General features: G+C 41.2%; 105 protein-coding genes and 4 tRNA genes (1 of these 109 running past the window's edge). 52 read left to right on the top strand and 57 right to left on the bottom strand.

Annotated features, from left to right (window positions below; translation table 11 throughout):
• On the bottom strand, positions 1–1716 hold the 5' portion of the coding sequence (locus G3567_RS05945) for an ABC transporter ATP-binding protein (protein WP_164004421.1). The gene continues 45 nt to the left of window position 1, outside the view; 1716 of the gene's 1761 nt are visible here — the first part of the coding sequence; it begins with the start codon at positions 1714–1716; its stop codon lies off the left edge, out of view.
• A 184-nt stretch (positions 1717–1900) separates the two neighbouring features.
• Here G3567_RS05945 and nusB point away from each other — a divergent pair, with 184 nt between their 5' ends.
• The 7 genes from nusB (at position 1901) to G3567_RS05910 (ending at position 5886) form a co-directional block, all read left to right on the top strand.
• Positions 1901–2842, top strand: a complete 942-nt coding sequence (gene nusB, locus G3567_RS05940) for a transcription antitermination factor NusB (protein ID WP_164004420.1) — start codon at positions 1901–1903, stop codon at positions 2840–2842.
• A 45-nt stretch (positions 2843–2887) separates the two neighbouring features.
• Complete coding sequence (locus G3567_RS05935) at positions 2888–3364, top strand: DUF1573 domain-containing protein (RefSeq protein WP_164004419.1); 477 nt, start codon at positions 2888–2890, stop codon at positions 3362–3364.
• A 3-nt stretch (positions 3365–3367) separates the two neighbouring features.
• Entirely contained in the window at positions 3368–3673 is a 306-nt protein-coding gene (yajC, locus tag G3567_RS05930; RefSeq protein ID WP_164004418.1) for a preprotein translocase subunit YajC, read from the top strand.
• Positions 3674–3759: 86 nt separating this feature from the next.
• Positions 3760–4320, top strand: a complete 561-nt coding sequence (locus tag G3567_RS05925) for a thioredoxin family protein (protein WP_164004417.1) — start codon at positions 3760–3762, stop codon at positions 4318–4320.
• A gap of 93 nt (positions 4321–4413) precedes the next feature.
• Positions 4414–4731, top strand: coding sequence for a thioredoxin (trxA, locus tag G3567_RS05920; RefSeq protein ID WP_164004416.1), 318 nt, complete (start codon positions 4414–4416; stop codon positions 4729–4731).
• Positions 4732–4798: 67 nt separating this feature from the next.
• Entirely contained in the window at positions 4799–5728 is a 930-nt protein-coding gene (locus G3567_RS05915) for a DUF58 domain-containing protein (protein WP_164004722.1), read from the top strand.
• 84 nt (positions 5729–5812) lie between these two features.
• Positions 5813–5886 (top strand) — tRNA-Asp (locus G3567_RS05910).
• 245 nt (positions 5887–6131) lie between these two features.
• On the opposite strand, the gene G3567_RS05905 is transcribed toward G3567_RS05910, so the two are convergent.
• On the bottom strand, positions 6132–6440 hold the full coding sequence (locus G3567_RS05905) for a hypothetical protein (RefSeq protein WP_164004415.1): 309 nt from the start codon (positions 6438–6440) through the stop codon (positions 6132–6134).
• Positions 6441–6637: 197 nt separating this feature from the next.
• On the opposite strand from G3567_RS05905, the gene G3567_RS05900 reads away from it, so the two are divergent.
• Positions 6638–7774, top strand: coding sequence for a serine hydrolase domain-containing protein (locus tag G3567_RS05900; protein WP_164004414.1), 1137 nt, complete (start codon positions 6638–6640; stop codon positions 7772–7774).
• Here the strand turns inward: G3567_RS05900 and G3567_RS05895 are convergent, their stop codons facing one another.
• Positions 7775–8050: a YciI-like protein gene (locus G3567_RS05895; protein WP_164004413.1), complete on the bottom strand. Its 276-nt coding sequence runs from the start codon at positions 8048–8050 to the stop codon at positions 7775–7777.
• Positions 8051–8250: 200 nt separating this feature from the next.
• Here G3567_RS05895 and G3567_RS05890 point away from each other — a divergent pair, with 200 nt between their 5' ends.
• Positions 8251–10221: a hypothetical protein gene (locus G3567_RS05890; protein WP_164004412.1), complete on the top strand. Its 1971-nt coding sequence runs from the start codon at positions 8251–8253 to the stop codon at positions 10219–10221.
• A gap of 221 nt (positions 10222–10442) precedes the next feature.
• On the opposite strand, the gene G3567_RS05885 is transcribed toward G3567_RS05890, so the two are convergent.
• Positions 10443–10527, bottom strand: a tRNA-Ser gene (locus G3567_RS05885).
• A gap of 340 nt (positions 10528–10867) precedes the next feature.
• On the opposite strand from G3567_RS05885, the gene G3567_RS05880 reads away from it, so the two are divergent.
• Positions 10868–11878 carry a M28 family metallopeptidase gene (locus tag G3567_RS05880; RefSeq protein WP_164004411.1) on the top strand — a complete coding sequence of 337 codons (1011 nt, stop codon included), beginning with the start codon at positions 10868–10870 and terminating at the stop codon, positions 11876–11878.
• 155 nt (positions 11879–12033) lie between these two features.
• On the opposite strand, the gene G3567_RS05875 is transcribed toward G3567_RS05880, so the two are convergent.
• Genes G3567_RS05875 through G3567_RS05865 form a run of 3 tightly spaced genes read right to left on the bottom strand, consistent with a single transcriptional unit; the run spans position 12034 to position 15639 of the window.
• Positions 12034–12651 (bottom strand): L-threonylcarbamoyladenylate synthase, encoded by a 618-nt coding sequence (locus tag G3567_RS05875; protein ID WP_164004410.1) that lies wholly within the window; start codon positions 12649–12651, stop codon positions 12034–12036.
• Positions 12652–12685: 34 nt separating this feature from the next.
• Positions 12686–13321 (bottom strand): potassium channel family protein, encoded by a 636-nt coding sequence (locus tag G3567_RS05870; protein WP_164004409.1) that lies wholly within the window; start codon positions 13319–13321, stop codon positions 12686–12688.
• A complete protein-coding gene (locus G3567_RS05865) occupies positions 13321–15639 on the bottom strand; it encodes an ATP-dependent helicase (protein WP_164004408.1) in 2319 nt (772 codons plus the stop codon). Before G3567_RS05865 ends, G3567_RS05870 begins: the two co-directional genes overlap by 1 nt.
• Positions 15640–15777: 138 nt before the next feature.
• On the opposite strand from G3567_RS05865, the gene G3567_RS05860 reads away from it, so the two are divergent.
• Complete coding sequence (locus G3567_RS05860) at positions 15778–16302, top strand: DUF7935 family protein (RefSeq protein WP_164004721.1); 525 nt, start codon at positions 15778–15780, stop codon at positions 16300–16302.
• Here the strand turns inward: G3567_RS05860 and G3567_RS05855 are convergent.
• Both G3567_RS05855 and G3567_RS05850 read right to left on the bottom strand, forming a co-directional pair.
• Entirely contained in the window at positions 16299–18377 is a 2079-nt protein-coding gene (locus G3567_RS05855; RefSeq protein WP_164004407.1) for a M1 family metallopeptidase, read from the bottom strand. The genes G3567_RS05860 and G3567_RS05855 overlap by 4 nt on opposite strands.
• A gap of 55 nt (positions 18378–18432) precedes the next feature.
• Entirely contained in the window at positions 18433–19500 is a 1068-nt protein-coding gene (locus G3567_RS05850) for a putative type IX sorting system protein PorV2 (RefSeq protein ID WP_205521199.1), read from the bottom strand.
• 87 nt (positions 19501–19587) lie between these two features.
• Here G3567_RS05850 and G3567_RS05845 point away from each other — a divergent pair, with 87 nt between their 5' ends.
• Positions 19588–20334 carry a CDP-alcohol phosphatidyltransferase family protein gene (locus tag G3567_RS05845; RefSeq protein WP_317164161.1) on the top strand — a complete coding sequence of 249 codons (747 nt, stop codon included), beginning with the start codon at positions 19588–19590 and terminating at the stop codon, positions 20332–20334.
• A gap of 33 nt (positions 20335–20367) precedes the next feature.
• On the opposite strand, the gene lnt is transcribed toward G3567_RS05845, so the two are convergent.
• Positions 20368–21945 (bottom strand): apolipoprotein N-acyltransferase, encoded by a 1578-nt coding sequence (lnt, locus tag G3567_RS05840; protein WP_164004405.1) that lies wholly within the window; start codon positions 21943–21945, stop codon positions 20368–20370.
• A gap of 119 nt (positions 21946–22064) precedes the next feature.
• Between lnt and G3567_RS05835 the strand changes: the two genes are divergently transcribed.
• Positions 22065–23441, top strand: a complete 1377-nt coding sequence (locus G3567_RS05835) for a sugar transferase (RefSeq protein WP_164004404.1) — start codon at positions 22065–22067, stop codon at positions 23439–23441.
• Here the strand turns inward: G3567_RS05835 and G3567_RS05830 are convergent, their stop codons facing one another.
• From G3567_RS05830 to proS, 7 genes are all read right to left on the bottom strand, one after another.
• Positions 23442–24437 carry an ABC transporter ATP-binding protein gene (locus G3567_RS05830; RefSeq protein ID WP_164004403.1) on the bottom strand — a complete coding sequence of 332 codons (996 nt, stop codon included), beginning with the start codon at positions 24435–24437 and terminating at the stop codon, positions 23442–23444. It abuts the gene before it with no gap.
• Entirely contained in the window at positions 24421–26058 is a 1638-nt protein-coding gene (locus tag G3567_RS05825) for an ABC transporter permease (RefSeq protein WP_164004402.1), read from the bottom strand. The genes G3567_RS05830 and G3567_RS05825 overlap by 17 nt, the downstream gene beginning before the upstream one ends.
• Positions 26059–26065: 7 nt before the next feature.
• Positions 26066–27094 carry a Fe(3+) ABC transporter substrate-binding protein gene (locus G3567_RS05820; RefSeq protein ID WP_164004401.1) on the bottom strand — a complete coding sequence of 343 codons (1029 nt, stop codon included), beginning with the start codon at positions 27092–27094 and terminating at the stop codon, positions 26066–26068.
• Between the two features lie 121 nt (positions 27095–27215).
• Entirely contained in the window at positions 27216–27467 is a 252-nt protein-coding gene (rpsT, locus tag G3567_RS05815) for a 30S ribosomal protein S20 (RefSeq protein WP_164004400.1), read from the bottom strand.
• 27 nt (positions 27468–27494) lie between these two features.
• Positions 27495–27566 (bottom strand) — tRNA-Glu (locus tag G3567_RS05810).
• A gap of 34 nt (positions 27567–27600) precedes the next feature.
• Positions 27601–27672, bottom strand: a tRNA-Glu gene (locus G3567_RS05805).
• A 63-nt stretch (positions 27673–27735) separates the two neighbouring features.
• Positions 27736–29214, bottom strand: coding sequence for a proline--tRNA ligase (gene proS, locus G3567_RS05800; RefSeq protein ID WP_164004399.1), 1479 nt, complete (start codon positions 29212–29214; stop codon positions 27736–27738).
• 102 nt (positions 29215–29316) lie between these two features.
• Between proS and G3567_RS05795 the strand changes: the two genes are divergently transcribed.
• The 8 genes from G3567_RS05795 to pyrF all read left to right on the top strand — a co-directional run bounded on the left by G3567_RS05795 (position 29317) and on the right by pyrF (position 39634).
• Positions 29317–30513, top strand: coding sequence for a hypothetical protein (locus tag G3567_RS05795; RefSeq protein ID WP_164004398.1), 1197 nt, complete (start codon positions 29317–29319; stop codon positions 30511–30513).
• A 22-nt stretch (positions 30514–30535) separates the two neighbouring features.
• Positions 30536–32026 carry an OmpP1/FadL family transporter gene (locus tag G3567_RS05790; RefSeq protein WP_164004397.1) on the top strand — a complete coding sequence of 497 codons (1491 nt, stop codon included), beginning with the start codon at positions 30536–30538 and terminating at the stop codon, positions 32024–32026.
• Between the two features lie 52 nt (positions 32027–32078).
• Positions 32079–33026: a calcium/sodium antiporter gene (locus tag G3567_RS05785; protein WP_164004396.1), complete on the top strand. Its 948-nt coding sequence runs from the start codon at positions 32079–32081 to the stop codon at positions 33024–33026.
• 109 nt (positions 33027–33135) lie between these two features.
• The gene (locus G3567_RS05780; RefSeq protein WP_164004395.1) at positions 33136–35322 is read left to right on the top strand and encodes a glutamine synthetase III family protein; all 2187 of its coding nucleotides are present in this window, start codon (positions 33136–33138) and stop codon (positions 35320–35322) included.
• An 87-nt stretch (positions 35323–35409) separates the two neighbouring features.
• Entirely contained in the window at positions 35410–36585 is a 1176-nt protein-coding gene (locus G3567_RS05775) for an AIR synthase related protein (RefSeq protein WP_164004394.1), read from the top strand.
• A gap of 6 nt (positions 36586–36591) precedes the next feature.
• Positions 36592–37650 carry a DUF3078 domain-containing protein gene (locus G3567_RS05770; protein WP_164004393.1) on the top strand — a complete coding sequence of 353 codons (1059 nt, stop codon included), beginning with the start codon at positions 36592–36594 and terminating at the stop codon, positions 37648–37650.
• Positions 37651–37738: 88 nt separating this feature from the next.
• Positions 37739–38815, top strand: a complete 1077-nt coding sequence (gene prfA / locus G3567_RS05765) for a peptide chain release factor 1 (RefSeq protein ID WP_164004392.1) — start codon at positions 37739–37741, stop codon at positions 38813–38815.
• A gap of 6 nt (positions 38816–38821) precedes the next feature.
• Positions 38822–39634, top strand: coding sequence for an orotidine-5'-phosphate decarboxylase (gene pyrF / locus G3567_RS05760; protein WP_164004391.1), 813 nt, complete (start codon positions 38822–38824; stop codon positions 39632–39634).
• A gap of 56 nt (positions 39635–39690) precedes the next feature.
• Here pyrF and G3567_RS05755 read toward each other — a convergent pair whose 3' ends face one another.
• The 6 genes from G3567_RS05755 to G3567_RS05730 all read right to left on the bottom strand — a co-directional run bounded on the left by G3567_RS05755 (position 39691) and on the right by G3567_RS05730 (position 44800).
• A complete protein-coding gene (locus tag G3567_RS05755; protein ID WP_394351400.1) occupies positions 39691–39945 on the bottom strand; it encodes a hypothetical protein in 255 nt (84 codons plus the stop codon).
• A gap of 24 nt (positions 39946–39969) precedes the next feature.
• Positions 39970–41508 (bottom strand): cryptochrome/photolyase family protein, encoded by a 1539-nt coding sequence (locus G3567_RS05750; protein WP_164004390.1) that lies wholly within the window; start codon positions 41506–41508, stop codon positions 39970–39972.
• 48 nt (positions 41509–41556) lie between these two features.
• Positions 41557–42867 carry a DASH family cryptochrome gene (locus G3567_RS05745; RefSeq protein WP_164004389.1) on the bottom strand — a complete coding sequence of 437 codons (1311 nt, stop codon included), beginning with the start codon at positions 42865–42867 and terminating at the stop codon, positions 41557–41559.
• The gene (locus G3567_RS05740) at positions 42846–42983 is read right to left on the bottom strand and encodes a DUF2256 domain-containing protein (protein ID WP_164004388.1); all 138 of its coding nucleotides are present in this window, start codon (positions 42981–42983) and stop codon (positions 42846–42848) included. Before G3567_RS05740 ends, G3567_RS05745 begins: the two co-directional genes overlap by 22 nt.
• Positions 42983–43621 (bottom strand): flavin reductase family protein, encoded by a 639-nt coding sequence (locus G3567_RS05735; protein ID WP_164004387.1) that lies wholly within the window; start codon positions 43619–43621, stop codon positions 42983–42985. Before G3567_RS05735 ends, G3567_RS05740 begins: the two co-directional genes overlap by 1 nt.
• Positions 43622–43699: 78 nt before the next feature.
• Positions 43700–44800 carry an alkene reductase gene (locus tag G3567_RS05730; protein WP_164004386.1) on the bottom strand — a complete coding sequence of 367 codons (1101 nt, stop codon included), beginning with the start codon at positions 44798–44800 and terminating at the stop codon, positions 43700–43702.
• Between the two features lie 122 nt (positions 44801–44922).
• On the opposite strand from G3567_RS05730, the gene G3567_RS05725 reads away from it, so the two are divergent.
• Positions 44923–45273 (top strand): tRNA-binding protein, encoded by a 351-nt coding sequence (locus tag G3567_RS05725; protein ID WP_164004385.1) that lies wholly within the window; start codon positions 44923–44925, stop codon positions 45271–45273.
• Here G3567_RS05725 and aat read toward each other — a convergent pair.
• From aat to G3567_RS05690, 7 genes are all read right to left on the bottom strand, one after another.
• The gene (gene aat, locus G3567_RS05720; RefSeq protein WP_164004384.1) at positions 45270–45917 is read right to left on the bottom strand and encodes a leucyl/phenylalanyl-tRNA--protein transferase; all 648 of its coding nucleotides are present in this window, start codon (positions 45915–45917) and stop codon (positions 45270–45272) included. The two genes, G3567_RS05725 and aat, sit on opposite strands and share 4 nt — an antisense overlap.
• Before the next feature lie 3 nt (positions 45918–45920).
• Positions 45921–47300, bottom strand: a complete 1380-nt coding sequence (locus G3567_RS05715; RefSeq protein ID WP_164004383.1) for a short-chain fatty acid transporter — start codon at positions 47298–47300, stop codon at positions 45921–45923.
• 87 nt (positions 47301–47387) lie between these two features.
• Complete coding sequence (locus G3567_RS05710; protein WP_164004382.1) at positions 47388–47762, bottom strand: DUF3127 domain-containing protein; 375 nt, start codon at positions 47760–47762, stop codon at positions 47388–47390.
• Between the two features lie 2 nt (positions 47763–47764).
• On the bottom strand, positions 47765–48637 hold the full coding sequence (locus G3567_RS05705) for a flavin reductase family protein (protein ID WP_164004381.1): 873 nt from the start codon (positions 48635–48637) through the stop codon (positions 47765–47767).
• Positions 48638–48716: 79 nt separating this feature from the next.
• Entirely contained in the window at positions 48717–49259 is a 543-nt protein-coding gene (locus G3567_RS05700) for an RsmD family RNA methyltransferase (protein WP_164004380.1), read from the bottom strand.
• Positions 49260–49262: 3 nt separating this feature from the next.
• Entirely contained in the window at positions 49263–50063 is an 801-nt protein-coding gene (locus G3567_RS05695; protein WP_235923495.1) for a DUF3822 family protein, read from the bottom strand.
• Complete coding sequence (locus G3567_RS05690; protein WP_164004379.1) at positions 50060–50707, bottom strand: hypothetical protein; 648 nt, start codon at positions 50705–50707, stop codon at positions 50060–50062. Before G3567_RS05690 ends, G3567_RS05695 begins: the two co-directional genes overlap by 4 nt.
• Positions 50708–50822: 115 nt before the next feature.
• On the opposite strand from G3567_RS05690, the gene G3567_RS05685 reads away from it, so the two are divergent.
• Together G3567_RS05685 and kdsB are read left to right on the top strand one after the other, a co-directional pair.
• Positions 50823–52256, top strand: a complete 1434-nt coding sequence (locus G3567_RS05685; protein WP_164004378.1) for an ATP-dependent DNA helicase — start codon at positions 50823–50825, stop codon at positions 52254–52256.
• Between the two features lie 23 nt (positions 52257–52279).
• Positions 52280–53020: a 3-deoxy-manno-octulosonate cytidylyltransferase gene (gene kdsB / locus G3567_RS05680; RefSeq protein WP_164004377.1), complete on the top strand. Its 741-nt coding sequence runs from the start codon at positions 52280–52282 to the stop codon at positions 53018–53020.
• Here kdsB and G3567_RS05675 read toward each other — a convergent pair.
• The 4 genes from G3567_RS05675 to G3567_RS05660 all read right to left on the bottom strand — a co-directional run bounded on the left by G3567_RS05675 (position 53017) and on the right by G3567_RS05660 (position 57067).
• Entirely contained in the window at positions 53017–54474 is a 1458-nt protein-coding gene (locus tag G3567_RS05675) for a cryptochrome/deoxyribodipyrimidine photo-lyase family protein (RefSeq protein ID WP_164004376.1), read from the bottom strand. The two genes, kdsB and G3567_RS05675, sit on opposite strands and share 4 nt — an antisense overlap.
• An 18-nt stretch (positions 54475–54492) precedes the next feature.
• Positions 54493–55800 (bottom strand): cryptochrome/photolyase family protein, encoded by a 1308-nt coding sequence (locus G3567_RS05670; protein WP_164004375.1) that lies wholly within the window; start codon positions 55798–55800, stop codon positions 54493–54495.
• Between the two features lie 88 nt (positions 55801–55888).
• Entirely contained in the window at positions 55889–56587 is a 699-nt protein-coding gene (locus tag G3567_RS05665; RefSeq protein WP_164004374.1) for an SDR family NAD(P)-dependent oxidoreductase, read from the bottom strand.
• A gap of 6 nt (positions 56588–56593) precedes the next feature.
• Positions 56594–57067 carry an SRPBCC family protein gene (locus G3567_RS05660; protein ID WP_164004373.1) on the bottom strand — a complete coding sequence of 158 codons (474 nt, stop codon included), beginning with the start codon at positions 57065–57067 and terminating at the stop codon, positions 56594–56596.
• Between the two features lie 154 nt (positions 57068–57221).
• On the opposite strand from G3567_RS05660, the gene G3567_RS05655 reads away from it, so the two are divergent.
• On the top strand, positions 57222–57698 hold the full coding sequence (locus tag G3567_RS05655) for a hypothetical protein (RefSeq protein WP_164004372.1): 477 nt from the start codon (positions 57222–57224) through the stop codon (positions 57696–57698).
• On the opposite strand, the gene G3567_RS05650 is transcribed toward G3567_RS05655, so the two are convergent.
• Positions 57695–58255 (bottom strand): hypothetical protein, encoded by a 561-nt coding sequence (locus tag G3567_RS05650; protein ID WP_164004371.1) that lies wholly within the window; start codon positions 58253–58255, stop codon positions 57695–57697. The two genes, G3567_RS05655 and G3567_RS05650, sit on opposite strands and share 4 nt — an antisense overlap.
• A gap of 119 nt (positions 58256–58374) precedes the next feature.
• On the opposite strand from G3567_RS05650, the gene G3567_RS05645 reads away from it, so the two are divergent.
• The 13 genes from G3567_RS05645 (at position 58375) to trxA (G3567_RS05585) (ending at position 75239) form a co-directional block, all read left to right on the top strand.
• Positions 58375–60756, top strand: a complete 2382-nt coding sequence (locus tag G3567_RS05645; protein ID WP_164004370.1) for a heavy metal translocating P-type ATPase — start codon at positions 58375–58377, stop codon at positions 60754–60756.
• A gap of 70 nt (positions 60757–60826) precedes the next feature.
• Positions 60827–61030, top strand: coding sequence for a cbb3-type cytochrome oxidase assembly protein CcoS (ccoS, locus tag G3567_RS05640; protein WP_164004369.1), 204 nt, complete (start codon positions 60827–60829; stop codon positions 61028–61030).
• Positions 61031–61032: 2 nt separating this feature from the next.
• On the top strand, positions 61033–63228 hold the full coding sequence (gene ccoN / locus G3567_RS05635; protein WP_164004368.1) for a cytochrome-c oxidase, cbb3-type subunit I: 2196 nt from the start codon (positions 61033–61035) through the stop codon (positions 63226–63228).
• Between the two features lie 11 nt (positions 63229–63239).
• Complete coding sequence (locus tag G3567_RS05630) at positions 63240–63425, top strand: CcoQ/FixQ family Cbb3-type cytochrome c oxidase assembly chaperone (protein WP_164004367.1); 186 nt, start codon at positions 63240–63242, stop codon at positions 63423–63425.
• Positions 63422–64312 (top strand): cbb3-type cytochrome c oxidase N-terminal domain-containing protein, encoded by an 891-nt coding sequence (locus G3567_RS05625; protein ID WP_164004366.1) that lies wholly within the window; start codon positions 63422–63424, stop codon positions 64310–64312. Before G3567_RS05630 ends, G3567_RS05625 begins: the two co-directional genes overlap by 4 nt.
• Before the next feature lie 19 nt (positions 64313–64331).
• A complete protein-coding gene (gene ccoG, locus G3567_RS05620; RefSeq protein WP_164004365.1) occupies positions 64332–65747 on the top strand; it encodes a cytochrome c oxidase accessory protein CcoG in 1416 nt (471 codons plus the stop codon).
• Between the two features lie 7 nt (positions 65748–65754).
• Positions 65755–66201: a FixH family protein gene (locus G3567_RS05615; RefSeq protein ID WP_164004364.1), complete on the top strand. Its 447-nt coding sequence runs from the start codon at positions 65755–65757 to the stop codon at positions 66199–66201.
• Positions 66202–66903 (top strand): sulfite exporter TauE/SafE family protein, encoded by a 702-nt coding sequence (locus G3567_RS05610; protein ID WP_164004363.1) that lies wholly within the window; start codon positions 66202–66204, stop codon positions 66901–66903.
• Between the two features lie 167 nt (positions 66904–67070).
• Positions 67071–71582 carry a glutamate synthase large subunit gene (gene gltB, locus G3567_RS05605; protein WP_164004362.1) on the top strand — a complete coding sequence of 1504 codons (4512 nt, stop codon included), beginning with the start codon at positions 67071–67073 and terminating at the stop codon, positions 71580–71582.
• Positions 71582–73039 carry a glutamate synthase subunit beta gene (locus G3567_RS05600; RefSeq protein WP_164004361.1) on the top strand — a complete coding sequence of 486 codons (1458 nt, stop codon included), beginning with the start codon at positions 71582–71584 and terminating at the stop codon, positions 73037–73039. The genes gltB and G3567_RS05600 overlap by 1 nt, the downstream gene beginning before the upstream one ends.
• A gap of 29 nt (positions 73040–73068) precedes the next feature.
• Complete coding sequence (locus tag G3567_RS05595) at positions 73069–73467, top strand: STAS/SEC14 domain-containing protein (RefSeq protein WP_164004360.1); 399 nt, start codon at positions 73069–73071, stop codon at positions 73465–73467.
• Between the two features lie 146 nt (positions 73468–73613).
• Positions 73614–74897: an acetyl-CoA hydrolase/transferase family protein gene (locus G3567_RS05590; protein ID WP_164004359.1), complete on the top strand. Its 1284-nt coding sequence runs from the start codon at positions 73614–73616 to the stop codon at positions 74895–74897.
• A gap of 42 nt (positions 74898–74939) precedes the next feature.
• Positions 74940–75239 (top strand): thioredoxin, encoded by a 300-nt coding sequence (gene trxA / locus G3567_RS05585; RefSeq protein WP_164004358.1) that lies wholly within the window; start codon positions 74940–74942, stop codon positions 75237–75239.
• Between the two features lie 74 nt (positions 75240–75313).
• Here the strand turns inward: trxA (G3567_RS05585) and G3567_RS05580 are convergent, their stop codons facing one another.
• Positions 75314–76147: a universal stress protein gene (locus G3567_RS05580; RefSeq protein WP_164004357.1), complete on the bottom strand. Its 834-nt coding sequence runs from the start codon at positions 76145–76147 to the stop codon at positions 75314–75316.
• A 10-nt stretch (positions 76148–76157) separates the two neighbouring features.
• Positions 76158–77501, bottom strand: coding sequence for an oxygen-independent coproporphyrinogen III oxidase (gene hemN, locus G3567_RS05575; protein WP_164004356.1), 1344 nt, complete (start codon positions 77499–77501; stop codon positions 76158–76160).
• A gap of 122 nt (positions 77502–77623) precedes the next feature.
• On the opposite strand from hemN, the gene G3567_RS05570 reads away from it, so the two are divergent.
• The gene (locus G3567_RS05570) at positions 77624–78067 is read left to right on the top strand and encodes a methyltransferase family protein (RefSeq protein ID WP_164004355.1); all 444 of its coding nucleotides are present in this window, start codon (positions 77624–77626) and stop codon (positions 78065–78067) included.
• 3 nt (positions 78068–78070) lie between these two features.
• Here G3567_RS05570 and G3567_RS05565 read toward each other — a convergent pair whose 3' ends face one another.
• Entirely contained in the window at positions 78071–78829 is a 759-nt protein-coding gene (locus G3567_RS05565) for an SDR family NAD(P)-dependent oxidoreductase (RefSeq protein ID WP_164004354.1), read from the bottom strand.
• A 175-nt stretch (positions 78830–79004) separates the two neighbouring features.
• Here G3567_RS05565 and G3567_RS05560 point away from each other — a divergent pair, with 175 nt between their 5' ends.
• Entirely contained in the window at positions 79005–79874 is an 870-nt protein-coding gene (locus tag G3567_RS05560) for a sterol desaturase family protein (RefSeq protein WP_164004353.1), read from the top strand.
• A 10-nt stretch (positions 79875–79884) separates the two neighbouring features.
• Here the strand turns inward: G3567_RS05560 and G3567_RS05555 are convergent, their stop codons facing one another.
• From G3567_RS05555 to G3567_RS05510, 10 genes are read right to left on the bottom strand one after another with little or no spacing between them, the layout of a single operon-like run.
• Complete coding sequence (locus G3567_RS05555; protein ID WP_164004352.1) at positions 79885–80109, bottom strand: DUF6095 family protein; 225 nt, start codon at positions 80107–80109, stop codon at positions 79885–79887.
• Positions 80093–80914, bottom strand: coding sequence for an N-acetylmuramic acid 6-phosphate etherase (gene murQ, locus G3567_RS05550; RefSeq protein ID WP_164004351.1), 822 nt, complete (start codon positions 80912–80914; stop codon positions 80093–80095). The genes G3567_RS05555 and murQ overlap by 17 nt, the downstream gene beginning before the upstream one ends.
• Entirely contained in the window at positions 80914–81723 is an 810-nt protein-coding gene (locus G3567_RS05545) for a DUF4249 domain-containing protein (protein ID WP_164004350.1), read from the bottom strand. Before G3567_RS05545 ends, murQ begins: the two co-directional genes overlap by 1 nt.
• Positions 81724–81726: 3 nt before the next feature.
• Positions 81727–84114 carry a TonB-dependent receptor gene (locus tag G3567_RS05540; protein WP_164004349.1) on the bottom strand — a complete coding sequence of 796 codons (2388 nt, stop codon included), beginning with the start codon at positions 84112–84114 and terminating at the stop codon, positions 81727–81729.
• 55 nt (positions 84115–84169) lie between these two features.
• On the bottom strand, positions 84170–84811 hold the full coding sequence (locus G3567_RS05535) for an O-methyltransferase (protein ID WP_164004348.1): 642 nt from the start codon (positions 84809–84811) through the stop codon (positions 84170–84172).
• Positions 84811–85896, bottom strand: a complete 1086-nt coding sequence (locus G3567_RS05530; protein ID WP_164004347.1) for an amidohydrolase family protein — start codon at positions 85894–85896, stop codon at positions 84811–84813. The genes G3567_RS05535 and G3567_RS05530 overlap by 1 nt, the downstream gene beginning before the upstream one ends.
• 54 nt (positions 85897–85950) lie before the next feature.
• On the bottom strand, positions 85951–86838 hold the full coding sequence (locus tag G3567_RS05525; RefSeq protein WP_164004346.1) for a bifunctional 5,10-methylenetetrahydrofolate dehydrogenase/5,10-methenyltetrahydrofolate cyclohydrolase: 888 nt from the start codon (positions 86836–86838) through the stop codon (positions 85951–85953).
• 3 nt (positions 86839–86841) lie between these two features.
• Positions 86842–88233, bottom strand: a complete 1392-nt coding sequence (locus G3567_RS05520) for an FAD-dependent oxidoreductase (RefSeq protein WP_164004345.1) — start codon at positions 88231–88233, stop codon at positions 86842–86844.
• Positions 88223–89494 carry a kynureninase gene (gene kynU, locus G3567_RS05515; RefSeq protein WP_164004344.1) on the bottom strand — a complete coding sequence of 424 codons (1272 nt, stop codon included), beginning with the start codon at positions 89492–89494 and terminating at the stop codon, positions 88223–88225. The genes G3567_RS05520 and kynU overlap by 11 nt, the downstream gene beginning before the upstream one ends.
• Before the next feature lie 3 nt (positions 89495–89497).
• Entirely contained in the window at positions 89498–90193 is a 696-nt protein-coding gene (locus tag G3567_RS05510) for a hypothetical protein (RefSeq protein WP_164004343.1), read from the bottom strand.
• A 199-nt stretch (positions 90194–90392) separates the two neighbouring features.
• On the opposite strand from G3567_RS05510, the gene G3567_RS05505 reads away from it, so the two are divergent.
• Positions 90393–91448: a glycosyltransferase family 9 protein gene (locus G3567_RS05505; RefSeq protein ID WP_164004342.1), complete on the top strand. Its 1056-nt coding sequence runs from the start codon at positions 90393–90395 to the stop codon at positions 91446–91448.
• Between the two features lie 289 nt (positions 91449–91737).
• On the opposite strand, the gene metK is transcribed toward G3567_RS05505, so the two are convergent.
• Positions 91738–92988, bottom strand: a complete 1251-nt coding sequence (gene metK, locus G3567_RS05500) for a methionine adenosyltransferase (RefSeq protein ID WP_164004341.1) — start codon at positions 92986–92988, stop codon at positions 91738–91740.
• A gap of 209 nt (positions 92989–93197) precedes the next feature.
• Between metK and G3567_RS05495 the strand changes: the two genes are divergently transcribed.
• Positions 93198–93620, top strand: a complete 423-nt coding sequence (locus G3567_RS05495) for an OsmC family protein (protein WP_164004340.1) — start codon at positions 93198–93200, stop codon at positions 93618–93620.
• Positions 93621–93749: 129 nt separating this feature from the next.
• Here G3567_RS05495 and G3567_RS05490 read toward each other — a convergent pair whose 3' ends face one another.
• Complete coding sequence (locus G3567_RS05490; protein ID WP_164004339.1) at positions 93750–94949, bottom strand: exo-beta-N-acetylmuramidase NamZ family protein; 1200 nt, start codon at positions 94947–94949, stop codon at positions 93750–93752.
• 8 nt (positions 94950–94957) lie between these two features.
• On the opposite strand from G3567_RS05490, the gene G3567_RS05485 reads away from it, so the two are divergent.
• Both G3567_RS05485 and G3567_RS05480 read left to right on the top strand, forming a co-directional pair.
• Positions 94958–96193, top strand: coding sequence for an ABC transporter permease (locus G3567_RS05485; protein ID WP_164004338.1), 1236 nt, complete (start codon positions 94958–94960; stop codon positions 96191–96193).
• An 81-nt stretch (positions 96194–96274) separates the two neighbouring features.
• Complete coding sequence (locus tag G3567_RS05480) at positions 96275–97255, top strand: PLP-dependent cysteine synthase family protein (protein WP_164004337.1); 981 nt, start codon at positions 96275–96277, stop codon at positions 97253–97255.
• On the opposite strand, the gene G3567_RS05475 is transcribed toward G3567_RS05480, so the two are convergent.
• Positions 97243–98247, bottom strand: coding sequence for a potassium channel family protein (locus tag G3567_RS05475; RefSeq protein ID WP_164004336.1), 1005 nt, complete (start codon positions 98245–98247; stop codon positions 97243–97245). The genes G3567_RS05480 and G3567_RS05475 overlap by 13 nt on opposite strands.
• 310 nt (positions 98248–98557) lie before the next feature.
• Positions 98558–100144: a peptide chain release factor 3 gene (locus tag G3567_RS05470; RefSeq protein ID WP_164004335.1), complete on the bottom strand. Its 1587-nt coding sequence runs from the start codon at positions 100142–100144 to the stop codon at positions 98558–98560.
• A 137-nt stretch (positions 100145–100281) separates the two neighbouring features.
• Here G3567_RS05470 and G3567_RS05465 point away from each other — a divergent pair, with 137 nt between their 5' ends.
• The 7 genes from G3567_RS05465 to G3567_RS05435 all read left to right on the top strand — a co-directional run bounded on the left by G3567_RS05465 (position 100282) and on the right by G3567_RS05435 (position 110658).
• Complete coding sequence (locus G3567_RS05465) at positions 100282–105585, top strand: T9SS type B sorting domain-containing protein (protein ID WP_164004334.1); 5304 nt, start codon at positions 100282–100284, stop codon at positions 105583–105585.
• A 50-nt stretch (positions 105586–105635) separates the two neighbouring features.
• On the top strand, positions 105636–106529 hold the full coding sequence (locus G3567_RS05460; RefSeq protein ID WP_235923493.1) for a PorP/SprF family type IX secretion system membrane protein: 894 nt from the start codon (positions 105636–105638) through the stop codon (positions 106527–106529).
• 2 nt (positions 106530–106531) lie between these two features.
• Positions 106532–108532: an OmpA family protein gene (locus G3567_RS05455; RefSeq protein ID WP_164004332.1), complete on the top strand. Its 2001-nt coding sequence runs from the start codon at positions 106532–106534 to the stop codon at positions 108530–108532.
• 205 nt (positions 108533–108737) lie between these two features.
• The gene (idi, locus tag G3567_RS05450) at positions 108738–109274 is read left to right on the top strand and encodes an isopentenyl-diphosphate Delta-isomerase (RefSeq protein ID WP_164004331.1); all 537 of its coding nucleotides are present in this window, start codon (positions 108738–108740) and stop codon (positions 109272–109274) included.
• Between the two features lie 4 nt (positions 109275–109278).
• A complete protein-coding gene (locus G3567_RS05445) occupies positions 109279–109689 on the top strand; it encodes a 6-pyruvoyl trahydropterin synthase family protein (RefSeq protein ID WP_164004330.1) in 411 nt (136 codons plus the stop codon).
• Position 109690: 1 nt separating this feature from the next.
• Positions 109691–110146 carry a peroxiredoxin gene (locus G3567_RS05440; protein WP_164004329.1) on the top strand — a complete coding sequence of 152 codons (456 nt, stop codon included), beginning with the start codon at positions 109691–109693 and terminating at the stop codon, positions 110144–110146.
• Between the two features lie 245 nt (positions 110147–110391).
• Complete coding sequence (locus G3567_RS05435; RefSeq protein WP_164004328.1) at positions 110392–110658, top strand: M13 family metallopeptidase; 267 nt, start codon at positions 110392–110394, stop codon at positions 110656–110658.
• 26 nt (positions 110659–110684) lie between these two features.
• Here the strand turns inward: G3567_RS05435 and G3567_RS05430 are convergent, their stop codons facing one another.
• Genes G3567_RS05430 through G3567_RS05420 form a run of 3 tightly spaced genes read right to left on the bottom strand, consistent with a single transcriptional unit; the run spans position 110685 to position 113569 of the window.
• On the bottom strand, positions 110685–111437 hold the full coding sequence (locus tag G3567_RS05430) for a DUF4369 domain-containing protein (RefSeq protein WP_164004327.1): 753 nt from the start codon (positions 111435–111437) through the stop codon (positions 110685–110687).
• A gap of 10 nt (positions 111438–111447) precedes the next feature.
• A complete protein-coding gene (locus tag G3567_RS05425; RefSeq protein WP_164004326.1) occupies positions 111448–112713 on the bottom strand; it encodes a DUF819 family protein in 1266 nt (421 codons plus the stop codon).
• 52 nt (positions 112714–112765) lie between these two features.
• Positions 112766–113569, bottom strand: coding sequence for a Cof-type HAD-IIB family hydrolase (locus G3567_RS05420; protein ID WP_164004325.1), 804 nt, complete (start codon positions 113567–113569; stop codon positions 112766–112768).
• Between the two features lie 253 nt (positions 113570–113822).
• Between G3567_RS05420 and G3567_RS05415 the strand changes: the two genes are divergently transcribed.
• Positions 113823–114590, top strand: coding sequence for a S1/P1 nuclease (locus G3567_RS05415; protein WP_164004324.1), 768 nt, complete (start codon positions 113823–113825; stop codon positions 114588–114590).
• On the opposite strand, the gene G3567_RS05410 is transcribed toward G3567_RS05415, so the two are convergent.
• Both G3567_RS05410 and G3567_RS05405 read right to left on the bottom strand, forming a co-directional pair.
• Positions 114587–114865, bottom strand: coding sequence for a TIGR03643 family protein (locus G3567_RS05410; RefSeq protein ID WP_164004323.1), 279 nt, complete (start codon positions 114863–114865; stop codon positions 114587–114589). The genes G3567_RS05415 and G3567_RS05410 overlap by 4 nt on opposite strands.
• Positions 114866–114868: 3 nt before the next feature.
• The gene (locus G3567_RS05405; RefSeq protein WP_164004322.1) at positions 114869–115216 is read right to left on the bottom strand and encodes a DoxX family protein; all 348 of its coding nucleotides are present in this window, start codon (positions 115214–115216) and stop codon (positions 114869–114871) included.
• Between the last annotated feature and the right edge of the window lie 127 nt (positions 115217–115343).

The raw sequence follows: 115343 nt of genomic DNA, 5'->3' as shown, positions 1-115343 counted from the left end.
GTAACCCTTTTGATCGATAAGTTCCGTGTGCGTGCCTTCTTCTTTAATTTTACCTTCATCCAGTATGATGATGTGGTCGGCATTTTTGGCTGAAGAGGCACGGTGACTGACAACGACTGAGGTTTTATTGTCGGAGATTTTGTTCAGTTTACTGAATATTTCTTCTTCTGTTTCTGTATCCACGGCAGACAGACAATCGTCGAACAAGACGATTTGCGGATCTTTAATGATGGCCCTGGCTATGGAAACCCGTTGTTTCTGACCTCCGGAAAGCGTGATCCCTCGCTCTCCCAGGACGGTATCATAGCCTTTGCTGAATTCAATGATGTTTTTATGAACAGCTGCGTTTTTGGCTGCATTGATGATGTCTTCTTCGGTAGCATCGGCCTTCCCGAACTTTATATTGTCTCGTATGGAGCTGCTGAACAGAAAAGCATCCTGAGGAACGTAGCCCAATTGCTGCCTCAATCCATTCAAATTATAGCTTTCAATAGGTTTGCCGTCGATTAAAATTTCACCTTCGTCCACATCGTATAGGCGCCCAATCAATTCCAGGATCGTAGATTTTCCGGATCCCGTTTTGCCCATGACGGCCAGGGTTTCCCCTTTGTTCACTTTAAAGGATATATTCTTTAAGGCTACAATATTGGTGTCTTCGTAAGTGAAACTCACATTTTTAAATTCGATTTCTCCTTTGATGTCTTCAGAAGAATTCGGCGAATGGTTTTTGACATTTGGCGTTTCACTCAAAAATTCATTGATGCGTTCCTGCGAGGCTTCAGCCTGTTGTACCATAGATGTAATCCAGCCTACAGAAGCTACCGGCCAGGTCAGCATGTTCACGTAAAGCAAGAATTCCACAATAACCCCTACGCTTTCTATTTTGCCATCGATGTACTGCATTCCGCCAAAGTAAATCACAAATAAGTTACTAAACCCAATCAATAAAATCATGAGCGGGAAGAAAAAGGCTTCCACTCTAACCAGGCTGATATTTTTCTCCTTGCTCTGATTGGACAATTCCACAAAATCAGAATTGAAACGGCCTAAGATTCCGTAGGATTTAATCACAGCAATTCCGCTAAAACTCTCCTGAGTATAAGTGTTAAGTCGGGAAAGGAACTGCTGTATTTCTGCACTTCTTTTGTTGATGGCGACGCTCAGTTTATAAATGGCAAACGAAAGTATAGGAAAGGGCACCAGGGTATATAGGGTAAGCATGGGAGCGGCTTCTATCATAAAATAAATCACGACCACAAAAAGCGTTAGCGTTTGTACACCATACATCAGGGCCGGGCCTAAATACATTCTTACTTTGGATACATCTTCAGAGATCCGGTTCATCAGATCACCGGTTCGGTTTCGTTTATAAAAATCCAGGGACAAATTCTGATACTGGGTATAAACCTCATTTTTTAAATCGTATTCAATAAATCTGGAAACGACAATAAAGGTTTGGCGCATCAGGAAGGTGAGGATGGCAGAAGCTAAAACAGCACCCATGATAAGGCCTATATTGATGAGTAATTCTTCTTTGACTTCTGCGACACTGGTGATTTCACCATTCACATATTGTTCTATAGCCGTGGTGGAGTCGCTGATAAGCTGGGGAGTGAAGACAGAAAACACCCGTGCGCCTATAGTGATGATAAAACCGAGAACCAATCTGCCTCGGTACTTGTATAAGTATTTATTTAGACTAAGAAGAGCCTTCATCCACGTTTCTTTTTGAAGTTGCAAATGTAATCAAAAGACTGGATAGCCCTTTGATATAACAAAAGTTTAAATATCTGAACCCTGAGGATGCGGGCTTATTTCATTTTGTTTTTAAAAAAACCAAAATAGGCTTCTAACTCTTCTTTTTAATATTATTTTTGCGCTAAATTTCTATAACCTACACATGCTAACAAGAAGACATATTCGTGCAAAAGTGATGCAATCTTTGTATGCTTTCCATCAGGGCAGTAAGGACTCCATGCAGGCTGAAGAGAAATTCCTGAAAAAGAGCACAGAAGATATGTACAATCTGTTTCTTCTCAATTTGGAGCTCTTGGTTAAGGTCAGAAGTCATGCCGAAGACTATTATAAGATTGTGAAGAAGAAATTTCTGGCGACAGAGGAAGAAAAAAACCCCAATAAGAAGTTTATCAATAATCAGCTGCTTCACAGAATTGCAGACTCCAATGCTTTAAGTGAGCTTATAGAAAGTAAAAAGCTGAACCACTGGTACAAGGATGATGAATACCCGATTTTAATTTGGAACAAAATCCTGGAATCCGATCTTTACGCGGATTATATCTTTACGGAAACCAGCAGTTTTAAGGAAGACAAGGAATTTGTCGTGGACATTTTCAAAAAAATCATTGCCCCGAATGATGATCTGTATGATTATTACGAAGATCACAATTTAACCTGGATAGATGATTTTCCCATTGTGAATACCACCTTGCTCAAGTTTCTTCAGAAGCAGAAAGAAAGCGACGAGGTGTTAAACATTCCGCGTCTTTACAAAAATGTGGAAGACGAAAATTTTGCCAGAGAGCTATTCACTAAAACGCTACTTGCGGATGAACAGTTTTCTGAAATCACAAAAAACAAAACCCCCAACTGGGATCAGGACCGGATTGCTGAAATTGACAGCATTCTTATAAAAATGGCTTTGTGTGAATTTATCAAATTCCCGTCTATTCCTGTAAGAGTAACCATCAATGAATATTTGGAGCTGGCCAAGGAATACAGCACCCCCAAAAGCAGTACATTTATAAATGGCGTTTTGGATACGGTGTCCAAAGAATACCAATCCAATGGAAAAATTAATAAAGTCGGCAGAGGCTTAATGTAATTCCCTAAATTGTCATATTTTTGAATTAAATTAAAATTGTTACACATGAAAAAGTTAATGTTAGCTTTAGTTGCCATAGCAACATTGTCGTTATCAGCTTGTAAAAATAAAGCTGCCGACAAAGTAGACGAATCCAAGAAAGAGATAGCAGAGCAGCGCGATGCCAAAGCAGAAGAATTTCCAGTGATGAAATTCGATGAAGAAATGCATGATTTTGGTACTGTGGAAGAAGGTGAAATCGTAGAACATACCTTCGTCTTTACCAATACAGGTAATGCTCCACTTATCGTTTCTGATGCTACTGCAAGTTGTGGCTGTACGGTACCAACCTGGACGGAGGGTGCTATCGCTCCTGGAGAAAAAGGAGAGATGCTGGTTAAATTTAACACCAGAGGCAAACCAAACCAGCAAATGAAAGCGGTTAGAATAGTTGCTAACACTGAGTCTGGAAGAGAAACGATCAGAATAAAGGCTTTCGTGAATCCTCAAAATAGTAACGCTGGATCCCCAGTAAGACAATAACACATGGATCAATTAGGAAGTTTATTACCGTTAGTTTTAATATTTGTTGTGCTTTATTTTTTTATGATAAGGCCTCAGATGAAAAAACAGAAAAAAGAAAAGAATTTTATTGAATCGATAAAACGTGGAGATAAAGTAGTTACCAAAAGTGGTTTGCATGGGAAAGTCGCAGACATGAGCGAAAAGCTTGATGCTGTGATCCTGGAGACGGGCGCTGGTAAAATGACCTTCGACAAGTCTTCTTTATCCTATGAGCTTACTGAAAAAGTAAACGCTCCGGCGAAAGATACCAAATCAGAAAAAAAATAGTTTTTTTTTGAAAATAACAGGATTTTAAAGCTATCGGTATTCGATAGCTTTTTTTATTTAAATTTGACTGACCTAATAACAACAACATGGCATTAACCTCATCCAGTATGCTGGATCTTGGAACCAAAGCTCCAAATTTTGAACTCCCGGATTCTATATCCAGAGCTGTGTATTCACTTGACCAGCTCAAAGGCGAGAAAGGAACTGTAATTATGTTTATTTCCAACCATTGTCCTTATGTAAAACATGTGAATGAAGAGATTGTGAGGCTGGCTAATGATTACAGAATACTTGGATTCGGCTTTGTAGCCATTTCAAGTAATGATGTAAAAGCCTATCCGCTGGATCATCCGGAGGAGATGTTTAAGGCGGCAAGACAGCTCAATTACCCCTTTCCTTACTTATACGATGAAACTCAGGACGTGGCAAGAGCTTATCAGGCGGCCTGTACGCCAGATTTCTTTGTATTTGATGAAGCTTTGCGGTTGGTGTACAGGGGACAGCTGGACGATTCAAGACCTAAAAACGGCATTCCAACTTCTGGTAGAAGTATAAGAGAAGCCCTGGATGCTTTATTGAACAACAGAGCAGTTTCTAAGCTTCAAAAACCGAGCATGGGGTGCAATATCAAGTGGCGGACTTATTAAATAAGCCTTATAGAGTCTTAAATAAGATTAATTAAGATATAATTAAGTTCAATATTCCAACACAAAAGCTAATTTTGTATAAAACATATAATTATGGCATTAGAAATAACAGATAAAGATTTTCAAGAAAAAGTTTTAGAAAGCGACAAACCCGTGCTGGTTGACTTCTGGGCAGCCTGGTGTGGACCCTGCAGAATGGTAGGCCCAATTATTGATGAATTGAGCACTGAATATGAAGGTAAAGCCGTTATTGCGAAAATGGATGTTGATCAAAACCAAGAATTTGCAGCTAAGTTTGGCGTCAGAAATATACCTACGGTTCTTTTATTTAAAAATGGAGAACTGGTGAATCGTCAGGTTGGTGTTGCTCAAAAAGAAACTTACAAGGAAGCTATTGATAGCGCCCTGTAATTAATAATAAAGAGAATTACATTTAAAGGCTTGGTTCACGACCAGGCCTTTTTTATGAGTACATATGATGGATATCCAGAGAGTTCTTCGCGAATCTAAACTGACCAATCTTCCTTTGCTGGCCTCACAGGTGGTCGAGGGCTTTATTTCGGGAATTCATAAAAGCCCCTTTCACGGGTATTCTTCTGAATTTGCAGAGCATAAACTCTACAATACAGGAGAAAGCACCAGGCATATAGACTGGAAGCTTTATGCCAAAACCGACAAGCTCTACACCAAAACCTATGAAGAGGAGACCAACCTGAGGTGTCATTTTATCCTGGACCAGTCGGCGTCCATGTATTATCCCGAAGTGGTTTCACCTTCCTTGACTCAGCTGGATAAGCTGAGCTTTTCTGCCCTCTCCATAGCGGCTATTATGCAACTGCTCAACAAACAGCGCGATGCTGTGGGATTGACTGTTTATGATGAGGGACTCAGGTTTCAGGCCACAGAAAAGGGGAGTGGTCTGCATTACAACAGGATTTACAATGCACTTGAAGAATGCATCAATACTCCTCAGCCAGGTTTAAAGACCAACACCTATCAATTCCTGCATGAAATCGCTGAAAAGCTAAAACGGCGTTCCCTGATTTTTCTTTTTACCGACCTGCTGCAGCCGGAATTGCCTCGTGCCGATCTGTTTGAAGCCTTGAGACATCTCAAATACAATAAGCATCAGGTGGTCCTGTTTCACACCCTGGATCATAAAACGGAAGTCAATTTTGAATTCGATGAAACACCCAAGCGATTTTTTGATATGGAGACCGGAGTCAAAATCGATTTACACACGCATCAGATTCAGAAAGCATACACTGAACAGATGACAGAATTCATCCGGGAAGTGAAGCTGATATGTGCCAAATACAGGATAAGATACGTAGAAGCAGACATCCGCGGAGATTTTGAAAAAATATTATCGGCTTACTTAGTTGAAAAACAGAAGCTAAAGTCTTAAAGGCTTTTTTTGTTGAATTATTTTCCTCAAACATGTTTGTGTAATTAAAAATTGGGTTTATATTTGCACTCGCAATTAAGCAACGGTCTGGTAGTTCAGTTGGTTAGAATACCTGCCTGTCACGCAGGGGGTCGCGAGTTCGAGTCTCGTCCAGACCGCTTTAATTTCCACGAAAGTGAAAATTCTTTAAGAAGTTGTGTTGTGAATGTGTCAAAGCATTCTTAGGTTTAGAATTATAAACCGCTAGAAGTCTTTCCCAACAGGAAGGGCTTTTTTATTTGCAATAGTTTTTGAATTTCTCTGTTTTCTTCCATTAGTCAAATTGTCAACTTTTTCTCTCCAAAAAGGTAGCTATACGGTACCTAAAAATAACTCTAGCACCCACTTTTTATAGTAACCATGTTCAAGTAATAAAATCGACCTGCTGCCCGCTTCTGAAAGGGACATTGCGCAGGGCATTAATCAAGCCGTAAGAGGCAGAGGGGATTAGCGCATTTTGGGAGGCAGGGCTGTTAATCAATTTTCCAAACAGTGACTTCATCTCTAGGGCCGGCTCAAAGAAATCGGATTCTTGGATAGAGGTAGGATCCGTTTTTCTTAAGAGGCCCACAATTCCGGCCCTTTCAACAGATTTCAGATTAGGAGACATATAGGCCCCGTTCAGATAATGTAAATTTTCAGGAAGGCTAAAAAGATGGCTTTGATTTTTCATCGATGCAGGTTTCAGGTCAAGGATTCTAATATATATTAAAAACTTCGTGGATTAGTTAAAACAAATAAAACCTATTTCAGCTTAGCCTGATTTTAATTTGCTTTACTATTTTAGCGAAATTTAAAATTTATTAAGCTTGCTCAACTCTAGTTCGGGTTTTATAAATAACTTGACTGGTTAATCCTAAACTATTCAACATGAAAATTGTATTCATATTCACCTGTGTTTTTCTGTTTTGTTCAAACATCGGGTTCGGACAGTACTACCCGGATCAGGACTGGGAGCGGAAATCTCCCCAGTCCTTACAGATCAATGAAGTGCTCCTGGATTCTGCGGTTAGCATCGCCTCGCAATACGAGAATGCCGTGGACAGGGATTTGAGAATCGCTATTTTAGAAGCTTTTTCCAGAGAACCTGACTTTGAAATTCTAGGGGAAACCAAGGAACGCAGCGGACCGGCCGGCCTGGTGATTAAAGATGGTTATATCGTGGCCGAATGGGGAGATATCGAAAGAGTAGATATGACCTTTAGTGTAGCTAAGAGTTACCTGTCTACCGTAGCTGGATTGGCCTTGGATCGCCAGCTGATTCACAGTTTGAATGATAAAGCACATGAATATGTCTGGGACGGGACTTTCGACGGCTTGCACAATCAAAAAATAACCTGGGAGCATTTACTCACCCAGTCTTCAGACTGGTCCGGACAGCAGTTCGGGCTTTTCGACTGGGCAGATCGACCTCCCGGAGAAGGCTCCATTGACGACTGGAGAGCAAGACCACTCTATGAACCAGGCACGCATTACAAATACAATGATGTAAGGGTTAATGTCCTGGCTTACGCCCTGCTTCAGGTTTGGAGAAAAACACTTCCGCAGGTCTTAAAAGAGGAAATCATGGATCCGATAGGCGCTTCTACCACCTGGAGATGGCTGGGATATCGCAACTCGTATGTGAATGTAGACGGTTTGCAAATGCAGTCTGTGAGCGGAGGAGGGCATTTCGGGGGAGGAATCTTTATCAATACCCTGGATCATGCCAGGTTTGGCTTATTGTTTCTCAGGCAGGGTAAGTGGGAGGATAAGCAGCTAATCTCAGAAAACTGGGTGGAAAGCATACAGAACTCTTCCCGGGCCAACCCGGACTATGGTTATTTATGGTGGAACAACAGTCAGGAAAGCTGGGAAGGCGTTTCCAAAACGGTGTATTATGCGGCCGGATTTGGAGGAAACTATATTATCGTAGACGAAGCCAATGACATGCTCGTGGTCACCCGCTGGATCGACAATTCAAAAATCGATGACGTGATGCGTTTATTGCAAAAAGCAGTCGAATAGTTAGCCGCCGGCAACGACGGTCCAGGGGCGAACACGCCATTCGACAATCAGTCCGTTTTGGACATAGGGGTCGTTTTTGGCGAAGTCTTCGGCAACCTTAGGATCATCGGCTTTAAAAATAAAAGCGCCGCCATCGGCGGGTTCAGCAAAGGCTCCTGCCATGAGTAAAGTTCCCTGTTCGTGTGCGGTTTTGATTAAGCTGAGATGCTCTTCCCGAAAAGGGGCTCTTTTCTCGATGTAGTCAGCTATGGCTTTGTAAAAAAGAATATAATGCATAGGAGTTGTTTTAGGCATGGAATACAAGTCGTATTGATGCGTCTAAAATACAATAAAAATGAATTGGGTTTATCCTGAATACGCCAAGACCTAAGTTTTAAAGTGTAAGGGTTAACTGAAAAAAACTAAAAACACTTGCTGAATTAAACACATGTGATTTTAAGGCTTATACAGCCTTGTTTAGAATTAAAATGAAGCTTATGAATACGATTAAAAGCAATTTTAGAACAAAAATCTTATCGCCTATGGCTATTCTCACTCTGGCCTGCATGTCCTTTTTGGGATGTGAGGATCTTGAACGTAAAACCTTTAAAGTTCAATTTGATAGTACTAAAAGGGTATCAGGTGAAAAATTTGCCCTTCGGGATATAAACCCTGATCTCGAGACCGACTGGAGTGACTATAATTTTGTGCTGCTTGAAATGAATATAAGTACGGCCCAGCGATTCCAGATTGGATTCACTACAAATTCCGGATATAATGAACTTCGGGTCATGAGCTATGCTCCCGGGGGCTGGATAAAACTGGCAATTCCCCTGAAGTTTTACAGGCAGCTCCCCGATGCGGCAAATGATATCGCAGCAACCATGAATCAGCCGCGATATACCGGCTGGTTTAATCTGGGAGGTGAGCGCGGCCCCCTCAAAGGCGTGGATTCTATCGGAATCCGGATGCATGCGCCCATTGGCAACCCTACTTTTGAATTGCGTGCTCTGAGTCTGCACCAAGAGGATCCCGGCGATGAGTATCTTGGCGAAACACCAATCGTCGATGAATTTGGTCAATCTAACCTCTTGGATTTTGAGAATAAAATCAAATCCCTTGACCAGTTAGAAAAAGACTGGAAAACCGAAGAAGCAAACTTAACAAAAGAAGAAGATTATAATTATTCAAAATATGGGGGATATCTGAATGCTAAAGTAGAAGGTACAGGATTTTTTAGAACTCAAAAGGTTAAGGATACCTGGTGGTTTGTGGATCCCGAAGGCCTTCGGTTTTTGTCTCTTGGGGTAGATTGTATTGCGCCGGGTAATGGCGGACAGGTGAACAGACTGGATAAGCGGGACCGGTCTTCTTTCCTAAAGACATTACCCCCAAAAGGTATAGGCTACGATCCGGATAAGCCTAATTCAGTGTCTTTTGGGACATGGAATTTACACCGGCGCTTTGGAGAGGATTTTCCTTCCAAATCCAGGGAAATGATTATAGAGCGAATGTCCAACTGGGGGATCAATACCATAGCCAACTGGAGCAGCAAGGAGGTGATAGACATGAATCAGAAACCATTTATGCTGCAACTTTCTGGGCTTGGGATTGAAGAGGGAGTGATGGGACTTGCCGATGTATACGCTTCAGATTTCCAAAGAAGAATAGAAGACGCTGTGAGGAAGACGGTTTCCCCTTACAGGGATAACAAATGGCTGATAGGCTATTTTACGGGTAACGAACCCTCCTGGCTGGGCCAGGAATCCAGGTTATGTGATTTGATTCTGGCTGAAGAGGATGAGAAACCAATCCGACAGGCTTTGGTGAATTATCTGGCAGAAGGCGATACGCCGGAAAGGCGTAAGGCGTTTATTTTTGATACGTTTAAAACATTTCTCCAGACTGTGGAAGCTTCCGTCAGGAAATATGACCCCAACCATCTTACCTTAGGAATACGTTTTGGAGAGGTTCCGGAGGACGAAATTTTAAAACTGTGTAAAGACGTTTTTGATGTATTTAGTTTCAATGCCTATGAAGTGGTTCCTCCAAAAGAAACGATGGACAGGATAAGTGAAGTGACAGATTTGCCCATGATTATTGGGGAATTTCACTCCGGAACGGTCAACAGGGGCATGGCTCAGGCCCTAGTTCAGGTGAAAAATCAGGAGGAGCGGGGTGTTGCTTTCAGGCATTATACCGAGCAGGCTTTTCATCACCCGGGCTTAATCGGGGTTGCTTATTTTCAATGGGCCGATCAGGATTTGACCGGAAGACGTTATGATGGCGAAAATTATAATTGCGGCATCGTGGATGTAACCGATCGGCCGTATCCGCATATGGTGGAGTCCATCAAAAAAACGGCAAAACGAGTGTATGAAGTACATGCCGGGAAATTACAGCCTTATGATCAGAAACCTTTAGGGGCTACCGGATATGAACTCATACCCGATCTGTGGAATGAATGACAAATGAATGAGGTGTGTTTTATAGATAGCTTTTTTCAGTTAACGCAATAAAAGGATTAGCAGCGTTGATCCCCCAATAGGTTATCCTGGTCAAGCATAGAAACCCCAATCAAGCTGGCGCTTGCTTTGCTTTTTTAATATCCTGCCTCTTACAAAAGCTCTGCTATTGACGCGACTGGATATTAAAAAACCCACAACTTTTGTTGCGGGTTTTCCTTTTGCGGAGAAAGAGGGATTCGAACCCCCGGAGGTGTGACCCTCAACAGTTTTCAAGACTGCCGCATTCGACCACTCTGCCATTTCTCCAGAAACCATTTGCATGGTTTTCTTTAGCGGTTGCAAATATACTAAGCTTTTTGGTTTCTCAAAAGTATTCGTCTTAGTTTTTGTAAAAATTATTCAGGGACTAAGGGTTTAGGTAAACTTCCTGACCAGATAAAGTTTTAGTTGAAATTGGCGGTTCAGGCTTTGCTGAAACTTTCAGTACATCCTGGCACAGGATTGGGTCTTTAAGTCACCAAAATGCCGGGAGAAATGTATCGCAGAGCTTAAAATATACCATGCACAAACACAAAAAAGATTTTTCCGGTGGTATTGTTTCCAAATCAGGGCTTTTCCTAGTATTTTAGCGTCAAACAAACAACACATGAAAAAAATAATACTACCTCTGGTTTTGGCTTTAAGCCTTGTAGCCTGCAAAACACAAAAGAAAGATGTCACTGAAGTCGATCCCATACGATTTTCAAAATCGATTACATCCTCAGAATTAAGCGATTACCTCTACACGTTTAGTTCAGATGAATTTGAAGGAAGAGAAACGGGTGAACCCGGACAGAAAAAAGCGGCACAGTATCTCAAGAATTACTACAGCAGCCTGAATATTCAAGGTGGCACTGAGGAAGCTGAGCCTTACTTTCAAATCATAGATTCTTCTTTTTTCAAGGGTAGATTTTCTTCCAGTGAAAACGTGATTGCTGTCATCGAAGGAAGCGAAATGCCGGAAGAATACCTGGTGATTACTTCGCATTATGACCATGAAGGCATTAAAAATGGTGATATATACAACGGAGCAGATGATGGCAGCTCCGGTTCTATGGCCATGATGGAAATCGCGGAAGCTTTTCAAAAGGCTGTAGAAGAAGGCTACAGACCTAAACGCTCGGTCGTGTTCTTACATTTAACCGGTGAAGAAAAAGGCCTTCTTGGTTCTAAATACTATACACAGTATCCTGTTTTTCCTTTGGAGAATACGGTAGCTAACCTTAATATGGACATGATAGGACGAGTGGATGAAGCTCATGAAAATAATCCCGATTATATTTATCTGATTGGCAGTGATAAGCTGAGTACAGAACTTCACGAGATTTCTGAAGAAGCCAATACCACCTATACCAATTTAAATCTTGATTATACCTACAACGACGAGAATGATCCCAACCGATTTTACTACAGAAGTGATCATTACAACTTTGCCAAATACGATATTCCAATCATTTTTTACTTTAACGGGGTACATGCAGATTACCACCAGCCTTCAGATACGGCAGAAAAAATAAATTACGAGGTGCTGGAAAAACGTGCTAAACTGGTATTCTTTACCGCCTGGGAAATTGCCAACCGCGAGGAAAGACCTTTTGTGGATAAGCCTACCTTATAAACAACTTTCAATTCAACATCTTAAAACGGCAACTCTATCGGGTTGCCGTTTTTGGTTATATGGAATCTTCAAGGCAGAAGAGCCTTCAAGAATTTATAAAATTTAAAGGATTAGCTTCTCCTGATCTGAATCGCGGGAAGTTATTCGTTTTTTGATTAAATCTCTGCGGAACCTTTTCCCTGTCGGATGAGTTCGGGTTCGGGCTGAGTCAAATCGATGACCGTAGACGGCGTATTATCCCCATAACCTGCATCTATAACAATATCCACAAGCTTATCCCATTTCTCTACAATGAGTTCGGGATCGGTGGTGTATTCCACCACATCGTCATCGTCTTTTATGGAAGTTGAAATAATCGGATTTCCCAGGTGATGGACGAGCATTTGGGCAATTTTATTGTTGGGAACCCGTATGCCAACTGTTTTTTTCTTTTTGAAAACCGAAGGTAAATTATTGTTTCCCGGAAGGATAAAGGTGTAAGGCCCGGGCAGGTTTCTCTTCAAAATTTTGAAGGTGGCGGAATCCAACTGAGCTACATATTCCGAGAGATTGCTTAAATTCTCACAGACAAAAGAGAAATTGGCTTTTTCCAGTTTCACACCCTTGAGGCGAGCTATTTTTTCTAAGGCTTTGGTGTTGTTGATATCACAGCCAAGTCCGTAAACGGTATCGGTAGGATAAATGATTAAGCCTCCGTCTTTTAAAACCTTAACGATGCGTTTTATTTCTTTTTCTGAAGGATTGTCTTCGTAAAGTCTAATAAGTTCTGCCATAAGTTTCAGTTTTAGTTAAGCCTAATTTACAAAATTATTCACCTAGTGATGACTTTTTTTTGACGGTATTTACTTTATCGGTGATGTAAGATACGATGGCACCAAAGATCGCAATCCCATTAAGAATCAAAATACTGGCTGCCAGTTTACCGGCATTGGTCACCGGATAATAATCGCCATAGCCTACGGTGGTAATGGTGATATAACTCCACCACAACGCATCTTCAGCGGTTTTGATATTGCCAGCCTCCTGTTCGAGGTATAACACCAGGGTAGAACTCAAAATCAAAATCATGGTCGACATAAAGACTATCAGGCCATACAGGCTGGCTTTTTTGTTTTTGATGATGAAGGTGTGAATCATTTTATAGGCTCTCAAAATTCTAATAATCCTGACCACCCGCAATATTCTAATGTAACTAAACTCTGACATCACCGGGATGGAAGACAGTAAATCCAGCCAGCCGTAGGTCAAAAAATACGTCCAGCGTTTTTTTCGTTTGATCAGTTGTGCAAAGAAATCATACAGAAATACGATGCACAATCCAAAATCGTAATAATGGATGAGTTGATATAATTCTGAATCTTTGTCGATAAAAAACGTAAGACTTAAAAGTAGGATACTTAAAATAGAAAGTAAAGCGACAATAAGTTTGGTGACTGAATTCATCAAGAAATGATTTTAAGCTTGGCGAACTTTAGGATAAGGTTCTTTACGCCACCATTTTCAAATTTTATAGAGGCTTTTTTATCCATGCCGGCGCCTTCCACATTCAAAACTTCACCTTGTCCAAACCGGCTGTGTTCTACGATCTGTCCGGCGTCGAGCTGAATGGGTTTAGCGCGTTGCAGATTCGAGTTTTCTCCTTCCGGTTTTAGTTTTCGAAGTCGCTTCAGCTGCTGTTCCGAAGGTTTATGACTTGGGGGCGGCGTGCCGTTGGAAGGCTTGGTCTGTCGTAATTTGCTTTTGTCCACCTCGTCAAAAATATCTTTATCGATCAGGGATTTATAGCGATAATCATCCTTAGGAATCATATAATCCAGGTACTGATCGTCTATTTCCTCAATAAACCGGCTGGGTTCAGCATCTATGAGTTTCCCCCAGCGGTAGCGGGAAAGCACATAGGTGAGGTAAGCTTCCTTTTCGGCACGGGTTAAAGCCACGTAGAACAAACGCCGTTCTTCTTCCAGTTCAGATCTTGTGTTCATGCTCATGGCAGAAGGGAAGAGGTCCTCTTCAAGCCCTACGATGTAGACGTAAGGAAATTCTAGCCCTTTGGCCAGATGAATGGTCATCAGTGCCACACGGTCTTCATCTGCGGTTTCCTTGTCCAGATCGGTGGCCAGGGCCACATCTTCCATGAATTCCGAAAGGGATCCTGTGGCATCCACCAGTTCTTTCTGACCTTCCACGAAATCGCTGATACCATTTAAGAGCTCTTCTATGTTTTCAATTCTGGCAATACCCTCGGGGGTGCCGTCTTTCTTGAATTCCTGGAGCAATCCAGTTTTTTTGGCTACGATTTCAGTAATCTCAAGCGCATTTAGCTTCTCATTTTGAATCTGAAAACTTTTGACCATGTTCACAAAATTGATCAGCTTGGTTTGTGTCCCCCTGTTGATCTTGAGATCCAGCTTGGCGATGTTTTCAATAATTTCAAAAATCGTTCGCTTGTAATGATTGGCTGCCAGCGTGAGTTTATCTATGGTGGTTTGTCCAATTCCCCGGGAAGGATAGTTGATGACCCGTTTCAAAGCCTCTTCATCTTTTGGATTGATGATCAGTCGCAAATAGGCCAGAACATCCTTGATTTCTTTACGCTGATAGAAAGACAGGCCCCCGTAAATTCGATAGGGAATGTCCTTACGGCGTAAGGCATCTTCAATGGCCCTACTTTGGGCGTTGGTTCTGTATAAAACGGCGAAATCCCCATTCTTGGCGCCTTCCTGCATGCGTTTTTCGGTTACCGAACTGGCTACAAACCGGCCTTCTTCAGCATCGTTGACAAGGCGGTTGACGTGAATTTTGGAGCCATCCAGGTTTTCAGTCCAGACGACCTTATCCAGTTTGGTTTTGTTTTTTTCGATGATGGAATTGGCCGCCTCAACAATGTTTTTGGTGGACCTGTAATTCTGTTCCAGTCTGTAGGATTTCACATCTTCGTAATCCTTCTGGAAATTTAAAATATTATTGATGTTCGCCCCACGGAAGGCATAAATACTCTGCGCATCATCGCCTACCACACAAATGTTCTGATAACGATCGCTCAGTGCTCTTACAATCAGGTATTGAGAATGGTTGGTATCCTGGTACTCATCTACCAGAATGTATTTGAATTTCTGCTGATATTTGGCCAGAACATCCGGAAAACGGGTTAACAATTCGTTGGTTCTTAACAGTAAATCGTCAAAATCCATGGCACCGGATTTGAAGCACCTGTCCACATATTCCTGGTAAATATCTCCCATACGCGGCCGTTTTGCCATCGCATCTGCTTCCTGCAGTTCCGGATTTTGATGGTAAGCTTTTACCGTGATTAAGCTGTTTTTGAACGAGGAAATCCGCGACTGAATCTGCTTGTACTTGTAAATGTCTTTGTCGAGATTCTTTTCCTTGATGATTGTCCTGATGAGCTGCTGGGAATCGTTGCTGTCGTAAATGGTGAAATTGGACGGGAAGCCCAATTTATCCCCTTCAAACCTCAGGATTTTAGCAAACACCGAGTGAAAAGTCCCCATCCACAAATTTTTAGCCTCAGGCCCAACGATTTGTGAAATCCTGTGTTTCATTTCCCTTGCAGCCTTGTTGGTAAAGGTAAGTGCCAGGATATTAAAAGCATCCACACCTTCGCTCATCAGGTAAGCAATTCTATAGGTCAGTACTCTCGTTTTTCCAGATCCGGCGCCAGCAATGACAATCATCGGACCGTCTTTTTGTAAGACAGCCTCACGTTGAGCTTCGTTCAATTGTTCAATATAATTCTGCAAGAAATGAGTTTTTTAAGATTATCACTTTTACTTCAAAATTAGTCAATTTGAAGGCATATTTTATTCGATCCGCAGTAAAATTAATTCAGAAAAACTTTTAGTTGTCTAATATAATTATATTTGAATCAAAACTTAGGAATGACCTCTATGACAGAATTTTTAAATTACCTAGCTTACTTACTGCCTGCAGTTATCGTTGGCGGTATAAGCTACTACTTTTTTAAAACTTTTGTAGACCATCAAAAAGAAATGCAGTACCTGGAATTAAGAAAGGAAAACAGGAGAGAGGTTTTACCCTTGAGGCTCCAGGCTTTTGAACGTTTAATTCTCCTGTTGGAACGCATAGCTCCGGGGCAGCTTCTCGCGCGGGTGAAACCTGTCGGGGAGGACAAATTTGACTATCAAAATCTGCTTATTGCCTCTATAGAGCAGGAGTTTGAGCATAACCTGGTACAGCAGGTTTATGTGAGCCAGAGGTGCTGGGATGCTGTCAAAGCGTCCAAAAACTCAACGATTTCCCTGATTCGTAAGGCCGCCGTGAGCGACACGATTACCGATGCTCAATTGCTAAGGGAAGTGATTCTAACCGATTTGATTGATAAATCTACGCCGAGCGATACGGGCATTGCTTTTCTGAAAAACGAAATTAAAAAACTGTTTTAATAGCGGTTGTTGAAAAAGGTTTTCTCTTTCAATGAAAACTCATCCACCAAATTTAGAATGGCTTTTTTATGCCGTTCAGACTCCATCAGGGTATCCAGGAGCTCTCTGCTGAATTTTTTGAACTGCCACACCGGATGAAAAACGCCTTCCATCAGGTCTTTATAATTCGCTTCTGTAAACGTATCGATTTGATATAAATATCCAAAGGCATGTTGTCTGATTTGATAGGGATACCCCGGGTTTGTGTAACTGCTTAGCGCTTTAAACACCGCCGATTTCTGTTCAGGCTGGTAATCCGGGGTGACCAAATTCAGGGTTAACCAAAGCAATTTTACGTTTTTATCCTGAAAGCCACCAATAGCCAAGGTTTGGTCCAGGTAGTCAGATCTTTTTTCAGGAAAAGACATCCACAGGTGTAGCAAGGCTCTTTCAATCGTTAGATAAGATTTGTCTTCCAGCAGGCTTTCATACGCGGTTTTAAGTTCCTTGGGAACCTTCTTAAGCGAACTGGCTACGGCCTGTCTCACATAGAGGTTATTGGTGTTAAGGGCTTGTTTATATAAAGGCAAGGCTAAGTTCAAATCCTCTCCATTCAACTGGTACACCGCTTCCTGGCCCAGGTACTCATTCACCGGAAAATCGAGTGCTTCATTCAGCAGCTCCTGCTTTAGAGTCAGTCGGGTTTCACGAAATGCAGCCAGTTTCATATACTCTTGTACAAATTCATTTTTCTTTAAAAACTCAAGGCTTTCACGGGACTGGAATGCCTTTTGGTCAAGCCATCGCTTTCTGAAATCAGTAAGGGGTTGCCCGAAGGCCAGTTCCACTTCACTGATAAAATCCTCAGTCGTTACATTTTCATAAGCATGTTTCCTCAGGTAATTTTCAACGGTTGTATCAAAGACCTCATCTCCTACCAGCCCTCTCAAAATAATCAGCGCCCAGGCTCCTTTTTGGTAGTAGGTGAGGGAAGAGCCTCCGGTGTTAACCAAAATCTGGCCCTTGCCCGCATCACTCAAGGCTTTGAGCTCTTCGGCCGTTTTATAAATTTTGAAATAATAATAGTCTTCTCCAAAGATTTCCCGTTCGGCCTCCAGCGCATAAAAGGTAGCAAAGCCTTCGTGAAGCCAGTGGTGTTTGGACGAGGTTTCGGTCACCAAATTCCCAAACCACTGGTGCGCCAGCTCATGGGCCTGCACGTTCACAAAACTCCGGTCGTTGGCGCCAATCTCATCGACTACAAATTCTTCAGAAAAGATATTGAGCGTGGTATTTTCCATGCCCGCATACAAAAAATCTCTGACGGCTACCTGTTTGAAATTTTGCCAGGGATAGTTGATGTTGATTTTGTTTTCCAGAAAATTGAAGATAGCGTCATGCTGCTGAAAGGTAGATTTCACTTTATCACTATGTCTGGTTTCAAGATACAACTGAAGCGGAGTCCCCTTTTTACTTTTGGTGGTCGTTCCTTTGAAGTCTCCCATGGCAAAAGCGACCAGGTAGCTGCTCATAGGCTGTTTCATTTCGTAACTCCACGACTTATGATTTAAGCGAGATCTTGTATTCGCCAGCTTTCCATTGGCTATAACTTCATAATTCTTAGGAGCCAGGTAGGTGATATTAAAAATGAGCTTGTCATTCATATCATCCAGACTAGGTAACCAGTGGGAGGTGTATTTTCCCTGGCCTTGCGTCCATACCTGAGAAGGGTAGTCTTTTAAATCAGAATCAAACCCGACAAAGTAAAGAGCCTGCCGGGGTTTGGCTTCATAAGTAAACTCAGCGGTATAATTCTCGCCTTTTTGGAAGTTGCTGGTGATCCAGAGTTTATCATGTTCCACAGTTATTTTAAACGAACTTCCTTGCGAAGCTTTCACGGTCATGTTTACCGCATCCAGGTAGACGGAGTCGGTGTCCTGAAGCGCTTTAAACGACACCTGAACTTGTCCGTTTACCTTAAAATGGACCGTATCCATTTCAACTCTAGCGTTTATTTCCAGAAAGTCAACCTTCTCAGTTTGCTGGCCAAAACAAAGGCCGGCGGAGAAAAGTATAAAAAATAGGGATTTTAGCATGGGTCAAAGTTAGGATTAAAATCAAAAAAAGAGAAATCAATGCCCAGGTTTTAGATCATCTAAAAACAGACCAGTCCAGTTTCAAAGAAAAGACATTGGAATAGAGGGCCAGACTTTGATCACCGATATCGGTGAGCGCGTAATCAATTTGTATGCCTTTGTATTTAAAGCCTACACCAAAATTTGGCTGAAAGCCAACTTCAGTTCCATTTCTGCCGAGTTGTTCAATATTCTGAAAGTTGCCCACACCGCCGCGTAAGTAAACCAAATCGATATAACCCACTTCAAAACCGAAGGCAGGAGTCATGCTCATAGCCCCGGAAGAAACAAGATCATTGGTTTGTGCAAACCGGATATCCAGATTTAAGGAGGTCGTGAGTTCAAAATCCCTGTGAAGGCTGGAGGTTTTAGCCATGCCGAGCTGAAGTTTGGGCAAGGTGATTTCAGAAGCTTCGGGGACCACCTGATTTTGGCCTTCAACGGCATCCCGTATGCTAGCCAGTTCAGTGTCATTAAAGGTCCAGGTATTGTACGTGGTGGTGATGTCTCTTGCCATGGCTCCAAAAGACCAGGAATTTTTTTGAAATTGAATTCCTGCATCAAATCCAAATCCCCAGGCTTGGGCAAAATCACCGATTATTCTTCTGATCACTTTAGCATTCACGCCATAAGAAAAGCCTTCCAGAGGCAGATTTCTGGCATAGGATAGAGTGAAGGCATAATCGGCATTGGAAAACAAGCTGATGCGGTTATAGTCTATATTGCCCTGCTCATCGATGAGTTGGGTGGTGTTTAAAATATCATCCACACCAAAGCGGATTACGCTAAAGCCAACGGCGCTTTTGCTGTCGAGCGGCATAGCGCCTGCCACATAATTATAAGTAGCGATGTTTGCAAAATAATTGGCGTGCATCGCCGAGACCTGGTTGTCTTCCAGGTGAACCAGGCCGGCCGGGTTCCAGTAGCCTGAATTCACGTCCTTCGTCGTCGCGGTCACAGCATTGCCCATACCAAAGGCAGCGGCATCTACACCAATACTTAAAAATTCGTTGGAATATTTTGCAGTTTGCGAAAAAGCAGATAAAGTAAATATAAAAATCAATATGAAGCCGAACCTCTTCAATACGCTAATTATTTTAGGCAAATATGCCACAATTAATAATATTAAAACTTATTTTGCTTTTTCTTATTGTATCTAAGTTTCTACTTTATGACATTGATAAAACGACAAATCCCAAATTTTATAACCCTGCTTAATTTACTGGCAGGGAGTGTAGCCACTGTTTTTGCAGTTCAGGGCGACCTGAGCATGGCCAGCCTGTTTGTAGTCCTTGGGATTTTCTTCGATTTTTTTGATGGTTTGGCGGCGAGAGCCCTGGATGTCAAAAGCGAGATGGGTCTGCAGCTCGACTCCCTGGCAGATATGGTTACCAGTGGTTTGGTTCCGGGTTTAGTGATGTGCCAGCTACTGTATAGAACTTTAAGCCCGTCTTCAGACTTAGCATTCCTTTCCCCGGAAACCAGCTGGATGGTTTTTATTGGATTCATTATCACCTTAGGATCGGCCTACAGGCTGGCAAAATTTAATATTGACGAGCGGCAAACCGATAGCTTCATCGGCTTGCCAACCCCTGCCAACGCGCTTTTGATTTTGAGTCTGGGTCTTATCCTGGAATACCATCCGGAATCTTTTATGACCCCCTGGATTGAATCGACCTATGTCCTGATTTTTATTTCAGTCCTGAGTGTTTTTTTGCTCAATGCCGAAGTGAAACTCTTTGCTTTGAAATTCAAAAACCTGGATATCAAGGCAAACTGGTACAGGTATTTTATGGTCTTGTTTTCGGTTATGACCCTAATCTGGCTCCACTTTGTAGCCATACCTATCATCATTCTGGTTTATCTCCTGCTGTCTGTCCTGATACCAGAGCCAAAGAACCAGCAGAATAAACAATGATAAAAACAGTCAAATACCCAATCGTGTAGTCATTTAGGTTCTCCTTCTGGTAACCGCAAATAAAAGAATGAACAAGGCTAAGAAATTTGAGATTCGGGGAATATAATCGCCATGCTGGACATAGAAGGTCTCTCCTTCGTATAAGGGTAAATCGTATTTTAAAATAGTTTTCTCGTTGTAGTTTGATTTTTTCAGAACAGAGCCGTCTCTGTCTATAAAACCGGAAATCCCGGTATTGGCACTTCTTGCAACCGCTCTTCGGGTTTCAATGGCTCTAAGCTTGGCGTAAATCCAGTGTTGTTTATGGCCTTGAGTATCTCCCCACCAGGCATCGTTGGTAATGATGGCAAGGGCATTGGCTCCGTTGGAGACATAGCCGGCGACAAATTCGCCGTAAACAGATTCGTAACAAATAATGGGGGCTACGCTGTGACCGGTGTTTAATCTAAAAACACTGCGGTCTTCCTGAGTCGTTTTCATGGCGACCGTTCCTCCCAAATCTATCATGATATCACCGAGCAGGGGTTTCAGAGTAGATTGGTAAGGAAAGTTCTCAACACCAACGACCAGTTTCGATTTATGATAAAATTCCTCAGTGACGCCTTTTCTTTCAAAAACAGCACTGTTGTAATCGTTGAACCAGACGCCCTTTCTTAAGACATTGCTTTGACCGGAAACCTGACTTTCATCCCGAAGGATTTCATACATGGAAATACCAAATAGAATATTGAGCTGCTCATTCTCACTAAGTAGGTCCCTGGCAAATCCTTTGGCTTGTGAATACCTGTAATTTTTGATGTCTATGCCTTCCGCGAAAACCGTTTCCGGGGCTATGAGCAGTTGAGGCTCATCGGTAAGTAGCGGTTGGGTGAGTTTGATTAAGCTGCCGGACATCTTTTGATTATTGGTATCATATTTTTCAGTATAGGGATCGATATTAGGTTGAAGACTTAAGGTTTCAATGCTGTTTTCTGAATCTGTTTCAGGTCTTATCAAAAGACTCAGGGTAATAGGTAGTGCTATAATCAGAATTAATTTTACGCCAGTCCTGAGCAGAAGGCCGGACTCCTTATGTTGCTGATAAAGCAATATGCCTTTAAAGAGGATGAAGTTGGTGATCAAAATCCAGAGACTTCCCCCGAAGGTACCTGTATATTCATACCATTGAATAAAATTAACCTCACTGGCAAATACATTGCCTAAATTGAGCCAGGGCCAGGAGAATTCCCAGCTTAAATGCAATTTTTCAAAGCTTAGCCAAAGCGCGATAAAGAAAGATGAAGCTGCAGTAAAGGCGACGCGTTTAGCAACGATATGGTAGAGGAGAAAAACCAGACTCATCAACAGGGAATTAGCCAAAATGGCAAATATTCCTCCAAAAGGGGTGGAAAAGTAGAGCCAGTAAGTGGTCACTACATTCCAGGTGAAAAAGCTGAGGTAGGCAAGACCGAAAACTTTTAGGTTTATTCTTTTGATATTGCTTTTCCTTAGATTAAATTCAGCGAGTAAAAGGGGAAGGAACCCGATGAAACTTAAAACGCTTAATCCGTTTGTTGGCCAGCTCAAGGCAAGTAATAAGCCTGAAGCTAAGGCTAAAAGTATATGTTTCAAACTAATTTTTTCTTCAAATTTACTTTAAATATGAGGGTTTTTATAATAAGTCAAAAACAAATTTTAAAGAAGCAGCCGTTTTGATTTCTTTTCATAAATTGGTCGGGTCACTATAAACTATGAAATCAAATACAACCACACATTTTGAGATTTCTGAAAGGAAAGTATTGCTGCGAATTTTTGATGTGCTATTGGTCTGGTTGGCCCTTTACTTAAGCACTCATAACTTTGAAATCAATTACTTAACCTTTACATCCGGGTCATGGGTCTGGCTAGTGACTTTAGGGTTCTATATCCTCTTGTTTGGCAATGTTTTCGAAATTTATGATCTGCAAAAAGCAGAATCCAGGAAAGCAATCATAAAAAATCTAATCCTGACCTGCCTTTTAGTAACCTTGTTTTTTCTACTGACTCCTGTTTTAACTCCGGTTCTGCCTGAAAACAGATTTCAAATCCTTTACTTTTTCGGGATTATGTTCCTGACCTTAATCATCTGGCGATTTTTTTATATCGTTGTAATCACTTCCCCTCGTTTTTTTAAACGTGTTCTTATTATCGGTGATGATATGGATATCGATAGCATCGGGAGTGAATTGTTAAAGAATGATCCCAACTATGAAATTAAAGGCTTTATATCTTCTGGAAATGTAAGCTCAGAAAAGTTTAAGGCTTATGCCTTAAAAGATCTTCAGACGGTAATAAGCGAAGACAAAGTAGGAGAAATTGTGGTCGTTAATTCTAAAGCGCGTTTGAGTTCAGAGCTGCATCAGGCCTTGATTCCTCTTTTAAAAACAGGCTTTCCTATCAAAGCCTATGCTCATGTTTATGAGGACATCACAAGTAAGGTCTCTTTGGAATTTATCAATAACGATTTTTATCTCTACTTTCCTTCGAGCAGAAGCAATCAAAACAGACTTTACCTGCTTTATAACCGCTTTGTGGATATCCTGGTAAGTACTATAGGTTTGGTTTTCTGCGTTTTACTCCTGCCTGTTATAGGTGTCGGGAATTTAATAGGTAACCGGGGAAGCTTATTTTACAAGCAGTTGCGGTTAGGTAAATTCGGCAACGAATTTCATATCCTCAAATTCAGGACCATGGTCATGAATGCTGAACCTGAGGGCGCTCAGTTAGCTTTAAAAAAAGATACAAGAGTCACAGCATTCGGTAGATTTTTAAGGGGTAGCCGGCTGGATGAATTGCCTCAATTCTATAATGTGCTTAAAGGCGATATGAGTTTAATCGGTCCAAGACCTGAACGGCCTGAATTTGTAGAAACACTTTCAGCAAAACTTCCCTTTTACGAAGTCAGGCAAATCATAAAACCCGGACTTACAGGCTGGGGACAAGTGAACACCAGGTATGCCAATTCCGAAGAGGATATGGCGGAAAAGCTGCAGTATGATCTCTATTACATCAAGCACAGGAGCGTGTTTCTGGACATGAGAATCCTGCTGAAAACGATAACGACGGTTATCTTTTTCAGGGGTCAGTAACTATTCGTCGAAGGCTAAAACATCCTTTGAATTAAAACCGATTTTAATGGTATTGCCCAGCACGGGTTCACTGGTAACCACGGTTAGATGTTCTCCGTTATCCAGTTTTAAAAGCAACTGTGAGTGTGTTCCCAGGAACGTCCTTTTCAATATTTCGGCTTCAGAGACATAATCACAGTCCTGATTAACGGTGATGCTTTCGTTTCTAATCGCATGGCAGCAATCTTCTTTTAAAGGACATTTAAAGGCGGTCTGCAAGCCTTTGTTAAGCTGAACGGTATTTCCGAATAAAGAGGCTACGTAGATGGACTGCGGTTTTTTGTAAAGTGCCGAAGCTTCATCTTTTTGGACCAGTTTTCCGTTCTGAAGGATTAAAATCTCATCGGCTACCGCCAGGGCATCCTGGGTGTCATGCGTCACGAAAATAGCGGTAACCCCTGTTTTTTTGATGATATTGAAAACTTCGTTCCTAAGCCTGTACCGCATCATGGCATCGAGATTACTAAAAGGTTCGTCAAGAATCAAAACCGAAGGTTTTGGGGCGAGTGCTCTGGCCAAAGCGACTCTTTGTTGCTGTCCACCGGACAGTTCGTGCGGATATCTTTTTTCATAGCCTTTTAGCCCGACAAGGTCGAGGGTTTCTAAAGCAGTATCTTTTTTTGACTTTGATTTTTTAATACCATACACGACATTATCCAGGACTGAAAGGTGCGGAAACAAGGCATACTCCTGAAATACCATCCCCACATCTCTTTTCTCCGGAGCCACATTCTTTTTGATGGAGGCCACAAGGTGATTTTCAATATGGATTTCTCCGGAATCCAATTCCTCAAGGCCTGCTATAAGACGGATGAGCGTCGTTTTGCCGCTTCCGCTTTCACCTACCACCGCGCAAATATCACCCGGATTCACATGGAATGTAACGTCTTCCAGAGCTTTTACCTTTCCCTGGTCGAAGGATTTGGACAGGTTGGTTATGTTAAGAGTTGCTTGCATTCTTCAAAAGTAACTTATTTAAAAAAATGGCCGGGATTAATGCCGTTAATATTATGAGAAGAGAAGGAAGCGCTGCAGAACTTACCATTTCGTCACTTGCATATTCAAAAGCTTTTACAGCCAGGGTATTGACATCGTAGGGTTTCATAATTAAAGTAAGTGGCAGTTCCTTTAAAATATCGATAAAGACTAAAATAAAGGCACTCAGCATGCCTACTCTGATCAGAGGAAATTCAATTTTGAAAAATGTTTTGAAATTCCCTTTACCTAATACCTTGGAAGAATCGGATAAACTTCGATCGATTTTCAGGCTTGAGGATTCCAAAGGCTGATAGGCGACCGCCAAAAATCGAACAACATACGCATACACCAAAGCTATCAGCGTTGCATTCAGAATCAATTTTGAAGTGATGTTTTTTTCAATGAGCCATTTGTCTAAATACAAACTTGGAATTAGAACCCCGATAGCTATGATTATCCCGGGAATGGCATAACCCAGAACACCGAGTTTTGAACTGCTTTTGAGCAATTCAATTTTATTCCATTTGGTAAAGAAGAGCAGGAGCAAAGCAAATAAAACCGTTATGGATGCGGTTAAAAAGGCAATTCCAAAGCTTTCCAGAGTAACCGAAATGAATTCGACAGTCCAGACGCTAGCAAAGGTTTGCTTTAACCAGATGAGAAGTTGAATGACGGGCAGAACAAACCCCAGGAAAACGGGTACAAAACAAATGACACTAAACCAGACCTGGTTGGCTTTCTTAGGCTTAATTCTTGAATTATAGTTTTGTTTTGACGTTTTTGCGGCCGTAAAATTGAGATGTCTTCTCTGCCATTTTTCAAAAAGAATCAGACCAAAAACAATCAGTAATAAAATCGCGGAAAGATAGATAGCCGTTTCTGGCTCACCGAGGGAAAACCAGGACCTGAAGATTCCTGTGGTGAAGGTGCTGACTCCGTAATAGCTTGCTGCTCCGTAATCGTTTAACACTTCCATCAGCACCAAAACCAGTCCTGCTAGAATAGCTGGTCTGGCTAAGGGGAAAATGAGTTTAAAAAAAGATTTGAATTCACTTATGCCCAGCATTCTTGAGGCTTCAAGCAGATTGGTGGCCTGAGCTAGAAAGAAGGTTCTGCTGCTCACATACACATAAGGGAAAAGCGAAATACTGAGAATTAAGGAGAGTCCATAAATATTCATAACCTCTATTCTGAAATCACCATTTCCGAAAAACTCCATGAGTTTTGAAAATAGTCCGGAATATCCAAAGACACCGGCATAAGCATAAGCCATGATATAAGCAGGTACTGATAAAGGAAGGATAAGAAGCCATTCCAGTTGTTTTCTAAAGGGGAATTCGAACCTGGACACAAGCCAGGCTGTCGTCACTCCAAAAAGGATAACTATGACGGAGCAAAATAGAGCGAGCAGGAAAGAATTTTTTAAATAATCGAATAAAACATAGTCTACAATATGATTCCAGCTTTCTCCAGGACCCCCAAATAATTTAAAACCGATGGTCAGAATGGGAACAGAGACTATACCCAGGATTAACAACAACAAAAGAGACCAGCGGTTGAGGTCTCTTTTGAGTTTGAAAAATCTATTTTTTAAGTTCAATTAAAAACTATTTCCAGCCTGCTTTATCAAAAATAATGACAGCTTCCTTGTTATATTCTCCCAGTTTATTGAGGGATAAATTATCTTCTTTGAAGTCTCCCCAAGATTTTAAGATTTCTGCGGGCTCTACATTTGGATTTACAGGATATTCAAAGTTGGAACCTGCAAAGATGTTTTGAGCTTCCTCCTGGAGAAGGAATTCAATAAATTGTATGGCGGCTTCCTTGTTGGGTGAGTATTTTGCAACCCCTATACCGCTCACATTAATGTGTGTTCCCGTAGTTTCCTGGTTTGGGAAAAAGATGTTGACGCTTTTACCGGCTTCAACTTCGCTTGAATCTTCAGAATTCAGGAGCTTTCCTATATAGTAAGTATTTACAATAGCGAGGTCACCTTCGTTATTGGCTACCGCTTTCACCTGGTCTCTGTCATTTCCTTTGGGAGCTCTTGCCATATTTTCAACGATGCCCTGAGCCCATTCTTCAGCAAATTCTTCACCTTGATTTGCTATTATAGAAGCTAAAAGCGATTGGTTGTAGATATTTGAAGAACTTCTTACCAGTATTTTATTATCCCATTTTTCAGTAGCTAAATCAGCGTATGTGGATAATTGTGTTGAGTCAACTCTGTCCTTGGCATAAGCAACCACCCGGGCTCTTTTGGTTAAACCAACCCACTGTCCGTCTTCATCTTTAAGGTAGTTTGGAACTATGGAATCTACAAGTTTGGATGAAAAAGACTGGAGTAAACCCTGAGATTTGGCCCGGTAAAGTCTGCCGGCATCTACAGTGATGAGTACATCGGCAGGCGACTGCTCACCTTCCAGGTTCATTTTTTGAATCAATTCGTCGGCGCTGGCGTTGACGATATTGAGCTTAATACCGCTTTCCTCTTCGAAGCGTTTGAATAATTCCTGATCCGACTCGTAATGTCTGTGCGTGTAAACCGTGAGTTCATTTTCAGTTTCTTTTTTGTTGTCAGACTTGCATCCGATTACAAATACTGAGATAAGGAGTAAGTAAATTATTTTTTGCATGGGTTTATTTTTTTCACAAATTTAAATAACTAAACTTATTTAGACTTAATATTAATAACTTTTTTTCGCAAAAAAAAATGGTCTCATCAAAGAGACCATTTAAAAAGTTCTGTATTAAAGCTTATAAAGCAGCAACATGCTTGGTTAACTGAGACTTTAAGTTAGCAGCCTTATTATCATGAATGATATTTTTCTTTGCCAACTTATCTACCATTGAAATTATCTCAGGAAGATTTTTTAAAGCCTCGTCTTTGTCCTCAGTAGCTTTTAATCTTCTGATGGCATTACGAGCAGTCTTGTGCTGATAGCGGTTTCTTAAGCGCTTTGCTTCGTTGCTTCTTATTCTTTTTAATGCTGATTTATGATTAGCCATAACTTTTAATTATAAAAATTTTAATAGTAGTCCGTAGGGGAATCGAACCCCTGTTACCAGGATGAAAACCTGGCGTCCTAACCCCTAGACGAACGGACCGTGTTAAAAAATGTGATTAATGAACTTAAACTTGTAGTCCGTAGGGGAATCGAACCCCTGTTACCAGGATGAAAACCTGGCGTCCTAACCCCTAGACGAACGGACCATTAAATTTGCGAGTGCAAAAATAACCAATTATTTAAATTGCACAAATGTTTTATTCGAAAAATTAATAAGCTTTTGCAAATAAAACGCGCTGAGCAGAATCTCTCCCTGTAAACATGCATTTTCCAGCTTCTTTATCTCCTGAAAAAGGAATACAACGAATAGTAGCTTTGGTCAATTCTTTTATTTTTTCTTCTGTTTCTGCGGTGCCATCCCAGTGTGCTGAAATAAAGCCGCCTTTGGATTCTAAAATGTCTTTAAATTCTTCAAAACTGTCTGCTTTAGTGATGTGATCATCTCTGAAGGCTTTGGCCTTGTTGAATAATTCCTGCTGAATGTCTTTGAGCAGGTTTTCTATCAGGTTCTCCAGTCCCTCCTGTTGTTCAAAGGTTTTGGATAACAAATCTCTTCTGGCCAATTCAACACTGCCTTTTTCAAGGTCTTTTGGACCGATAGCGATTCTGAGAGGAATTCCTTTAAGCTCGTATTCGGCAAACTTCCAGCCCGGTTTATGTGTGGTTCGGTTGTCGTATTTAACCCGTATGCCTTTAGACCTCAAAGCTTCAGCAATGGCATTTGCTTTTTCAGAAATAAGTTCGAGTTGCTCATCATTTTTGAAAATCGGAACAATGACAACCTGAATTGGAGCCAAATTTGGAGGTAATACCAGTCCGTGATCATCTGAATGCGTCATCACCAGCGCGCCCATCAGCCTTGTGGACACTCCCCAGCTGGTTGCCCAGACGTATTCCTGTTTTCCCTGGTCTGAGGTAAATTTAACATCAAAGGCCTTGGCGAAATTTTCACCTAGAAAATGAGAGGTTCCGGCCTGTAGGGCTTTTCCATCCTGCATCATGGCCTCAATACAATAGGTTTCTACGGCACCGGCAAATTTTTCACTTTCAGATTTTAAGCCTTCAATAACGGGTATCGCCAAAAAGTTTTCAGCAAAATCTGCATACAGGGCGTTGATAAGCTCTGCTTCTTCTACCGCTTCTTTTTTAGTAGCGTGAGCGGTATGTCCTTCCTGCCACAAAAATTCGGTGGTCCTCAGAAAAAGCCGTGTTCTCATTTCCCATCTTACCACATTCGCCCATTGATTTATTTTGAGCGGGAGATCTCTGTAAGATTCAATCCATCCTTTAAACGTGTTCCAGATCACCGCTTCTGAAGTTGGTCTGACCACCAGTTCCTCGTCTAATTTGGCTTCAGGATCCACCCTTAATTTTCCAGGGCGATCGGGGTCGTTCTGCAATCTGTAATGCGTGACTACTGCACATTCTTTAGCAAAGCCCTCGGCGTTCTTTTCTTCAAGTTCAAAGAGAGATTTAGGCACAAATAAAGGGAAATAAGCGTTTTCGTGCCCCGTTTCTTTAAACCGCTTATCCAGTTCGGCCTGCATTTTTTCCCATATGGCATATCCATAAGGTTTTATAGTCATACAGCCCCTTACTGCAGAATTTTCTGCGAGATCTGCTTTAACCACCAATTCATTATACCACTTGGAATAATCTTCTTTTCTACTTGTTAGGCTTTTTTTCATTATATTTGGTTTGGCACAAAAGTTGCACCTATATTAATAGTTATTTTTGTTAGTGCAAAACTAACTAATTTAGATAATAGTAATAATATAAAACCACAAGTTATGATACTTTCAAACAAAATTTTTAATTCGATTACATTAGGAATGTTATCTGTGGTTTTCTTGACTTCGTGTTCGTCTTACAGAAATGTAAATTCTGCATCTGATGGAATTTATGGAACTAACGATCCTTCGGAGACTAGAAGATCGGTTTCTAATGCAAATGATATGCAAAGAAATGCAAATCAGGAGTCAGAAACCTACACGCGATTTTTTCAGGATCAGGGGCAGATGATTTCTGAAGCCCGAAATGCAAATAACGAAGTCTTCGTAGATGTAGAGAATTATTCTTCAGACGATGGAAATTATTCAGAAGAAGAAAGATATTATGAGGAACCTGTATACAATGGAAATAACGCAGGATGGGGCACTAACCCTACTACCGTAAGTGTCAATTATATCAACACGGGTCCTTCATGGGGCTGGGGTCTTGGTCCAGGCTGGGGCTGGGGCGGTTTTGGTAACCCTTATTTTGGAGGTTTTGCCGGTCCCGGATGGGGCTGGGGTAGATTTGGCTTCGGTGGTTTCTATGGTCCTGGTTTCGGATTTGGAAGTCCGTTCATCGGTGGGTTATATGGAGGATTCTACGGATCAACCTTCTATGATGCCGGTTATGGTCATCCGTTCTACTTTGGAATGGGTTATCCCAGAGGTATTTATAGAGGATACAATACTGTAGCTTTAAACAGGGCTAACCGAATGTATCGCAATGCCTATGGTCAAAATTATTTAACCGGTACCCGATCTCAAATAGCAGATTTAAATGCAGATCGAGGAAGATCCAGTGTCTCACGTGTTGCCCTGGATAGAAACAGGAGTAATGTCTCAAGAACTTCAAGTAACAGGGTTTCGAGGTATTCTAATAGAGTCAGAAATTCAAGAAGCGTGGGGGTGAGAACGTCTGGGAATTATTCCAGAGCTGGTATTAGAAATACGGAGGGCGTTGATGCTCGAAGTCGATCCAATTCTACCTATAGAAATACATCTTCCAGAACGCGATCTTATAATCCTTCTGCCACAACCAATAGAAGCAGCGGTGTGCGTTCTTCATCAAGAACCTCCAGAAGCACCAGTACGCGAAGCTCTGGCAGTAGTTCCAGAAGTTCTGGTGTAAGAAGCAGCAGCGGAAGTTCAAGATCCTCAGGAGGCAGATCTTCCGGAGGCAGATCTTCAGGCGGAAGAAGTTCAGGAAGAGGATAATTCAATTTAAAGAGACTTTAGAATGAAAAAAGTAATACTAGTATTTCTACTGATGAGTTCGAGTGTTTTTGCTCAGGATATTACAGATGCTTTAAGATTTTCTAACAACAGTATTAATGGTACCGCCCGATATACAGCTATGGGCGGTGCCTTTGGTGCGCTTGGGGGAGATGTTTCAGCTATTCAAATCAATCCTGCAAGCTCAGCCGTTTTTTTAAACAATACATTTTCGGCCTCGCTGGACTTAACGGATAACACTAATGATGCATTTTATGGTGGTAGTTTTACCACCTCATCCAGCTCCGATTTTGATTTAAATCAATTGGGAGCTGTTTTTGTTTTTACCACCTCCAACGAAAAGGCCTTGTTTAAAAAACTGACCTTCGGATTTTCGTATAACAGGTCAAATAATTTTAATGACGACTATTTCGTGAACGGGACTAGCGATGAAAGCATTTCAGGTTATTTCTTAAACAATGCACAAGGGGTTCCTTTAGATTTGCTCACCCCTCGTAATGGTGAAAGTCCTGCAGATTTATACAGGTTTTTAGGCGAAAATGAAGATTTTGCAGCTCAGCAGGCTTTTCTGGGTTATGAGACTTTTATCATAGATGCCCTGGATCCTTCAGACTTGAACAATACAGCCTATGTCAGCAATGTTTTGGGATCGGATTTCAGTCAAAATTACTCAGAAGAAACCAGAGGTAATTCTGGTAAATACACGCTAAATGGCGGTGGAATGATTGGGGATAGATTACATCTGGGTCTCAATTTGAATTTTCATTTTTTAGATTACAGACGGTTTACAAAGTTTGATGAGTTTAATTCCGGATCCGGAGTGACCGATATCTTTTTTGATAATGATTTAACTGTGAGGGGCAGCGGGTTTTCGTTTCAACTGGGCGGTATAGCCAAAATTACGAAAGGATGGAGAGTAGGGGCTACTTACGACTCCCCCACCTGGATGACCGTTTCTGAAGATCTTTTACAGCGTTTAGAAACTGTAAGGTCACCAAATGAAGTTTCTATTCTTGATCCCAGAGTTTTAAACATTTATCCAGATTATGATTTTAAAACACCAGGCCGTTTATCTTTAAGTACAGCTATCGTTTTTGGAGGCGCTGGATTGATTAGTTTTGATTACAGTTACAAAGATTTTTCAGCCATGGAGTTTACTTCAAACGGATTTGAAACCCAAAACCAGGACATTGCAAATTTAATGACCAGCGCTTCTACCTTCAATTTGGGTGGCGAGTACAGAATTCTCAATACCAGTTTAAGAGCCGGCTATTTCCTTCAGGAAAGCCCTTATAAAAATGAAACTTTTTTGGGAGACACGACCGGTCTCTCATTTGGTTTAGGCTTCAATTTTGGAAATTTCAACTTAGATTTTTCCTATCAGCGGGTGGAGCAGGATCGGCAGGGTATTTTATATTTTACAGGTTTAGCTCAGGAGTCTCAAATTCAGAGTACCTTCAATAATTATATGGCGACACTCTCATTTAATCTTTAAGAAAGCCGAGAGATTTCTCTCAATATCCTATTTTCGCTGAAAAATTTTTTCAATGGATATTTTTTTACTGATAATAGGACTGGTGTTTTTGGTGGTTGGCGGAGAATTTCTGGTCAGGTCTTCTGTGGCACTTTCCTTGAAATTCAATATTTCGAAAATGATCATCGGGCTTACGGTGGTCTCATTTGCCACTTCTGCTCCAGAACTCCTGGTAAGTTTACAGGCAGCATTATCGGGGTATTCTGATATATCTCTAGGCAATGTCATTGGTTCCAATATTGCCAATATAGGCCTGGTCTTAGGTTTAACGGCTATTATTTCTTCAATGGATATCGACAAGGATTTCCTTAAGTTAAACTGGCCTGTGATGATGGTTTTGTCAGGCCTGCTTTATGTTTTTCTATATACAGAAAACAAAATTTCAAGGATAGAAGGGATAGCCCTGCTTATTTTAATGGTGATTTTTATTTTGGTTTTGACACGAAAAGCCATGAAAGGTGAGGTGGAGGTCTCAGACGAAGTTGATGAGAACTTAACGCATACGTCTGGATTCAAAATCATTATGTGGCTTATCATTGGAGGTATTGGTCTTTATTTTGGCTCAGAATTTCTCGTTTTAGGCGCTGTGGGCATTGCAGAGTCTTTCGAAGTTAGCGAAAGAGTCATATCGGTGACTATGATTGCTATTGGTACCAGTGTTCCTGAACTGGCTGCTTCCATTATAGCAGCCTTAAAGAAGGAAAACGGCATTTCCTTAGGGAATTTAATCGGTTCCAATATCTTCAACATTGGTTCGGTGATTGGTATTACCGCGCTCATTCAGCCTATTTTTCTTCAGTCTGAAGAAGTGCTGTCGGTCGACATCTTATGGATGATTGGGTTTTCGCTAGTTCTTTTACCCTTAATATTCCTGCCCGTTAAGAACAGGTTGTCCAGATATAAAGGTGTATTTCTATTTTTAGCCTACTTGATCTTTGTATTTTCAGCCTTTGGGGGGTAAATAACAGGGGTAGGTATTGTTAAATATTTATTTTTTGAATTTAGACCCTCATTTTTTTATTCATACCTGAAAATTATTTACTTTTGATTGAATTTAAAATTTAATCCAAATGGCTATTTTAAGATTTAATGCTTTAAAAGAAACACTTCATCGTACCCCCGTTAAAATTCAAGAAGAAGAACGCAGATCAGACCTTTTTGGTAGAAATGTGTTCAATAAAAAGGCCATGCGCCAATACCTCACAAAAGAATCTTACGATAGCTTAATCAATGTGATCGATAAAGGCCATAAAATAGACCGTTCTCTGGCTGATAATATCTCAACAGGAATGAAAGAATGGGCTATTTCCAAGGGAGCAACAAACTATACGCACTGGTTTCAGCCCCTAACGGGATCCACTGCAGAAAAGCATGATGCATTTTTCGACACCTATGGAGACGGTGAAGCCATGGAAAGATTCAGCGGATCTCAACTCGTGCAACAGGAGCCTGATGCCTCAAGTTTACCGCACGGAGGAATAAGAAATACATTCGAAGCCAGAGGGTATACAGCCTGGGATCCTTCCTCGCCAGCCTTTGTATGGGGACCAACCCTTTGCATTCCAACCATATTTGTCTCTTATACAGGAGAAGCTTTAGATTATAAAACACCCTTATTGCGTTCGGTTTCTGCTTTAGATAAAGCGGCGACTGACGTGGTGAGGTATTTCGATAAAAAAGTAAATAAAGTCATAACCACCTTAGGATGGGAGCAGGAGTACTTCTTAGTGGATTCTGCACTGGCTTCCACACGTCCGGATTTAATGATGTCTGGAAGAACACTGCTTGGGCATTCGCCAGCGAAAGGTCAGCAGCTGGATGATCATTACTTTGGATCTATTCCAAGTCGGGTTTTGAGTTATATGCGGGACCTGGAGAGAGAATGTATGCTATTGGGTATCCCGGTCAAAACAAGACACAATGAGGTGGCGCCCAATCAGTTTGAGCTGGCCCCCATCTTTGAAGAAGTAAACCTGGCGGTCGATCATAATTCCTTACTGATGGATGTGATGGATAAAGTTGCAGAACGTCATCACTTTAAAGTTTTATTTCATGAAAAGCCTTTCCAGGGCGTAAATGGCAGCGGTAAGCACAACAACTGGTCTTTGGCGACAGATACAGGTTCCAATCTGTTGAGTCCCGGAAAGACCCCTATGAAAAACATGAGGTTCCTTACGTTTTTCATCAATACCATCAAGGCTTTTTATGAAAACGAGGAGATTATAAGAGCAACCATAGCTTCTGCGTCCAATGATCACAGGCTTGGCGCTAATGAAGCACCACCAGCCGTAATGTCGGTATTCATAGGCTCGCAACTGACCAAAGTTTTAAATGAATTGGAAAAAGTGACCGACGGGAAGCTTTCTCCTCAGGAGAAAACGGAATTGAAGCTGAATGTGGTTGGTAAAATTCCGGAAATTTTGCTGGATAACACCGACAGAAACAGAACCTCTCCGTTTGCCTTTACCGGAAATAAATTTGAATTGAGAGCCGTAGGATCTACCGCTAACTGTGCTGATCCCATGACCGTGCTTAATGCCATTGTCGCCAAACAGCTTATCGAATTCAAAACAGAAGTGGATGGTCTTATTTCAGATAAAAAAATGAAAAAAGACGATGCGATCTTCAATGTTCTCAGAGAATACATCAAATCATCCAACAAAATTAGATTTGAAGGAGATGGTTATGGCGAAGCCTGGGAAATTGAAGCGAAAAAACGCGGCTTGAGTAATTATAGAAATACTCCGGAAGCGCTTAAAGCCAAGATTTCTAAAAAAGCCATCGATCTTTTTGCGGAATTGAACATCATGAACGAAAGAGAGGTCAAAGCCAGATACGAAATCGAAATTGAAGATTATTCCAAACACATTCAGATTGAAGGCAGAGTTTTAGGCGATATCGCCAGAAACCACATTATTCCTACTGCTATAAAGTATCAAAACGTACTTATCAAAAATGTGAAGGGATTGAAAGAAATCTATGGTTCGGAATTTAAAAATCAGGCCAAGCAGCAGATGAATCTCATCGAAACCATCTCTGAGCATATCGAACAAATAAATGAAAAGGTAGAACAAATGATTGAAGAGCGTAAAAAAGCTAACGCACTTAAAGATCCAACCAAAATGGCATTTGCCTACTGTGATCAGGTCAAGCCTTACTTTGATGACATTCGTTACCACTGTGATAAGTTGGAATTGCTGGTCGATAATGAAATCTGGCCAATGACTAAGTACAGAGAGTTATTATTCACTAAATAGACACAGGATTAATTTTCTTATCAACCCAGTTTTGGATTACAGCCAAGACTGGGTTTATTTTTTATAAATTTGTACAAATTTTTAAAGATGAGTGATCAAGCCAGATATGCAAAACGAGGAGTTTCTTCCCAGAAAGAAGATGTTCATAAAGCTATAAAACATATAGACAAAGGACTGTTTCCTCAGGCTTTTTGTAAAATTATCCCCGACTATCTAACCGGTAGCGAAGAACACTGTATCGTCATGCATGCAGATGGTGCTGGCACCAAATCTTCACTGGCTTATTTGTACTGGAAAGAAACCGGAGATGTATCGGTGTGGAAAGGTATTGCACAGGATGCGCTTATCATGAATATTGATGATTTGCTGTGCGTGGGGGCAACAGATCACATCCTGGTATCCTCAACCATTGGGAGAAATAAAAACTTAATTCCCGGAGAAGTGATTGCTGAAATCATCAATGGGACTGAAAACTTAGTAAACGATCTAAAAGAACACGGAGTTCATATTTATACAACCGGAGGGGAAACGGCTGATGTAGGAGATTTGGTTCGCACCATCATCGTTGATTCTACGGTTACGGCGAGGCTGAAAAGAGAAGATGTCATAGACAATGCCCGAATAAAAGCAGGCAATGTGATTGTAGGACTTTCTTCGTCTGGGAAAGCCACCTATGAAACTGAATACAACGGCGGCATGGGAAGTAATGGCTTAACCTCTGCCAGACATGATGTGCTGACTCATGCTTTAGCCAAGAAATACCCGGAATCTTTTGACCCTTCAGTTCCTGAAGATTTGGTTTACTCGGGCTCCAAATCTTTAACCGATGAAATTTCAAAAGATCTGCCGGATGTGGGTAAACTCATATTGTCGCCTACGCGGACCTATGCCCCGATTGTAAAAAAGATATTTGAAAAACTGGGAACAAAATCCATTAATGGGATGGTGCATTGTAGTGGAGGAGCACAAACCAAAATACTTCATTTTGTAGAAAACTTGAAAATTATAAAGGATAATATGTTCGAAGTTCCTCCGTTATTCAAACTTATACAAAGCGAAAGTCAAACCGACTGGAAGGAAATGTATCAGGTTTTCAACATGGGACACAGACTCGAGTTTTATGTCGATGAATCTGTAGCTCAAGACCTCATAGACATTTCCAGGAGCTTTGGAGTTGAGGCTCAAATTGTTGGTCGGGTGGAGACTTCCCAAAAGAAGTCTCTAAGTATTTTTTCAGAACATGGTCATTTTGAGTATCAATAAATTTCAATGAAAAACCTTTTAATCAGTATGCTTTTTTTTGGATGCCTTGTCCAGGGAAATGCTCAGTCTTTCGGTCAAATTCAGAAAGTGGAACCAGTTGGCGATCAAATTTATCCAGTGGGGGCTACACCATTTATAACCACAAGTTTCGATATCGTCGATTTTTATGAATTCAACTTCAATGAAATCGTTCCCAGAAGCGGTCGAACAAGCTTTTGGGAAAAAGTGAATAAGTTTACGTTCGATCTGAGTGAAGTTGCGTTCCTGAACTGGAATGCAGGGGGATCTAATTCTATATCGGGTCTTTATGGGATGAACATAGCCAGAACTTATAAAAACGATGGCTTTAGGTGGGATAACCAGTTTCGGTTTGTATACGGAATCAACCAGCAGGAAGGTCAGGAACTTAGAAAAACCGAAGATGATTTAGAAATTACTTCCTCTTTTGGTTATGAAGTGTCTAAAAATTCCAAGTGGTTTTATTCAGGAAAATTCAGATTTAAAACTCAGTTAGCAAGGGGATATGATTATCCGGATACCGAAGTGTCCATATCAGAATTTATGGCTCCGGGTTACGTGTTTCTGGGTGTAGGCGCTAAATTTGTTGAGCCTAATAAGAAGTTTGAACTTTACTTGTCTCCTTTAACCCAGAAATCGACCTTCGTCCTGAATCAACGACTGGCCAATCAAGGCGCTTTCGGGGTTCAGAAAGCCCTAAAAGATGAGGAAGGCAATATCATTAAAGAAGGTAAAACCTCCAGGAATGAATTTGGTATTTTGGTCACCAATGAGTTTGAACAAAAGCTTTTTGAAAGTACCGTGCTTTCCAGCCGCTTGAGTTTATATACCGATTACATCAATAACTTCGGGAATATAGATGTGGACTGGGAGCTGGTTTTTGATTTTAAGATCAATAATTTTATGAGAGCGAGTCTTGGTGCTCACATCCGGTATGATGATGATATAAAAGTCAAAGAAGCAGCAGCAGACGGCACGCTTGTAGAAGTAGGTCCCAGAATACAACTGAAGCAGCAACTCGGTGTCGGAATTGTTTTAGACTTGTAAACCAACTTCATGTTCACTGCGTAATAAGCTTGCTATCCATTCTATAATTCGCTATAATTCACTTAAATTTGCATCACATTAAATTCATATGCTAGATAAATTAAACTTTATAAAACAACGATTCGATGAGGTGAGTGATTTAATCATTCAACCCGATATCATGTCGGATCAAAGACGTTATATAGAACTTTCTAAAGAGTACAAAGATCTCAAAGCGATCATGGATGAGCGAGAGGCTTATGTGGAACTGAAAAATAATCTTCAAGAAGCAGAGGAAATCATTTCCAGTGAAACTGATCCTGAAATGGTAGAAATGGCAAAGCTTCAATACGACGAGGCCAAGGATGAACTGCCAAGGCTTGAGGAGAAGATACGGATGATGTTGATTCCTAAAGATCCAGAAGATGCCAAGAACGCAGTGGTGGAAGTAAGAGCTGGAGCCGGAGGGGATGAGGCGAGTATTTTTGCAGGAGATATTTTTAGAATGCTATCTAAATACAGCGAAGCTAAAGGCTGGAAGGTCGATGTTGTGGATTATAGCGAAGGAACCAATGGAGGATATAAAGAGATTCAGTTTGAAGTTTCCGGCGAAGATGTGTATGGAACTTTAAAATATGAAGCCGGAGTTCATCGGGTACAACGCGTTCCGCAAACCGAAACTCAGGGACGTGTGCATACCAGTGCTGCTACGGTTATGGTGTTTCCCGAGGCTGAGGAATTTGATATTGAAGTCAATCCGAAAGATGTGCGTGTCGATTATTTCTGTTCTTCCGGTCCTGGAGGTCAGTCGGTCAATACGACCTATTCTGCTGTAAGACTTACGCACGAACCTACGGGAATTGTAGCTCAATGTCAGGATCAAAAATCACAGCACAAGAATAAAGAGAAAGCGTTCAGGGTACTGCGGTCCAGACTATACGAAATGGAACTTGCCAAAAAGCAGGCAGAAGATGCCGAGAAGCGTGGGTCTATGGTCACAAGTGGAGATAGAAGTGCTAAAATCAGAACTTATAATTATGCCCAGAGCAGGGTTACCGATCATAGAATAAACCTCACCCTTTACGAACTGGACAATATTATCAACGGGGATATTGAAAAAATTATTAATGAATTGAAACTTGTCGATAATACAGAGAAGCTTAAGAATATTTCTGACGATTTATAGAACCTCATGAACATCCAAAAGCTTATCCAGCAGATTGAAAAGAAAAAATCCATGCTTAGTGTTGGGCTGGATGTGGATTTGGATAAAATACCCAAACATCTTCTCGATCTTGAAGATCCTATATTCGAATTTAATAAAGCGATCATTGACGCCACACAAGCCTATTGCGTAGCCTACAAGCCCAACATCGCTTTTTATGAAGCCTACGGTCTTAAAGGATGGAAATCCTTAAAGCGCACTATAGAGTATATCAACGCTTACTATCCTGAGCAGTTTACAATTGCAGACGCCAAACGCGGCGATATTGGAAATACCTCTTCGAGGTATGCCAAAGCGTTTTTTGAAGATTTAAACTTCGATTCTATTACAGTGGCTCCTTATATGGGTAAAGATTCGGTTGAGCCTTTTTTAGAGTTTGAGGGCAAGCACACCATACTCCTTGGATTGACTTCAAACCCTGGTGCTGAAGATTTTCAGTTTCTGAAATCTGATGCTGAATTTTTATTTGAAAGCGTGCTTAAAACCTCTCAAACCTGGAAAAACAGTCAGCAGCTCATGTATGTTATTGGAGCGACCAAAGCAGATTATCTAAAAACCGTAAGAAAACTAGTGCCAAACAGCTTTTTACTCATTCCGGGAGTTGGTGCTCAGGGCGGTTCCTTGGAAGAGGTTTGTAAATTTGGTCTTAATGAGAATTATGGTTTACTCATCAATTCGTCCAGAGGCATTATATATGCTTCTTCTAAAGAAGATTTCGCCGATAAAGCAGGCTTAAAAGCTTTAGAATTACAAGCTGAGATGGCGAAATACATAAACTAAAAAAGCTTATACATGGTTACGTATAAGCTTTTTTAAGAAGGTCAAATTTAGTTGGACTACATTTCTTCTTTAGTCTCTTCAGCCGCTTCTTCAGTTTCTTCAGCTGCTTCTTCCATAGCGTCACCAGTCTCATCTGCTGCATCTTCCATTGCATCGCCTGCTTCTTCCATAGATTCTTCAACAGCTTCTCCAGCTTTCTCAGCTTCGGTTTTTTCCTCTCTACAGCTTACTACACCTAGTCCGAGTAAAGCTGCCATAGTGATTGATAAAATTGATTTTTTCATTTTGTTTTGATTTTGTTTAAGTCCCAAAAGTATATAATTTTCTGAAATATTTTAAAAATTGTTTGGATTATTTATAATTTCTTTTGAGCGTCTTATATGTGTATCCAGGGTGTCTTTGTTCATCTTTTTGAGAAGGCTCATCATCATATTCATCCTTTGATTGTTTTTGAAATGTTCCTGCTTTTCATGTAGAAAATTCCAGTATAAATTATTGAAAGGACAGGCATCTTCTCCCTCTTTTTTACTGACCGAATATTTACAGGATTTGCAGTAATTCCCCATCTTATTGATATAACTCCCGCTGGAGACATAAGGTTTGGTTGCGACAATACCAGCATCTGCAAATTGACTCATGCCTCTGGTATTGGTGAGTTCTACCCATTCAATAGCATCTATATAAACACCCAAATACCAGGCGTCTACTTCGTCGGGATCGGTCATTGTCAACAGTGCAAAATTCCCTAAAATCATGAGTCGTTGAATATGATGGGCGTAGGCCTCATCCAGGCTTTGGTTTACAGCATGTTTAAGGCAGTTCATATCGGTTTCTCCTGTCCAGTAGAACTCCGGAAGTTTATTGGTATTTCCAAGTTCGTTTTTGGATTTATAGCCCGGCATTTCTTTCCAGTAAATGCCTCTCATAAATTCTCTCCACCCCAGGATTTGTCTCACGAAGCCTTCAATTTGAGAAATATCGATGTCTTCTTTATGCTCATAATAATAGTCCAGGGTAGTTTCGATGACTTCTTTAGGCGATAGCATTTTGCTGTTCATCGCAAATGAAAGCCTGGAGTGGAATAAAAATTTTTCGTCGGTATGCAGGGCATCTTCATAATCTCCAAAATGAACCAAAAGATGGTTACAGAAATAATCTAAAACCTCAAGGCATTCGTTTCTGCTGGTTGGCCAGGGGAAGTGGTCTTTATCAATTCTCCCCATGGTCTTTACATCCATGGCTTTTATTTGCTCTAAAACCGCCTCTACATCTTTATCGAATAACTTAGCCTTTGGGATTTCAGGTTTTCCGGTCCATTTTTTTCGATTGCTTTTATCATAATTCCACTTCCCACCTTCCGGTTTATTATCATCGAGCATCATGATCCCCTGTTTTTTTCTCATGTCTCTGTAGAAATACTCCATCGTCATTTCTTTCTTTCCTTCAAAAAATTTTTCTATGTCTTCTCTTTTGGTATAGAAATGTTCGGTGTCGTAAGCTTGGCTTGTAATGTCGAGCTTATTGCAAAAGGTTTTTAATTTGATATCCAGACGGTATTCATCCGGATACAGGTATTCGAAATGTTCTATGTTTTCCTGTTCAATGAGCTTGTTGAGGTTGGAGGGCAGATCCTGTTCATTATTCTTATCGTCGATTTGATAATACATGACCCGATGTCCGTCCCTTTGAAGTTCTTCTGAAAAATTTCTCATGGACAGAAAATAGGCGACTACTTTTTGAATATGGTGCTTGACATAGTCGGTTTCCTGTAGCGTTTCTGCCATGAAATAAACAACATGGTCATTTTTTTCCTGAAACCAGGAATGCTTATGATTAAGCTGATCGCCCAGTATGAATCGTAATGTCTTTTTCATAACCTGAATTTTTAAATAACAATTTTTCTAACCTCTAACCTCTAACCTCTAAAATAAACTCTCCTGCAACCAGGTACGCTGAAATTTTCCGTTGGTATCGTAGCGCTCTGCCTGACTTTTTATGTTGAATTTCCGATCTCTCGGGTCGTTGCCAACACCGGAGTTATACATCCAGTTGCCCCAGTTGCTGTGCACGTCATAGTCAATAAGCATGGCTTCGAAATACGCCGCACCGATTCTCCAGTCCTGTTTCCACTCCTTGGCCCAGTAGCTGTTCACGTTCTGCCTGCCGCGATTGCTCATGAAACCTGTCTTTTGAATCTCGATCATATTGGCGTTTACAAAGTCCTCTGGTGTGTTGCCGTTGATCCACTGGCTTAAAGCTTTTTCACTGTTTCCCCAATCGTATTCCTTGTTTAAAATACCTCCCAGCCGGAAGATGTTATTCCCGTGTTTTAGCGAAATGTATTTAAAATAATCCCTCCAAATCAGCTCAAAAATAAGCCAGTAGGTATCCTGATTTTTCTTGATTTCTTTCTCAAATTTCTTGACTTGATGATAAATGGACACGGCAGATATACTGCCATTGGCAAGCCATGCCGAAAACTTTGAACTATAATCTGTACCCAGCAGTCCGTTTCTTGTTTTCTTGTAGTACTGTAACTTTTTGGTGTCCCAGAAATAATAGTGCAGTCGCTTCCAGGCGGCGTCTTCGCCTCCCTGGAAAGGAAAGGCAGAACGCTCATCGGTCTCAAAGTCTTGCAGACCCAGATCTGACAGACCCGGTATTTTGGTGTTTACATGCTGTAAGTTTTTCTCGGGACGTGCTTCCGGAACTGGAATTTCTTCTCTGACCTGACTTTGCTTTTCGCATTTTTTCCTGAAATTGGTATACACTTCAGGGATCTGACTGAAGTCGTCGTAAGGCACATCATCAGGATGAAATAGAAACTGGTTGTAATGCTCTGCGAAGCGGGTATCTTTTAAGACCGATCTGACGGCATGTTCAACCTGCTTTTCTTCCTCAGTCCATTCCGTCTGAAAAAATACGTTTTTGATGCTGTAGTGTTCTGATAGATTTTCGAATACTTTTGCCGGTTCATCCTGTTCCACCAGTAGACTGATGTTTAAACTTTTTAGGTTATCCGAAAGTTGTGAAACCGTTTCTATCAGAAATTTAGCTCTGTATTTTTCGGTTTTTTTGAAGCCGTACGCAGTGGTTTCATACTGCTTCGGGTCAAAGCAGTAAACACCGAGCACAGGTTCCGCATGCTGACAGGCTTCGTATAATGATTTTTGATCTGTTGTACGCAGGTCGTTTCTAAACCATACGATGTTTAGGTCTTGTTTCTTTTGCATTTTTCGCTACAATATTTGACGTTATCCCAGTTTTTTTCCCATTTTTTTCTCCAGGTAAATGCTAAGCCACAGGTGGCACATATCTTTTCGGGTAAATTAACTTTCTTATGTGCCATTAGTGGTTTAGCGGTTTTAATTCCTGGTTTGGTCTGGCGTAAGCGTACCTCTCGATGAGTTTCGTTTTAACGTAACCATCCAGGCCAATAATTCCGGCTGAACCGGCCCTGCTTAAATCCAAAAACCCATCCTTGTCCATTATACCCTCCTCGACCATTAAGTGCTGAATTTCTCCAATGATTAATCGGCACCCATGTTCTTCGATGAAATAGTCGTTGATGTATTTACAGCCCATTTTGATTTTGGACTCCTTGACGAAAGGTGCTTTACAATCTGCTATGAATTCTTCGGTTAATCCAACTTCTTTAAATTCAGAAATTTCCTTATCATAACTGGCAGAGGTCTGATGCGCTTTGTCAATAAAATCCGAATGAATATGATTCACGGTAAAATGACTGTTTTTTTTAAAATTAGTGTAGGAGTGACGCTCTACCGTGGTAGGTCTGAGCATAAAACTCAACATGGGAGGATTGCTGCCCAGATGAATAACAGAATTGAATACAGCCAGATTACTCACCCCGGCTTCAGAAATTGTACCGATAAGATTGCCAGACTTTAACCCGCCACACGAATTGATGAGGTGCATACGCTCTAAACCTGGTAAATTAAGGATGTCTTCTTTTGAAAAATGAGTCATAAAAATAGGCCGATGATTAATCGACCTAAAATTAAATATTGTTTAATTATTTAATGTTAATTATTAAACAAAGTATGCTTATTTTTTATCCTCCAGTTTCGGATAATCGGTATAGCCTTCTTTTCCGGGCACGTAAAACGTATCTTCATCCCAGTCCTGTAATTCTGCGTTTTTTTCAAACCTGATTGGTAAATCCGGATTGGAAATAAATAATTTGGCATAAGAAACCATATCCGCCTGTCCTTCTTCAATCACTTTGTTACCGCTTTCCTGATCGAATCCTGCATTTATCATCAGATTTCCAGTGTACAACGGTCTGAAGTGTTCAGCGATGTTAGAGACCAGAAAATCTTTATCGCTTACGTCGTTAAAGGGTTCAGATAAGTGTAAGTAGGCTAAATCATAATCATTGAGTTTTTTGACGATATACTCAAAGGTTGGGATGGTCTCCTCATCGGCTTCCATTCCAAAAATACCGTGCAGCGAAGGATTTAAACGCACTCCAATTCTATTTTCTGGAAAAAATACTTTAACGGCATTAAGAATTTCAAACAAAATCCTGGCTCTGTTTTCGATGGAGCCTCCATATTCATCGGAGCGCTGGTTGGATGTTCTGTTAAAGAACTGGTGTAGCAAATAGCCGTTTGACGAATGGATCTCAATACCGTCAAAGCCGGCGTCTACAGCATTTTTAGCCGCTCTTTTAAAGTCCTGAACCGTTTGCTTTACCTCCTCTGTGGTCATTGCTCTGGGTTCTACGGTATCCTTAAAGCCTTCAGGGGTATAGGCCTGTGTGTTTGGATTCAAAGCACTGGGCGCAACAGGTTTTTCCCCGTCTTGGAAATCTGGATGGGATATTCTGCCCACATGCCATAACTGAACGAATATTTTACCATCTTCCTCATGCACAGCTTCGGTTACCTTTTTCCAGCCTTCAACCTGTTCCGGCTTGTAGATTCCCGCGGTGTTGATATAACCCACAGCCTGAGATGAAACCTGAGAGCCCTCACTGATAATAAGCCCGGCACTTGCTCTCTGCCTGTAATACTTGGCGTGAAGATCTGTAGGCGCATTGTATTCGTTATCGGCTCTGCTTCTGGTCATAGGAGCCATGATCACTCTGTTTTTCAATTCCATATCACCTATCTGAATAGGCTTTAATAAAGCTTGTTTACTCATAGTTGCACTTTTTTTTTGTAAACTTAATGTTTATTAAATCCCTGTTCGTTAAGGCAATTATAAAATAAAGTAACTTGTATTGATTTCGATATAAGTAAAACTTATGCTTAAGCTAGCTATTTATGAAGAATACAACTGAACAACAGTTGACCTGGACTGATTTTCAAAATGTTGATATGCGGGTAGGAACGATTTTAAAGGCTGAAATTTTCAGGGAAGCCAGGAATCCTGCTCTAAAGCTTGAAATCGACTTTGGCGAGTTTGGCATCAAGCGTTCATCAGCTCAAATTACCCAACTTTACAGGGCAGAAGAGCTGATTGGAAAACAGGTTATTGCCGTGCTCAATTTTCCTCCCAAACAAATCGCTACGATGATGAGTGAGTGCCTGGTTTTGGCAGCTGTAGATGGCAGTTTAGGAACTTCCCTGTTATCGCCGGACCACAGGGTCGACAATGGCACTCGGATTTCTTAAACTTTAGAATGCAGAAGAGTCAAAAAATTATGTCTGCTGATTTCCTCTGCCCCAAGACTTTCAAGATGTTTGGTGTAGACCTGACAATCGATCAGGCTGATGCCGTTCTTCTCCATATTTTTGACCAGCGTAATGAAGCCGTATTTTGAAGCATTATCGACTTTGGTAAACATGCTTTCACCACAGAATACATTTTTATCTTTCAACAAGATCCCGTACAGGCCTCCAACAATGTTGCCGTCTTTCCAGACTTCAACAGATTTTGCCAGTCCGGCTTCATGTAATTTGACATAGCTCTGAATCATATCCTCAGTAATCCAGGTTCCGTCCTGTCGTTCTCTATTGATATCAGCACACTGACGAATCACGAATTCAAAATCCTCATTGTAGGTGACCTTAAACGCTTTTTCCTTAAAAAGCTTTTTCATGGATTTAGAGATCTTCAGGTTTTCAGGGAATAAAACCATTCGGGGGTCCGGACTCCACCAAAGTATGGGCTGTCCTTCCTCGTACCAGGGGAATATCCCATTTTCGTAAGCCACTTTTAGGCGTTCCAGACTTAAATCACCCCCAAAAGCCAGTAAGCCCTTTTCATCTGCGAATTTGGGATGTGGAAATATGATGTCTTTAGTCAGTTTGTACATGGATTAAAATATTAAGAGGCCAGTGATGAAAATTACGCTGCCAATGATAAATAATAAAAAAGTAAATGGAAAAATGTCGCTCGCCTTTAACTTGGTTATGGCAAGAAGTGGTAAAGCCCAGAACGGTTGAAGCATATTGGTAACCTGATCACCATAGCTCAGGGCCATGATGATTTTAGGAATGGGCACCCCCAGTTTGGAGGCAGATTCCAAAGCTATAGGTCCCTGTATAGCCCATTGTCCGCCACCGCTGGGTACAAAAATATTGACAATGCCAGAGCTTATAAACGTAAAAATGGGAAGCGTGGCTTCAGTTGAAATGTCTACAAAAAACTGGGCGAAACTCACTGCCAAGCCGCTCTCCTTCATCACCCCTATAATGCCAAAATACAAGGGGAATTGAATTAAAATACCCGAAGCCCCTTTGATCGCTTCTGCCAATGAGCCTAGATATTGGGATATAGATTTATGAAACAAAACTCCCAAACCCAGCATCAGAAAGTTGAGCAGGTTTGGGGTGATATTCAACCGGAGAAGGTCTTCTCCATAAACGACAAAGAAGCAAAGCGTAATCAACCCTCCAAAACCTAGTGTTAACAGGTTGTTCCTCTCCAAAATATGAGCGGACTCCTCTTTGAAGTTGACCCGATCGGGAGTCTCAACTGATTTTGATGGACTGAAGGTATAAAGGCTTGAGACCTCATATTTGGAATTCGATCTCCGCTTAATAGCTCTGAAAATCAAGGGGACCACCAAAAGAATAATTCCAAAAATGATCAGATTACTCGAGCTGAAAATGGTTTCAGATGTAGAGATTTCAGCAGGTAATCCTGAAGGAATTTTATTCATAATGGAATGCAAATGGCCTTCTTCGGCTGCTTTTAAAGGAGCTGATCCGGAAATGCCACCATGCCAAATCATCATTCCGGAATATCCCAAAGCGGCGATGAGCGGATAGTTAATATTCAGGTTTTCTCTGGCCGATTTTTCACCGATTTTCCTGGCCAGTATGGCCCCGAAGATTAAGCCCAGCCCCCAGTTGAAAAACCCCATAAGCATGGTGCTGACACTCACCAGAACCACGGCTCTTTTGGTATCTACAGCTCCCTGAGTAATGAATTCCAGGAGTTTATTAACGGGGGAGCTTAGCACCAGAACATGTCCAAGCACCAGGATCAGCATCATCTGATAACCAAAGACCAGTAATTCCTGATTCCATAGTCCCGATTGCCAGGCATGAAAGGTAGAAACCACCTGATTTGCTTCGCCGGAGAAATCTCCAAAACACACCGCTGAGACCAGGGTGACCAGTGTAAGTAGAATACTAAGCGTAAACGGGGAGGGAAGGAATTTTGCAAAAAAGAGTTCTAATCTGGCTATCAAGGCTTAAGGTTTTAAATGGGCTGCGTAAAAATAAAAAAAGCTCCAGATATACCTCCAGAGCTTTTGTGTTTTATGCGAAGATGTAGATTAAAACGGCAAATCATCATCGTCTTCCTCGTTTAAATCCTGCACGGGTTCAAACTGATCTGATGGCGGAACAGGTGGGGCACCTGCAGCGCTGTTTTGATCTACATTTTCGACTCTCCAGCCGTTTAAAGAGTTGAAATATTTGGTTTCGCCCTGTGGGCTCACCCATTCGCGACCTCTTAAGTTGATACCGACTTTTACGTTTTGACCAACATTAAAATTGTCTAATAAACTGGTTTTATCCTGAACAAATTCAATTAAGATATGTTGTGGATACTGCTCTTCGGTGGTTACCACCATTTCGCGTTTCCTAAAACCATTACTACCAAATTCTTTGGTTTCTCCTAAGACTTTAATTTTTCCTTGTACTTCCATAATTATTGTTTTGCGAGTAAAATATGTAAAGCTTTTTCAAGCTCGTTTTTTTGAATGTATTGCTGTGCGATGAGGTGAATCTGCTCCTCGGTATTTTCTTCTATAAAATCCTCTAAATCATATTCAGTAATAAAATCTTTAACTGTGGAATCGTGGGGTAATTCTTCCAAATTACCTAGCTGACCAAGGTCATTCCCGGTTAAAACGGAACTCAGTCGGATTGATTTTGGCAGCTGATCCACGCCGATTCCCTGTTTGAGGATAGGTTTTTCCACTTCAAACATTCCCTGGCTGGCTCTGGAATACCAGTTACCGCCCATTCTGGCTACCAGATCAATTTTGTGCTGATCGATGTGTAGACCTTCATCCAGCAAATCTTCGCGAATATGAATTTTTACCACTTCTGCAATCACCAGATTTCCTGCTCCGCCGTTTTCACCCAAAGCAATCGTATCCTTCACTTTGCATTCATACTGTACTGGAGATTCTTTCACGCGTGGTGGTTTGACCAAGTCAGACTTCAGCATTGAAAAACCGGATTTTTCAAATTCATTGACACCCTGCTCATATTCTGTACTGGACAGGGAAACTTGCTGCACCATATCCCAGTTCACCACATTGATCACAACTTCTTTGGTTTGTAAAGCGTTTTTTAAAGTGTGTTTTTCAGAATTGTCTCTCACACGTCTTACCGGTGAAAAAATCAAAATGGGAGGATTGGCGCTGAACACATTGAAAAAGCTGTAAGGGGACAAGTTTGGAGCCCCGTTTTGATCGACAGTGCTTACCAAGGCGATAGGTCTTGGACCAATAGAGCCAGAAAGCATTCCGTAAAGGTTTTTGATTTCTAATTCTGCTGGTAAAAAGCTTTTCATGTTCAAATTTTTACAAAGGTAATTAATCTGTTTCTAAAATTCTTTTCAGAAATGATTTCCCTTGAAAGATAATAGAAGATTAGGAGTGCATTTTGAAAAAGCTAAATACTGAATTTCCGTACTTTCTTTGTTCCGAGTAGGTTTCTATGTGTTCCAAATTGCTGTGTTTGGAATGCTCGATAATCAACAATCCATCTTCTTTTAAAAGTGAGCGTTCTCTGATGCTGTTTTCAATTTGTTCAAATTCCTCGAGGGGTAAATCGTAAGGAGGGTCTGCAAAAATAAGATCTGCCTTGAGTGGTGTTTTTTGCAAAAAATCGAAGACGTCACTTTTGATGATATTCAGGTCCAGGTCCAGTTCTTCCGAGGTTTTGGTCAGGAATTTAATACAGTCAAAATTAGCATCAACAGCCGTGACCCGTTGTGTCCCTCTGGACATAAATTCAAAAGAAATGCTTCCTATTCCTGCAAATAAGTCGATGACATCCAGGTCCTGAAAGCGAAGCCTGTTGTTCAAAATATTGAAAAGCGCTTCCTTGGCCATATCGGTGGTAGGTCTTACGGGAAGTTTTTTGGGGGCAATTAGTCTTCGTCCTTTAAGACGTCCGGATACTATTCTCATGGCTTATAATAAATTAAAATGCTCTTGAAATCCCTCCAGATTTTCAAATGCGGGGGGTGTGTATGCATTTGAAAACGAAAGATGTCTAAGATAGGTAGAAAGTATTGCTAATGCAGAATTTTCTTCAGTATCTAGGAAATCGCCTGTAAATTCGGTGATAACTTCTTCACGGTTTAGGTTCAATTCTTTGATTGTGAAGAGGATGTAATAGGCGAAATCTTCTGAAGTTTCGAAAGCAAAGGCATTGGAAAGCAGTAATTTTTGGTTTCTGAAAGCCGCAACATAGAGGAGGTGACCACTCACATGTATCCTGATATATTCTTTGGAAGAGAAGCTTTTTTCGAAGGCTTTTTCGATTAAACCAGAAAAAAGATGTGTGAATTTAAAGCTTCCAAAAATTTCGAAAAGGTAATTGTTGATGTTTACATAGGGTATATAAACTGTGTTGGCCTGAATTGGCAGGATCTCATCATAGGAAAAGTCATCCCCTTCGATGAGTTTGGAGCTGTATTTCAAATAATGAGGCAGGTGAGACTCTTCAAAATAGGCTTGCGGGACAATGCTGAACTGGGGATTGCCATAAATGACTTCCAGGGTTGCAATGTTTTGAATTTCGATGAAGGCTGGAGTAATCTCTGTTTTTAAAACCTTAAGAAGTTCTGAGGTGGACTGAGAGTTGCCGAGTTTGAAATTTTTAAAGAAGAGCGGTGTCGTCAATGAATCTGTTACTAAAAAAGAAAATCCATCTTGTAAAATGAAGATGGATAATCTGTTTATAGGATATGTTGAGCTTTCACTCATCATTTAATTTCACCAAAGTTTTTAGGCCAGTTTCCACTGGTGTTGACTTGAGTCATGGAGCCTACAGTGATCGCAGGACCATCTACCCCGTCAACAGACTTGATTTGTTTTTCCTGCATGACCAGATCCTGATCAAGATCTGCCAGGATTAAATCTTTAGGAGCTCTGACTTCAAATACAGGGATTTTTTTTCCATCTTCTTCCAGATATCCGGCTTTCATTTCAAACCTTTTCTTGTCTGTATGAGGAATGTACATCAAATCGCTGTAATCTTCAGACGCGTCAAAAATAGAATCTCTAACGGATGCAAAACCTAAGGTATCGATAACCACATCTTCAATATATTTATCCACACCGTAAATCTTTCTGTATTCTTTATCAAGAAAAGTAGTATCTCTTCTCTGTGTAATTACATATTGTGCAGTGTCGATGAATTTTATGAGATCCTCAAAACTATCTTCATAATTGCCGATAATTTCTTCATGGGCTAGTTGAGCTTCACGAATGTCTTTCATTTTCTCGACAACATCTATGAAACGTCTGTCTTTAATCTTGTTAAACTCTACAGGTCCATAAACAGCATTATATACATAATAGCCTAAAACACCGATGACAACCCAAAGTACAATCTGTAATACAATCTTCATAACTTATAATTAAGAGTTTTTGATATAAGCAAAACTACAACTTTTTTTCAATCACAAAAGTATAGCACTAAAAAATCGTGCTTATATTTGAAATTTATGCACGATAACATTTTTTATGGATAATCAAGAGTTTTATGAAATACTCAAAACTGATTTTGGACACCCGCCAACACCCAAGCAGGATCTGACTTTACAGCTGCTGGCGAAATTTGTTCTGGAAACCTCAGTGGACCGTATTTTTTTGCTCAAAGGTTATGCGGGTACCGGTAAAACGACCATTATTGGAACCCTGGTCAAAAACATCTGGAAGGTAAAAAAGAAAGTGATTCTGGCGGCACCTACCGGTCGTGCAGCCAAAGTGATTTCAAATTACAGCAATCAATACGCACAAACCATACATCGTAAAATTTACCAGCCTAAAAGTACGAGTGGAGGCGGAATCGAGTTCGTGCCGCAGGTCAATAAGCATAAAAACACCATTTTTATAGTAGATGAGGCTTCCATGATTCCCGATTTTCCCAGTGGAGACCAGCTTTTTAATAAAGGTTCTGTGTTAGATGATCTCATGGAGTATGTCTATTCCGGAGATAACTGCAAACTTATTTTTATTGGAGATACAGCCCAGTTACCTCCGGTTAAATCAAATTTGAGCCCGGCTTTGGATGAAAAAACACTGACCAACCATTACCAGATGGACGTGATTCCCGTGGAGCTGGACGAGGTCGTTCGACAGCGGCTGGAGAGCAGCATTCTTTTGAACGCTACCAAAATAAGAGAAACCATTGAAGATGAGGATTTTGAAAATTTTAAATTCCAGCTTTCAGATAAATCAGATATGGTGAGACTGGTGGATGGGTATGAAATTCTGGATGCGATCAACGAAGCTTACGACAACCTGGGACACGAGGAAACAGCTATTATTGTGAGGTCCAACAAAAGAGCCAATCTGTATAACGAACAAATACGAAGTCGAATACTTCTACGAGAAGATGAAATCGCCCCGGGAGATTTTTTGATGGTCGTTAAAAACAATTATTTTTGGGTCAAGCCTAAAAGTGATGCCGGATTTATTGCCAACGGAGATATCGTGGAAATCCTGGAGATTTTTGGAATAAAAGAGCTGTATGGATTTAGGTTTGCAGAGGTAAACGTCCAGATGGTGGACTATCCCAAAATGAAACCCTTTGAAACCGTGATCATGCTGGATACCTTAAGCCTGAATTCTCCGTCCTTACCCTATGAAAAGTCCAACCAGCTTTATCAGGAAGTGATGAAGGATTACGAAGACATCACCTCCAAATACAAGAAATTTATGAAGGTGAAACAGAATCCATTTTTCAATGCGTTACAGGTGAAATTCAGCTATGCCATTACCTGCCACAAATCGCAGGGGGGACAGTGGGATACCGTATTTGTAGAACAGCCTTATTTACCCGACGGAATCACCAAAGATTACCTCAGATGGCTATATACAGCCTGTACGCGAGCTAAAGAAAAGTTGTATTTAATAGGCTTTAAGGATGATTTCTTTAGCGACAAACAATTGTGAATTTTACATTATAAACACTTATTATGTCAAAACCGTTTAAAGTCATAGCCATGATTCCTGCCCGCTACCAGGCGGCAAGGTTTCCTGGAAAATTAATGCAGGACCTGGCAGGAAAACCAGTGATAGTCAGAACCTATGAAGCTGCCAAAAATACCGGGCTTTTTGATGAGGTGTATGTTGTGACCGATTCGGAACTTATTTTTTCTGAAATTGAAAAGCAAGGTGGCAAAGCCATCAGGAGCCAAAAAGAACACGAGTGTGGCAGTGATCGTATTGCTGAAGCCGTTGAATCTATGGATGTGGATATCGTCATCAACGTGCAGGGGGATGAACCCTTTATCAATGAAAAAGCGCTGAGTCAGCTCCTGGATGTTTTTGAAAAGGATACCCATAAAATCATCGACCTGGCTTCCCTCAAAGTCAGGTTAACATCAGAAGAGGATATAGTGAATCCGAATCAGGTGAAAGTGATTACAGATTTAAACAATTTTGCCCTGTACTTTTCGAGATCTCCCATTCCGTTTCACAGAGCTAAGGATGTGGAGGTGATTTATTTCAAACACGTAGGGATTTATGCGTTTAGAAAGGAAGCCTTAATGGCGTTTTATAATTTACCCATGAGTCCACTGGAAGCTTCAGAAAAAATTGAATGCATTCGCTATCTGGAAAATGGGAAAACCATCAAAATGGTGGAAACACAGGAAGTGAGCATTGGCATTGATACGCCTGAAGATCTGGAAAAGGCAAGGCTGAAATTCACTTAATGACTGCCGCGTATCGTATGTCTTTCCAGAATTTTTTGGCCTTCAGCTTTGGATCGTTCAGACTGAATTATTTTCCAGATGGAATCGGAAGCAAACTGGCGTGAAGCTTCCAGATCGACAATGGGTTTTGGATAATCCTTACCAAGTTGAAAACCATACATGTCTTGTTCCATGGGGGTTAATTTCCAGGGCTCATGGATAAACTCTAGTGGAATTGATCTTAATTCTGGAATATATTTCAGAATAAACTCACCTTCAGCATCGTGCTTGTAAGAGTTCTTAACCGGATTGTAAATTCGCAAAGTGTGTATACCCGTCGTCCCGGCCTGCATTTGCAATTGAGGATAATGGATACCGGGTTCAAAATCTAAAAACAAACTGGCCAAATGCTCTGAGGCTTCCTGCCATTTTTGCCAAAGCAGGTGGGTGAAAAAGGATACCAAAAGCGCTCTCATTCTGAAGTTGAGATAACCGGTTTGTGTCAGGCAGCGCATGCTGGCATCCACAAGGGGAAAACCTGTCTGACCTGCTTTCCAGGCTTTGATTAACTCTTCCTCTTTGGGTTGTTGGAGGATGTTGAAAGCAGAGTTGAAATTTTGAAATTCAGCTTTGGATTCCATTTCAAATTTCTGGATGAAGTGTGCCTGCCAGCGCAGTCTGGATTGAAACTGACTCAGGGCCTGTTTGTATTTTGTTTTGGATTCAAGCTCCATGGAGGCATGAATAACTTCTCGCATCGACAAATTCCCCCAAGCGATATAAGGCGACAAGCGGCTGCAGGATTTCCGGGCCAGAAGGGGCTTGGAAATGTGATTTTGATAATTGGGATAGCGTTCCTCTAAGAAGCTTTTGAGATAACGCAGGGCAGTAGACCGACCTCCTTTCTGAAAATTCGTATCTCTTTCCGTTGAAAGATTTACCCCTTCGAAATGTCCCTTTAATTTTTGCAGGCTGGAATGACCGATAAACTGTCCCGGACTGACAGAAAAAGGAATCGGGTTCTGGTTCATGAAATTTTCCCAGGAATTCACCCAGGTTTTCCTGTTTTTTAGTCCGCGAATAACGCCGTTGGTGATGAATTCTTTCCACTGAATGTCCTCAGCACTGAACCAGCGTTTTAATCTTTTATCCCTTTGGTAGGTGAGGTTTATGCCGGTTTCCTGATGCGAATAGACGGTTTTGATTTTAAACTGCGCATGTATCTTTTGAAAAGCCTCTTCAGCAGAGGAGTTCACAACGAAAACCTGAGTCTGAAAGGCTGAGAGCTCTCGTTGCATATCTTCTAAGGATTCTTTGATGAATCTAAAATGTCGCTTGCTGTAATGGGGATCATTCAGCAGTAAAGGTTCGAACAGATAAAGCAAGATTACAGGATGTCTTTTCTGTAAGGCTTCATGAAGTGGCGCATGGTCGTGCAATCTCAGATCTCTTTTCAGCCAAACAACATTTATCATCCTCGACGTATTAAAGGCTTAGTTTTTTACAGCTTCCTTGTAGGTTTCCAAACAACGCTCTCTCGCTAGTTTATGTTCAACCATAGGTTCGGGATACGCGTCGGTGTCAAATTCCGGAACCCACCTTTTGATGTATTTTTTATCCTCATCAAACCGATCGGTTTGAGAATAGGGGTTGAATACTCTGAAATAGGGTGCTGCGTCCACACCAGAACCTGCTACCCACTGCCAGCCTCCTACATTGGAAGACATTTCATAATCGAGAAGCTTTTCGGCAAAATAAGCTTCACCCCAGCGCCAGTCAATCAGCAGATGCTTGCATAAAAAACTTCCGACGACCATTCTCAAACGATTATGCATCCAACCTGTTTCATTCAGTTGTCGCATTCCTGCATCTACAATGGGGTAACCCGTTTGTCCTGTTTTCCATTTTTCGAATTCATTTTCATCGTTTCGCCATTGAATGCGATCGTATTTAGGCTTGAATGCTCTTTCCTGTGTTTCCGGATAATTGTGTAAAATGGCTTTATAAAACTCTCTCCAGATCAGTTCATCTAAAAAGGTTTTATTTTCCACCGACAGGGCTTTTTCAACCACTTTTCTATAGCCTATCGTTCCAAATCTTAAATAGGGGCTTAGCCTTGACGTTCCCTCTATGGACGGAATGTTTCGGGTATCTTCGTAAGTTTTAAGCAGTTCCTTGTCAAAATTGTGTTCAGGAACTTTAATGGAAGATTTTTCAAACCCCATATCCGATAAAGAAAGATTAGGCAGTCTCGAGTTTTTGTAGGTGTTATCGAGTAAATCTTCAGAAGGGTAAGTTTTGAAATCGATATTTTCAAATTCTTTTTTCCATTGCTTCATATACGGTGTGAAGACCAGATACATGCCTCCTTCATTTTTCTCCACTTCTGTTTTTTCAAAAATCACCTGATCCTTAAAATCGTGATATTCGATGCCGTTTTTAGCCAGTAAGGCGTTGATATTCGCATCGCGTTTGTACGCATAGGGTTCGTAATCCCTATTGGCATAGACGGCTTCAATATCAAAATCCTGGATGAGCTGTTTGAAAGCATTTTCAGGGGTATCATGGTAGGTCGCGATAGAAGATCCGTACTGATCCTGAAGATGCGTTCTCATGTTTTGCAATTCATCGTAAATGAAAGTCACGCGCGCATCATCCTTAGGAAGTTCATCCAGGATGTTTTTGTCAAATATAAATACAGGAAGAACCGGGAAATCGCCGGATAAGGCATGGTATAAACCTACATTATCTTCGAAACGCATATCTCTTCTAAACCAAAACACTCTAACTTTCTCACTCATAATTAATATTTTAAAGCGGTATTAAACTTAAAAATCTTCCTGGAGGAAACGAGCCTCACAAGAAGATTTTTTTAAATCTGAAAAGACTTTAGTTCATATTAAGGCTGCCCATTCCTCCGTCAACTCCAAGCACCTGACCTGTAATCCAGGATGAATCGTCAGAAAGCAGGAAACTAGCGAATTTACCGATATCGGAAGGTTCGCCTACACGTTTTAGGGGATGCTTCTCATCCATTTTTTCTTTTTTCTTGTCGCTTCCTAAAAGTTTGCCGGCAAGTTGTGAGTTCACAAGTGATGGAGCGATAACATTCACTCGAAACGATGGAGCATATTCTGCAGCAAGGGCTCTGGCAAAACCTTCGATGGCTCCTTTGGCAGCGGCAACGCTTGTATGAAATGCCATTCCGGTTTGAACAGCAACCGTACTAAAATAGACAATACTGGCCTGATCTGAATTTTTAAGTTTTGAAAGTACGCCTTGAGTGACTTTTACCAGACTTAAGAAGTTAAGCTGAAAATCTTCTTCAAAAATTTCTGGTTTCATCATTTTGAAAGGTTTCAAGTTGATGGTACCCGGACAATATACCAAACCATCTAGGGTATCAGGTAAGTCTAATTCTGTAATATCATCGTTTAGCGCATCAAATTTATGGTAGGTGACATCATAATCCGAGAGGTTTTCATCGGTTCTGGACGCTACAATAATATGGTGATCTGCGCTTAATTGCTTAACGATTTCCAGACCTATACCTTTAGATCCGCCTATAAGTAAAATATTCTTTTTCATAATTAATTATTTATTTTGAACTTCAAAATGACCGAATTTTTCGACCATCTTAGCCTCTCTGGCTTTAAAAATCTTAGCTAATTTTGGTTTAACAATAAGAGGATGCATCAATCTTCCCAGTAGTCCGAAGGGTACTTTATAATGAATCCAGTCTTCAACTTCTACACCTCCTTCAATTTCATGAATGAAGTGTTTGTGATGCCATAAGGCATAAGGACCGTAAAGTTGAATGTCAACAAAATAATCATTTTCTTCCACATGTGTGATTTCCGTAACCCAGCTGGTGTTGTATCCAGGAAAAGGAGTTACTTTATATTGCAATATTTGTCCCGTAAACATCTTTCGGTCTGCACCCGACATGATTTGAAAACCCATGTCATCGGGCATGATTTCCTGTAGGTTTTTGGGATCTGACAGAAATTCCCAAGCCTTTTGTTTTGTTATGGGTAAATTCTGTCGCGTTTTGATTTCATATATCATAAGGTAAAAATAAAGATTTAAATGTTTAATGAATTATCTTTGAAGTTAAACAAAAGTTATTATTAAAGCCTTTCGCCTTTTAAAGTGATAAATAAATCTTTATACAGCATTAGCATGCAACCAATATCCTTTAATTTGCACAAAATCGATGTAGATGATGAAATGTCAAAGCCTATTGCTGCTATGCATGCTACTGGCTTGTAAAAGTGCCCAAACCGATTTACCACTTCTTCAGGAATGTCCAAACAATGGCGATTGTGAAGTTCAGGTTCTGAAGGAAACAAAATTATTCATCAGTGAAATGCCTTCCGGGATTTTGGAAATTTCATTTGAGGAAGATCCCGATTTTCAGGTGGTTTTTATCCAGTTTAAAAATTTAAAACAGACCAATTACAAAGAAGAAATATACCTTCAAATTCCTTCAAGATTTAAAGAAATCCAATCTAAAAACCAGAGTTTACAAAATCAGAAGGTTATTCTTGGAAAAGTAGATGATTCCGGGACTATGGGTTTTGAACGGGTCAAGCAGGGTCAGCTGAGACTGGTTCATATGAAAGATTACATATCGCTGCATCTTGATATAAATTCACCCTGGAGTCATGTTTTTGAAACGGTAGATTTAAAAATTTAATTATCCTTAATATCGCCTGGGAAAGGAGGAACACCAGGCGTAAACCTGTTTTTCATTTTGTTCTCTTTCTCGCTATCATTTAATTCTAAAAGTCTGTAAGGGAAGTCTGAATCTCTTATTTTTTCTCTCTTTCTGCAGTCCAGGTCCAAATAAATAGCCTCATATTTTTCCTCTGCTGCGGTATCCCATGCATACAGGTACACTTCTCTCAGGTATTTTAAGATAAGCTCGTAGGAGTTATGTTCGCCATAAGAGCCTATAGCTATGATGGCTTGCTTAGGCGAATCGGCTTTTGTTTTGTCCTTGGCAGGGTTGGTTAAAAAATCATACACAGATTCTTTAAAATCTATTTCAGACATTCCTTCTTTTCTCTTTCCATTCATGACCAATTTGCCTTCCTGGTCGATAATAAGGCTTAGCAAATTATTTGATTTTGCAGACGTGTATTCTTCGATTGAAACCTTTTTTTCTATGGGACAGGAATTATCCAGCCAAATCTGACTAAAACAGGAGGCAGAGGATGCCAGGCTTATAAGTACATAAAGAAACGTTTTCATGATATAGCATTATGAGTATCACAAAGATATGAACTTATTGCTCGAATATCAGTATAACTGACACTTATCATTTTTAATCGGTTTGAAGTGTGAGAGTTTTGTCAAACCAATTTGAGTTTATGTTAACAGATACCTGTTTCCACTGCGGAGAAGACTGCACAACCGCCAAGATTTCTCACGATGATAAGTTGTTTTGCTGCAATGGGTGCAAAACCGTTTTTGAAATTTTTTCCGAAAACGATCTGACCTGCTATTATGACCTGGAGCAGAATCCAGGAACCACACCAATTGAGATCAACGGAAAATACGACTACCTGGATAAGCCTGAAATCGTTGAAAAACTGATTGATTTCCAGGAAGATTCTACCGAAGTTGTTAGCCTTTATATTCCTCACATTCACTGTAGCTCCTGCATCTGGATTTTAGAAAACCTGCATAAATTAAATAAACAGGTTTTAAGCTCTCAGGTCGACTTTCCCAAGAAAAAAGTAAGCATCACTTATAAAACCGAGTATTTTTCGCTCAAACACCTGGTCGAGCTCATGTCCAGAATAGGCTATGAGCCTTATATAAGCCTGGAGAATTTTGGTCAGTCTGCTCAACGCATAGACCGAAGTTTGGTGTATAAAATCGGTATTGCCGGATTTGCCTTTGGCAATGTGATGTTTTTGAGTTTCCCCGAATATTTTGAAGTTTCAGAATATTGGCTGGAGCAGTACAAGCCTGTGTTCAGATGGCTTATGTTTTTCTTTAGTTTACCTGTCGTTTTTTATGCGGGACGCGATTATTTCAAATCTGCAGTGAAAGGCCTCAGAAGCGGAATTCTTAATATTGACATTCCTATAGCTTTGGGAATTTCCGTTTTATTCTTGAGAAGTACCGTGGATATTGTTTTCAACCTGGGTTCTGGTTTTTTCGATAGCCTGACAGGGCTCGTGTTTTTCCTGCTTTTAGGTAAAATCGTACAACAGAAGACCTATAAATTCATGTCTTTCGAAAGGGATTATAAATCCTATTTTCCCATAGCCGTCACGAAAATAACTTCAGAAGGGAAGGAGGAAAATACTCAGGTGTATGACATTAAGCGCGGTGACCGGCTGCTCATCAGAAATCAGGAATTGCTTCCTGTGGACGGAGTTCTGATGTCGGCATCTGCAGACATTGATTACAGCTTTGTAACCGGTGAAGCCAAACTGGTAACTAAAGTTTCTGGAGACAAGGTGTATGCCGGAGGGAAGCAGCGTGGAAATGCTATTGAAATAGTAGCCGAAAAATCTGTCGAGCAGAGTTATCTGACCCAGTTGTGGAGTAATGATGTTTTTCGGAAAGACTACAATCCGAAATTTCAAAGCCTTATAGATAAAATCAGTAAGAGGTTTACGGTGGCTGTTTTAAGCATTGCCTTTTCCGGCTTGATATTTTGGCTGTTTTACGATGCAAGTCTGGCCTTAAATGTATTTACTGCGGTACTTATCATTGCCTGTCCATGTGCTATTGCTCTTGCCACACCTTTTGCCATGGGCAACCTGCTGCGGATTTTCGGGAAAAATGGATTTTACCTCAAAAACACCAACGTCCTGGAACAAATGGCAGACCTGGATGTCTTTGTGTTTGATAAAACTGGAACGCTTACCATGAATAAGAAAAGCGATATCTCCTATTCGGGTCTGACCCTGAGTGAGGAGGATAAAATGGTCCTGAAAAACTCTTTTAGAAATTCCAACCATCCGTTGAGCAGGGAGCTCTATTCCTTTTTGAGCAGTCAGAATATCCAGGATTCTGAATCTTTTGAGGAACATCTCGGCGAAGGCATCATCTCGTCTTACGGCGACCATACTTACAGGATGGGCTCTGCCAAATTCGTTGCAAATTACGTGGAGGATTCAACGGTAAGCACAGGGGTACATGTAAGTAAAGATGAAAGTTATTTGGGCAAATTTGAATTTGATACCATTTACAGAACGGGTATGGAACCCTTATTTCAGTCCCTGGATAACCACTATAAACTGATTATTCTTTCAGGCGATAACGAAGGGGAGAGGCCGGTCCTGACTAAAATGCTGCCCAAAACCACGCAGATGTTTTTCAATCAGAAACCAGATTCCAAAATGCGTCTGATCGAGAAAATCCAATCCGAAAATCAACATGTTGCCATGGTAGGCGACGGCTTGAATGATGCCGGAGCTTTAAAGCAAGCCGATATAGGTATTGCCATTTCAGAAAATGTCAATGTCTTTTCTCCCGCCTGTGATGCCATTATGGACGCTTCAGAATTTTACAAACTCGACAAGTATGTAGAGATCACTAAAAAAGGAATTCAAATCATCAAATTCGGATTTATGTTTTCTTTCCTGTATAATGTCGTTGGCCTGTATTTCGCACTTACGGGACAGCTTCAGCCGGTCATCGCTGCTATACTGATGCCTTTAAGCTCAATATCCATAGTGATTTTCACCACCCTGGCCACACAATACATTTCTAAACCCATTGTTAATAAATAAAACTTTGGAAATATGACTAAGGTCATTTTTTAAGGAAGTCTTCACAACTAATTTTGAACAAAAATAATTCATGAACGTCATTTACGGACTTCTCGCTATCAGTATTCTCGTTGCTCTAGTTTTTTTAGGGCTTTTTATTTTTTCTGTCAAAAAAGGTCAATTCGATGATGATTACACACCATCCGTCAGAATGCTTTTCGACGATGAACTGGTAAAAGAAAAAGGAGATGATCAACCAAAAGAAAATTCTAACCATCAACCAAAACAATCTTAACTATGGAGTTACAGCAATTTCATTACGATAACAAAATCGTAAAAAACTTCCTTTATGCCACCATCATCTGGGGTGTTGTTGGAATGTCTGTTGGCCTTTTACTGGCCTTTATGTTCATTTTTCCCAATGTCACCGACGGTATTTCCTGGCTGAGTTTTGGCAGATTAAGACCATTACATACCAATGCCGTTATTTTTGCTTTTGTAGGGAATGCCATTTTTGCCGGCGTATATTATTCTACGCAGCGCCTATTAAAAGCCAGGATGTTTAGCGATGCCCTGAGTAAAATCAACTTTTGGGGGTGGCAACTGATTATCGTCCTGGCGGCAATTACGCTACCTCTTGGCTTTACAAGTTCCAAGGAATATGCTGAACTGGAATGGCCTATCGATATATTAATCGCCGTAGTTTGGGTTGTGTTTGGCTGGAACCTGATCGGTACCATCTTAAGAAGACGTCAGCGGCACTTATATGTGGCGATCTGGTTTTATATCGCCACGTTTATAACGGTGGCGGTACTTCATATTTTCAACAGCCTGGCCCTGCCGGTCAATTTGCTTAAGAGTTACTCTGCCTACGCTGGCGTTCAGGATGCTTTGGTCCAGTGGTGGTACGGGCATAATGCGGTAGCCTTTTTCTTAACGACGCCATTCCTGGGGCTGATGTACTATTTTGTGCCCAAGGCTGCCAACAGACCTGTCTATTCCTATAAATTATCGATTATTCACTTCTGGTCATTAATTTTTATATACATCTGGGCGGGACCTCATCACCTGCTTTACACTGCTTTACCGGACTGGGCTCAAAATCTAGGTGTTACCTTTTCCGTCATGTTACTGATGCCCTCCTGGGGTGGGATGATCAACGGACTTTTAACGCTCCGTGGAGCCTGGGATAAAGTGAGAACAGACCCTGTTCTTAAGTTCTTTGTAGTCGCTATTACCGGTTATGGTATGGCCACGTTTGAAGGACCCATGCTGTCTCTTAAAAATGTAAATGCCATCGCTCACTTTACCGACTGGATCATCGCTCACGTGCACGTGGGAGCTCTGGCCTGGAACGGCTTTCTTACGTTTGGTATGATTTACTGGCTTGTTCCGCGTTTATTTAAAACCAGATTATTCTCTACCGGACTCGCTAATCTTCACTTTTGGTTAGGGACTCTGGGTATAGTGATGTATGCCTTACCGATGTATGTGGCCGGTTTTTTACAGGCATCGATGTGGAAGCAGTTCAACCCCAGTGGAAGTTTGGTCTACGGAAATTTCCTGGAAACCGTGACTGAAATTATGCCGATGTACTGGATGAGAGCTATAGGAGGCAGTCTTTATATACTGGGTACGTTTGTTATGATTTACAACGTCATCAGGACAGCCCGGTCTGGTTCCAAAGTTGAGGATGAGCTGGCAGAAGCTGCCGCTTTAAGCCGTGGAGGTAAGCGAAAAAAAGGTGAAAAATTTCACTCCTGGTTAGAAAGAAAACCAATTCAACTGACCATTCTGGCCACCATAGCTATTCTTATTGGTGGAATTGTTCAGATTATACCCACACTTCTGGTGAAGTCCAATATTCCAACCATCACCACGGTTAAGCCTTATACACCGCTGGAACTGGAAGGCCGGGATCTTTATATAAGAGAAGGTTGTGTAGGATGCCATTCCCAAATGGTAAGACCCTTCCGAAGCGAAGTGGAGCGCTATGGGCCTTATGCCAAAGCCGGTGAGTTTGTTTACGACAGACCTTTTTTATGGGGAAGTAAACGCACAGGGCCGGATTTACTAAGAGTCGGCGGGAAATATACAGACAGCTGGCATTTCAAGCACATGTATGATCCGCAAAGCACTTCTCCGGGGTCTATCATGCCAAATTACTCCTGGATGATCAAAAGCAAACTGGATAAGTCAAACACCGAAGATAAAATGCAAACCATGGCAGATTTGGGAGTGCCTTATTCTGAAGAAGAAATAGAAAATGCACAGACCTCTATGCTGGCCCAGGGCAGCGAGATTCAGGACAATCTTTATAATGATCCGGATTTCGTAAGGGCTTATGAAGCCGATAAAATTTATGCAGAAGAAAACAACCTCGACTTTGTAGAGATGAAAAACCGGGAAATTGTAGCCCTGATTGCCTACTTGCAAAGACTGGGTACGGATATCAAAATAAAGACTAACGAAGAAGCGACCACTTCTAATTAAACTTTTGAATTATGCTGAAATTTATAAAAGGACATATGGAAACGATAGAAGGGATAGAAATTTACCCTATCATTTCCCTGCTTATTTTCTTCCTCTTTTTTGTAGTGCTTTTTTGGTGGGTATTCACCGCCAAAAAAGACTACGTGAACGAGGTGAGCCAAATTCCATTAGATTCTAAAAACGACATCGAATTATGAGAAATATCGCATCCATTTTCAGAATTATAGCGTTGCCGGCAATAGCCTGGGGAGGCGTTGAACTTCTTTTTGAAACGGAACCTGGACAATGGGCTGTTTTGGAATATCCTAAAACCCTGATTTTTATCGGGTTAGTATTTTTAATAGCTGTTGCTGTAGAAGTTTCCGTAGCAGCCCTTCGGTTTACGCTGCTCAGATCACTTTCAGAAGAAAAACAGGAAAAATTTCTGGCTTCAGAAAACAAATCTCTTGAGCAACTGAAGGCTAAACTAGAAAAGCTTCCGGAGCTTTTAACCCGCTCAAAACCTGTAGAAGAGGAAGATGAAATTGAACTGGATCACAATTACGATGGAATTCGTGAGCTGGACAACAAACTTCCACCCTGGTGGCTGTATAGCTTTTATGCGTCTATTGTTTTTGCATTTATTTATATGGCGAGATATCACATTTTTGATGGGGAAACCCAAGTTGAAGAGTTCAAAGCCGAAGTCGCCCAGGCAGAAATTGATCTAGCACGTTACAAAGAAACCGCCAAAGATTTAGTTACTGTGGAAACGGTTTCTCTTATGGCTGATCCCTCAGACTTAGAGGCTGGCAAACAGATCTTTATGAATAATTGTGTGGCTTGTCATAAAATGGATGCAGGCGGAGGAATCGGGCCAAATCTTACCGATGAGTACTGGATTTTGGGCGGTGGTATCAAAAATGTATACCGAACTCTTCTGGAAGGGGGACGGCCTGGAAAAGGGATGGTGTCCTGGAAAAATGATTTTAAGCCTTCAGAACTTCAGCAGGTCGCGAGTTATGTGCTCTCACTTCAGGGGACCATGCCGGCTGAGCCAAAGGAACCTGAAGGGGAAGTTTGGGCTGAAGAAACGACGGAGTAATTTATAAAACGGATAGGAAGTGGATAATCAGGAAAAATTTAGAGATAGCATTGGTACTTTGGACCAGGAAGGGAAACGTTCCTGGGTATATCCTAAGAAACCTCATGGTGTCTTCTACAACTACAGAAAATACGTCAGTTATTTCCTGTTGCTTTTCCTGTTTGCCGCCCCTTTTATAAAAATCAATGGTCATCAGTTTTTGCTCTTTAATATCTTAGAACGAAAATTCAACATCTTTGGCTTTCCGTTCTGGCCTCAGGATTTCTATTTGTTTGTCATTGCATTGCTTATCGGCGTGATTTTTATCGCTCTTTTTACCGTTGCTTTTGGACGAATTTTCTGTGGCTGGATTTGTCCGCAAACCATTTTTATGGAAATGGTATTTAGACGAATCGAATATGCCATTGAGGGCGATCGCGGAAAGCAAATCCGATTGGATAAAGCCCCCTGGAACAAAGACAAGATTCTTAAAAAAGGAACGAAGTGGACGATTTTTGCCATCATCTCCTTTCTTATTGCCAATGTGTTTTTGGCCTATCTTATCGGTAGTGACGAACTGATAAAATACATCACAAATGGTCCGGCAAGTCATTTAGGTACATTTATCCCCTTGCTCATTTTTACAGCGGTTTTCTATTTCGTATTCGCCTGGTTCAGAGAGCAGGTCTGTATCATAGCCTGTCCTTATGGACGCCTTCAAGGTGTCTTACTGGATGAAAAGTCTATTGTTGTGGCCTACGACCACAAACGCGGAGAACGTGAGGAAGGACGACAGAGGTTTAGAAAAAATCAGGACAGAGCCGCTGCGGGAGTGGGGGACTGTATCGATTGTTCTCAATGCGTTCAAGTCTGTCCCACAGGGATTGATATTAGAAATGGAACGCAGCTGGAATGCGTGAACTGCACGGCCTGTATGGATGCCTGCGACTCTATTATGGAAAATGTGAATTTACCAAAGGGCTTAATTCGTTATGCCAGTGAGGAGAATATTGAAAAGAAAACCAAATTTCAATTTACTCCCCGACTCAAAGGCTACACAGCAGTCCTGCTTATTCTTACAGGCTTTCTCATAGGCCTGTTACTGATCAGAAGCGATGTGGAAGCCAAAGTACTCAGACTTCCCGGTCAGCTGTATGAACTCAAAGACAGTGGTCATATTTCCAATGTATATACTTACAAGCTTTTGAATAAAACCAATACCGTCATGGATAGCGTTCATTTCAAATTGGCTTCCATGACCGGAGACATCAAAATGGTTAAAAAAGACTTTTTCAGCATAGGTGAAAGCGGAATGGCAAAGGGAACGTTTTTTATAGAAGTGGATCCTTCACAACTAACAGATTCCAATAATGAAATTGAAATTGAAGTGTACAGCAAAGACCGAATCATAGACCGGACTACAACTAACTTCATGGGACCACAAACCTTTAAATAAAAATAATATGAAATTAAACTGGGGAACATCTATCGTTATTGCATTTGTACTTTTCATCGGATTCATCATGGTTATGGTGGTGCAGATGATGTCCAGTGCTGAATTGGAACACGACCTTGTCGTAGAGTCCTACTATCAAAAAGAGCTGACCTTTCAGGAAGACCTGAACTCTGCTCAAAATGCTGCAGATTTAGAACATCAGGTGACTGTTGAAGTGGTTTCTGAAGGCGTACAGATCATTTTTCCTTCAGCATTTGACTTTTCTGAAATTCAAGGGGAAGTGTACTTGTACAGACCTTCAGACAAGGCTTTGGATTTTACGGTTCAACTTCATTTAGAAGATGGCGAGTATGTATTGCCACGGTCCTTGATGGAAGCCGGAATATGGAAAGTCAACCTCAAATTTACGCATCAGAATCAAGCCTATTTAATTCAGAAAAAAATAAGCATCTAAATGTTGTGGACGGCTTTTATTTTGGGACTTTTGGGCAGTTTTCACTGCGTAGGTATGTGCGGACCTATCGCGCTCATGCTACCCGTAGATCTTCAAAATCCCTGGCGAAAAGCCGTTCAGATTTCTTTATACCATGTGGGCAGAATCAGTACCTACGCTCTTATAGGCCTGGTGTTTGGACTCATTGGTGAAAGCTTTGCCCTGTTTGGTTTCCAGCAGCAACTCTCCATCATTATTGGGGTTATCATGCTTTCTTCCCTTCTTTTTTCTGAATCTGTTTTGGGAAAGCTCAACTTGAGCAAACCCGTATTCAAATGGGTAGGAAAACTAAAGTCCGAACTAGGCTCTTCGTTGAAAAAGAAAGAGCTCGACACCTTCTTTTATCTGGGCTTACTGAATGGTCTGCTGCCCTGTGGTCTTGTCTACATGGCTGTCTTTGGATCCATAGCCATTCCAGGTTTGCTGGAAAGTTCTTTATACATGGTTTTTTTCGGTCTGGGAACTGTTCCGCTCATGAGTATTGTCATTTATGCCAAAGCATGGCTTAATTCTGTCCTGAAGTTTAATCCCAGAAAACTTATTCCTATTGCTATCGCTATAATCGGTGTTTTATTTATCCTCAGGGGTTTGGGGTTGGGAATTCCGTATGTTTCACCGCAATCTGCTCAAACCGAAGTGACTTCTTCCATGGAATGCCATTAAAACGCTGAGGTCTCATTTTACTCTCCTTCTTAAGGCACTACGAAAACGATTTAGTTTAGTAAAAACTCAATTTTAACATAATAAATACCAAATAATATCTCACTTGCTAATGATTTTATCGGTAATTAACTAGTTTTAGGAAATAATCCTTAGAATAATAGTTTGTTATGAAGAGAGAATCCATGTACGATGAGAGTTTTGAACACGATGCCTGTGGCATAGGAAGCGTCATTAATATCGACGGCAGAAAAGAACATCAGGTGATTGATGATGCCTTAACCATGCTGGAGAATATGGAGCATCGCGGAGGCACAGGCTCCGATCCAGAAACAGGGGATGGTGCAGGTATTCTTATACAAATCGATAAGGATTTTATCGAAGAAATTGCCAAAGAAATTAAGGTCGATATCCATCCTGATAAACCCGTCGGTATAGGAATGCTCTTCTTTCCTAAAGTACAAAGTGTTGCCGTTCAATGCAGGGAAATTTTAGAGAAGCATGCCGAGGAGCTGGATCTTAAAATTTTGGGTTATCGATTAGTTCCTGTGGATTCCAAAGTACCTGGCATGGGAGCAAAACCAGTAGAGCCCTCAATTCAGCAGATTCTTATTCAGTCCAAACACAACATGTCTGAGGAAGACCTGGAACGAAAACTCTTCGTGTTTAGAAATTATACGACGCATTATATAGGCCGTCATGTCCAGGGAAATAACAAGGCTTTTTATGTCTGTAGTATGTCTGCAAAGACGATCATTTATAAAGGACAGCTCAGAACCAGTCAGCTTAGGGATTATTATGAGGACTTAAGAAATCCAAATTTCAAATCAGCTTTTGCGATCATACATTCCCGATTCTCTACCAATACCTTTCCCAACTGGAAACTGGCTCAGCCTTTTCATTTTATATCCCATAACGGGGAAATCAATACCATTCGAGGAAATGTGACTAAAATGAAGTCTAAGGAAGCCAACTTCAAATCGAAAGTCTTTTCAGAGGAGGATCTTCAGCGCTTATTACCCGTAACCAACCCGGAACATTCAGATTCTGCCAACCTGGATAGCTTGGTAGAAATGCTGGTTATGGACGGCCGCCCTTTGGAACATGTCATGATGATGCTTGTTCCGGAAGCCTGGCAGGACAATAAATCCATCGATCCTGAGCGAAAGGCATTTTACAAATACCATGCTTCCATAATGGAACCCTGGGATGGTCCGGCAGCCCTTATTTTTACGGATGGCAAACGTGTGGGCGCAACTTTGGACAGAAACGGATTAAGACCTTCAAGATATTGCATTACGTCTACCAATCGTCTCATTATCTCTTCTGAAGCCGGAGCACTTCCGGTAAAGTCTTCAGAAATTATAAAAAAAGGAAGACTTCAGCCAGGACGCATGATTCTGGCGGATTTGAATCAAAACAAAGTGCTTTATGATGATGAAATCAAAAACCGCATAGTTAAGGATAAGCCTTATCAGCAGTGGATTGTAAATCAGCGTATCAAACTCAGGCTGCAGCCTGTACCCGAATTTGAAAAAGAGCATCTCACCAGTGAGCAGCTTCTTCATCTCCAAAATGCCTTCGGCTATACCTCAGAAGAATTGAAGGTCATTCTGGCCGATATGGCCGTTAGGGCGACCGAGCCGATTGGCTCCATGGGAGCAGATACCCCTCTGGCTATTTTAAGCAAGCAAAGCCAGCATGTGGGCAATTACTTCAAGCAGTTGTTTGCTCAGGTGAGTAATCCGCCCATAGATCCTATTCGAGAGCGAATGGTCATGTCCTTGTTCACAAGAGTAGGAGAAAGTCTGAATATTCTTGATGAAACTGAATTGCATACCAAACAGATTCATATTTCCCAGCCCGTATTGCTGGACGCTGACATTGAAAAGTTCAAAAACTTAAAGGATAAAGGTTTCGACTATGCCTTTATCGATTGTGTCTTTGAAGCCGATGGGAAACCTGGGAGTCTGGAAAACGGGATTGATGCGGCCTGCAAAGCTGCAGAAGACGCTGTGAAATCGGGTAAAAAAGTTCTTATTCTTACCGATAAACCTATTAACAAAACTCAGGCGCCTATACCTTCACTGCTTTCTACAGGAGCCGTTCATCACCACCTGGTCAAATTGAATTTAAGAACCAAATCCGGCATAGTGGTTCAGGCTGGAGACGTGAGAGAAACCCATCATTACGCCACGCTTATCGGTTATGGTGCGAGCGCTGTTCATCCCTATTTAGCGCTGCAATCCATTGAACATCTTCAAACTGAAGGAAAACTCGATGCAGACCTCAGTATAGAGGAAGCCCAGGTCAACTATCAGAAGGCTATTGGTTACGGTTTGCTGAAAATTCTTTCAAAAATGGGAATCAGTACGGTGCAGTCTTACCAAGGGGCTCAGATTTTTGAAGCGCTGGGCTTACATACCACGGTGATCGAAAAATGTTTTAAAGGCACAATTTCAAGAATAGAAGGTATCGACTTTGATGGACTGGCACAGGAAGTTTTGGTAAGACATCAGAAAGCCTATCCTCAAAATGAAGAGGTTAAAAAAAGCCTGGAAGTCGGTGGAGTTTACCAGTGGAAGCGAAAAGGCGAAAAGCATCTGTTTAATCCGGAAAGCATCCACCTGCTTCAGCGTTCCACGCAAACGGATAATTTCTCACTGTATAAAAAATTCGCCAAAACAGTCAACGATCAGCTCAAAGACACCCTGACCCTAAGGGGTTTACTGGAATTTAAAAAACGAACGCCCATACCGCTTTCCGAAGTGGAACCCGCAGAAGAGATAATGAAACGCTTTGCAACGGGGGCTATGTCTTTTGGTTCCATTTCCCATGAAGCTCATTCTACTTTAGCGATAGCGATGAACAGGATTGGTGCCAAAAGCAATAGTGGAGAAGGCGGTGAAGACGAAGCCAGATTCGAAGTAAAACCCAATGGAAACTGGGAGCGTTCTGCGATTAAGCAGGTGGCTTCAGGACGATTTGGAGTGACCAGTTATTACCTCACCAATGCCGAAGAGTTACAAATTAAAATGGCTCAGGGAGCCAAGCCTGGAGAAGGAGGGCAGTTACCGGGCCATAAAGTAGATGAGTGGATTGGAAGAGTGAGGCATTCTACACCAGGCGTAGGATTGATTTCACCACCACCACACCACGATATTTATTCCATCGAAGATTTGGCTCAACTTATTTTCGATTTAAAAAATGCCAATAGAACAGCTAGAATCAATGTGAAACTGGTCTCCCAGGCTGGAGTAGGTACTGTGGCTGCCGGGGTCTCTAAAGCCAATGCCGATGTCGTTTTAATTTCCGGAGCCGACGGGGGGACGGGAGCTTCACCCCTAAGTTCCATTCGGCATGCCGGATTACCCTGGGAGCTGGGACTTTCTGAAGCGCATCAGACGCTGGTAAAAAACAATTTAAGAAGCAGAATCACGGTTCAGGCAGATGGTCAGTTGAGAACGGGTAGGGATATAGCCATAGCCACTTTACTTGGCGCCGAAGAATGGGGGATTTCCACAGCCGCACTGATTGTGGAAGGCTGTATCATGATGAGAAAGTGCCATACCAATACCTGTCCCGTGGGTGTGGCCACACAAAACCCGGAACTGAGAAAGCTGTTTACGGGTAATCCAGATCATGTGGTCAATTACTTTAGGTTTTTGGCGGAAGATCTGCGGGAAATCATGTCCCAACTGGGGTTTAGAACCATCAATGCTATGGTTGGTCATTCGGAAGTGATGAAAATAAGCAAGGACGTCCCTTTTTGGAAATTGAAAGACCTGGACTTAAGCCCGATTTTATATCAGGAGAACATCGCAGAACAGGTGGGTGTTTTTAAACAGATAGAACAGGACCATGAGATCGATAACGTCCTGGACTGGCAGCTTCTGGAAGATGCCAGGCCTGCTTTTGAACAGGGGACTCAGGTCAAAAAATCCTATCCCATCAGAAACATAGATCGGGCCACAGGCGCTGTTTTGTCCAATGAGATCAGCAAGAAATTCAAGGCTGAAGGATTGAAAGAGGATACATTACATTATAAATTTGAAGGTTCGGCAGGACAGAGCTTTGGCTCTTTTCTAGCCAAAGGAGTCACTTTTGAAGTCGAAGGAGAATCCAACGATTATTTTGGGAAAGGTTTATCCGGAGGAAAATTGATCGTCTATCCTCCTAAATCCTCCGGATTCAAATCTGAAGAAAATATCATCATAGGTAATGTCGCTTTTTACGGAGCAACCTCAGGAACCGCTTACATCAACGGTATGGCTGGTGAGCGTTTTGGCGTCAGGAATTCTGGGGTGAAAGCCGTTGTAGAAGGCGTAGGAGATCACGCCTGTGAGTACATGACAGGTGGTAAAGTTGTGATTTTGGGAGAAACCGGTAAAAATTTCGCTGCCGGAATGAGCGGGGGAATTGCTTATGTACTCGATGAGAAAGCCAGCTTTAAGAACAACTGTAATACGGCTATGGTAGGTTTGGAAACGCCTTCGAAAGAAAACTATGACGAGCTTAAAAGCTTAATTGAAACCCATTTTCAACTGACAGGGAGTCAAAAAGCTAAAGAAATTCTGGATGATTTTGAAGCCATGAAAACGCAATTCGTCAAAATCATTCCACACGAATACAAGCGTGTTTTGGAAGAACAAGAAAAACAAGAACAAAAAATAGTAGCCTAATGGGAAAGTACGATGGATTTTTGAAACATGACAGGGAATTGCCAAACAGCAGACCCCCTGAAGTAAGGATAGGCGATTTTAAAGAAATATTTGAGCCCTTTCCAGAAGAAAAGACCAAAACTCAAGCAGCCAGATGCATGGATTGCGGGGTGCCGTTTTGCCATTCGGGCTGTCCGCTGGGTAACATCATTCCGGAATTCAATGAAGCCGTTCATGACGAAAACTGGAAGGATGCAGCTTCGATTTTATATTCTACCAACAACTTTCCCGAATTTACAGGACGAATTTGTCCGGCACCCTGCGAAGCCAGTTGCGTTTTAGGCATCAATAAGCCTCCTGTGGCGATTGAACATATAGAAAAATCAATTGCAGAAAAAGCGCATGAACTCGGCTATATCAAAGCAACCCCTCCAAAACAGCGGACAGGAAAAAAAGTAGCTGTGATCGGATCGGGTCCGGCGGGTCTGGCAGCAGCCGATCAGCTCAACCAGGCCGGACACTGGGTCACGGTTTATGAAAGAGATCCGGCTATTGGCGGTTTGCTGAGGTATGGCATTCCTGATTTTAAGCTTGAAAAATGGGTGGTCGATCGCAGAATACAGATCATGGATGAGGAAGGTGTTCGGTTTAAGGTGAACGCCGAAGTTGGAAAAAGCATCAATCCAGATATGCTCAAGGATGACTTCGATTCTATAGTGGTTTGCACGGGTTCTACGGTTCCCAGAAACCTCCCGATTCCCGGTCGAGCCTTAAAAGGCATTCATTACGCGATGGATTTCCTGAGCCTTCAGAACAAAGAACTGGCAGGTATAAAATTTGAGGATAAGATTTCAGCAGAGGGGAAGAACGTGGTTGTAATCGGTGGAGGAGATACTGGATCTGATTGTATTGGAACTTCTCACAGGCAAGGCGCAGCTTCGGTGTTGCAACTCGAGCTGATGCCCAAACCACAGAGCAAACGAGGTGAAAATGATCCCTGGCCGATGTGGCCCATGACCCTGAGAACCTCTTCGTCTCATGAAGAAGGCGGCGAGCGAAAATGGAGCACTCTTACAAAAGCTTTTATTGGAAATGATAAAGATGAGCTTACCCACATCAAGTTGGTAGATCTGGAGTGGGTCAGTGAAGGTGGAAGACAACAGATGAAAGAAATAGAAGGCACAGAACGCTTAATTCCCTGTGAGCTTGCCTTGCTGGCCATAGGTTTTACTCAGCCGGAAAGTTCACTTTTAGAGCATCTAGGGGTTTCTCAAACCCAGTCTGGAATCATAGATTCCACAGATTATTCTACCAGTGTCAAGTCGATATTTGCAGCAGGAGATGCCCGCAGAGGACAGTCGCTGGTCGTATGGGCTATTTCAGAAGGCAGAGAAGCCGCGCGGGAAGTGGACAAATTCCTGATGGGCAGCACAGAGCTGCCTTCGAAGAATGATTCCTTTTTAAGCCTTGAGGTTTGAATGTTTATTTTTAATTTTATAATAAAATTTTGAAAACGACTCCTTACGCCAGGGTAGACCAGACGGCATTTCCACTTATCACAGTGACATTTACTGGTCAAAAAAGCACCAATGCTAATTTTAAGGCTTACCTGAAGGATTTAGATGACTGTTATTTTGCCCAGCAAAAACTGGCCATTGTTTTTGATGCCAGTAAAGCAGTTGTGCCGATGATTTCTCATCAGATACTGCAGGCCAACTGGTTAAAGGACAATACAAGCCTGATGCAGGATTACTGCAAAGGGACCGCTTACGTCATTCCAAATAAAACCATACAGTGGGTATTGAAAATGATTTTTCTGCTACAAAAACAGCCTGTTCCCTATGAAGTGTTTTCGACTTACAAAGATGCACAGGTCTGGTGCTGGAGCCAGCTACAAAAGAATTGATTCATTTTCTGAAGAAGTTTTCCCCGTTTACTTTAGGCTTCAAAACCTTTCTTAAAACTGACTGAAATCATATAAATCTTTGCTCAAGTCATAGCCAACTTGCACTTGAGTCTGTATTTTTGTTATTTAATATTAGATCAAAAGCTATGATATATCAACTCAATAAAGTAACGGCTGAAGAAGCGGTTTCAAAAGTAAAATCAGGAGACAGGGTGTTTATTCAGGGGGCAGCCATGACCCCTTTAAAATTGATAGACGCTTTGGTCTCCAGACATGAATCTTTGGAAAATGTTGAAATCATGCACATGCATACCGAAGGTCATGCGGCATACTCGGAAGAGCAATATTCTAAAGCATTCAAAATAAACAGTGTTTTTGTGGGTGGAAATGTAAGGAATTCATTAAGAAAAGGGAATGGAGATTATATCCCTATTTTCCTTAGCGAAATTCACAGACTGTTTAGGCGTTCTATTTTACCGCTGGATGTTGCCTTTATTCAGGTTTCACCTCCAGATAAACATGGCTTTTGCTCGCTTGGAGTCTCTGTGGATATTACGATTCCAGCCATTCAAACAGCTAAACTGGTGATTGCTCAAGTCAATCCTAAGGTTCCCAGAACCCATGGTGACGGTATTATTCACCTGAATGAACTGGATTTTGCTATAGAAGTTGATGAGCCCATATTTGGTCATGAACAAGCTCCGGTATCAGAACTGGAAAGTAAAATCGGCGCCAATGTAGCCAGCCTTGTTGAGGATGGGGCAACTTTACAAATGGGCATCGGAGGTATTCCCAATGCTGCCCTTAAAAATTTAGGAGGTCATAAAAACCTGGGTATTCATACCGAAATGTTTTCAGATGGAATTTTGCCACTTGTAGAAAGTGGTGTGATCAACGGAAGTCAGAAGGAAGTAAAAACAGGTAAAATTGTAACCTGTTTTGCAGTAGGCTCTCAAAAACTTTACGATTTTATGGATGACAATCCTTTGGTGCACATGAAAGAAGCCGCTTACACCAACGATACGGCGATCATTAGACGCAATCCTAGGGTAACGGCAATCAATTCAGCCATAGAAATAGACCTTACAGGTCAGGTTTGTGCGGATACTATTGGAAAAATGCAGTTTTCGGGTGTTGGAGGTCAGATGGATTTTATTCGTGGGGCGTCGTTATCTGATGGAGGTAAAGCTATCATTGCCATGCCATCGGTTACCACCAAAGGGATTTCGAAGATAACGCCTTTCTTAAATGAAGGGGCGGGGGTGACGACAACCCGTGCTCACGTTCATTACATTGTTACTGAATATGGGGTGGTTAATCTTTACGGCAAAAATTTAAAACAAAGAGCGGAAGCCTTAATCTCCATTGCCCATCCAGATTACCGTGAGCGTCTGACCAGAGCAGCTTACGAACGTTTCAAATCTGTGTAAAGAACGGATTTTTATAGCGACTAACTTTTAAAATATATATTTATGAGTCAAAAATTCAATGAAATCATACAAAGCGAAACTCCTGTGTTAATCGATTTTTTCGCTGACTGGTGCGGGCCTTGTAAAATGCTAGCTCCAATATTGAAAGAAGTTAAGGAAGAACTTGGTGAGGATGTCAAAATCATTAAAATCGATGTGGATAAGAACGAGCAGTTAGCCGCCAAATATCAGGTAAGAGGAGTTCCAACCCTGATTGTTTTTAAAAATGGAGAACAAAAATGGAGGCAAAGCGGAGTTTTACAAAAAGAGGAGATAGTACAAGTGTTACGATCCAATTCCTAAACTAATCATTTTTATTTTCTATAAAAAAGCACCTTGATTTAAGGTGCTTTTTTAATGTAAATTGGCTAATCAATTTAAATCTTTAGAGTCAGGACAGGACGATCTGAATGATTGACGACATCTTCACTGATACTGCCATTAAAGAAATGGGCCAATCCTTTTCGTCCGTGAGTTGGAATAATGATGAGATCGGCTTTAAGTCGTTCTGCCCCGTTAAGCACTCCTTCCTCGATGCTGTAATCGTTGAATATCTCAACATTATTTTTGTTAAGTGGCATTTCCACTTTATTAAGGAACACGCGCATTTGTTCCTGGATTTCCAGGGTACTGCTGAATTGATTCCCCGGAAGATTCACATATAACATCTTCATTTTTGCATCAAAACTATCGGCAAAGGTTTTGGCTTTTTTATAAGCTTCAAGGTTTTCCAGCTCAAAATTGGAAGCGAAAACAACCGTTTTGATAGAGATATCTTTGATCTCATTTTTAACGACAAGGACGGGAACTTCAGAATATCTAACAACCTTCTCTGTGTTAGAGCCGATGACGATTTCTTCTAACCCGGAGGAACCGCTTGAGCCCATCACAATCAAATCGATTTCATTGTTTTTTACGACTTGGTTGATGGCTAGGGATGTAGAGCCTGGCTCTACATGATCTATTAGGTCAGTGCCTTTCAAATAGTCTTTTTTTAAGAAATCTTCAAAACGTTCCTTGGCTAGTTTCATGAAGAAAATGATCTGATCGTCATTCACATTAAACTGTTCTGCGCCGAAAAGCGATTCTGCAAGTTCAATCACGTGTAATACATGAAGCTCAGCATCGTTTCTTTTGGCAAGCTCTGCCGCAACTTTAAGTGCGTTCTCGGAAGGTGTTGAAAAATCAACGGGAACAAGTATTTTATTCATGGTGGTAGGTTTAAATAGTCATTGAAAATAGTTGAGATTCTGTTTCTTTAGCTTTTAATCTTAGATCGAATGCCATGCATATGTTTCTAATAAAAGCTTTTCCAGCTGGTTTCACTTTTATCGTATTATTTTCGATACTAAGTAACTGGTCCATTTCAAACTCAGCCAAATCGTTTTTAATGCCCAGTTGCGTAATTACCTCCAAATTCTCCAGGCTGGTTTCAAAATGGCACATTAAATTTAAGATTTTTCTTCTGATTATAAGATCAGTTTCATCCAAAATGTGACCCCTGGACACGGGCAGTTCATTTTGTGCCAAACTCTCGTAATAGTGTTTCAGATTTTTATGATTTTGAGAAAAGCCAAACCAGCTGTCGCTGATGGCAGAAACACCAAGTCCAATCATTTTGTCGGTTTTGGTAGTGGTATACCCCATGAAATTTCTGTGAAGGGTTTTGGTTTGAAAAGCAATGGCCAGTTCATCTTCCGGTAAAGCGAAGTGATCCATACCAATTTCGATATAGCCTTTTTCTTCAAGCATTATCTTACCCGTCTCATACTGTTGGCGTTTTAATTTTGCCGAGGGTAAATCCTTTTCATCATAACCGCGCTGACCGTTTCCTTTGGTCCATGGCACATGGGCATAACTGTAAAAGGCAATGCGGTCCGGCATCAGCTCTGTGGTCTTATGGATGCTAGCGATGACATCTTCCAGAGTTTGCATAGGTAAGCCATAAATCAGGTCATGACTCACCGACTTGTAGCCAAAAGCCCGGGATTGCTCTGTGATGCTTTTAACGGTTTCAAAAGACTGTATTCTGTGTATAGCGATTTGGACTTTAGGGTTATAATCCTGAATGCCATAACTCACACGGTCAAAGCCCAGACTGCTTAAGGTTTTGAGATGATTTACTGTCGTATTGTTGGGATGTCCTTCAAAACTATAGCTAACGTCTTCTGGAATTTCGCAGGAGCTTTTAAGGGTTTCTAAAAGATATTTTAAATGCTCTGGATCAAAAAAAGTAGGGGTTCCTCCTCCAAGATGTATTTCTTTTAAAACTGGTTTTTCCTGAAGAATCTCAAGATACATGTTCCATTCTTTCAATACGGCTTCTATATAGGGAAGTTCAACTTCGTGTCTTTTGGTAATGCGTTTGTTGCAGGCACAAAACGTACATAAGCTTTCACAAAACGGAAGGTGGATGTACAAGCTGATTTCACGAGAGGCATCCCCTTTTTGTAAACTTTTGATCCATGAAGATGGACTGTAAGTGGATACATCCCAGAAGGGAACCGTTGGGTAACTTGTGTATCTGGGTCCCGGAACATTGTATTTCTGAATTAAAGCTTGCATGTGGATTTCATTTTATTCAAAAATACTGAGCGCTTTAATCTCTTAAAATGATAATAATCAGCAAACTGTAAAAAAACAACATACAGCAAAAAAGGATTGGTATCTTTGTATAAAAAGAGCACATGCCCAAAATCAAAGACATAAGCCTAGTCGCTGTTCAGTTTTTATTGATACTGGCATTTTTTCTCGACATTCAATGGTTTTCGATCCGTTTTATGGAGCATTTCGTATGGTTTTATCTCGGTATGTTGGGGGTCGTTATTACAGTGGCTGCGCTTTTGCAAATGAATTTTCACCTGTCTCCATTTCCCACTCCTAAGCCTAATTCCAAACTCATCACTACCGGAGCCTACAGGCTAAGCCGACATCCTATGTATACAGGCATTTTAATCTTTATGTTCAGCTTTTCGTTTTGGCTGGGTGATGGTTATAAGCTTTGCGTCAGTCTGGCCATTTTAGTTTTGTTTTATTACAAAACAAACTATGAAGAATCCCTTCTTGAATCTATGTTTGACGATTATAAAGCCTACAAATCAAAGACCGGTCGGTTTTACCCCAAATTTTGAGTTCTAACTTCTCAGATAACTTGCCCCATTCACGTCAATGATGCTCCCGGACGAGTAAGCGGCTTCATCTGAGGCTAAAAATAAAATAGCATGCGCAACTTCTTTAGGCTTGGCCATCCGGTGAAATGGGGTTTCATTGAGCATGGTCTCTCTTTCATCAGGAGTTAAGGTTTCGGTTGCCATGTCGGTTTCTGTAAATCCAGGGGCAACCACGCCAACATAAATCTTATGGGGCGCCAGCTTTTTGGCCAGGGACTGGCTCAAGGCATTGAGACCGGCTTTGCTTGCCCCGTAGGCGGGCTGGTCTGGCTCGCCTCGAAAAGCTCCCCTGGAAGACACATTAACGATATGTCCGCCTCCAGCCTTAATCATATGCCGTGCTACTATATATGACAGGTTCGCCGCAGCGAAAAGATTGGTTTTTAGTGTGTTTTCCCAGGCTGAAGTCCAGTCATCAAAATTTACTTCCTCCAGGTTGTGAGAAATCGCAATTCCTGCATTATTAACCAGCACATCTATGCGGTCATACTTATTTATAAAATCACCGATGAGTGCTGCAGCTTCTTCTTTTTTTGAAATGTCGTATTGAAAAAGTCCATGTCCGTCTCCAGAAAGTTCGGCAAGTGTTTTTTCAGCTTCATCGGTTCGGCTTTTAAAGTTGATTCCCACCTTAGCGCCCTTACTGGCGAAAGCTATAGCGGTAGCTCTGCCTATTCCTCGTGAAGCTCCTGTGATTAAAACTCTTTTATTTTTAAAATCCATGAGTGTTCTGGTTTAATTTCAACATTTTCAATCGAAATAAAAGTAAGGCTTTTTAGTAGGATGACAGGTCGAATTCATGAATAATACGCGCTTTGTGCCTGGTTTTTATTTAAAAGACTATTGTGATTTATGATACATAAGAATCCATGCTGAGGTTTTAAATTTGCATCAGATTATGGAAAAATATACAGACATTTTTTTGAATTCGTTTACGGGGTATTTCAATTACCTGATGAATGAAATTCAAAACCCATCACTCACCAATTACTTCTGGTGGCTCATCGGACTTTCGCTTCTGGTGCTTTCTATGGAAATCATCATTCCCTGGCGTAAGGATCAGAAAATCATTCGCAAAGGCTTCTGGCTGGATGTTTTTTATGTGTTTTTCAACTTTTTCATTTTCTCCCTTATAGGATATAATGCCATCTCCAATGTCGTAGTAGAATTATTCAACGATTTCCTGGGGCTCTTCGGCATTGAAAATATAATAGCCTTTCATATTCAGAATTTCCCGATCTGGTCTCAGTTTTTAATCCTGTTTCTGGTAGCCGATTTTATACAATGGAATGTGCATATTCAGTTGCATAAACGTTCCTGGTTGTGGAAGTTTCATAAAGTTCATCACAGTGTCAAAGAAATGGGGTTTGCTGCTCAGTTCAGATTTCATTTTATGGAAACCATCATTTATAAAGCGATCCAGTATATTCCTCTGGCTATGATTGGCTTTGGAATTCAGGAATTTTTTATCGTACACATGTTTGGCGTTTTTATAGGGCATCTCAATCATGCCAATGTGGGCTGGGACTATGGCCCCTTAAAATACATCTTTAACAATCCCAAAATGCATATCTGGCATCATTCCAAGGCCTTACCGGCTGAGCATCCCTTCGGCATGAATTTCGGTTTAAGCCTGAGTCTTTGGGATTATCTGTTTGGAACCGCTCATGTTCCTGAAGATGGAAAAGATATTGAACTTGGGTTTGAGGATGATGAAAACTATCCTCAGGACTTTTGGAATCAGCTTAAAAAACCGTTTGAGGAGTAAGTAAACTGTATCAATCGTCAAACAAGGCCCTCATCAGGGTTTTTATTCCTCGAAACATTAAATAAATAGCTCCTGCACAGGCTAAAAGTCCCGAAATCAGAATAGGCCAGTACAAAGGTTTATCCTGATTATTGAAGGCGCTAAAAACCACAGAAGGCCCTATGAAGGCCAGGGGTAAAGCCCCGGCCAGAAATCTTACGCCTTTGGCCAAGGTTTCTTTATTGGTTTGTTTCATGATCAATGGCTTTTCTTACACTTCCGTGCAGTTTCAATAATTCTGCCGCTTTTTCTTCAGAAACTCCTAAAGCTTCAGAAATCAAAAGGCTTCCGCGTTTTTTGAGTTTGGCATTGCTCAGTTGCATATCTACCATTTTATTGTCTTTCACACGCCCCAGTTTGATCATCACTGAGGTAGAAATCATGTTCAGGACTAGTTTTTGGGCAGTGCCTGCTTTCATTCTGGAACTCCCGGTAACGAATTCAGGTCCCACGATGATTTCAATGGGAAAATCGGAAACTTCGGAAATAGGTGAATGGGGATTACAAACTATGCAGCCGGTTATGATGTTATGTTGCTGACAGGCTTTCAGGCCGCCAACAACATAAGGTGTCGTCCCGGAAGCTGCAATGCCTATCACGACATCTTCTTTATGGATGTGATGGGTTTCGAGGTCTTTCCAGGCCTGGCTGGTGTCGTCCTCTGCATGTTCTACAGCTTTTCTTATCGCCTTATCGCCCCCTGCGATGAGACCGTTGACCAGGTCAGCAGAAACACCAAAGGTGGGCGGGCATTCACTGGCATCCAGTATGCCGAGTCTGCCGCTGGTTCCTGCCCCGATGTAGAATAATCTTCCTCCCTTCTGAAGTTGTTCTGCGACTACGTCCACCAGGCATTCAATGGCCTGAATTTCTTTCTCGACAGCGAGCGGCACCAGCTGATCTTCAGCATTGATAGTCTTCAAAAGCTCCTGGGTTGACATGTTTTCCAGATGTCTGTACTTTGAAGATTGCTCTGTGATTTTTTGGAATTCTTTGCGCATTATTGAACGGTATAAATGATTTCATCGACTTCTGAAAGTCCAAAATAACCAAAAATTAATTCCTCAGTATCATTTTCATTTTTGATATTTCCTCTGACGGTGGCCGGTTGTGTTTCAAAAGGGCCGCCAGCACTTCCCGCCTGGGCCAGTAAAATTTCCAGGAAATTATAATAGCCTTTCGAAATTCCATGAAGCTGAATAGTTACAGGCATTCCCGGCTCCAGGTCTTCTTCAGAAAAGATATCAAAAATCTGGTTGCCATCACTAAATTCATCCTCATTGATATCAAACTCCGGGAAAGCCAGAAATGGAGCGAAAAACTTGAACAGATAATAATTTTCAATGCCTTCAGGATCGGTATAAAAAACTTTAAGCTCAATATTTTCACTGGAGAATCCGCCCTGGTCGTTTTGTTGTATAAAATCTATAGGTACTACAGGTTTCAGGGTTTCCTCTGCCGAATAGACGCTCCCATTCACTTCTATGCTCAAGCTGTACTTTTCATTCAGTGCGGGTTGAAAATTACGGGTAACATATTCCCCTGGAGAGGTTTCCTCAAAGGTGAATTCAAGTCCGGAACCATCGCTTACCTTAACAAGGGCATCTGAAACCGGACGGGGTTCTTCCTCAAAAAAACCGCGCGTCCGACTCAAGCTTATGACCTGCGTTTCACCGGAGGTTCCCTTTTCCCACTGTAAAATAGCATCGACTACAAGTCTTGGCTTTGCTTCTTCCAGGTCGACTTCCACAACGTCTTCACAGGCGATGAACAGACTTACAAATCCAAGTAAAATTAATAGTTTTCGCATCCTTTAAAATTTAAAGCTATAACTCACAGAAGGGACTATCCCAAAAATAGAAAATCTGACAGCTTCGTTTTGACCTGTGCTTGCGTTTTGCTCAAAATTGAGCGAAGCCGCATTTCTGCGGTTATACACGTTGTAAATCCCAAAATTCCATGACGAGGACCAGTTCTTTCTTTTCTGATCAGGGGTATAAGTAGCAGATAAATCCAGTCTGTGAAAAGCGGGAAGTCGGTTTAAGTTCCTTCCTTCAAACACAGGAATATTGAGGTCCTGGAATTCAAACTGGCCTACTGGAAAATTAACCGGACGTCCGGTTTGTAACACAAAATTGCTGTTCAGTTGCCACTTATCACTGAGCTCGTAACTGCTGGTTAGTGAGATGTCATGGGTTTTATCATACCCATTGAGATACCACTCTCCATTGTTGATACCGATTTCATCAGGCGTTCTTCCCGGGGTGCGCTGTTCGCTTCTGGATAAGGTATAGGAGAGCCAGCCCGTGAGTTTCCCCTTCTTTTTCTTCAGGTAAAATTCAAGGCCGTAAGCTCTGCTTTCGCCATTCAGGATAACGCGTTCAATAGCATCATTGGCTATTAAATCAGCGCCATCTATATAATCGATTCTGTCGTCGATGTGTTTGTAGAACACTTCGGTTTCCAGCGTAAAAGGTATGTTTTCAAAATCCTTAAAAAATCCAAGGGCGTATTGATCTAACTTTTGAGGTTTGATGTAGGTTCCACTTGGGGTCCAGACATCAAATGGAGTAGGAGATGAGGTATTGGATATCAAGTGAAGGTTCTGCACCATTCGGTTATAACTTGCCTTTACAGAAGTCTTATCGTTTAAAAGATAAGACAGCCCTAGTCTGGGTTCCAGATTGATAAAACTTTTTTCGACTTCAGAAGGATTACCCTCTACAGTTTCAAGGGGTTCGGCTTCCACATAAATATCCCGGATTTCATCATACAGCAACGGATTATTGTTTGCATAAATAGCGACAGACTCGTCCTGCATTCTCAAAAAAGCACTGAGCCTCAGCCCGTACTGTATATTTATCCTTTCACTCAGGGACTGACTCACAGAAATAAACGCAGCATTATCGAAGGCATATTTATCATCCAGTGTTCTTGGATTTATAAAGGATTCCACTACGGTGGGTACAATTTTACCAGGGTTGACCTGATATCGAATTGAGCTTAATCCGTAAGAAAGGCTTAACTCAGGATGGACGACCTGGTCAATTTGATAACTCAGATCAAGGTTGGAAATACTATTTTGAAAATTGAAGCCCACCAAAGCTAAATCAAGCTCATAGTCGTATTGGCTATAAGAAAAGTTTAATCTGGAACTGATGTTTTCATCAAACTGGTGTTCCCAGTCCAAAATACCAAAAGCATTGCCGTAAATATTGGTAAAACTATCATTGATATTGACATAGTCCAACCCATAATATCCTGAAAAACTCAGCGTATTTTTCTCGTCGATGTTAAAGTTCAGTTTTGTATTTAAATCATAGAAGTAAGCCGAGTTGGCATTATCTGTCAGCTTTAAAAACAAGTGTGCGTAGGTGCCACGACCACTCAGTAAAAACGAACTTTTATCTTTTTGGATAGGTCCCTCGAGGGTTAATTTACTCGAAATAACCCCGATGCCGCCTTCACCTTTAAGCCTTTGGGTGTTTCCTGTTTTTTGCTGAATATCCAATACCGAGGAAACTCTTCCACCGTAATTAGCCGGAATACCACCTTTATAAAGTTTTAAATAATCTACTGCATCGGCATTGAAGATGGAGAAAAACCCAAAGAGATGAGAGGAATTATATACCAACGCATCATCTATCAAAATCAAATTTTGATCTGTAGCGCCTCCTCTTACATTGAAGCCGGAAGCGCCTTCACCGGCGTTGGAGATTCCCGGAAGCTGGAGCAGAGAGCGAATCACATCGACTTCACCGAAAATGACTGGAATCTTTTTAATACTGGATGCATCGAGTTTACCCACGCTCATTTCAGTATCCCTTATGTTGATGCCCTCAATGTTATCGGTAACAATGACTTCTTCCAGGTCTTCTGTCTGAGGAGTGAGGGTGAAGTTTGCTGTTGTATCAGAATTTAAAGCGATGCGTTTTTCAAGGCTTTTATAACCGAGAAAAGTGACTTTTACCACATACATACCTTCAGCAAGCTGGATGGAGTAGTTACCATTCTTTGTGGTAACCGTCCCTCTGTTTTTTTCAGCAATGATTATACTTGCTCCGGCAATGGGTTCACCGGTAAGGTCGGTAACTGTTCCTGCTAATTCATAGCTTTGTGCGAAGCCAGATTGCGTCAGAAAAAGAAAAAGGAAATAGGGTAAAAATCTGATGACTAGTTTTTTGTCAAATATATTTAACATGACTTGTATTACTTCCGAAAAAACCATTAAATAAAACCAAAAATTTCACCAGGGCTCAGCGCTTTCTGGAGATGGTGAATCCATCTCTTATAGGGAGTAATACAGTCTCTAGTCTGGAATCTTCTTTAAGCTTCAGGTTGTATTCCAGTAAAGCTTTTGTATCCTTGTCTTTAGGATTCAGCTCTTCTACAACTTTGCCGCTCCAAAGCACATTGTCCGATAAGATAAGTCCGCCAGACTTGAGTTTGTCGATAATCAGTTCAAAATAAAGTGGATAAGAAGATTTGTCCGCATCGATAAAAACCAGATCAAATTCAGCATGGATTTCTGGAATGATTTGCCTGGCATCCCCGGTATATTGAAAAATCTGCTGTCCATGACCACTTAGGTCGAAGTATTTTCTTTGCAAATCGTAAAGCTCTTCGTTGCGGTCTATGGTATAAATTTTTCCTTCTTCTGAAAGACCTTCGGCAAGGCATAAAGCAGAATATCCGGTATAGGTGCCTATTTCTAAAACGGATGCAGGCTGAATCAGCTTCGAGATCAAGCTAAGTATCCTGCCCTGATAGTGACCGCTCAGCATCCTGGGCTGAAGGACTTTTTGCCAGGTCTCTTTTGTCAGTTGCTGAAGCAATCCGGGTTCATCTTCCGAATGTGCTTCTACATAGGCCTGGAGTTTTGGAGATATAAAATCCATTAACTGATGATTTTCTTGACTAAGTCATCTTTTTTCTTTTGATCGTCACCAAAAAGCCACTGCAGAACGTTATCCGACCAGATTTCTTCTTTTTCTATTTCGGTAATGATTTTTTGTTCCAAAGCCAGGTCCAGAATTTTTCCCGGGTAGGACGACTGTGGTTCGCTTTCCATTTCGCCCAGTGGATAGGGATCATCCAGACCGGTAAGGATCTGGGAGCTTTTCTGGTTTTCTAAAAGCAGTTTTAAGGACCGGGTATCGTGAACCAGGGTATCAAAGAATATATTTTTATGACCAACCGATTTTCGAGGGTGAACCTTACCTTCAAATAAGTCTGGTCGGCCATCAAACCCCTGAATCCTTCTGCCCAGATTGATCTGTGCCAGTTGTCCTCCGTGTGCAAAGCACACGCGCATATTAGGATACTTGTCCGGATAGCCATTCAGGGTTAAAAAGTGATACGCATCCGCACACTGAGCCAGCATCCAGATGAGGTGAAAACGCCAGGAGGTGTTTTCTAGTTTGATGAATTTTTCACCGTCGTAGGGATGAATTTCAACCGCCAGGTTGTACTTGCTGGCCAATTCGAAAATAGGTTCGTTTTCTTCATCAAAAATACATCGCCAGGTACCTATGCTGTCCATGTAGTGAGTTGGCAGGCAAAGCAATTTTAGATCCAGCTCTTCCACGCAGCGCTCAATTTCCCATAGGGCACCTCGCACAAAGCCGGGATGTACTACAAATCCGCAGGTGAATTTATTGGGATGGTTTTGTTGAATTTTGGCATTGAAGTCATTTTGAAAACGCAGGGCTTTTTTCATTTCTTCCACGCGAAGCCCGTTTCCGTAGAGCTGAGATAAGTTGAGAACAACGGCATGGTCGATGTTGTAACGCTCCATCCATTCCAGCTTTTCGTTGAGAAAAAAACTAGAATCGGTAACAGGACGTTTCCAACCTTTTTGAAGCATAAATTTTTTATCGTCATCGATCCAGAAAATTTCCTTTTCACGCATGAAATTCGGAATCTCTTCCGGGTAAGGAAGCAGATGAGAGTGACCGTTTATTCTGAGTTTTCGTTTTGTCATCTCTATGTTTTAAATTTTCTACTATCTAACTTTTACTATCTAATATCTCTCCTTCTAATCTTCGATCAGATTTTTCATCTTCCAGGCTTCATAGGTGTTAAGGATGAGTCCAGCGATGGTCATAGGACCTACGCCACCCGGAACAGGAGTGAGGTAACTTGCCTTTTGGGAAACATCCTCAAAATCACAGTCCCCAACCAGTTTGCCTGAATCTAATCGATTGATGCCCACATCAATGACCACGGCCCCTTCCTTGATCATGTCTGAAGTCAAAAAACCAGGCTTTCCGACAGCCACAATAACAATGTCCGCTTTCCGGGATTCTTCTTTAAGCAGCGCTTTTGGGGTGTGAATATCGCAGGAGGTTACGGTAGAACGTCCCACTTCAAAGTCATTCCCTAGCATGATGGAAATGGGTTTTCCAACGATGTTGGATCTCCCAATCACGACCACGTGCTGACTATTGGTTTGAATGTCATAATGCTGAAGCAGTTTCAAAATCCCGTAAGCTGTGGCCGGACGCATCGATTTTTGCCCTAAAGCCATTTTTCCAAAATTGAGGGGATGAAACCCGTCAATATCTTTATAAGCACTGATTTCGTTGATGATGGAGTTAGGATCGATATGGTCGGGGAGTGGTAATTGGACGATGAACCCGTCAAAATGAGATTTGTTCAATTTTTTGATTTCTGATATCAGTTCAAAGGTAGAAATGGACTCCTCAAACCGAATCACTTTGTGATTAATCTCTGCTTTATCGCATGCCTTAATCTTTCCACGAACATAAGACTCACTGGCCGCATTTTCGCCCACCATGACTATAGCTATGCTTGGCCGTGACAAATTGTAGCCCAGATGTTTTTTTTCGATATGTTGGTCTATATCCGCCTTTACTTTTTTTAGGATTTCTTTGGAGACTGCTTTACCGTCTAGTAGCTTCATGGCTTATGAATTAAGGTCAAAAATCAGTTCGTTGTGTTCCGCTTTTTCGGAAACTTCAAGCACCAAATTTAATTTTTCTTTGAGACTCATCTCAGGTTTCAGGATATTTTTTCTCAGCATTTCCTGAATCACCAGATCCTGGGCTCGTCCCTGACGTATGGCTTTGGAATAGGGCAGGTCTTCTCTAAAGGTGACCAGTGCATATTTGGAATAATATTCTGAAGGAAATTCATTTTCAAAATCCAGTTCCAGCTTTCGCTTTTCTAAAAATACGTCATCGGCCGTATGCGATTTCATTTCATGGAAATTGTCCAAAGCCAAATCAGCAATCGCATCAGCATCGGGTTTTCTGTGCTTGCTAAACTGCTCAAAAGTAACCTCAAGGTCAAAATCAGAGTCAGCCAGCATTTTATCAAATTCTACCACATCTTCAAAAGAAGCATTCATGCCCTGCCCGTAAAACGGAACGATGGCATGTGACGCATCACCCATCAACAGGGTTTTTCCATAGGTCCAGGGAAAACACCGAATGGTTCCCAGCGGGGCTGTTGGGTTTTCAAAAAATTCAGTTTTTAAGTCGGGCATCAGGTGGTATGCATCCGGATAAACGTCCTTAAAGTACTCCTCAACGATCTCTTCATTAGTCAAATTATTGAAGTTGTATTTACCGCCTTCATAAGCCAAAAACAGGGTCACCGTAAAGCTCTTATCCATATTGGGCAGGGCAATCAGCATGTTTTCACCCCGTGGCCAGATGTGTAAAGCCCCTTTTTCGGTAGCATAATCACCGTCTTTGGACGCAGGAAAGGTTAGTTCTTTATAGCCATGGGTCAGGAAATCCTGAGAACGGCTAAATAAAAATCCTTTTTCCTGTTCCATCTGCTGTCGTACCACAGACCCCGCGCCGTCTGTTCCGATAATATAATCGGCCTGCAGGGTATATTCTGAACCTGCCTGCTTAAAGCTGGCGTTTGCCTTTTTCAGGTCCACGTGAGTACAGGTGTTTCCAAACTGGAGTTCGACATTCTCATAGGTTTCCAGCTTGTCTAAAAGCAGGGCGTTAAGCCCCGTTCTGGAAATGGAATTGATGTATTCACCCTGTCTGCCACTGTATTTTGAAAGCTGCATCTCGCCCTGGGGGTTGTGTAGCATTCTGCCGTACATCGGGATGCAAAGGCTTTCCACTTCTTTCTCCAGGCCTACAAGTTCGAGCCCTTTAAGCCCACGATTGGATAAGGCCAGATTGATGGAACGGCCGGCAGACAGTTTCGCTTTGCGTAAATCAGATCGCTTTTCGGTTAGCGTCACGGGATATCCCAGCTGCGCGAGCCTCAAGGCGAGCAGTGAACCACAAAGTCCGGCACCGATGATGAGTATATGTTCTTTAGTGGTCATGTAGACAGTGTTTTAAAAGGTGTACAAATTCAAAGACGTCTGTAAAAGAATTATAAAGCGGGGCAGGAGCAATGCGAATCACATCGGGTTCCCGCCAGTCGGCGACAAGCCCTTTTGCTGTGAGCTGATCAAACAGGGAACGGTCGGCATTTTTCATTTGTATAGATAGCTGGCATCCGCGTTCTTCAGGTGTACGGGGCGTCAAAATCGATATACCCTCATGATCGAGTTCGTCTATTAGAAATTCAAGAAATCCCGTCAGTTTCACCGACTTTTCTCTCAGGTTTTCAAAACCAGCTTTTTCAAACAGATCCAGCGACGAACGGGTTCCGGCCAGCGATAAAATCGGCGGATTGCTCAGCTGCCAGCCCTCTGCCGTTGGGGTAGGATCAAAATCCACACGCATGTTGAATCGTGAGGCTTTGTTATGTCCCCACCAGCCAACAAATTTATTGAGGCTTTGATTTTGAATGTGTTTTTCATGAACAAAGCAACCCCCAAGACTACCCGGGCCTGAATTCAAATACTTATAAGTACACCACACGGCAAAATCAGCGCCGATGTCGTGCAAATTGGGTTGAATATTTCCGGCGCCATGGGCCAGGTCGAAACCCACCGTGATGTTTTCGTCCTGACAGGCTTTGGCAATGCGTTGCAGGTCAAAGGCCTGACCGGAATAGTAATTGGTGCTGCCCACCATCACTAAAGCAATTTCATCTTTATGGGTTTTCAGAAGCTCTTCAAAATCCTCGTGTCGGCATAGATGTTCACCGGGTCTGGGTTTCCAGAGAATCAGGCCTTCTTTGGGATCGATATTGTGAAATTTCAACTGAGATTCTACTGCATATTTATCGGACGGAAAAGCATCACTTTCGATCAGGATTTTGAATTTCTTGTCCGTCGGTTTGTAAAACGAAACCATCATCAGGTGAAGATTGACCGTCAAGGTATTCATAATAACGACTTCCTCTGGTTTTGCGCCAACGATTTTAGCCATGGGGATAGCTAAATCTTCATGGGAGGTCAGCCAGGGAGTTTTGGCATAGGTATGGCCTTCCACCCCATATCTGGCCCAGTCGTTTAAGTCCTGCTGAACATAGTCGGCCGTTTGTTTTGGCTGGAGCCCAAGAGAATTTCCACACAGATAAATCTTGGGAGAACCGTCTGCTTTAACCGGGAAGTGAAACTGACTTCTGAAGTGGTGTAACGGATCCTTTTGGTCCTGTTCTTCTGCAAAAGCCCTGGAATTGACGTATTTCATAAATCAGTTGACGCTTATATCGGTAAAGAAAATCTTAAACTGGCCTTCTTTGGTGTTATGCATTTTGGCAATCTTGAGGCCTTTGAAATCCTGGTAATCTTCCCAGGTGGTTGCCAGTCTTGGTTCATCGCTTCCGCTTGGCGTATAGGTCCATTCCCGTATCATGTTGTCCTTATCTACATAAATGTGGTAGGTATCTCCCGGCGTATAGCCTGCTTCATCTTTGTACATGATTGCGATTTCCTGCATCATTTCTCCTGAGATCGGAGAAACGACTTGCTCTGCAACTTCATAATTGAAATTTTCATCCCAAATTAACTGAAACGGGAATAACAACCAGTATTTATCATTCACAAACCTCCTGTCTACATAAGCGACTTCTTCTTCAAAGCCATTGGTGTTGTAAGTGACGGTAGTGTCTGGAGTCGACAATGTCACCTCACCTGTTTTAGGCTTCCAGGTCCAGGAACGGCTCGAGGTATTTTCACCGCTTTGTGCATTGAAGGTGTAGGAAATGGAATCTACCTCAGACCAGTTCTCGTAACCGTTGGCATAGGCAATGTCTTCCAGAATGCTCCAGTCTTTTTCCGAAGTAACTTCAGAAGTCGTCTCTGTGGTGGAATCTTCTGCCTTATTTTTTTTCTGGTTACAGGCTGCCAGAAGCAGAAGGGATGCTAATAAAAGGTAAAAATGTTTCATGGGTTTATTTTTGAGTAAAGTTAGGTGATGCAAAAGGCTTCTACAAATAAAATGATTTAGAGAAGAATTTATTTAACAGGTGTAAGGATGCTTTACAGTTGATTTTATTTTGATTTATAAGATACTTTAAAATCTGTAACAAATAAATTTTATTATTTGCTAATATTGTTCCCTAAAAAATAATCTAATTTGGTACGTCTTGAATTTTAAAAAAAGGATTAATGTTGTTCGAAAACAAGCAACCAAATCGATAACCAAAAAACTACTCAAACAGCAAAGCATTAGCCTAATCAATCCGGATGAGATAAGGCGTATTTTAATCACACGTCCCAACCATCGGCTTGGCAATCAATTGCTTATTATGCCCTTGATAAAAGAAGTGCATCAGCAATTTCCCGAGGCAAAAATCGATTTATTCCTCAAAGGTAATCTGGGGAAAGTTCTTTTTGAAAACTATGAGTATATCGATAAGATCATCAGTTTACCTAAACAGCACTTTAAAGAACTGGGTCGTTATTTGATCTCGTGGTTTAGTTTGAGACAGCACAGCTATGATCTGGTGATCAATGCGGAAGCCTCTTCATCCTCCGGTCGTCTTTCGACTAAAGTGGCGAGAGCGGATTATAAATTCTTTGGTTATGAACGGGAGTTGAATCTTTTCGAAGCAGCAGATGTAGCCCATATTTCCAAATACCCCATTTATAGTTTGCGTTACTTTCTGAAGCAATCCCTTACAGAAAATCCCCTACCTGATTTAGAAATTAAATTGACAGATGAAGAATTAGATCTAGGAAAACAATTGTTGGCGACCTATGCTGATTTAAATAAACCCACGATTTGCCTGTACACTTTTGCAACAGGTAAAAAATGCTTTTCAAAAGTATGGTGGAATCATCTTTATCTGGCCTTAAAAAAAGAGTATCCCGACCATAACATCATTGAAGCGTTACCGGTAGAAAATGTGTCCTCTTTAGACTTTAAAATCCCGGCCTTTTACAGTAAGAACATCAGAGAACTGGCATCGTTTATCTCTCAGACGTCGCTTTTCACTACCGGAGATTGCGGGATCATGCATCTGGCTGCAGCGACAAACACACCAACCATTGGTTTGTTTAATGTTACCGCAAAAGCGATGTACGAACCTTATAACCTGGCCTGTTTAGGGATTGATACCAACCAGAAAAGCGCAGAAGACATTTGCCAAATCCTGAGGACCTCTACAGAAAAGCTGAACTTTTCGACCCCTTTAATTTGAGTTTTAAAACTCATCTTAAGACCTTTGAAGTTTACGGTGATCTATAAGTTGTAATCTGGTTTTAGGCCAATTCTTTAATCTTCCCCCTGACATCTTAAAAGCGATGCGTCTAAAATTAGTCACCATCCAAAGACGGACATCACTGTAACACGTGCTGAGCTTTGTAAACTTGTCCCGTGCTTTGGGACAAGTTTACAAGCCTGGACGCTGAATTTAAATTAATATTAGCTTCAAAGTTGAATATCGTGAAGTGTTTAAGCTTACTCGATACAAATTCAGAATAAACGATTTATAAGTCGAAAGCCTGTTTCAGTTTATCGACGTAATCCAGTTTTTCCCAGGTGAATAACTCGACCTGATGTTTGACTTCACCGGAATAATCTGAGCGAAAGATTTTGGTGACGACTCTGGGTTCTTTACCCATGTGACCATAAGCCGCCGTTTCGCGATAGATCGGGTTGCGGAGTTTAAGACGCTCCTCGATCATTCCCGGGCGCATGTCAAAAATCTGTCTGATTTTCTTGGCAATTTCACCATCGCTGAGGTCGATGTGTTTATTGGTTGTGTTCACCAAAATAGAGGTGGGTTCACTTACGCCGATGGCATAAGAGACCTGGACAAGCACTTCGTCGGCAATACCGGCAGCTACCATATTTTTGGCAACGTGTCTGGCCGCATAAGCCGCAGACCTGTCCACTTTGCTGGGATCTTTCCCGGAAAATGCGCCGCCACCGTGCGCTCCTTTCCCGCCGTAGGTATCCACGATGATTTTTCTGCCTGTAAGACCGGCATCGCCATGAGGTCCGCCAATCACAAATTTCCCTGTGGGGTTGATGTGGTAGGTGATATCGTCATCAAACAGAGCCTGGGTATCCTCATCAAACAAAGCTTTGACTCTTGGAATCAGGATGGATTTGATGTCGTCGGCAATTTTCTTAAGCATGGTCTCATCTTCATCAAATTCGTCATGCTGCGTGGAAACCACGATGGTATCGATACGCTGGGGCACATTATCATCAGAATATTCGATAGTGACCTGCGCCTTGGCATCTGGTCTTAGATAAGAAATCTCGTCGCCAACTCGGCGGAGTTTGGCCAGCTCTATAAGCAGCTTATGAGAAATATCCAGTGCCAAAGGCATGTAGTTTTCGGTTTCCTTGGTCGCATAGCCAAACATCATTCCCTGGTCACCGGCGCCCTGGTTTTCTTTAGACTCCTTGTCAACCCCCTGGTATATATCCTGGGACTGCTCGTGAATCAAAGAAATGACCCCACAGGAATCCCCTGAAAACTGATACGCCCCTTTGGTATACCCAATATCGTTGATTACATCTCTGGCAATTTGCTGTACATCCAGGTAGGTATTGCTTCTTACTTCTCCTGCCAAAACCACTTGTCCTGTGGTGACCAGAGTTTCGCAGGCCACTTTGGACGAGGAATCGAAAGCTAAAAAAGAATCTAGTAAAGCATCGCTGATCTGGTCGGCGATTTTATCTGGATGTCCTTCAGAAACACTCTCTGAAGTAAATAAATATGACATAAAATAAGGTTTAAGGTTATAGTCGAGGGAAGGATATACTATGACTACGGTCTCAAGAAAACTGCTTTAGCATTTTAAAAAAGAGGTTGCAATCAGTCAAATCCTTCCTCGGTGCAAACATAATAAATTTGAAGCATTCTAAATTGTATTAAGTTATTTTTAGCAGAGTTACCAATTAGATTGCTTTTTTTTGTAGAAAACAGACTATCATGAAAATTAGTTTACATAAAAAAAAGCAAAGTGATGTGCATTTTGAAGCTGAAAACAGCTTAGGTCACAAGATTGAACTTTACAATTCATCGGCTCCCAATCCCCAGGCACCCAGCCCCATGGAGTTGATTTTGATGGGAACCGCGGGCTGCAGCAGCATCGATATTGTGCATATTCTAAAAAAACAAAACCTGGAGATCGAGGATTTGGATGTAGAGGTGGAAGGTTTTAGAAAGGACACCGATCCCAAAGTTTTCCATACCATTAAATTACTGGTGAAACTCAAAGGCGATATCCCAGCCAACAAAGCCCAGCGTGCGGCTCAGTTGTCTTTCGAGAAGTACTGTTCGGTTTCCAAGATGCTGGACCAGACCGTGGATATTCAGTACCAGGTGGAGCTGAATGGGAAGGTTTTGAAGTAGGTTTTAGTGTGAGTGATCTTCCCTAAATAGCCTTGACCGTTTTGGTTAATGTATTAATTGATTATTTCTTATTTTTCTAGGGTTGAATTAATTAGTCAACCAGTCAACCAGTCAACCTGTTTACTGAAACTATCTCTCATACATCAAATACGGCTGGATTTTGACTTTGTAGGCTTCCAGGTCAGTTTGCCAGCCCGCTCTTATTTCTCCTGCTGTTTTTCCCTGCTGAATTTGCTCCTGCAGGCTTGCATTTCCTGCCAGTTTATTAAAAAAACCATTGAAAAATGAGGCCTGGTCCTGGGTATGATGATACGCCTGAAGCAGCCATTCCAAATTTAAATAATCGAGATCGCTGTGATTTTGAAGGTTTCTGCCAAAACAGAGTTCATTTTCATGTTTAGGGTATTTGGCGCCAGGGGCGGATTCGGGGACATATTCAAAATCAAAAACCAAAGGATCCAGGAATGGAGAGCCAAAGACCTGAAACTGCATGGACGTCCCCCGACCGGCATTTACATTGGTCCCTTCAAAAAAACATAAGCTAGGATACAGGTTGATGGATTTGGCATTGGGTAGATTTGGCGAAGGCTTGATAGGCAAATCATAAGCCATAGACGGTGAATATTCCGCCAATTCTACAATTTTCAATTCACAGGAAATGCCGTTATTGAGCCAGTGTTCGCCATTGATCATCTGAGCATATTCAGCAATGGTCAGTCCATGAACCACCGGTACAGGGTGCATGCCTACAAAACTTTTAAACTCATCTTCCAAAACCGGCCCGTCTATATAATGTCCGTTTGGGTTTGGCCGATCCAGGACGAGCAGCGGAATACCCTGCTCGGCGCAGGCTTCCATGATGTAATGTAAAGTAGAAATATAGGTATAAAAGCGTGCCCCCACATCCTGAATGTCAAAGACCATGATGTCGATATCATCCAGATGCTCCGGATTGGGTTTCTTCTGACTTCCATACAATGAAATGACAGGAATGCCTGTTTTGGAATCTATGCCGTCTTTGATGAGTTCGCCTGCATCGGCAGTACCACGAAATCCATGTTCCGGAGCAAAAACCTTTTTGATGTTGATTTTTCTGTTCAAAAGTGAATCGACCAGGTGAACGTATTCCAGTTCAGAAGTAAATATCACTGAGGTCTGATTGCCTACCACACCCACTTTTTTATCCTGAAGTAAATCCAGATAAGCTTCCGTCCGATTGGCTGCGACACCAAGGCTGCTAAAGGCTTTCGTTTTAGACTCCTGTGCCGTGCAAGAAATACATGCCAAAAGAATAAAATAAACTGTATTTTTGAATCTCTTTAAAACCATAGCTCAACTTGAATTTTGAATATTTTATTTCTAAACGCCTCGTTACTAAAACCGATCATAAAAGTAACATATCGGCTCCGATAATTAAAATTGCTGTTTCCGCGATAGCCATTGGGATTATCATGATGTTTGTGGCGATTAGTACCGGCTTTGGACTTCAAAACAAGATTCGGGAAAAGATCGCGGCTTTCAATGGTCATATGGTTATCAATAATTTTTCCAACAACCAGTCCAACGTCACTCAAAATCCTATCTCTACCCGGCAGGACTTTTATCCTGAATTTACTGCAGTTCCCGAAATAGAGCACATACAAAAGGTAGCTACCAAGTACGGTATCATCAGAACCGAAACCGATTTTGAAGGCATTGTCGTAAAAGGGGTAGGAGAGGACTACCGCTGGAAGTATTTGGAAGAATACCTGGTTAAAGGTCAGCTACCGGTTTTTGATGACAAGATTAGCAAAGAAGTGCTGATTTCAGACTACCTGGCCAGTCGCCTGGGCTTTCAGGTTGGTGACAAGCTCATCGTTTACTTTGTAAGAGAAAACCAGGATCGTCTTCCAAGGTCGGTAGGCCTCACGATTTCAGGAATCTTCGATTCGGGATTCAAGGAATTCGATGAAACCTATGTGATTGCCGATTTGAGACAAATTCAAAGATTAAACAACTGGGAAGACGATCAAATCGGTCAGTTTGAATTGTTTGTAGAAGACTTTTCACAGATTCAGGAGGTGGGCTATAAAGTGTATCAGGAAGTGGATTCCTTTCTGAATGCCAGCACCATCATCGAACTCTATCCCTCCATTTTTGAATGGTTGAAAATGTTCGATTTCAATATTATACTCATCATTGGTATTATGATTTTGGTAGCAGGTATCAATATGGTTACGGCTTTGCTGGTGTTGATTCTGGAACGTACCCAGATGATAGGAATTTTAAAAGCCCTGGGCTCTTCAGACTGGTCTATCCGAAAAATTTTTCTGTACAATGCCGGCTTTTTGATTTTCAAAGGCTTGTTTTGGGGGAATCTCATCGGACTCTCCTTGTTACTGATTCAGAAATATTTGAAAGTAATACCACTTAATCCTGAAACCTATTACGTCTCTCAGGCTCCGATTTACCTCAGCCTGGATTATATTTTGGTCATTAACATAGGTACTTTGCTCTTATGTGTCTTGATGCTGTTAGTTCCCTCGGTCATCATTACTAAAATTTCTCCGGTGAAAGCCATGAAGTTTGAATAACGCTAGATTGGAATTAGTCTAAAGCTGAAAATTCACTATTTGATTATTACTTTTTTATATTTGCGCAACTAAATAAAGATTATGGATTACGCTGAAAATATCCTTGGAACCATTGGTAAAACACCACTGGTAAAAATGAATAAAATGGTTGAAGATATCGATGCTTTGGTTTTGGCCAAGTATGAGACCTTCAACCCCGGGAACTCTGTAAAAGACAGGATGGCTCTTCAAATGATTGAAGATGCTGAAGCCTGCGGAGCTTTGAAGCCCGGAGGAACCATCATTGAGGGAACTTCAGGAAATACGGGGATGGGACTGGCTTTGGTGGCCATTGTTAAAGGCTATAAAGTGGTTTGTGTCCTGAGTGATAAGCAAAGTAAAGAAAAGATGGATATTTTAAGAGCTGTGGGCTGTGAAGTCCATGTCTGTCCTACAGATGTTGCACCAGATGATCCGCGTTCTTATTATTCAACCTCTGCGCGGCTTGCCAAGGAAACGCCAAATTCCTGGTATGTGAATCAATACGATAACCCTTCTAACTGTAAAGCGCATTTCAAAACTACCGGCCCTGAGATTTGGGAACAAACCGATGGTAAAATCACGCATTTTGTGGTTGGAGTAGGGACAGGAGGAACGATTTCAGGCGTGAGCAGTTATTTGAAAATGAAAAATCCGGACATTAAAGTCTGGGGTATTGATACCTACGGTTCCGTATTCAAAAAATACCATGAAACGGGTATTTTTGATGAAAATGAGATTTATTCTTATGTCACAGAAGGCATTGGAGAAGATATTCTGCCTTTAAACGTCAGGTTCGATGGCATTGACGGCTTTACCAAAGTTACCGATAAGGATGCTGCGGTGTATACACAGAGGCTGGCTAAAGAAGAAGGTATGTTTTTAGGAAACTCCGCCGGAGCCGCAGTGAAAGGACTTTTACAGCTGAAAGAACATTTCAAAAAAGATGATGTGGTGGTGGTCTTATTCCACGATCATGGAAGCCGTTACGTAGGGAAAATGTTCAACGATGACTGGATGCGTGAAAAAGGCTATATTGAATAAACTTCCTGTAGAGTCTTGATTTGATCAGAATTTCCGATCACTATAATTTTTGAATTTGGTGTTAGATGAATATTAGGATTGGGGTTGACAATGTATTCTCCCTCTGCAGTCTTAAAGCCTATAATGGTACACCCAGTTTTTTGTCTTAAATCCAGTTCCAGGATTGTTGATGGTGTTTCGTGGTCGAAGAGCTGCTCAAAAGAGACTTGTTCAAGGTTAACGCTTTTACTGTCACCATAACTTAAATTATCCCAAAACTCCAGCAAATCCGGACTAACAATTAAAGAGGCCATGTGCTGGCCTCCAATCTTATCCGGTAAGATTACATTATTTGCACCAGCCAGTTTTAGCTTTTTATAACTTGTTTCTTCTGTAGCTCTGGAAATGATTCTCAGGTTTTTATTGAGTTGTCTGGCACTTAAAACAACAAATAAATTATCAGCATCGTCAGGTAAAGCCGTGATAAGATTACTGGCTTTTTCAATCCCTGCTGTGAGTAAAACATCGTCATCATTTGCATTTCCAACCAGGTACTGTTCAGGTCTAAGGTCGCTCTTCTCTAAAACCTCCTGGTCCTTGTCTATGACCAAAAAATCTTTATGGAATTCCATAAGCTTACTTGCTGCCTGTTGACCATTCCTTCCATAACCACAAACAATAATATGATTTTCCATTTTTTGAATTTTTTTCAATTTCCGCTTTTGCTTTAAGTCATTCAAAGAACTGAAAGATATGAAATATTCAGTCAGCACTGAAACTACAAACCCCAGGATAACAACACTTGAGAGTATAAGTATAGTTATAAATATTTTTGCCTCATCTGAAGGTAAAACCACTTCCCTGTAGCCAACCGTTGTAATGGTGATAGCTGTCATGTAAAATGCATCTATCCAGTTTAAATCCATTATCATTCTAAAACCAAAAACCCCGGTTAAAAATACCAGAACCAATAGTGAAAGCGCTACAATTAATTTTAGCCTAAATGAGTTCAATATAGTTTGTTTTTACAATGAATTACAAATCAAATACCGATTTGCAGTGGGTATAGACCAAATCTTTAAGATTTAGCAAAATGCTTTGATCAAATATAGCATAAATCCAAAACCAAAAGTCGGAAATGAACAATAAATAAAAACTTACTTATAGATTTATTTTCATGCCCAGCCTATATATAAAGGACACGGGCCTGGAAACCTATGGACTCCAATCTGCCTATAATTTCATATGCAAAGTGTCATTGTTTAACTGCTTAATCTTGCCTGTCTAATTTATACAGATCCAGGAAAGCAGGGGATCGGTGTCTTAAAATTCAGAGGTAAAATGAAAGATAATGTTTGGATATTTCTGCTGTGTCATTTGTAGTGAGAATTCGGAGTCAGCCAGGAATACGAGCTGGTCTGACTTGTCATGCGCTAGAAACTTAGCCTTCACCCGTTTGAATTCTTTAAACTCTTCACTTTTAGGGTCTTTGGGCTCTATCCAGCAGGCTTTGTGCACGTTGATGTTTTCATACGAACATTTGGCCCCGTATTCGTGTTCCAGCCTGTATTGAATGACTTCATACTGAAGCGCACCAACAGTTCCAATGATTTTCCTGTTGTTGAGTTCCAGGGTAAACAACTGAGCTACCCCTTCATCCATCAACTGTTCAATGCCTTTGTTGAGTTGTTTGGACTTCATCGGGTCTGCATTGTTGATATACCTAAAATGCTCTGGTGAAAAATTGGGGATGCCCTTGTACTGAAGAATTTCGCCTTCGGTGAGGGTATCTCCGATTTTGAAAGTCCCTGTATCGTGTAAGCCGACAATATCCCCGGGGAACATCTCATCGACAACTTCCTTGCGTTCAGCAAAAAAGGCATTGGGACTGGAAAATTTCAGGTTTTTATTGCTTCTGACGTGGAGGTAAGGTTTGTTTCGTTCAAACTTTCCTGAAACCACCTTTACAAAAGCAAGTCGGTCTCTGTGTCGGGGATCCATATTGGCGTGAATCTTAAACACGAAACCGGTAAACTTATCTTCCTCGGGCCGGATTTCTCTAATATCACTTTGCTTTGGCCGGGGTGGCGGAGCAATTTCAATAAAACAATCCAGCAATTCACGTACTCCGAAGTTATTTAAAGCTGAGCCGAAAAACACAGGCTGCAGTTCACCTCTTTTATACTCATCTATATTAAATTCAGGATAAACTCCCTGGACAAGTTCAAGTTCTTCTCTTAAGGTATCCGCAGAATCGGTCCCAATAAGTTCATCGATTTCGTCAGTAGATAAATCGTTCACCTGAACGGTGTCTTCGATATCTTTTTTGGGATCGCCGGTAAATAAATTGACGTTCTTCTCCCAAATGTTATAGATGCCTTTGAAGTCATATCCCATACCGATAGGAAAACTTAAAGGAGTGACGTGAAGTCCAAGTTTTTGTTCGATTTCATCCAGAAGTTCGAAGGCGTCTTTACCTTCTCTGTCCATTTTATTGATAAAAACGATGATAGGTATATTTCGCATTCGGCACACCTTTACCAGTTTCTCCGTTTGCTCCTCGACTCCTTTTGCGACGTCAATTACTACAATGACACTATCCACGGCGGTTAAGGTTCTAAAGGTATCTTCAGCAAAATCCTTGTGACCAGGAGTGTCTAAAATATTTATTTTTATAGTTTTGTACTCAAATCCTAAGACGGAAGTCGCTACCGAAATCCCTCTCTGGCGCTCTATTTCCATAAAGTCACTGGTAGCCGTTTTCTTTATTTTATTATTTTTAACTGCGCCAGCCTCCTGAATAGCACCACCAAACAAAAGTAATTTTTCAGTCAGTGTAGTTTTCCCAGCATCAGGGTGAGACACAATTCCGAATGTTCTTCGGCGATTGATTTCCTTATTTATTTTCATGCTGCAAATTTAATTTTTTAAAAACTCAAATCAATCATTCCGCCCGTTTTGTTGGTGATTTATTTTTAAAAAAAATTAAGAGCAAAAATTAAGTAATGTTAAAAACTTTAATATATTTGACTAAATAGTCTGCGTATATGAAAATAACTACTTCGTCTTTTGTGTTTTTGGTATTATTAATATTTCAAGGCTTTTGGGTTACTGCTCAGGAGGACAAATCTTATTATCCAAACCCCTTCGAAGCCCTCCTGCAAAAGTTAAATGCTTCTGGAACCATAGAGGGTCTTATTTATTCAGATTTTAATGCAAATGCTACTCAGGACCCAGGCGAGCCCGGACTTGGAAATGTTCGTGTTATAATTGTGGATTCCGATGGAAACGGTCTAACGACCTTGACCAATGCTGATGGAATCTGGTCTGCCACTATTGCAGAAGGATTGGCGACACTTATCATCGACTCTTCCAGTTTGCCTCCCGGTGCTGAACAAACCGAGGGTTCAGATCCCAGTACTGTTCAGGTCATTGCCAACACAACGGTCCAGACAGAAACCAAAGGCTTCACTTTTTTAGGGGATGCTACAGGCCATTTGTATTTTGATACCAATGGAAGCGGAGTTCAGGATACTGGCGAGCCGGACATGCCCGATGTTTCTATATTCATCACAGATCAATATGGGAACAGTCAAACCGTTACTACCGATGCCAGTGGGGATTGGCTGGCGACGGTGACTAGTGGTGATATAGAAGTAAACATAGACGTTAACGACTCAGATTTTCCTACGGGGGCTCCCCAGACGGAAGGGACTAATCCATCTACACATACTATAGCTGCTGGACAGACAACATTTACGGAAAATGACGGATTTTTTAAATCCGGAATGCTCTCCGGAATCTTATATTTTGATGCTAATGAAAATGGAATCCAGGATACCAATGAACCTGGTATACCCAACATTCCTGTAGAGATTGAAACCTCATTAGGAGAAATTATCACCTTAGTTACAGTAGCTGATGGATCCTGGGGCGCCAGAGTCCCTGAAGGTCCTGCCGAAAGTACTATTGATGAAACTGTTGCTCAATTTCCAAATGGAGCAATACAGACCCAGGGGTCAAACCCCACAATAACAAATGTCCAGAACGGACAGACCTATGAGGAGCTGGATGGGTTCTTCGGTACAGGTATTTTAACGGGGCACCTGTATTTTGATACCAACGGAAACGGAGTTCAGGATACAGGAGAGGCTGACATGCCCGATGTGGATGTCCTGATTACAGACCAGTATGGAAATTCTCAAACCGTAGTGACCACTGCAGACGGAGACTGGACAGCCGATGTGTTATTTGGATCTGTTGAAGCGAATATAAGTCAGACGGACCCAGATTTTCCAACAGGAGCTCTGCAAACAGAAGGCAGCAACCCGTCTTCCATTACAATCCTGCAAGGTCTGACTACCTTTACTGAAAATGATGGATTTTATTTATCCGCAATTCTCTCTGGAGTCTTATATGAGGACAACAATGGAAATGCTACGCAGGATACAGGTGAGCCTGGAATTCCCGATGTTTCAGTTCAAATTACAACCGCATTGGATGAACTAATTAATCTCACTACAGATGCTGCCGGGGCCTGGTCCATCAGAGTTCCTGAAGGGACTACAGTAAGTCTTATTGCTGAGGATGATCCTGATTTTCCGGAAGCTGTCTTGCAAACTGAGGGTACAAACCCAACCACAACTCAAGTCCTAAACGGGCAGCCACAAACAGAATTTGATGGGTTTTCAGATTCAGGCACGCTTTCAGGCCATTTATATTTTGATACCAATGGAAACGGGACTCAAGATAGTGGTGAGGCTGATATGCCTAATGTGGATGTTCTTATCACAGATCAGTATGGAAACCTACAAACAGCTGTTACCACCACAGAAGGGGACTGGACTGCTGAAGTTCTCATCGGTTTGGCAGAAGTTAATATAGACGAAACCGATACCGATTTTCCAGCGGGTGCTATACAGACTGAAGGTACCAACCCATCTGGGCATACCGTTATACAGGGTCAAGCTACCTTTACTGAAAATGACGGCTTTTACAAATCTGCAGTGCTCTCGGGAATAGTTTATTTTGACACCAATGGAAATGCTACGCAGGATGCAGGTGAATCTGGTATTGCGGATGTTTCTGTTCAAATTACCACGGCACTGGCTGATGTTATCGACCTCGTTACAGATGCCAATGGCTCCTGGTCTTCAAGAGTCCCTGAAGGATCAACACAAAGTCTTATTGATGAAAATGATCCCGATTTCCCAATTGGATCTTCACAAACAGAAGGAACCAACCCAACCACAACTCAAATAGTAAATGCACAGGCTGCTGAAGAAGTGGATGGATTCTTTGATACTGGAAATTTAACAGGTCATTTATACTTCGATACCAATGGTAATGCCGTTCAGGATGACGGAGAGGCGGACATGCCAGACGTCGATATTTTAATTACAGACCAGTATGGAAACGTACAAACAGTGGTTACCTCTGCAGACGGAAACTGGTCTGCTGATGTTCTGATTGGTTCTGTTGAGGTGAATATCGATGAAACCGATCCCGATTTCCCAACGGGTGCTTTTCAAACGGAAGGTACAAACCCTTCCACACATTTACCTCTTCAGGGGGAAACTACGTTTACTGAAAATGATGGATTTTTTGTATCGGGAACCCTTTCCGGAGTTTTATATAATGATAGCAATGGAAACGGCACTCAGGAGACGGGTGAACCCGGAATTCCGGAGGTGTCAGTTCAAATTACAACGGCACTGGCTGATGTTATTGACCTCGTTACAGATGCCAATGGCTCCTGGAGTACACGAGTACCGACAGGAACCACGGAAAGCCTGATTGATGAATCGGATCCGGATTTTCCAGAAGCTGTATTACAAACGGAAGGTACAAATCCAAGCAGCACTGAAATCGCCAACGGACAAACCCAGGAAGAAAAGGATGGTTTTTCAGCCTCAGGCTCTTTAAGTGGTCATTTATATTTTGATACCAACGGGAATGCTGTGCAGGATACAGGAGAGGCTGACATGCCGGACGTGGATGTGCTTATTACAGACCAGTACGGTAACTTGCAAACAGCTGTTACCTCGGCTGACGGAAACTGGACAGCAGAAGTCTTAATCGGTTCTGCTGAAGTTAATATCGATGAAACCGATGCAGATTTTCCTACCGGTGCTTTACAAACGGAGGGTACCAATCCGTCCACACATACCGTTTTGCAGGCACAAGAGACGTTTACTGAAAATGATGGGTTTTTCATTTCGGGGATTCTTTCCGGAGTCTTGTATAACGACAGCAATGCAAATGGCACACAGGATGCAGGTGAATCTGGAATTCCAAATGTTTCAGTTCAAATTACCACGGCACTGGGCGATGGTATTGACCTCGTTACAGATGCGGGTGGTTCCTGGAGTATACGAGTTCCTGCTGGATCCACGCAAAGCCTGATTGATGAAGCCGATCCGGATTTTCCAGACGGACTTTTACAAACTGAGGGTACAAACCCAAGCACCACTGAAATCGGCAATGGACAAACCCAGTTAGAACGGGATGGTTTTTCAGCCTCAGGCTCTTTAAGCGGTCATTTATATTTCGATACCAACGGCAATGCTGTGCAGGATACAGGAGAGGCTGATATGCCAGACATTAATGTTTTAATTACAGACCAGTATGGAAACGTTCAAACAGCTGTCACCACGGCTGACGGAAATTGGACAGCAGAAGTCTTAATCGGTTCTGCTGAAGTTAATATCGATGAAACCGATGCAGATTTTCCTACCGAAGCTTTACAAACGGAGGGTGCCAATCCGTCCACACATGCCGTTTTGCAGGCACAAGAGACGTTTACTGAAAATGATGGGTTTTTCATTTCGGGGATTCTTTCCGGAGTCTTGTATAATGACAGCAATGCTAATGGCACACAGGATGCAGGTGAATCTGGAATTCCAAATGTTTCCGTTCAAATTACGACGTCACTGGCTGATGGTATTGACCTCGTTACAGATGCAAGCGGTTCCTGGAGTTTAAGAGTTCCTGCTGGAACCACGCAAAGCCTCATTGATGAAGCCGATCCTGATTTTCCAGACGGACTTTTACAAACGGAAGGGACAAACCCAAGCACCACTGAAATCGGCAATGGACAAACCCAGTTAGAACGGGATGGTTTTTCAGCCTCAGGCTCTCTTAGCGGTCATTTATATTTCGATACCAACGGCAATGCTGTGCAGGATACAGGAGAGGCTGACATGCCGGATGTGGATGTCCTGATTACAGACCAATACGGTAACGTGCAAACAGCTGTCACTTCGGCTGACGGAAACTGGACAGCAGAAATCTTAATCGGCTCTGCTGAAGTGGATATCGACGAAACCGATGCCGATTTCCCAACCGATGCTTTTCAAACCGATGGTACAGATCCGTCCACACATACCGTTTTGCAGGCACAAGAGACGTTTACTGAAAATGATGGGTTTTTCATTTCGGGGATTCTTTCCGGAGTCCTATATAATGACAGTAATGTAAATGGAACACAGGATGCTGGAGAAGCTGGTATCCCCGATATAAGCGTTCAAATCCTGACAACTTTGGATGAGGTCAAAAGCCTTATTACAGATGCAAATGGGGCCTGGAGTACGCGAGTTCCGGAAGGGCCGACGACAAGCTTGATCAATGAAATTGACCCCGATTTTCCGGAAGGATTCTCACAAACGGAAGGTACAAATCCAACCACTACTGAAATCATCAAAGGACAAACGCAAACAGAAATGGATGGGTTTTCAGATTCGGGAATTGTAACCGGTCGTTTATATTACGATGATAACGGAAATGGAAACCAGGATGCAGATGAAGATGGAATTTCAAATATTAGAATTTTTATTACAGATGCAAATGGTAACCAGTCTGAGGCCATAACAGATTTTGAAGGAGACTGGTCTTCAGTAGTTTTGGCAGGTGAAACAGTTTCAGAAATAGACCAGCAGGATATTGATTTCCCGTCTAATGTTTCTCAAACCGAAGGGACCAATCCAACCACAACTTTGGTAGTTGTAGCTGAAAGCATCAGGTCAGACCATGACGGGTTTTTGATAGAAGAACTTGAAGCCTTCAATGCTATAGCCTCACAAGGAAGTATTTCGGAAAATAAATTTTTCAGAATTGATGGTATAGAAAATTATCCCCAAAATTCCCTTCAGATTTATAACAGGCAAGGGGCTAAGGTTTATGATGTTTCAGGTTATGACAATTCAAATGTAAGATTTGAGGGTTTTAGCGCTGGTGATGTCAACATGCAAAAAAACAAACGTTTAGCTCCTGGTACTTATTTCTATATTTTGAATTATATAAATAGAAATGGAGACCCTATGAAGAAAACCGGATACATTCATTTAAATTGATACAAAAGCATATGACTAAATTTCGCATTTTACATATAAGCCTGTTGTTTATGTTACTTCTTTTCAGTAACAGTGCAGTTTCTCAGCAGGATCCTAACTTTACCCAGTACATGTACAATACATTAACCATCAACCCGGCTTATGCGGGGACGAGAGATATATTCAGTGCTGCAGTGCTACACAGGTCTCAATGGCTTGGATTTGACGGAGCTCCTAGTTCCCAGACATTTTCTGCTCATTCCCCTATCAAAGACGGAAAGATGGGCTTGGGACTGACTTTGATCAATGATAAAATTGGTATTACTCGTGAAACAGAAATCAATGCTGTATATAGCTATGAGATTGAGTTTGTTGAAGATACCAAGCTCTCTTTTGGAATAAATGCCGGGGTTAATTTTTTAAGTTTGGATTATAATGATTTGAACATTTACGATCCCTCAGATCCGGAATTCAGTAATTTTGAAAATAAAACTTCACCACAAGTGGGTCTGGGTGCCTTTTGGTATAATGACCAGTACTATGTTGGGCTAAGTGTTCCAGCTATACTGAGAACAGACCGGTATTCAGAAAGTTCAGTTACTGATGCCACAGTGAGAGATCGTCTGCATTATTACCTTACCGCCGGTTATGTTTTTGACATTAATCCTACCCTGAAGTTCAAGCCTTCTATCCTGATAAGGCAGGTGAGCGGAGCACCATTACTGGCTGAGTTATCGTCAAATTTTCTAATTAATGATGAGTTTACTGCAGGGATTGCTTATAGAGTCAACGCCGCTTTTTCAGCCTTATTTGCATTCCAGGTTAATGAAGCTGTTTTGGTTGGACTCGCTTATGATAAAGGGATATCAGAATTTGCCAATTACAACGAGGGTTCATTAGAGTTTTTTGCAAGATTTGAACTGTTCAAGACGTATAAAAAAATGTATTCACCTAGATTTTTCTAAACATGAGACCGAATTTTAATCACATTTTTTATTTACTGGCCATACTGATTTCATGTATGGGACATGCACAGGTGGAAAAACTGAAAGCGGCTGATGAGATGTTTGAAGGCTTTGCTTTTGTTGATGCTCAAAAAATTTATCTTGAAGTTGCCAGAACAGGATATGAATCTGAAAATTTATTTAAAAAGCTTGGAGATTCCTATTACTTCAATAATGATTTGGAAAAAGCTTTTGAATGGTATGACAAATTATATGAATTAAACCCGGATCAGTCAAAAGACTATTTATTCAAATATGCTCAGTCTTTAAAAAGCGTGAAGCAATATGAACAGGCAGACCAAATTATGTTGGCATTTAATGCCTTGAATCAAAATGATAGCAGGGTCTCCAGACTTAAAAGCGAGGGGGATTATCTGGAAATTATAGAGATGCAGTCTGGTAGATTTAGATTGGACTCGGTTCCTGTAAATACCGAGTACTCAGAATTTTCTCCTTCATTTTATAAGGGTCGCTTAGTTTTTGCCTCCAACAGACCTGTATTCTCTATAATGAAGAGGATTGACGAATGGAGCAATCAGCCTTACCTTAACCTCTACAGTGTTGAACTTTCAGATTCTTTAGAAGTCGTTTCTGAGCCTGTTGATTTTTTAAAGAGCCTCAATTCCAAATTTCATGAAGCCTCACCGGTATTTACCAAAGATGGTAAAACGGTATATTTTACCAGAAATAATTTTGTTAACAATAAACTGGAACGCGGAGAGGACGGCGTCAGTCGTTTGAAATTATTTAAATCTGAATGGACGGCGGATAACACCTGGTCAAAACCACAGGAACTTCCGTTTAATAGTGATAATTATTCCGTAGCTCATCCCGCACTCAGCAGTGATGAAAAAACACTTTACTTTTCATCGGATATGCCAGGGACACGAGGGATGTCTGATATTTTTAAAGTTGACATCTTAGATGATTCCACCTATGGTGCCCCTAAAAATCTTGGAGATTCTGTTAATACCGAAGGGCGAGAAAGCTTTGCGTTTGCAAGCGAAAACGACTTGCTTTATTTTTCTTCTGATGGTCATTTAGGCTTGGGAGGTCTCGATGTTTTTGTTGTGGCAATTGATGACGAGGGGGAAATGGGTGAAGTGTTTAACATTGGAGAACCCGTTAACAGTAATAAAGATGATTTTAGTTTTATCATTAATTCTAAGCTGGGAAAAGGTTTTTTTGCCTCCAACAGAGGAGAAATTAACGCCAGTGATGATCTGTATTCATTTAAGCAACTCGAGGATTTGATGACGGCCTGCTTTCAGTACGTAAAAGGTAAAATCTACAGTTCCGGTGATGAAGAAAATCTGAGTGGTGCCAAAGTGGAGCTGCTTGACGAGGATTTAAATCTATTGCAATCCACAGAGACAAATTCAGAAGGGGAATACCAATTTGAAATTGAATGCAACACGACTTATGTTGTACGAGTTTCCAAAGAGGAATTTTCAACTTCTGAAGAATTTATTCAGACCAATACTGATTTTGATACTGAAAATACTATAGATTTTACCCTGGAAACTGGTGTTGAACTCGGTATAACCGAGGTTGTCAGCGGCGATGATCTTAGTGATTTACTTCAGTTAGACCCGATTTATTTCGATTTTGATGCTTTTCAAATACGTTCAGACGCTGAAATAGAATTGCAGAAAATTATTGCCGTGATGAAATCCTATCCCGAACTCCGTATTGAGGTGGGTTCACACACCGACAGTCTGGGCGATGATCTCTATAATGAACTGTTGTCAGAAAAACGGGCAACCGCAACCATGAACTACTTAGTTGACATTGGAGGTATCGACAGGAGCAGAATCTCTGCCAAAGGCTATGGAGAGAGTCAGCTGGTGAATGAATGTTCTAATGATTCCTCATGTACTAAGGATGAACACGATCTCAACCGAAGATCTGAATTTATTATTTTAAATGAGAATGTTCTTCCGGAGGATAAAAAAGAGGAATAACCAGCTTTTGAACAGGCGCTCAACATAACCTTTACGCAAGTACAATACTGCTTATTCAGACAGATCCATATTGAGAGTCGTTTCAAGATTCAGCATTTTAAATACTTAAGTCATTTACTAAATAATTCATAAATAGCACCTTTTCAATGAAGGTGCTTTTCTTATTTGTCATCTTGTAGATGTAATTTTTTGTACTTTTGATACTATGACAGAACTTACTAACAATTATGTGATTCTTGTGGATGAAAATGACAATCCACTGGGAACCATGGAAAAAATAGAAGCTCATGAAAAGGCAAAACTTCATAGGGCTTTTTCAGTTTTTATTTACAATTCAGACAACGAGTTAATGCTTCAGCAAAGGGCCTTAACCAAATACCATACCCCAGGGCTATGGACCAACACCTGTTGCAGCCACCAAAAGCTTAACGAGTCTAACGTAGAGGCTGGGAAGAGACGTCTTCAGGAGGAAATGGGGTTTACAACCGGTTTGCAGGAAACCATTTCGTTTATTTACAAAGCCCCTTTTGAAAACGGTCTAACAGAACATGAGTACGATTATATCCTGGTGGGCGAATATAATGATGACCCGAAACCGAATCCTGAAGAAGTCAATGACTGGAAATGGATGAAACTGGAAGATATTGAAGCTGATATTCGAAAAAACCCCAGGGACTATACGGAGTGGTTTAAAATAATTTTTGAAAAGCATAAAAACGAAATGGTAAAATCTTCAACTTGAACCTATGAAAGTTACAGTACATCGCAAAGCTCATTTTAATGCAGCGCACAGATTATATAGAAAGGATTGGAGTTTTGAGAAAAATGAAGAAATTTTCGGGAAATGCAATAATCCCAGTTACCACGGTCACAATTATGAACTCATCGCTTCGGTTACTGGTGAAATAGATTCGGAAACAGGCTACGTCATGGACGTGAAACTTTTAAAGGATCTCATAAAGTCTGAGGTGGAAGATGCCTTCGATCATAAAAACCTCAATGAACAAGTTCCTGAATTTGAGAATCTTAATCCTACGGCCGAAAATATTTCCGTGGTGATCTGGAATAAATTGAAACCGCATTTGAAAGAGGGTCAGGAGTTAGAAATCACGCTTTATGAAACCCCAAGAAATTTTGTAACCTATAAAGGCGACTAGTATGTCAATAGAAAAAGGAGAAAAAGTACCACATTTTGAACTCAAGGATCAAAACGGCAACGCATTTAATTCAGAAGAGGTTATCGGTAAGAAGCCTGCAGTGATTTACTTCTATCCAAAAGACTTTACGCCGGGGTGCACTAAAGAGGCCTGTAATTTCAGAGACAGTTATGAAGACTTTAAGGAAGCAGGAGCAGAAGTGATTGGCATCAGCAACGACTCCGAAAAATCTCATGCGAAATTCGCTAAAAAATACAAGCTCCCATTCGTTTTGCTTTCCGATGCTAATGGGCGGGTGAGAAAGAAATTTGGAATAAAGAAAAGCCTTTTGGGATTGGTTCCCGGAAGAGAGACCTTTGTCATAGATGCGGAGGGGAAAGTGAGTTTTAAATTCAACAGTCTCGATGCTTCCAAACACATGAAGAAAGCACTTAGCGCCATTAAAAAAATGGAATAATACTTTTGACAGCGATTCTTGAACTTTAAAAGTTCTTTAAAGATTGCGTTTTCAGTTCTTTAAGGCGCGAAAGAAAAATCATAATCACTTCTGTAGCTTGCAGACGTCCTTGTAATCACTAGGCATGAAACTGAAGCTAAACCCATTTTTTTGCGTTGAGTGGTCATCTAAAATCATCAAACTTTTAGAAATCTGTATTTAGTTTTAAAATTAGTTTACTTTTGCCGAAATTTAATTTTAATAAAATGGCTAGTAAAAAAGAACTCAAAAAAGAATTGAACAACCGCTTTGGTGAAATCATAGACGGAGCCCTAATCAATCAGGAAGCAAATTCAAAGGATTTTAAAGAAAAAACTGAAGAGCTTGTAGATGATATCATCGCAGAATTTGATCAGCAAATAGAGCAAATTAACAAAAGAGATGTAGAGGATAGAGCTAAGCACCTAAAATCTGTAAAAGCATCTATGAATAAAAAAGCTGATGAGTTTATAAAACGACTCAACAACTTTTAATTTAGGTTTTATACTGAAGTTATTGACTATTCCTCTGGAAGTTTATCAATAACTTCAGTTTCTACATTTTCTTCATCGTTGTCCTTTCTTTCTTTAATCAACGTCTTAAGTTGCTTACCATATAAGGATTTCTGAATAGGCTTATCCAAAGATTTATAAACCGTATCCAGGTATTTGATGTTAGCGTCAAAAGCTTCTGAAAGTATGATGTACGGAGAAATTTCCAAGTTCTTGTTGTTGATAGCAAAATTCACTGTATAAAGATATTTCCGTTTTAAAATGGAATTAAATCGTTTATTCAGGCTGTCTAGTTTCTTTTCATCCTGAGCTTTACTCGCTGCAAAATTTGCTTCTAGAAGTTCTAAGCGCTGATTGTTAAACCGCTTTACAATTTCGTTGTATTCTTCAAGTTTTTTTTGATTTTCAAAATCAGAAAGCACTTCCAGGTCCAATCCGTAATTCTTTAAGGTTGTCGTTAAGGTTATTTCCCCCGGCTCTGCAAAAAAGCTAATCACTTCAGCATAATCATTTCCGTCATTTCTCTCCAGTTCAATAAACATGATTTGAGGTTCCTCTATAAATGTACTGAACATAAATTCAGAAGACCCTGAAATTTGAATGGAGTCTATCGTAACCAAACTGGAATCCCCGACTTTTTGAAGGTAAAGTGTTCCTTTTTTAAGTCCGACTATATCTCCAGAGATAAATAGATTCTCATTTTCGTTTTGACACGACGAAAAGATAATTGCAAAAATGACAAGGGATAAAAAATGTTTCATGTAGAGTTGTTTATAAATTAGATGCGATTTCCATTAATATAGTGCAACCTAAGGCTGCGTAAGTTCCTAAAACGTAGCCAAAAACAGCAAGTAACACGCCCACGCTGGTAAGTGAGGGGTGAAAGGCTGAGGCCACTACCGGAGCCGAAGCAGCTCCGCCCACGTTGGCCTGGCTGCCCACGGCAAGGAAGAAATAAGGGGCTTTGATGAGCTTTGCTACCAGTATGAGTAAACCGGCATGAATACTCATCCAAACAAGTCCTATAAGGATCAGTCCTGGATTATCAAAAACGGCGGTCAGGTCCATTTTCATTCCAATGGTGGCGACCAGAAAATAAATAAAAATACTTCCTATCTTACTGGCACCTGTGCCTTCATAGGTTTTTGCTTTTGTGAACGATAATGCCACTCCAAAAAATGTGGCGATGCTTATCATCCAGAAAAAAGTCGAGGAGAAAGAAGCCAAAGCAGAGGTCTTATCGCTAAATACCTCGTAATTGGACAATAAAAAACCGGAGATATACTCTGAAGCCCAGTGCGAAAAACCTACTGCTACAAAAGCAAGGCCCAGCATGACCATATAATCCTTAAGCTCCGGAGTTCGGGAAACGCTTTTCGTATAGCTGGATACTTTTTCTTTCAGTTCTTCAATGGCCGAGTTGTCTGCCTTAAGCCATTTATCTATTTTTTCAGATCTTCCAATACCCAGTAAGAGAATTGCCAGCCATAGATTGGCCACGACGATATCTACCAAGACCATACCTCCATATTTTTCGGGATTGTATTTGAAGATTTCCAGCATGGCAGCCTGATTGGCCCCGCCGCCAATCCAGCTTCCCGCCAAAGTAGATAAGCCTCTCCAGACGGCATCTGGACCTGCGCCTCCCACTGTTTCTGGAGAAAAAATCGAGATCAGTAAAATAGCAACAGGGCCTCCTATAACAATTCCCACAGTACCGGTTAAAAACATAATCAATGCCTTGAAACCAAGATTTCGGATAGCTTTCAAATCGATGCTCAAGGTCATTAAAACCAGAGATGCCGGTAAGAAATACCTGCTGGCTACAAAATAAAGATTTGAAGTAGAATCGCTTATGATGTTAAGAGAGTTGAAAATAGCTGGAATCAAATAGCACATCAGCAGGGCCGGAACTACTTTGTAAAACTTATTCCAAAAGCCTGTTTTGATACTGGAGGTATAGAATATCAATGCGATAGAAAGCATTAAAACACCTAAGACAACGGCATCATTTGTAAATAGCGGGCTTTGTTCCATCTTGAAAATTTAGAGCGTAAAAGTATAAATTATTAGCAATTATAAGAGATTATCACATTTTAAAATAACGAAGCATGAATTTGGCAACACCATCTTCCTTGGCATGTCCTATGACTTCATCCGCTGCACGTTTGGCTTCATCTTTGGCATTGCCAACAGCTAGGCCAAGTCCGCAAGCTTCCAGCATTTCAATGTCGTTATGATTGTCTCCAAAGGACATGACTTCAGATAAGTCGAAATCAAATTCTGAAGCAATCAGAAATTCAATTGCAGATTTTTTGGAAATCTGCCTGGGAGCAATTTCAATATAAGTCTCTTTAGAGCGGTATAAATGTAAATCCTCAGGAAATGCATGGGCCAGTTCGTCATAAAATTCGCTCACATGTTCAGCCTCACCCATACACATAATTTTGTGAGCGCCAGTCTTATTTGTTTTCCAAAGCTCCAGCACATCTTCATTGGTTTTAAGTATGGGATTTACCTTCGTGTTATTGATTTCGCGACTGGTCCACCGGTCTGCCTGTGGTGCAAACCAGTCATCCGCATTAAAGAGACTTAAGTGTAAGCCCTTTCTGTTTAAACCGACAATCTTTCTCACAAGTTCAAAAGGGATGGTTGTGCTATGCTTGATAGTATTATCCACGCTGATTAAGCCTCCGTTGTAAGCGACAAGAGGCTGGTTGAGGATGCCGAGTTGTTTTTGTAAATGCCGCATGGCAGAGGGCATTCTCGAAGAAATAAGAACGATAGGGAGTTTGTTTCTCAGTTTATGGATTTCAGAAATCGTCTTGTCTGACAGTTCTCTTTCGGCATTGAGCAGGGTCCCGTCAATGTCGCTGCAAATAAGTTTTATCATTAGTTTTTCTGTTGAATTTAATACTGCCAAATTAATGCGTTTAGATTGTAAGTGGAGGTGTTTTTGAAAATTAATGCGGAAGTTTTAATTGATAAAAAAGTGAAGGCTTCCAGGGTCACTTAAAACTTTTCCAATTATATTTGACAAAATTAAATCATGACACCGGCTCGATCAAAAGGATTAAACACCCAGGGTGTGATTATGAATCATCAGGGTGACAGGTGTGCTTTTAAAAAACGATAAACACAGACACATGAAATATCTGCTAGCTTTACTTATTTTTTCGCAAACTTTATTCGCTTCTGAGGACTGGGGACAGAATGGTCACCGAACTGTTGGTAAAACCGCTGAAACTTATCTAAAATCCAAAGCGAGTAAAAAGATAGACCGAATTCTAAATGGCCAGTCTCTGGCAGATGCCTCTACCTTTGCCGATGAGATTAAAAGTGATCGCGCTTACGATGCCTATAAGCCCTGGCATTATGCCAATGCCCTTTTAAATGAAACCTATATAGAATCGGCCAAAAACCCTATGGGTGATATTGTTGTGGGCATCCAGGAATGCATACGCCAGCTTAAGACGGGAAACCTTGATAAGACAAAGGAGCAGTTTTACCTTAAGATGTTAATACATCTGGTAGGCGATATGCATCAGCCATTTCATTTTGGACTCAAAGAAGACAGGGGTGCAAATGATTTTAAAGTAAAATGGTTCAATCAGCCCACAAATATGCACAGCGTTTGGGATACCAAAATGATAGAGAGCTACAATATGAGTTATACAGAACTTTCTAAAAATTCTCCCGAACTTAGTAAGTCTGAGCTTAATGCTATAAAATCCGGAACGCTTTTGGATTGGGTAGAAGAGAACAGAGACTTAACCAGAAAGGTTTATCAATCTGCCGAAGCAGGTGAGAATTTAAGCTACAGGTACATGTACGAATGGTTTGGTGTAGCTGAATTACAAATGAAAAAAGCAGGAATACGTCTGGCTGTAATCCTTAATGATATTTACGCCTAACGCTTGGAGATTTTGTTTTGAGTGATTTGTTTCTGCCGTGAAGACTTGAATTTCTTCATGGAGTCTTTTCTTAGTTTACGATGCTTGGTGGATCTTCCTTGTACGCGCTTACGCCACATTCTAAAACTTGAAGGCTTCATTTCCTTTTGCATTATTTTGATGACCTCACTTTCGGTCACTCCAAATTGAAATTCAATAGCCTCAAAAGGAGTTCTGTCCTCCCAGGCCATTTCAATAATGCGGTCTAGTTCTCTTTCTGCAAATTCTTTTTCCATAGTCTAAATATATAGAGAAGCCCACCAGATTAATAAAAACTGGAGCGGGATTCGTAAAATCAATATCCACCTTGGCACCCCAAGAGCTAATTCTTTACTCCGCAACATATTAAAATGTACTACTAGAAATACGACAAGCATAGTTATGATCAGGATAGCTGCGTAAGGTCTTGTTTCCGGAAAAAGCAAGGCAAAACCTGCCATGATTTCAACGGCGCCGGCAAACAGGTTAAGCGTCCTGCGTTTAGGTAAAAACTTAGGAATGATTTTCACGTAAGCTCTTGGCTTAATAAAATGCATGCTTCCTGCGAATACATATATAATAGACATTACTAGTAGATCCCATTTCATAATGCAAGTTTATACATTAAATTCTTCACTATTGAATTTATGTTTGTTTTTAATTATTTTTTCACAAGCCTGTAAGCATTTAGGATAGTGTAAGTACAAGCAGCTGTGCGTCTTAAGTTTTTTGGTG

The sequence above is a fragment of the Psychroflexus aurantiacus genome (genome assembly GCF_010820555.1).
GTDB classification, from domain to species: Bacteria; Bacteroidota; Bacteroidia; order Flavobacteriales; family Flavobacteriaceae; genus Psychroflexus; species Psychroflexus aurantiacus.
The sequence above is the reverse complement of the archived record's forward strand: the minus strand, read 5'-3'. Positions and strand labels throughout refer to the sequence as shown.

Coding starts and splice junctions, on each gene's coding strand:
- G3567_RS05495 (WP_164004340.1), top strand. CDS start 93,198: ATGAAAATTAGTTTACATAAAAAAAAGCAAAGTGATGTGCATTTTGAA.
- G3567_RS05565 (WP_164004354.1), bottom strand. CDS start 78,829: ATGGATTTTAAAAATAAAAGAGTTTTAATCACAGGAGCTTCACGAGGA.
- hemN (WP_164004356.1), bottom strand. CDS start 77,501: ATGCAAGCTTTAATTCAGAAATACAATGTTCCGGGACCCAGATACACA.
- trxA (WP_164004416.1), top strand. CDS start 4,414: ATGGCATTAGAAATAACAGATAAAGATTTTCAAGAAAAAGTTTTAGAA.
- G3567_RS05405 (WP_164004322.1), bottom strand. CDS start 115,216: ATGAAATGGGATCTACTAGTAATGTCTATTATATATGTATTCGCAGGA.
- G3567_RS05465 (WP_164004334.1), top strand. CDS start 100,282: ATGAAAATAACTACTTCGTCTTTTGTGTTTTTGGTATTATTAATATTT.
- G3567_RS05415 (WP_164004324.1), top strand. CDS start 113,823: ATGAAATATCTGCTAGCTTTACTTATTTTTTCGCAAACTTTATTCGCT.
- G3567_RS05845 (WP_317164161.1), top strand. CDS start 19,588: ATGACATTGATAAAACGACAAATCCCAAATTTTATAACCCTGCTTAAT.
- G3567_RS05740 (WP_164004388.1), bottom strand. CDS start 42,983: ATGGCACATAAGAAAGTTAATTTACCCGAAAAGATATGTGCCACCTGT.
- G3567_RS05820 (WP_164004401.1), bottom strand. CDS start 27,094: ATGCAAAAAATAATTTACTTACTCCTTATCTCAGTATTTGTAATCGGA.
- G3567_RS05590 (WP_164004359.1), top strand. CDS start 73,614: ATGATATATCAACTCAATAAAGTAACGGCTGAAGAAGCGGTTTCAAAA.
- G3567_RS05785 (WP_164004396.1), top strand. CDS start 32,079: ATGGATATTTTTTTACTGATAATAGGACTGGTGTTTTTGGTGGTTGGC.
- G3567_RS05625 (WP_164004366.1), top strand. CDS start 63,422: ATGAGAAATATCGCATCCATTTTCAGAATTATAGCGTTGCCGGCAATA.
- G3567_RS05525 (WP_164004346.1), bottom strand. CDS start 86,838: ATGAAGCTACTAGACGGTAAAGCAGTCTCCAAAGAAATCCTAAAAAAA.
- G3567_RS05600 (WP_164004361.1), top strand. CDS start 71,582: ATGGGAAAGTACGATGGATTTTTGAAACATGACAGGGAATTGCCAAAC.
- G3567_RS05530 (WP_164004347.1), bottom strand. CDS start 85,896: ATGACAAAACGAAAACTCAGAATAAACGGTCACTCTCATCTGCTTCCT.
- G3567_RS05545 (WP_164004350.1), bottom strand. CDS start 81,723: ATGCGAAAACTATTAATTTTACTTGGATTTGTAAGTCTGTTCATCGCC.
- G3567_RS05685 (WP_164004378.1), top strand. CDS start 50,823: ATGGATAATCAAGAGTTTTATGAAATACTCAAAACTGATTTTGGACAC.
- G3567_RS05440 (WP_164004329.1), top strand. CDS start 109,691: ATGTCAATAGAAAAAGGAGAAAAAGTACCACATTTTGAACTCAAGGAT.
- G3567_RS05665 (WP_164004374.1), bottom strand. CDS start 56,587: ATGAAAAAGAATATTTTACTTATAGGCGGATCTAAAGGTATAGGTCTG.
- G3567_RS05435 (WP_164004328.1), top strand. CDS start 110,392: ATGGCTAGTAAAAAAGAACTCAAAAAAGAATTGAACAACCGCTTTGGT.
- G3567_RS05890 (WP_164004412.1), top strand. CDS start 8,251: ATGAATACGATTAAAAGCAATTTTAGAACAAAAATCTTATCGCCTATG.
- G3567_RS05670 (WP_164004375.1), bottom strand. CDS start 55,800: ATGAGTGAGAAAGTTAGAGTGTTTTGGTTTAGAAGAGATATGCGTTTC.
- G3567_RS05410 (WP_164004323.1), bottom strand. CDS start 114,865: ATGGAAAAAGAATTTGCAGAAAGAGAACTAGACCGCATTATTGAAATG.
- gltB (WP_164004362.1), top strand. CDS start 67,071: ATGAAGAGAGAATCCATGTACGATGAGAGTTTTGAACACGATGCCTGT.
- G3567_RS05520 (WP_164004345.1), bottom strand. CDS start 88,233: ATGACCACTAAAGAACATATACTCATCATCGGTGCCGGACTTTGTGGT.
- pyrF (WP_164004391.1), top strand. CDS start 38,822: ATGAACATCCAAAAGCTTATCCAGCAGATTGAAAAGAAAAAATCCATG.
- G3567_RS05675 (WP_164004376.1), bottom strand. CDS start 54,474: ATGATAAATGTTGTTTGGCTGAAAAGAGATCTGAGATTGCACGACCAT.
- G3567_RS05695 (WP_235923495.1), bottom strand. CDS start 50,063: ATGATGAGTGAAAGCTCAACATATCCTATAAACAGATTATCCATCTTC.
- G3567_RS05935 (WP_164004419.1), top strand. CDS start 2,888: ATGAAAAAGTTAATGTTAGCTTTAGTTGCCATAGCAACATTGTCGTTA.
- G3567_RS05610 (WP_164004363.1), top strand. CDS start 66,202: ATGTTGTGGACGGCTTTTATTTTGGGACTTTTGGGCAGTTTTCACTGC.
- proS (WP_164004399.1), bottom strand. CDS start 29,214: ATGAAAAAAAGCCTAACAAGTAGAAAAGAAGATTATTCCAAGTGGTAT.
- G3567_RS05540 (WP_164004349.1), bottom strand. CDS start 84,114: ATGTTAAATATATTTGACAAAAAACTAGTCATCAGATTTTTACCCTAT.
- G3567_RS05780 (WP_164004395.1), top strand. CDS start 33,136: ATGGCTATTTTAAGATTTAATGCTTTAAAAGAAACACTTCATCGTACC.
- G3567_RS05655 (WP_164004372.1), top strand. CDS start 57,222: ATGATGAAATGTCAAAGCCTATTGCTGCTATGCATGCTACTGGCTTGT.
- G3567_RS05750 (WP_164004390.1), bottom strand. CDS start 41,508: ATGAAAAAGACATTACGATTCATACTGGGCGATCAGCTTAATCATAAG.
- G3567_RS05470 (WP_164004335.1), bottom strand. CDS start 100,144: ATGAAAATAAATAAGGAAATCAATCGCCGAAGAACATTCGGAATTGTG.
- G3567_RS05875 (WP_164004410.1), bottom strand. CDS start 12,651: ATGGCAGAACTTATTAGACTTTACGAAGACAATCCTTCAGAAAAAGAA.
- G3567_RS05915 (WP_164004722.1), top strand. CDS start 4,799: ATGGATATCCAGAGAGTTCTTCGCGAATCTAAACTGACCAATCTTCCT.
- ccoN (WP_164004368.1), top strand. CDS start 61,033: ATGGAGTTACAGCAATTTCATTACGATAACAAAATCGTAAAAAACTTC.
- G3567_RS05855 (WP_164004407.1), bottom strand. CDS start 18,377: ATGCTAAAATCCCTATTTTTTATACTTTTCTCCGCCGGCCTTTGTTTT.
- G3567_RS05660 (WP_164004373.1), bottom strand. CDS start 57,067: ATGATATATGAAATCAAAACGCGACAGAATTTACCCATAACAAAACAA.
- G3567_RS05630 (WP_164004367.1), top strand. CDS start 63,240: ATGCTGAAATTTATAAAAGGACATATGGAAACGATAGAAGGGATAGAA.
- G3567_RS05420 (WP_164004325.1), bottom strand. CDS start 113,569: ATGATAAAACTTATTTGCAGCGACATTGACGGGACCCTGCTCAATGCC.
- kdsB (WP_164004377.1), top strand. CDS start 52,280: ATGTCAAAACCGTTTAAAGTCATAGCCATGATTCCTGCCCGCTACCAG.
- G3567_RS05835 (WP_164004404.1), top strand. CDS start 22,065: ATGAAATCAAATACAACCACACATTTTGAGATTTCTGAAAGGAAAGTA.
- G3567_RS05490 (WP_164004339.1), bottom strand. CDS start 94,949: ATGGTTTTAAAGAGATTCAAAAATACAGTTTATTTTATTCTTTTGGCA.
- trxA (WP_164004358.1), top strand. CDS start 74,940: ATGAGTCAAAAATTCAATGAAATCATACAAAGCGAAACTCCTGTGTTA.
- G3567_RS05570 (WP_164004355.1), top strand. CDS start 77,624: ATGCCCAAAATCAAAGACATAAGCCTAGTCGCTGTTCAGTTTTTATTG.
- metK (WP_164004341.1), bottom strand. CDS start 92,988: ATGTCATATTTATTTACTTCAGAGAGTGTTTCTGAAGGACATCCAGAT.
- nusB (WP_164004420.1), top strand. CDS start 1,901: ATGCTAACAAGAAGACATATTCGTGCAAAAGTGATGCAATCTTTGTAT.
- G3567_RS05745 (WP_164004389.1), bottom strand. CDS start 42,867: ATGCAAAAGAAACAAGACCTAAACATCGTATGGTTTAGAAACGACCTG.
- G3567_RS05700 (WP_164004380.1), bottom strand. CDS start 49,259: ATGAGAATAGTATCCGGACGTCTTAAAGGACGAAGACTAATTGCCCCC.
- ccoS (WP_164004369.1), top strand. CDS start 60,827: ATGAACGTCATTTACGGACTTCTCGCTATCAGTATTCTCGTTGCTCTA.
- G3567_RS05830 (WP_164004403.1), bottom strand. CDS start 24,437: ATGCAAGCAACTCTTAACATAACCAACCTGTCCAAATCCTTCGACCAG.
- G3567_RS05555 (WP_164004352.1), bottom strand. CDS start 80,109: ATGAAACAAACCAATAAAGAAACCTTGGCCAAAGGCGTAAGATTTCTG.
- G3567_RS05905 (WP_164004415.1), bottom strand. CDS start 6,440: ATGAAAAATCAAAGCCATCTTTTTAGCCTTCCTGAAAATTTACATTAT.
- G3567_RS05790 (WP_164004397.1), top strand. CDS start 30,536: ATGAAAAAAGTAATACTAGTATTTCTACTGATGAGTTCGAGTGTTTTT.
- G3567_RS05615 (WP_164004364.1), top strand. CDS start 65,755: ATGAAATTAAACTGGGGAACATCTATCGTTATTGCATTTGTACTTTTC.
- G3567_RS05870 (WP_164004409.1), bottom strand. CDS start 13,321: ATGAATTCAGTCACCAAACTTATTGTCGCTTTACTTTCTATTTTAAGT.
- G3567_RS05735 (WP_164004387.1), bottom strand. CDS start 43,621: ATGACTCATTTTTCAAAAGAAGACATCCTTAATTTACCAGGTTTAGAG.
- G3567_RS05650 (WP_164004371.1), bottom strand. CDS start 58,255: ATGAAAACGTTTCTTTATGTACTTATAAGCCTGGCATCCTCTGCCTCC.
- G3567_RS05770 (WP_164004393.1), top strand. CDS start 36,592: ATGAAAAACCTTTTAATCAGTATGCTTTTTTTTGGATGCCTTGTCCAG.
- murQ (WP_164004351.1), bottom strand. CDS start 80,914: ATGCGCAAAGAATTCCAAAAAATCACAGAGCAATCTTCAAAGTACAGA.
- G3567_RS05900 (WP_164004414.1), top strand. CDS start 6,638: ATGAAAATTGTATTCATATTCACCTGTGTTTTTCTGTTTTGTTCAAAC.
- G3567_RS05535 (WP_164004348.1), bottom strand. CDS start 84,811: ATGGATTTTATATCTCCAAAACTCCAGGCCTATGTAGAAGCACATTCG.
- G3567_RS05860 (WP_164004721.1), top strand. CDS start 15,778: ATGACCTCTATGACAGAATTTTTAAATTACCTAGCTTACTTACTGCCT.
- G3567_RS05925 (WP_164004417.1), top strand. CDS start 3,760: ATGGCATTAACCTCATCCAGTATGCTGGATCTTGGAACCAAAGCTCCA.
- G3567_RS05510 (WP_164004343.1), bottom strand. CDS start 90,193: ATGAAACATTTTTACCTTTTATTAGCATCCCTTCTGCTTCTGGCAGCC.
- G3567_RS05895 (WP_164004413.1), bottom strand. CDS start 8,050: ATGCATTATATTCTTTTTTACAAAGCCATAGCTGACTACATCGAGAAA.
- G3567_RS05645 (WP_164004370.1), top strand. CDS start 58,375: ATGTTAACAGATACCTGTTTCCACTGCGGAGAAGACTGCACAACCGCC.
- G3567_RS05880 (WP_164004411.1), top strand. CDS start 10,868: ATGAAAAAAATAATACTACCTCTGGTTTTGGCTTTAAGCCTTGTAGCC.
- aat (WP_164004384.1), bottom strand. CDS start 45,917: ATGTACAAACTGACTAAAGACATCATATTTCCACATCCCAAATTCGCA.
- G3567_RS05705 (WP_164004381.1), bottom strand. CDS start 48,637: ATGAAAAGCTTTTTACCAGCAGAATTAGAAATCAAAAACCTTTACGGA.
- G3567_RS05430 (WP_164004327.1), bottom strand. CDS start 111,437: ATGAAACATTTTTTATCCCTTGTCATTTTTGCAATTATCTTTTCGTCG.
- G3567_RS05460 (WP_235923493.1), top strand. CDS start 105,636: ATGTTACTTCTTTTCAGTAACAGTGCAGTTTCTCAGCAGGATCCTAAC.
- G3567_RS05480 (WP_164004337.1), top strand. CDS start 96,275: ATGGATTACGCTGAAAATATCCTTGGAACCATTGGTAAAACACCACTG.
- prfA (WP_164004392.1), top strand. CDS start 37,739: ATGCTAGATAAATTAAACTTTATAAAACAACGATTCGATGAGGTGAGT.
- G3567_RS05445 (WP_164004330.1), top strand. CDS start 109,279: ATGAAAGTTACAGTACATCGCAAAGCTCATTTTAATGCAGCGCACAGA.
- G3567_RS05560 (WP_164004353.1), top strand. CDS start 79,005: ATGGAAAAATATACAGACATTTTTTTGAATTCGTTTACGGGGTATTTC.
- yajC (WP_164004418.1), top strand. CDS start 3,368: ATGGATCAATTAGGAAGTTTATTACCGTTAGTTTTAATATTTGTTGTG.
- G3567_RS05580 (WP_164004357.1), bottom strand. CDS start 76,147: ATGAATAAAATACTTGTTCCCGTTGATTTTTCAACACCTTCCGAGAAC.
- kynU (WP_164004344.1), bottom strand. CDS start 89,494: ATGAAATACGTCAATTCCAGGGCTTTTGCAGAAGAACAGGACCAAAAG.
- G3567_RS05730 (WP_164004386.1), bottom strand. CDS start 44,800: ATGAGTAAACAAGCTTTATTAAAGCCTATTCAGATAGGTGATATGGAA.
- G3567_RS05690 (WP_164004379.1), bottom strand. CDS start 50,707: ATGAAGATTGTATTACAGATTGTACTTTGGGTTGTCATCGGTGTTTTA.
- rpsT (WP_164004400.1), bottom strand. CDS start 27,467: ATGGCTAATCATAAATCAGCATTAAAAAGAATAAGAAGCAACGAAGCA.
- G3567_RS05425 (WP_164004326.1), bottom strand. CDS start 112,713: ATGGAACAAAGCCCGCTATTTACAAATGATGCCGTTGTCTTAGGTGTT.
- G3567_RS05455 (WP_164004332.1), top strand. CDS start 106,532: ATGAGACCGAATTTTAATCACATTTTTTATTTACTGGCCATACTGATT.
- G3567_RS05710 (WP_164004382.1), bottom strand. CDS start 47,762: ATGGAAGTACAAGGAAAAATTAAAGTCTTAGGAGAAACCAAAGAATTT.
- G3567_RS05725 (WP_164004385.1), top strand. CDS start 44,923: ATGAAGAATACAACTGAACAACAGTTGACCTGGACTGATTTTCAAAAT.
- G3567_RS05775 (WP_164004394.1), top strand. CDS start 35,410: ATGAGTGATCAAGCCAGATATGCAAAACGAGGAGTTTCTTCCCAGAAA.
- idi (WP_164004331.1), top strand. CDS start 108,738: ATGACAGAACTTACTAACAATTATGTGATTCTTGTGGATGAAAATGAC.
- G3567_RS05795 (WP_164004398.1), top strand. CDS start 29,317: ATGATACTTTCAAACAAAATTTTTAATTCGATTACATTAGGAATGTTA.